The sequence below is a fragment of the Pseudomonas sp. 65/3-MNA-CIBAN-0223 genome, assembly GCF_040310425.1.
Lineage (GTDB): Bacteria > Pseudomonadota > Gammaproteobacteria > Pseudomonadales > Pseudomonadaceae > Aquipseudomonas > Aquipseudomonas gregormendelii.
Genome location: NZ_JBEOPV010000002.1, coordinates 114,256 through 229,012, shown reverse-complemented (window position 1 = coordinate 229,012; position 114,757 = coordinate 114,256). Strand labels below are relative to the sequence as shown.

The following is a 114,757-nucleotide window of genomic DNA, read 5'->3' as shown; positions in this document are numbered from 1 at the left end:
AAACTCCCGCGACAAGAAGAACGGCGACTTCGCCAGCAACATCGCCATGATGCTGGCCAAACCGGCAGGCATGAAGCCCCGCGACCTGGCGGAAAAAATCATCGCCGCGCTGCCATCCGATGAAAACATCACCAAGACCGAAATCGCCGGCCCGGGCTTCCTGAATTTCTTCCAGAACACCCAGGCCCTGGCCTCGCGGCTTGACGCGGCCTTGGCAGACGCAAACATCGGTGTGCGCAAGGCAGGCCCGACCCAACGCACCGTGGTCGACCTGTCCGCGCCCAACCTCGCCAAGGAAATGCACGTCGGCCATTTGCGCTCGACCATCATTGGCGACGGCGTGGCTCGCGTCCTGGAGTTCCTCGGCGACGACGTGATCCGTCAGAACCACGTTGGCGACTGGGGCACCCAGTTCGGCATGTTGATGGCTTATCTGCAGGAAAACCCGATTACCAGCGACGAACTGTCGGACCTGGAAAACTTCTACCGCGCCGCCAAGGGCCGTTTCGACGAATCCGAAGAGTTCGCCGACCGTGCCCGCGGCCTGGTGGTCAAGCTGCAAGCCGGCGACCCGGAATGCCTGGCGTTGTGGACCAAGTTCAAAGACATCTCCTTGTCCCACTGCCAGAAAATCTACGAGTTGCTGAACGTCAAGCTGACCATGGCCGACGTGATGGGCGAAAGCGCCTACAACGACGACCTGATCAACGTGGTCAACGACCTCAAGGCTGCCGGCATGCTGGTGGAGAGCAACGGCGCCCAGTGCGTGTTCCTCGACGAATTCAAAAACGCCGACGGCGACCCGCTGCCGGTGATCATCGTCAAGGCCGATGGCGGCTACCTGTACGCCACCACCGACCTGGCGGCCGTGCGCTATCGCAGCGGCAAGCTCAAGGCTGATCGCGCCCTGTACTTCGTCGACCAGCGCCAGGCCCTGCACTTCCAGCAAGTGTTCGCCGTGGCCCGCAAGGCCGGCTTCGTGACCCATCCGATGGAAATGGAACACATGGGCTTCGGCACCATGAACGGCGCTGACGGCCGTCCATTCAAGACCCGCGATGGCGGCACCGTGAAACTGATCGACCTGCTGACCGAGGCCCAGGAACGCGCCTACACCCTGGTCAAGGACAAGAACCCGGAGCTGGCCGAAACCGAGCTGCGCAACATCGCCAAGGTGGTGGGCATCGGCGCGGTAAAATACGCCGACCTGTCCAAGCACCGCACCAGCGACTACAGCTTCAACTTCGACCTGATGCTGAATTTCGAAGGCAACACCGCGCCGTACCTGCTGTACGCGTACACCCGCGTGGCTGGCGTGTTCCGCAAGCTGGGCAAGGATTTCAGCGAAGTCGAAGGCCAGATCACCCTGGAAGCCGTCCATGAGCACGAACTGGCGGCCAAGCTGGCGCAGTTCGGTGAAGTCCTCAATAACGTTTGCGACAAAGGCACGCCGCACATTCTGTGCACCTACCTGTACGATGTCGCGGGCCTGTTCTCCAGCTTCTACGAGAACTGCCCGATTCTCAGCGCCGAAACCCCGGCGCAAATGCAGAGCCGCCTGCGCCTCGCCGCGCTGACCGGTCGCACTCTCAAGCAAGGCCTGGAACTCTTGGGTCTGGAAACTCTGGAGCGTATGTAAGTTGGCTGCCAAGAAAAAACCTGCACCCAAGCGTGGCGCCAGCCGTTACCAGGCACCTGCCAAGCAACCGATCCCGGGATGGCTGTGGATGGCCATCGGCCTGACGGTCGGTGCGTTCATTGTATTCCTGATGAAACTGGAGCCTGGCAAAGGCAGCGAGAGCGTCAAGCGCGAGAAGATTGAGCAACAGAAAGCCACCCGGATCGCCGAGGCCAACAAGACCCCCCCGAGCCCGACGCAACCGGTGAAGCCAAAGTACGACTTCTACACGTTGCTGCCGGAATCGGAAGTCATAGTGCCTGCTGATGCCGTGCCGGAAAAAACCTTGCCGACACCCCAGGTGCCCGCGATTCCGACCACTCCGGTGACGCCGGAGCAAGCCGCCAAGATCGACACTGCGCGGGCGCAGGCAGCACTGGCCGGGATTACCCCGCCACCAGCGCCGCCGGTAAGCAAGGCCGCACCGGTGACCAAGTTCTTCCTGCAGGCCGGTTCGTTCCGCAAGGAGGCTGACGCAGACAAGGTTCGGGCGCAGATCATCCTGCTGGGCCAGGCCGTGGCGGTTGAGTCCGGCACCGTGAAGGACGAGACCTGGTACCGGGTGCTGGTCGGGCCGTTCAGCAATCGCGAACAACTGACCACCGCGCAGAAACAACTGGCGGGCAGCGGCTTCAGCAACCTGTTGTTACAACAACGCCAAAGCCGCTGAGTTCGTCAGCCACACTGCGTTATCGTTTATCGCGGGCAAGCCTTGCTCCCAACCTGTGGTGGCAAGGTTACCCACACTGCCGAGCTCGCGCAGGAACGCACAAACCTGTGGGAGCAAGGCTTGCCAGCAGTGACATTTGTACCGTCATCACCACACGCGAATCGTCCACCGCTCGTCCTCTCTCCCTCCCCGCAGTTGAAAAACCCGTCACCACCCCCATATGAGTTTCCATAAGGCATTTTCGCCCCGCTGCGTGGAGACTCTCCCTTGACCACCATCGTTTCAGTTCGCCGCCACGGCAAAGTCGTCATGGGCGGCGACGGCCAGGTTTCTCTCGGCAATACCGTGATGAAAGGCAACGCGAAGAAAGTTCGTCGCCTGTACCACGGCCAGGTTATCGCCGGTTTTGCCGGGGCTACGGCTGACGCCTTCACCCTTTTCGAGCGATTTGAAGGTCAGCTTGAGAAACATCAGGGTCACCTGGTTCGCGCTGCTGTCGAACTCGCCAAAGAATGGCGTACCGACCGTACTCTGAGTCGTCTCGAAGCCATGCTGGCAGTGGCCAACAAAGATGCTTCGCTGATCATCACCGGCAACGGCGACGTGGTCGAGCCTGAAGAAGGCCTGATCGCCATGGGTTCCGGTGGCGGTTACGCCCAGGCCGCCGCAAGCGCGCTGCTGAAGAAGACCGACCTGTCTGCCCGGGAAATCGTCGAAACCGCACTCGGCATCGCTGGCGACATCTGCGTATTCACCAACCACACCCAGACCATTGAGGAGCAGGACTGCGCCGAATAAGCCTGTTTCGGCCTTTGTGCCACGGCTCATTCTTGCTTGAGGTCCGCCAATTATTATGTCCATGACTCCCCGTGAAATCGTCCACGAACTCAATCGCCATATCATCGGCCAGGACGATGCCAAACGCGCCGTCGCCATCGCCCTGCGTAATCGCTGGCGCCGGATGCAGCTGCCCGAAGAGCTGCGCGTTGAAGTAACCCCCAAGAACATTTTGATGATCGGCCCGACCGGTGTCGGCAAGACCGAAATCGCCCGTCGCCTGGCCAAGCTCGCCAACGCGCCGTTCATCAAGGTTGAAGCGACCAAGTTCACCGAAGTCGGTTATGTCGGTCGCGATGTCGAATCGATCATTCGTGACCTGGCTGACGCCGCGATGAAACTGCTGCGCGAACAGGAAATGACCAAGGTTCGCCACCGCGCCGAAGACGCCGCCGAAGAGCGCATTCTTGACGCCCTGCTGCCACCGGCACGCGCGGGCTTCAACAGTGACGAAGCGGCTCCGCCTGCCGACTCCAATACCCGCCAGCTGTTCCGCAAGCGCCTGCGTGAAGGCCAGCTGGATGACAAGGAGATTGAAATCGAAGTCGCCGAAACGGCCGGCGTCGATATCTCCGCGCCGCCGGGCATGGAAGAGATGACCAACCAGCTGCAGAGCCTGTTTGCCAACATGGGCAAGGGCAAGAAAAAAGCGCGCAAGCTCAAGGTCAAGGAAGCGCTGAAACTGGTGCGCGACGAAGAGGCCGGGCGCCTGGTCAACGACGAAGAGCTCAAGGCCAAGGCCCTGGAAGCGGTTGAGCAGCACGGTATCGTGTTCATCGACGAAATCGACAAGGTCGCCAAACGCGGCAACTCCGGCGGCGTCGATGTCTCTCGCGAAGGCGTGCAGCGCGACTTGCTGCCGCTGATCGAAGGCTGCACCGTCAATACCAAGCTGGGCATGGTCAAGACCGATCACATCCTGTTCATCGCCTCGGGTGCGTTCCACCTGAGCAAGCCGAGCGACCTGGTGCCGGAACTGCAAGGTCGCCTGCCGATCCGCGTTGAGCTCAAGGCACTGACGCCAGAAGACTTCGAGCGCATCCTCAGCGAGCCACATGCGTCCCTGACCGAGCAATATTGCGCACTGTTGAAAACCGAAGGCCTGGGTATCGAGTTCCAGCCGGACGGGATCAAGCGCATCGCCGAGATCGCCTGGCAGGTGAATGAAAAGACCGAGAACATCGGGGCCCGTCGCTTGCACACGCTACTGGAGCGCCTGCTTGAAGAAGTGTCGTTCAGTGCCGGCGACCTCGCCAGCGCCCACGACGACAAGGTGATCATGATTGACGCCGAATACGTCAACAGCCACCTGGGCGAATTGGCGCAGAACGAAGACCTGTCCCGTTATATCCTGTAGGTCACCTGCCGCCCCGTAGGAGCTGCCGCAGGCTGCGATCTTTTGATCTTGATTTTGGTAGAGTCAAAAATCAAAAGATCGCAGCCTGCGGCAGCTCCTACAGGGTGCGTCACCCGACGGACGACCTTTCATGACCCAACTCCCCACCGACATCAAGCTGCACAAAGCCTCGAAAACCCTGTCGCTGAAATACGCGTCCGGCGAGGAACATCACCTGCCCGCAGAATTCCTGCGCGTGCACTCCCCTTCCGCCGAGGTCCAGGGCCACGGCAAACCCATCCTGCAATTTGGCAAGATCGGCGTCGGCCTGAGCAAGGTCGAACCGGCCGGTCAGTACGCACTGAAATTGACCTTCGATGACGGCCACGACAGCGGCCTGTTCACCTGGGAATATCTGTATCAGCTGGGCGTGCGCCAGGAAGACCTCTGGAACGATTATCTTGCAGAGCTCAAGGCTGCCGGAAAAACCCGCGACCCGAACCAATCCGTCGTCAGGCTGATGCTCTAGTCCGCACCTCTTGCTCATTAGAAGGCATTTTCTAATTTCATCTGTTTGAATGCTCCGCTCCAGGGCCGACGATTAGCCCGCTTGCGAAAAAAATTAAACTCGGGTAACCAATGGAGCTGGCAAGTTCCCTGCAGTGCTCTCTGCATAAAAGCAGTGGTGCAGAACTATCGGTCACCCGAGTAGTAGTACCTGGCATTTGCTGTGTGACTACACAGCTGGACTCAGGTACTCGTCTCAGGACAATGGAGCGTCGTAGATGAGTAACAAGAATAACGATGACCTGAAATCTCAGGCCTCGGAAAATACCTTGGGGCTGAATCCTGTCGTTGGACTGCGTAGAAAGGATCTCCTGGGCTCAGCTCGAATGGTGCTGACCCAAGCCATCAAACAACCGATTCACAGCGTCAAGCACGTTGCCCATTTCGGCCTCGAACTCAAGAATGTCCTGTTCGGTAAATCCGAACTCCAGCCTGCCGGTGATGATCGCCGCTTCGCCGACCCGGCCTGGAGCCAGAACCCGCTCTACAAACGTTATCTGCAAACCTACCTGGCGTGGCGCAAGGAACTCCACGACTGGATCGACGACAGCAGCCTTTCGCCCAAGGATGTCGCCCGCGGGCACTTCGTCATCAACCTCATGACCGAGGCAATGGCCCCGACCAACAGTGCAGCCAACCCGGCGGCGGTCAAACGCTTTTTCGAAACCGGGGGCAAAAGCCTGCTCGACGGCCTCTCGCATCTGGCCAAGGACCTGGTACACAACGGCGGCATGCCCAGCCAGGTCAACATGGGTGCGTTCGAAGTGGGCAAGAGCCTGGGCGTGACCGAAGGCGCGGTAGTGTTTCGCAACGACGTACTGGAGCTGATCCAGTACCGGCCTATCACCGAGCAGGTGCACGAGCGCCCGCTGCTGGTAGTGCCACCGCAAATCAACAAGTTCTATGTATTCGACCTCAGTCCGGACAAGAGCCTGGCGCGGTTCTGCCTGCGCAACAACGTGCAGACCTTCATTGTCAGCTGGCGCAACCCGACCAAGGAGCAGCGCGAGTGGGGCCTGTCGACCTATATCGAAGCGCTCAAGGAAGCAGTCGACGTCGTCACCGCTATCACCGGCAGCAAGGACGTGAACATGCTCGGCGCCTGCTCCGGCGGGATCACCTGCACTGCGCTGCTGGGCCACTATGCCGCGATCGGCGAGAAGAAGGTCAATGCCCTGACGCTCCTGGTCAGCGTCCTGGACACGACGCTGGACAGCGACGTGGCGCTGTTCGTCGACGAGCAAACCCTCGAAGCCGCCAAGCGCCACTCCTATCAGGCCGGTGTACTGGAAGGCCGCGACATGGCGAAAGTCTTCGCCTGGATGCGCCCCAACGACCTGATCTGGAACTACTGGGTCAATAACTACCTGCTGGGCAACGAGCCGCCGGTGTTCGACATCCTGTTCTGGAACAACGACACCACGAGATTGCCTGCCGCCTTCCATGGCGACCTGATCGAGATGTTCAAAAACAACCCACTGATCCGCCCGAATGCACTGGAAGTGTGCGGCACCGCCATCGATCTGAAGCAGGTCACGGCCGACATCTTTTCCCTGGCCGGCACCAACGACCACATCACGCCGTGGAAGTCCTGCTACAAGTCGGCGCAACTGTTCGGCGGTAACGTCGAGTTCGTGCTGTCGAGCAGCGGCCACATCCAAAGCATTCTGAACCCGCCTGGCAATCCAAAGTCACGTTACATGACCAGCAGCGAAATGGCGGTGAACGCCGAGCAGTGGCAGGAGAATTCCACCAAGCACACTGACTCCTGGTGGCTGCACTGGCAGGCCTGGCAGGCGGAGCGTTCAGGCAAGCTGAAGAAATCGCCGACCAGCCTGGGCAACAAGACCTTCACCGCCGGCGAAGCTGCACCGGGGACTTACGTACACGAGCGGTAACCGATACACCTCGGTCTGCAGGAGCTGCCACAGGCTGCGATCTTTTGATCCTGGTTTTCAAAATCAAGATCAAAGATCGCAGCCTTCGGCAGCTCCTACGGGGTTCGGGGATGAATTCACCCACAGGGCCTGACGCATGCCGCAACCGTTCATTTTTCGTACCGTCGACCTGGATGGCCAGACCCTCCGGACCGCCGTACGCCCCGGCAAGCCTCATTTGACGCCCTTGCTTATTTTCAACGGCATCGGCGCCAACCTGGAGCTGGTATTTCCGTTTGTCGCCGCGCTGGACCCGGACCTGGAAGTCATCGCCTTCGATGTTCCGGGAGTGGGTGGCTCGTCGACGCCAAGTCGGCCCTACCGCTTTCCGGGCCTGGCGAAACTCACGGCACGCATGCTCGACTACCTCGACTACGGCCGGGTCAACGTGATCGGCGTGTCCTGGGGCGGCGCCCTGGCCCAACAGTTTGCCTACGACTACCCCGAACGCTGCAAGAAACTCGTCCTGGCTGCGACTGCGGCCGGTGCGGTGATGGTCCCGGGTAAACCCAAAGTGCTGTGGATGATGGCCAGCCCCAGGCGCTACATCCAGCCGTCCCATGTGATCCGTATCGCACCGATGATTTACGGCGGCTCGTTCCGCCGCGATTCGACCCTGGCGGCCAGCCACGCGGCGAAAGTCCGTTCAGCGGGCAAGCTTGGCTATTACTGGCAGCTGTTCGCCGGCCTTGGCTGGACCAGCATTCACTGGCTGCACAAAATTCACCAGCCGACCCTGGTTCTGGCAGGTGATGACGACCCATTGATCCCCCTGGTCAACATGCGCCTGCTGGCCTGGCGGATTCCCAACGCTCAGCTGCACATCATCGATGACGGTCATTTGTTCCTGATCACCAGGGCCGAAGCGGTGGCGCCGATCATCATGAAATTCCTCGAAGAGGAACGCCAGCGCGCAGTGATGCACCCGCATCCGGCGCCATTGGGCGGTTAACCGGCACCGACGTTTGGTCACAAAAAGGAATCGGCAGGACGCCGTACCGCGCAACAACCCGTTAGTGCGGCTATGGTGTTCTGGTCCAGTGAGTTTGTTTTTGGCCTGAAGACGAAGGAGTGTTGAGTCATGCGCGAAAAACCAGTGCGGGATTCCCTGCCCACTCCCGCCGCGTTCATCAACGCACAAAGTGCGATTACCGGCTTGCGTGGCCGCGATATGCTGTCGACCTTGCGCAGTGTGGCCGCTCACGGCTTGCGCAATCCGCTGCACAGTGCCCGGCACGCGTTGAAGTTCGGCGGCCAGTTGGGTCGCGTGCTGTTGGGCGAAACCCTGCACCCGACCAACCCGCAGGACAATCGGTTTGCCGACCCCGCTTGGAGTCTCAATCCATTTTACCGCCGCAGCCTGCAGGCCTATCTCAGCTGGCAGAAGCAAGTCAAAAGCTGGATCGACGAGAGCAATTTGAGCCCCGACGATCGAGCCCGCGCGCACTTCGCGTTCGCCTTGCTCAACGACGCCGTGGCACCTTCCAACTCTTTGCTCAACCCGCTGGCAATCAAGGAAATCTTCAACTCGGGTGGCAACAGCCTGGTGCGCGGAATCAGCCATCTGGTCGATGACTTGCTGCACAACGACGGCCTGCCCCGGCAAGTCACCAAACAGGCCTTCGAAGTCGGGAAAACCGTCGCGACAACCACAGGCTCCGTGGTGTTTCGCAATGAATTGCTGGAGTTGATCCAGTACCGGCCGATGAGCGAGAAACAGTATTCGAAACCCTTGCTGGTGGTGCCGCCGCAGATTAACAAGTACTACATTTTTGACCTGAGCCCCGCTAACAGCTTCGTCCAGTTCGCCCTGAAAAACGGCCTCCAGACCTTCATGATCAGCTGGCGCAACCCCGATGTACGTCACCGAGAATGGGGTCTTTCGACCTACGTTGAAGCTGTCGAGGAAGCGATGAACGTTTGCCGGGCGATCACCGGCGCGCGGGAGGTCAACCTCATGGGCGCCTGCGCCGGGGGTCTGACCATTGCCGCGCTGCAAGGTCACCTGCAGGCCAAGCGCCAGCTGCGCCGGGTCTCCAGCGCTACCTACCTGGTCAGCCTGCTGGACAGTCAGATGGACTCCCCCGCAACCCTGTTCGCCGATGAGCAGACACTGGAAGCTGCCAAGCGTCGCTCTTACCAGAAAGGTGTGCTGGACGGCCGCGACATGGCCAAGGTGTTCGCCTGGATGCGTCCCAACGACCTGATCTGGAGTTACTTCGTCAACAATTACCTGCTGGGCAAAGAACCGCCGGCCTTCGACATTCTCTATTGGAACAACGACAACACCCGTCTGCCAGCGGCGCTGCATGGCGATCTGCTGGACTTCTTCAAACACAATCCGCTGACTCACCCCGGCGGGCTGGAGGTGTGCGGCACGCCAATCGACCTGCAGAAGGTCACGGTCGACAGCTTCAGCGTGGCCGGCATCAACGATCACATCACGCCGTGGGATGCGGTGTACCGCTCCACCTTGCTGCTTGGCGGCGACAGGCGTTTCGTGCTGTCCAACAGCGGCCACGTGCAGAGCATCCTCAACCCGCCGAGCAACCCAAAAGCCAATTTCATCGAAGGCGCCAAACTGAGCCTCGACCCACGGGCCTGGTTTTATGACGCCAAGCAGGTCGACGGCAGCTGGTGGACCCAATGGCTGAGTTGGGTCCAGGCACGCTCAGGGGCGCAGAAAGAAACGCACATGGCCCTCGGCAATCAGAACTATCCACCGATGGAGGCTGCACCCGGCACCTATGTGCGAGTGCGCTGACGTTCAACGAACCATTAAGAAGACTGGATGAAGACCCGCGACCGGATTCTCGAATGTGCCTTGCAGTTGTTCAACCAGAAGGGCGAACCGAACGTTTCGACCATGGAAGTGGCCAACGAAATGGGCATCAGCCCGGGCAACCTCTACTACCACTTTCACGGCAAGGAGCCGCTGATACTGGGTTTGTTCGAGCGCTTTCAAAGCGAACTGTCGCCGCTGCTCGACCCGCCGCCGGACGCGCAATTGGCACCGGAAGATTACTGGCTGTTCCTGCACCTGATTGTCGAGCGACTGGCGCATTACCGCTTCCTGTTTCAGGACCTGTCCAATCTGGCAGGCCGCCTGCCCAAACTGGCCAAGGGGATCCGCAACCTGCTCAACGCGTTGAAGCGCACGCTGGCCTCGCTGCTGGCGCGCTTGAAGGCTCAGGGACAGTTGGTCAGCGATACCCAGGCACTTGGGCAATTGGTAGAGCAGATCACCATGACCTTGCTGTTTTCACTGGACTACCAGCGGATCCTCGATCGCGAGGGTGAGGTCCGGTTGGTGGTTTACCAGATCATGATGCTGGTGGCGCCGCACTTGTTGCCGCCGATCAAGGTGGCGACCGAGCACCTGGCGATGCAGTACCTGGAAGAACATCAGTAAAAAATCACCGCACAACGCCGTACAACGCCGTAGGAGCTGCCGAGTGAAACGAGGCTGCGATCTTTTGATTTTTAAAGATCAAAAGATCGCAGCCTTCGGCAGCTCCTACGTAGATTCCGGAGATCATGGATGATAATGGAGGTCATGGAGGTCATGTTGTGCATAAAAAACGCCCGACCTTTGCAGGCCGGGCGTTTTTATTGAGTCCTGGAATCAGGACTGACTGGTTGGCGTCGATGGTGCTGGCGCGGCAGTCGGGGTTGCAGCCGGGGTCGGCGCGGCGGCCGAGTTCGACGTGCTGGCCGGGGTCGGCTTGGCGGCAGCCGTTGCGGCTGGTTTTGCTGCAGCGGCTTTCGGCGCCGCCGGCTTCTTCACTGCAGGCTTCTTCGCTGCGGCAGGTTTTGCCGCTGGCTTGGCAGCGGGTTTGGCCGCTGTGCTTTTTGCAGCAGGTTTGGCTGCCGGCTTGGCGGTGACTTTTGCAGCAGCGGATTTGACGGCGGACTTCGCTGCAGCGGGTTTCGCTGCGGCAGTCTTGGCCACCGACTTGGCGGCAGACGCGGCTTTCGCTGCAGTCTTGGCTACCGGCTTGGCGACAGCTTTGGCCAGTGGCTTGGCAGCCGGTTTGGCCGCTGCGGTTTTAGTCGCCACTGGCGCAACCTTGGCGCCGGTGAGTTTTTCGATCTGCTTGGTCAGGGTATCGACCTTGCTATGCAGTGCCTTGACTTCATTACGGCTCGGCACGCCCAGACGCGAAATGGCGCTGTTCAGGCGCTTGTCAAAAGCACCTTCGAGCTCATCCCACTTGCCCAGTGCACGATCTTTCACGCCGCTGATGCGCGACTTGGCCGAAGTGGCGGAGTCTTTTGCCGCATCGACTTTATCGCCGACTGCATTCTTGGCGAGCTTCTCGGCTTTCTCGCCGTCTTTTACCAAGGTATCGAAGAGCTTGCTGCCGTCAGTGTCGATCTTCGAGTACACGCCTAAACCGGCCAGCCAGATTTTGCGGGAGTAGTCTTCAACTTTCCCGATCCACGAGCTGCCTTCTTTTTCGGTGTTCTTTTTACCAGCCATCCCGTTCTCCTTAAGATTTACGCGCGACGCGTTCGAGCAATGCCGTCAGCTCATCGAGCTTAGCAGAGAGTGTCTCAACGTCATGTTTAGACGGAATGCCGATACGATTCAAGGCACTTGCAACGCGCGAGTCAAAAGCCTTCTCGACCTTGTCGAGTTGCAGTTCGACTTTGCCTTTAAAACTACTGACTTCACTCTTTGCTTCATCGATCTCGGAGTTGGCGGCTTCAAGTTTTTCCGCAACTACCTTTTTGCCTTTCTTTTCAACAGTTTGACCTTCCTTGATCAACTCCTGAAAGTATTCGCTGCCTTCTTGGCCGACCTTGGTATAGGCCCCCAGGCCTGCCAGCCAGATCTTGCGGGCATAAGATTTGACGTCGCCCAGAGCAGATGTCGAAGCGTCGATTTTTTTCTTCAAAATAACTTTGGCCATGGTGCACCTCACGCGCAGAAGGTTTGAGGAACTGCCCGCGAAAGAGTCGGGCTCAGGCACAAAGTAGTGAGAATAATTAGAAACGGCACCCTAACAACTGACATGAAACGGTGGTGCCTGAATGAAAAGATCGCAGCCTTCGGCAGTTCCTACAGAGGAATGTGGACTCTGTAGGAGCTGCCGAAGGCTGCGATCTTTTGATCTTCAGGCCAGGGCCTTGTCCAGCGCCTTTTCAATCTCGGCTTTGATCATACCGCTCATGGCCGACATCATCAGGCCCAACTCCACGTCGACCTTGATAGAATCCTCGGCCACATGCACCGCGCCCTTCACCCCCGAGCGCTTGAGATTCAGGGTATCGCCCGCCCACTGCGGCTCCAGGCCGTACTGATCGGACAGTTTCTGCGCCAGCTGATCGGCCTTCTCGCGAGCCGCTTCCTTGCCCAGCGCGTGGGCACGTTCAACACTAATACGGGCCATCAAATGACTCCTGCTTTATGAATGCTTCCTGAAGCATCTTGACCGCCGCTGCGGCAAAACGTCCCGGTGATTGCCTATCTTACCTTTAGCCACTCCAAGACAAAGCAGGCCACCGGGATTAGAATGTCCCGCATTCTCTTCTGGTGACAGCGATATGACTGATCAGCGCAAAGGCAGCGATGCCGAACCCACCACTCACTTCGGTTTCAAAAACGTTCCGGAAAGCCAAAAAGCGGAGAAAGTCGCTGAGGTTTTCCACTCGGTAGCCGCCAAGTACGACCTGATGAACGACCTCCTGTCGGGCGGCATGCACCGTTTGTGGAAGCGTTTTGCGATCGAACTGTCGGGTGTTCGCACCGGTAACCGGGTGCTGGACATCGCTGGCGGCACCGGCGACCTGACGAAAAAATTCTCGCACCTGGTAGGCCCTACTGGCCAGGTCGTGTTGGCCGACATCAACGAATCCATGCTCAAGGTCGGTCGTGACCGCCTGCTGGACCTCGGTGTTGCCGGCAACGTCGAATTCGTCCAGGCCGATGCGGAAAAGCTGCCCTTCCCGGACAACCATTTTGATTGCGTGACCATCGCCTTCGGCCTGCGCAATGTGACGCACAAGGAAGACGCCCTGCGTTCGATGCTGCGCGTACTCAAGCCGGGTGGCCGCCTGCTGGTGCTGGAATTCTCCAAACCGACCAACGCACTGATGTCCAAAGCCTACGACGCCTACTCGTTCGCCTTCATGCCGTTGATGGGCAAGCTGATCACCAACGATTCGGAAAGCTATCGCTACCTGGCCGAATCGATCCGCATGCACCCGAACCAGGAAACCCTGAAGTCGATGATGGTCGAGGCCGGTTTCGACCGCGTGACCTATCACAACATGACCGCAGGTATCGTTGCCCTGCACCGCGGCATCAAACCCTGATGTTGCTGGCCGGCCTGCTCGCCAGCGTTGAGCTCGGTCTTAACCGGGTGCTGCGCCTCGACAGCACGGCCTTGCCGCGCCTGGCGCATTTGAGTGGCAGGGTGATCGCCGTCGATTGCCGCAACCCGGCATTCCAGCTGTTCATTCTGCCCAGCGACGAAGGCCTGATGCTCGCCTCCCAGTGGGAGGCCGGCGCCGACTGCACCTTGCGTGCCCCGGCCTCAAGCCTGCTGAAACTGGCCATGAGCAAGGACAAGACTGCCGTGCTGCACGGCCCGGAAGTCGAGCTCGACGGCGACAGCGGCGTGCTGCTGGAACTGGCGGCGATCCTCCAGGACCTCGAGCTGGACTGGGAGTACGAACTCTCGCGCTGGCTGGGCCCTGTGGCAACACAACTGGTCGGCGGTCATTTGCGCAGTCGCGCGCGCTGGTACCAGCAAGGATTTGTCAGCCTCGGCCAAAACCTGGGCGAATACCTGGCCGAAGAATCGCGCACCCTCGTCGGTCAGCGCGAAGCCGAAGCCCGTTTCAGTGAACTGGACCAGATCAAACTTGATCTGGAACGTCTCGAGGCGCGTTTCGAGCGCCTTTCCCGATCTCTCGACCCAAGCGATAACGCATGAAGCTGCTTGCCGTCCGCCGTTTGTTGCGCATCCAGCGCGTTGTGATTCGCTACCGTCTCGATGACCTGCTGTTCGCCCTGCCGCTGCCCTGGTTCCTGCTGGCGCTGCGGTATGCATTGCCGTGGCGCTGGTTCCCGCGCAAAACGCTTGAGCTGAGCCGCGGCGCCCGACTGCGCCTGGCCCTGCAGGACCTGGGACCAATCTTCATCAAGTTCGGGCAGATCCTGTCCACCCGCCGCGACCTGCTGCCGGAAGACATCGCCGATGAATTGATGCTGCTGCAGGACCGTGTCCCGCCGTTCGATTCGCAAGTGTCGATCAAACTCATCGAAGAGCAGCTGGGCAAGAAGATCAGCGAAGTGTTCAGCCGATTCGACGTCCAACCGCTCGCTTCGGCTTCGGTAGCGCAGGTGCATGCCGCGCAGCTCAAGACCGGTGAAGAAGTCGTGGTCAAGGTGATCCGCCCCGGCCTCAAGCCGATCATCGCCCAGGACCTGGCATGGCTGTTCATCCTGGCTCGCGCGGCAGAAAAACTCTCGGCCGATGCGCGCCTGCTGCATCCGGTGGACGTGGTCCAGGACTACGAGAAAACCATCTACGACGAACTCGACCTGCTGCGCGAAGCCGCCAACGCCAGCCAGCTCAAGCGCAACTTCGAAGGCTCGCCACTGCTCTACGTGCCGCAAGTCTATTGGGATTGGTGCCGGCCCAAAGTGCTGGTGATGGAGCGCATCTACGGGGTTCAGGTGACCGACCTCGCGACCCTGGCCGACCAGCGCACCGACATGAAGATGCTCGCCGAACGCGGCGTCGAAATCTTCTTTACCCAGGTCTTCCGTGACAGCTTTTTCCATGCCGACATGCACCCGGGCAACATCTTCGTCAGCACCGTCAACCCGTGGAGCCCGCAGTACATTGCGATCGACTGCGGCATCGTTGGCAGCCTGACCCCGGAAGACCAGGACTATCTGGCCCGCAACCTGTTCGCTTTCTTCAAACGCGACTATCGGCGAGTGGCCCAGCTGCATATCGATTCGGGCTGGGTGCCGGCGGAAACCAAACTCAACGAATTCGAAGCGGCGATCCGCACTGTATGCGAACCGATCTTCGAAAAACCGTTAAAAGATATTTCATTCGGCCAGGTGCTGATGCGCCTGTTCCAGACCGCTCGGCGTTTCAACATGGAAGTACAGCCGCAGCTTGTCCTGTTGCAGAAAACCCTGCTGAACATCGAAGGCCTGGGCCGCCAGCTGTACCCGGACCTCGATCTGTGGAACACCGCGCAACCGTTCCTCGAACGCTGGATGCGCGAGCGCGTGAGCCCCAAAGCGTTGCTGGGCAACGTGCAGAGCCAGTTTGAACAGCTACCGCACCTGGCCAACATGGCCCGCGACCTGCTTGAACGCATGTCTCAGCCTCACGCCTACGACCCGCCGCCACCCTGGCACCGCCGACGTGACGACTGGTTCCTGCGCCTGCTCGGCACCGCTCACCTGGCGGGCGGCGCAGTACTCGCGATCGGCGGCCCGCTGAACGACCTGGCCTATTGGCCAGCCGGAATCATGATGGCGGTCGGTTTGTATCTGGTCGTTCGCCGATAGCCAGTTGTGTGATCCGCTGGCACACTGTTTCAACGTTGGACTCCGCTAATGAAGTGCGGAGCCCGCTGTCGGAGTCGAAGATGAAAAACTGGCTGGACGAAATCAAGTGGGACGCCGATGGCCTGGTGCCCGCGATTGCCCAGGATCACAAGACCGGGCGCGTCCTGATGATGGCCTGGATGAACCGTGAAGCGCTGCAACTGACTGCCACGGAGAATCGTGCCATCTACTGGTCACGTTCCCGAGGCAAACTGTGGCGCAAGGGTGAGGAGTCCGGGCATGTGCAGACCCTGCATGAGATGCGCCTTGATTGTGACGCCGACGTGATCATTCTGATGGTCGAGCAGATCGGCGACATCGCCTGCCATACCGGCCGCCAGAGCTGCTTCTATCGAGTCTTCGAGAACGGCGACTGGAAAACCGTCGACCCGGTACTTAAAGACCCGCATGCCATTTACTCCGCAGGACACACCCATGAGTGACACCCTGACCCGCCTGGCCGAAGTGCTGGAAGAGCGCAAAGGCGCCGCTGCCGACAGCTCGTATGTTGCGAGCCTGTACCACAAGGGCCTGAACAAGATTCTGGAAAAAGTTGGCGAAGAATCCGTCGAAACCATCATTGCCGCCAAGGACGCTGCCATCAGCGGCGACTGCAGCGATGTGATCTACGAGACTGCCGACTTGTGGTTCCACAGCATGGTCATGCTCGCCCAACTGGGGCAGCATCCACAGGCTGTACTCGATGAACTCGACCGTCGCTTCGGTCTGTCCGGACACGCCGAGAAAGCCTCGCGCCCGTCCGCCTGAACAACTATTAGAGAGGAGCAGCAACATGGGCATTTTTGACTGGAAACACTGGGTCGTCATCCTGGTCGTTGTCGTGCTGGTATTCGGCACCAAGAAACTGAAGAACCTCGGCACCGACGTCGGCGAATCGATCAAGGGCTTCCGCAAAGCCATGAACGATGACGAAAAGCCCGCTGATCCAAGCGTGACCCCGGCGCAACCGGTACCACCTGTGCAGCCACAGGCCACCCCGGTCAACCCGCCGCACACCATCGACGTGCAGGCACAAAAAGTCGAAGAGCCGATTCGCAAAGACGTGTGAGCACTGACTAATGTTTGGTATCAGCTTCTCTGAACTGCTGCTCGTCGGCCTCGTCGCCCTGCTGGTGCTGGGCCCCGAACGCCTGCCGGGTGCTGCGCGCACTGCCGGCCTGTGGGTCGGTCGTCTGAAGCGCAGCTTCAACGCGATCAAACAGGAAGTTGAACGTGAGATCGGCGCCGACGAAATTCGCCGGCAGCTGCACAACGAGCATATCCTGTCCCTGGAGCAGGAGGCGCGGAAGATCTTCACGCCCACCCAGCAGGAGCCGACTCCGGTGCAGCCTGTCGCGGAGCCGACCATTCATGCCCCGGTGCCGAACATCGAGCCGACAATCGGCGCTGAACCTGCGCCTGTCGCTGCTCCTGCGGCGCAGCCTCTGGCCGAATCTGCAACACCTGCGGCTGCGCCTGTTGCGCCTGCCCCTCATGACCCAACACTGCCGCCGCGAGCCCCATGAGCGATCTTCCTGAAAATGACCAGCACATGCCGCTGGTTTCGCACCTCACCGAGTTGCGCACCCGCCTGCTGCGCTGCGTAGCGGCGATCTTCATCGTCTTCGCCGGGTTGTTCGCCTTCACCCAGCAAATCTATACCTTCGTCTCCACGCCGCTGCGCCAGTATTTGCCGGCAGGCGCGACAATGATCGCCACCGATGTGTCGTCGCCCTTCCTGACGCCACTGAAGCTGACGATGATGGTTTCGCTGTTCCTGGCGATTCCGGTGATCCTGCATCAGATCTGGGGTTTCATCGCACCAGGCCTGTACAAGCACGAGAAGCGCATCGCCGTGCCACTGCTGATGTCCAGCATCCTGCTGTTCTATACCGGCATGGCGTTCGCCTACTACCTGGTGTTCCCGTTGATCTTCAAATTCTTCGCTGCCGCTACGCCGGCCGGTGTGGAAATGATGACCGACATCACCAGCTACCTCGACTTCGTCATGACGCTGTTCTTCGCCTTCGGCGTGGCGTTCGAAATTCCGGTAGCCGTGGTATTGCTGGTATGGATCGGTGTAGTCGACGTCAAGTACCTGCGGAAAATCCGCCCGTACGTGATCATTGGCTGCTTCGTGGTCGGCATGATCCTGACGCCGCCGGACATTTTCTCGCAGACCCTGCTGGCTGTACCGATGTGGCTGCTGTTTGAAATCGGCATCCTGTTCGGCAGCCTGATCAGCAAGCGTGGCGAGCACCCGGACGACCAGCCGGCTGACGACTCCAACGACCAGCCGCCAGCGACCCAGCCGTGAACCTGCTGCTTCTCGAAGAGGCCGATTTCATTGCGGCCGATCGGGTGATCCTGCGTGATCGCCGCCTGACCCACATGCAGGAAGTCCACCGTTCGCAAGTCGGTGACAGCCTGCGGGTCGGCAGGATTGGCGGTCTGATGGGGTCTGCCGAGTTGCTGCGCCTGGACACCACCGAAGCCGAATTGCGCGTCACCCTTGATCAGCCCCCTCCGAGCAAGCTGCCGCTGACCATGGTGTTGGCCCTGCCACGCCCGAAAATGCTGCGCCGCGTGTTTCAGACCGTTGCGGCCATGGGAGTGCCGCGAATCATCCTAGTGAACAGCTATCGCGTCGAGAAGAGCTTCTGGCAAACGCCGTTCCTGGAACCAGACGCCATTCGCGAACAATTGATCCTCGGCCTTGAACAGGCCAGGGACAGCGTGTTGCCGGAAATTATTATCGAGAAGCGCTTCAAGCCGTTCGTCGAAGACCGGCTTCCCGCGATCACCGAAGGGACTCTGGGCCTGGTCGGCCATCCCGGCAACTACCCACCCTGCCCTCGCGGCCTGAACGAGCCGGTGACCCTGGCCATTGGTCCGGAAGGCGGCTGGATCCCCTACGAGATCGACCTGCTGGCCAAAGCCGGGCTGCAACCGGTACAACTGGGCGAGCGCATCCTGCGGGTCGAAACCGCGGTCACCGCCCTGCTGGCCCGACTCTTCTAAACACCACGCCCCCCGGTAGGAGCTGCCGCAGGCTGCGATCTTTTGATCCTGGCGTTTATAAGAGCGCCAAAAATCAAGATCAAAAGATCGCAGCCTTCGGCAGCTCCTACAGGTTCCGGAGAAGCTGCCGATACAACTCCCATAAAACCTACGTGTGGTTCGAGGGAGTTGCAGCATGTACCAATCGCTAGCCGATAAACTGGGGAACGTCAGCGTCAATCGCAAACTGGGAGTCGGTTTCGGATTGGTGTTGCTGCTGACCTGCCTGATCACCTTCACTGGCTGGACGGGCCTCAGCGGCGTCATGAGCCGGGGCGACAAGCTCGGTTTCATCTCCGGCCTGATCGAGCTGAGCAAAGACCTGCGCATCGCCCGCCAAGACTACGACATGCATCGCGGCGAACAGGGTCCCGGGACAGTCAACGATTTGCTCGGCCAACTGGATACCGGCCTGAAAACCGCCCGCACCCTGATCGAACAGCCTGCCGATGCAGCCATGGTCGACCAGCAACTGGTCGCCGTCGCTGAATACAAGCGCGCCTTTGCCGACATGACCCAGGCAACCGCGGCTCGTGAAGACGCCCGGAGCAAACTGGGGGTAAACGCTGACAACGCCGTAGCGCAAGTCAGCACGGTCGAAAAATCCATGCTGCAAGGCGAAAGCGTTGCCGACTACAGCCAGGTGATCGAACTGAGCAAGCTGCTCCAGCAAGCGCGCTACCAGGTTCGCGGCTACACCTACAGCGGCAAGGCCGAAGCCCAGCAACCGGCACTGGACGCCATCGACACCGCCCTGAAAAGCCTCGACAGCCTCGCGGCAAAACTGCCTGAGCAGCACCTTGCCAACCTGCAACAGGCTACCGGGTCGCTGAAGGCTTACCGCGCGGCTGTCAGCCAGTTCCGCGACTCCCAGGTCGCAAACGCTACGGCGCTCACGCGCATGACCGCTCAGGGCGACATCCTGATCGACCTCAGCAAGAAGCTGACGGCCTCGCAGACCATTGTTCGCGACACCGATGCCGCGCACGCCAAGAACATGCTGTTGCTGGCCACCCTGCTCGCCCTGGCTTTCGGTCTGCTGGCGGCTTGGGCCATCACCCGCCAGATTGTCATTCCCCTGAGCCAGACCCTCAAAGTTGCCGAACGCATTGCAGCCGGCGACCTGACCCACAATCTGGTGTCTCGCCGCCAGGACGAACTGGGCCAGTTGCAGCGTGCTATCCAGAGCATGACCCAGGGCTTGCGCGAGTTGATTGGCGGCATCAGTGATGGCGTCACGCAAATCGCCAGCGCCGCCGAGGAGTTATCGGCAGTCACTGAGCAGACCAGCGCCGGGGTCAACAGCCAGAAGGTCGAGACCGATCAGGTGGCAACCGCCATGAACGAGATGACCGCTACCGTGCAAGAAGTCGCACGCAATGCGGAAGAAGCCTCGGAGGCCGCTGTGGCCGCCGACCAGCAGGCCCGTGAAGGGGACAAGGTGGTGGGTGAAGCCATCGCCCAGATCGAGCGCCTGGCGCTCGAAGTGGGCCACTCGACCGAGGCCATGGGCCATCTCAAGCGCGAGAGCGACAAGATCGGCAGCGTGCTCGACGTGATCAAGTCGGTAGCCCAGCAAACCAACCTGCTGGCGCTAAACGCCGCCATCGAAGCCGCCCGTGCCGGTGAAGCAGGCCGCGGTTTTGCCGTGGTTGCCGACGAAGTCCGCAGCCTCGCCCAGCGCACCCAGAAGTCGACCGAAGAAATCGAAGAGCTGATCGTTGGCCTGCAAGCCGGCACCCAGCAGGTGGCGACAATAATGGACAACAGCCGCAGCCTCACCGAAAGCAGCGTCGAACTGACCCGCCGCGCCGGTGGTTCGCTGGAAAGCATTACCCGCACAGTGTCAGCGATCCAGTCGATGAACCAGCAGATTGCCGCAGCGGCCGAGCAACAAAGCGCGGTGGCCGAAGAAATCAATCGCAGCGTGTTGAATGTGCGCGATGTGTCCGAGCAGACCTCGGCCGCCAGTGAAGAGACGGCGGCGTCGAGTGTCGAACTGGCACGGCTTGGTACTCATTTGCAGACGCTGGTGGGACGGTTCAAGGTCTGAGTTGATGCGAACGCCTCGGTTCACACAGGACCAAGGTGATGCTATCGCGGGCAAGCTCCCACAGGGTTCAACGGTGTTACGCAAACTGCATGAACACTGAACATACTGTGGGAGCGGGCTTGCCCGCGATGGCGGCCGGATGGCCGCCGCGATCAGAGAACCTGGCGCAGGAACGCCTGTGCCCGAGGATCCTTCGGCGCAGCGAAAAACTCGGCCGGCGAAGCATCTTCCAACAACTTGCCGTGATCGAAGAACAACACCCGATCCGCCACTTCCCGCGCAAAGCCCATTTCATGGGTAACGCAGACCATCGTCATGCCTTCCACGGCCAGGGTCTTCATCACATCCAGCACTTCACCGACCATTTCCGGATCAAGCGCCGAGGTCGGTTCATCGAACAGCATCACCTTCGGCTCCATCGCCAGCGCCCGGGCAATGGCCACACGCTGTTGCTGACCGCCGGACAGGCGTGATGGAAACTCGTTGGCTTTCTGCGCGATACCGACCTTCTCCAGCAACGCCAGGGCCTTGGCCTCGCGCTCCTTTTTGCCGCGCTTGCGCACGACTTTTTGCGCCAGGCAGAGGTTTTCCAGTACGGTCATGTGCGGGAACAGGTTGAAATGCTGGAACACCATGCCGACTTCACGGCGGTAGGCATTCACGTCGGTTTTCGGGTCGGCCAGCTCCAGGCCGTCGATGCTCACTGAGCCGGAATCGAATTCTTCCAGGCCGTTGAGACAGCGCAGGAACGTCGACTTGCCGGAGCCGGACGGACCGATCACCACCAGCACTTCACCCCTGGCCACTTGCGTGGTGACGTTATCCACCGCGCGCACCACCTGGCCACGGGTATCGAAGACTTTTACCAGATCGCGGACTTCAATCACTTTGCGCGAGCCTCCGCTCTAGGCGGCTGGCGATTTTCGACAGCGGCAGGTTGATCAACAGGTACAGGCCGGCGACGCAGAACAGGATTTCGAACGGCGAGAACGAGGTAGTGATGACTTCCCGGCCGCTTTTGAGCAGTTCGGTAATCGCGATGACCGAGACCAGCGAAGTGTCCTTGACCAGGCTGATGAACTGCCCGGCCAGTGGCGGCAGCACGCGCTTGAATGCCTGCGGCAGGACCACATGAAGCATCGACTGGCCAGCGCTCAGCCCCAGAGATCGCGCGGCTTCGTTCTGGCCGCGGGCGATCGACTGCACGCCAGAGCGGATGATTTCCGCGACATAGGCGCCGGTGAACAGTGACAGCGCGGCGATCCCGGCAAATTCCCGGGACAGGTTCATCACGGTGCCGATGAAGAAGTAGAAGATGAAGATCTGCACCAGCAGCGGCGTGCCGCGCACCAACTCGACATAAATGGTCGAGAGATCGCGCAAGGTCGGGTTGCTGGACAGCCGGCACAGGCCGGTTGCCAGACCAATCAGCAGGCCGAGCACACCCGAGACCACCGACAGCCACAACGTCGTCCACAAGCCCCACAACAGCGGTCCTGCCGCCCAATAGCGAGTCACGCCCACGACATCGCCTTCTGCCACGTCATCGCCCTGGGCGACTTGCAGGCTGTTGTCATCGACGATCAGGTGCTGCTCGTCGCCAGCGTCGTTGCGCAGGGTGACTTCAGCCTTGTCACCCTTGCGTACCAGTTCGCTGACGGTGGAAATGTCAGCAGCACGCTGGGACTCTTCGGCGTGGTAGGCGAAGTACTGTGGCACACGGTTCCAGCGCCATTCGTAGGACATCAGCGAGGTGGCGTAGTACAAGGCGCCGGCCAGGCCGATCAGCACCAGCACGGTTAAAACGTGCCAGGGCCATTGGGCTTTTCTCTGTTTCATGGGTTTAGCAAAATCCGAAAGTTGTGTCGCCAGGAAGGCCGTCATCGCCAGCAGGCTGGCTCCCACACTGGATCTGTGACGCACACAAATCCCCTGTGGGAGCCCGCCAGGAAGGCCGTCATCGCCAGCAGGCTGGCTCCCACACTGGACCTGTGACGCACACAAATCCCCTGTGGGAGCCCGCCAGGAAGGCCGTCATCACCAGCAGGCTGGCTCCCACACTGGATCTGTGGCGCACACAAATCCCCTGTGGGAGCCCGCCAGGAAGGCCGTCATCGCCAGCAGGCTGGCTCCCACACTGGACCTGTGGCGTACACAAATCCCCTGTGGGAGCCAGCCTGCTGGCGATGGGAGCGGCGCGGTCTTACTGACCGAGCCTTATTCCATATCCTTGAGCCAGGCGGTGTCCTTGAACCACTTGTCATGAATGCGATCGTAGGTGCCGTCTTCGTGGATCTGGTGCAGGAAGTTGTTGATGAAGTTGAGGCTGTCGTAATCACCCTTCTTCAGGCCAAAGGCCAGCGGCTCGTAGGTGAACGGCTTGTCGAGGAATACCAGCTTGCCGGCCCCGACCTTGTTCACGGCGACAACGTTGTACGGCGCGTCGTAGATGAAGGCATCGGCCTTGCCGTTGACCACGTCCAGCACAGCTTCCTGCTCGTTGTCGTAGCCGTGGTACTTGGCCTTGGAGATCAGCTTCTTCGCGACCATCTCGCCCGTGGTGCCGAGCTTGGAGGTGATGCGGTAGTCGGCGGTGTTCAGGTCCTTGTAGGACTTGATGGTGCCTTCCAGCTCTTTGCGGATCAGCAGTGTCTGGCCAACGACGATGAAGGGGTCGCTGAAGTTCAAGCGCAGGTTACGCTCCTGGGTCAGGGTCATGCCGCTGCCGATCATGTCGAATTTGTCGGTCATCAGCGCCGGGATGATGCCGTCGTAGCCGGTGGACACCAGCTCCAGCTTGACGCCCATGGCCTTGGTCATGGCTTTGAGGATGTCGACTTCGAAACCGATGATCTCGCCGCGCTTGTTGGTCATTTCGAAGGGCATGTAGGTCGGGTCCATCCCGACTTTCAGCGTGCCGCGCTTGACCGCGTCATCGATGGCACCGGCCTGCGCCGTGCTGACTGCAACCAATGCCGTGACGCCGACCAGCAGCATCGAAAGATACTTCTTCATCATCAAGTCCCCAAAACCATTGCGGTATGAGGCGCGCAAACAGCAGATTTCCCTGGGGAAACCGGCAGATACGAACAAAAAGTTGTCCGGGCGCACCAATTCGGGGACGGATGCTATCGCAGCCTTGAAGGATTTGTTAGACGCAAAAGCAAAAGATCGTCCGACCGCGGCCCGAGCCTCCGGCAGCTCCTACGGATAAAGCCTGTAGGAGCTGCCGGAGGCTCGGGCCGCGGTCGGACGATCTTTTTAGCCGGGGAATGCTTTATGCCAACTGAGGCTGCGCACTCAGCGGTTTAAGCGGCAGCAACGGAGCATGCGGATCGGCTTTCACCGACTTGCGCCACGCTTCCAGCCACTCAGGATGACCTTCGTTCCAGATTTGCTCGTGCAGGCGAGCCAGGGCCACCGGATCACTGAGCAGTTGCACGCGCTCATTGTTGTTCAGGCCATCCGGCCCGACTTTCAATGCGTGCCGCACTCGCTCGATACGCAGCCATTCGATCGGCTCCGCCTGACCGTGACGGGAGGTCGCCAGCGAACACGCCAGGGCGTTCTGCTGCGGGTCCACCACCGACCGGACAAAGCCGTCGTTCAGCGCGTGATAGCGGTTTTCGTGGGTGTACTGGTCAGTCGCCAGCAACGCCTGTGGCGGATTGTATTCCTCAGGGATCAGGAACAGGCTCTCGTCACGGGATTTGAGCCCCAGGCCAACCCGGCTGGAAATCACCGACACCGGAATCGACAGCATCAACGAACCGACGATCGGCACCAGCCACCACAGGAAGCTCGGGTTCAGCCAGATCACCAGCAGCGCCCAGAGGAAGCCCAGCAGCGTTTGCGGACCGTGGCGCTTGACCGCTTCACTCCATGGCGTCGAGTCATCGTCACGCTGGGGCGAGTTCCAGGTCGCGGCCCAGCCAAGGAACGCGGCGAGCACGAAACGCGTGTGGAAAATCATCCGCACCGGCGCCAGCAGCACGGAGAACAGCATCTCCAGCAGCATCGACAGGGTCACCTTGAACTTGCCACCGAACTCTTTCGCGCCCTTGGCCCAGATCAGGATGATGCTCAGCAGCTTCGGCAGGAACAGCAGCACGATGGTGGTCGAGAACAGCGCGACGGCCTTGTCCGGGTGCCACTGTGGCCACAACGGATACAGCTGTCGCGGCTCCATGAAGTACTGCGGTTCCATTAGCGTGTTGACCGCCAGCAGCGCCGTCGACAGCACGAGGAAGAAGAACCACAACGGGGCCGACAAATAAGACATCACACCAGTGAGGAATACCGCCCGGTGAACCGGGTGCATGCCCTTGACCAGGAACAGCCGGAAGTTCATCAGGTTACCGTGGCACCAGCGACGGTCACGCTTGAGTTCGTCCAGCAGGTTTGGCGGCAGTTCTTCGTAGCTGCCCGGCAGGTCGTAGGCAATCCATACGCCCCAGCCGGCACGGCGCATCAGCGCCGCTTCGACGAAGTCGTGGGACAGAATCGCACCTGCAAACGCGCCTTTACCCGGCAACGGCGCCAGGGCGCAGTGCTCGATGAACGGCTTCATGCGAATGATCGCGTTGTGGCCCCAATAATGGGATTCGCCCAACTGCCAGAAGTGCAGGCCGGCGGTGAACAGCGGCCCATAGACCCGGGTGGCGAACTGCTGCATGCGTGCATACAGCGTGTCCATGCCCGATGCGCGCGGCGCAGTCTGGATGATCCCGGCGTCCGGCGTGGCTTCCATCAGGCGTACCAGGCTGGTCAGGCATTCGCCGCTCATCACGGAGTCCGCGTCGAGCACCACCATGTACTTGTAGTCACCCCCCCAGCGACGGCAGAAGTCGTCGAGGTTACCGCTCTTGCGCTTGACGCGACGACGGCGACGGCGATAGAAAATCTTGCCGAAGCCCTTGGCTTCGCGGCAGACGTCGAGCCAGGCCTGTTGTTCGGCGACGCAGATGTCGGCATCGTTACTGTCGCTGAGCACGAAGAAGTCGAAGCGATCGAGGTCACCTGTGGCCGCTACCGACTCGAAGGTCGCCCGCAACCCGGCAAATACCCGCGGCACATCTTCGTTGCAGATCGGCATCACCAGCGCAGTGCGCGCATCCTTGGCGATCGGCTCATTACCAGCGCTTTTACCGGAAATACGGTACTTGTCGTGGCCGGTGAGCAGCTCGAGGAAGCCCATCAGCGCCGTCCAGAACCCGGCAGACACCCAGCAGAACAGAATCCCGAACAGAATCAGGATGCTGGTTTGCAGCGCATACGGCAGTACTTGCGTAGCCGTCTGCAGCAGCGGTTGGTGCAGGACTTCGTTGAGGTCGACGAACGACCAGCCCTGATACGGCATGATGCCTTTCATGTACCAGCCGGCAACGATGGTCTGGCCGAGCATCAGCACCAGCAGGATGTAGCGACGGATCGAACCGACGGTGCGCCAGCGAGCCGCCGGCAACACGCGTTCATCCTTCGGCGGGGCCGGTGGATTGGTGCGACCGGTCAGCCGGCGCCAGCCACGCACCAGGATATTGGTGCGCCATGGCTCCGGCACGACCTTGGTCCGACGGATCGGCGGGGTCGCCTTCAGGCAAACCCGACCGCTGGCGTCGAGCGCCAGCATTTCCGCGTCTTCCAGCTCTTCGGCCGTGCTCAGGGCCAGGCGCTTGCCGACCGAGGCCTGGGCGGCCTCGCTCGGCGCGTCGAATGTCGAAGACGACAGCCGCTGGTGCAGCTCGCTGAAAGACTGGCAGCCCGCGAGTTCCGCGCGCTGCTGGTCGGTCATCGGCAGATGCGCCAGATACTCGGCAAGCGTCTCTGGCTGTACTTGAGAATTACTCATCGGCAGGCAACTGGTAGCTCCAGGTCTCGGTCAGGACTTCTTCAGTCGGCGCCGATTCCGGTGTGGCTGGGGCCGCATCGGCAGCTGCAGGCTGCTTGGCGTCTTTGTTGTCCTTGTTGGCGGTATCCGCTACTGGCTTGGCATCAGCCTGCTTGGCCTCTGCCAGCTTGGTTTCCTTGTCCGCCTTCTCCTGCTGCTTGGCGGCAACCTTGTCGGCCTTGGCCACGGACGAGCTGGAAACAGGCAACGAAGTCTTTGCCAGGTCCTCAGGTACGATGTTCTGCACCAGTGCAGCACGCATCTCGGTGGATTTACCCGGATCCTTGATCTTCATCCGCAGGGTCAGGCGCCAGCCCTTGGTTACAGGGTTGTAACGCACGCTGTTCTCGACCAGTTCGGCGTTGTCACCGACGCTGACCTGGCTGCGAACGTCAGTCTCAGGCGGCAGGGCTGCCAGGGACGGGCCTTCGAAGTCCACCAGGTAGGCAACGCTGCCGTCCGGCTGACGGATCAGGTTGGACTGCTTGACGTCACCGGTGGAACGCAGGGTCTGGCTGACCCAGGCGCTATCGGGTGCGTGCAGCGCCGCTTCATCGATCGTCCAGTGCAGGCGGTAGGCGACATCCAGCGGCTGGCCTGGCTCAGGCAGTTTTTCCGGACTCCAGAACGCCACGATGTTGTCGTTGGTTTCATCGGCAGTCGGGATTTCCACCAGGTCGACAGAACCCTTGCCCCAATCGCCTTTTGGCTCGATCCAGGCACTTGGGCGCTTGTCGTAGCGGTCGTCCAGGTCTTCATAGTGGCTGAAATCGCGACCACGTTGCAGCAGACCAAAACCGCGCGGGTTCTCGACGGCGAAGTTGCTGACGGACAGGTGCTTAGGGTTGTTCAGCGGGCGCCAGATCCACTCACCGTTGCCGGCATGGATCGCCAGGCCGCTGGAGTCGTGCAGTTCACGACGGTAGTTGAGCACCTTGGATGGCTGGTTGGCGCCGAACAGGAACATGCTGGTCAGTGGGGCGATGCCCAGTTTGGTGACCTTGTCGCGCAGGAACATCTGCGCCTTGACGTCGACGATGGTATCGCTGCCCGGACGCAGGGTCAGGCGGTAGGCACCGGTCGCACGCGGGGAGTCGAGCAGCGCAAAGATCACCAGGTGCTTGTCACCCGGTTTTGGCTGTTGGATCCAGAACTCGGTGAAACGCGGGAATTCTTCGCCGGAAGGCAAAGCGGTATCAATGGCCATGCCACGGGCGGACAAACCATAGGTGTGACCCTTGCCGACGACGCGGAAGTAGCTCGCGCCCAGCATGGTCATGATTTCGTCCTGCTTGTCGGCCTTGTTGATCGGGTACAGCACACGGAAACCGGCATAACCCAGTTGCTCAGTGGCCTTGGGATCAAACTTGACGTCGCCGAAATCAAAACGACTTGGGTCGTATTTGATCTCCTCGACCGTATTGGCCGTGATTTCGTTGATTTTCACCGGGGTATCGAAGTGCATGCCCTGGTGATAGAACGACAGCTTGAACGGGGTTTTCTGATCGGCCCATTCGGCTTTTTCGGTGAGGAAACGAATTTTTTGATAGTCCGCGAACTTCATATCGCGGAATTCGTTCGGCAGATTACTGCGCGGGGCTTCGTATTTCTGCCCGGCCAGCTCTTTTGCCTTGACCGACACATCATCCAGACTGAATGCCCAAAGCTGGCCGGCGCTGAGCAGGCAAAGCAGTGCAGAGCCCGCTACCAGAGCGCTTCGTAGCCGTTTGGCAGACAATTTTGGTGCAATACAGGGACTAACAATCACGAGCAACCCTCGCCGAAAACAGATCAAAAAACCAACGGCCAGCTATCTATATGCCAGGTTGGCGAGCATTGTTCCGACTCCCATGGGGCAAAATGATTCCCCAACAGGTCCAGGACAAGTCTCTACCTAAGTCAAAATGGACCAACGAACGCTGATCCCCGTAGCGCGCGATTATCTAGTAGGCCGCGTTACAACGCATCAGGGGTAACAAAGTATTTATCGCGAAAACCCCCTGTTTCCGCTCGAAATGCGCTTAAAAAGATGTTTCAAGCGCTTTCAGGCCTGTAACAGGAAGGTGACCGGGCCATCATTGACCAGATACACCTGCATATCCGCGCCGAATCTACCTGATGTCACTGTGCCATGCATTTGTTTCGCTTTGCCTAATAGATAGTCAAAAAGCTCTTCGCCCAGTGCCGGAGGGGCAGCAGTCGAGAAGCTGGGGCGCAACCCGCTCTTGGTATCAGCGGCCAGGGTGAACTGAGAGACCAGCAGCAAACCACCGCACACATCCACCAAGGACAAGTTCATCTTGCCCTCGGCGTCACTGAACACCCGATAGTTAAGCAGCTTATGCAGAAGTTTGTCGGCGCTGGCCCGTGTATCGTCGGGTTCGACCGCCACCAGCACCAGCAAACCCTGGTCGATTGCACCGACCACTTCACCCTCCACCTCGACTCGCGCGCTGCTCACGCGTTGCAGCAGAGCCTTCATGCTTCTTCAGGCGACAGGTCGAGCATGCGGCGCGCCATCAGATCGGCGGCGCGCACCAGCGCATCGGTAATGCCCGGCTCGGAGGCGGCATGGCCGGCGTCACGAATCACCTGCAGTTCACTGTTCGGCCAGTTCTGGTGCAGTTCCCAGGCGTTATCCAGTGGGCAGATCACGTCGTAGCGGCCATGAACAATCACGCCGGGCAGATGGGCGATCTTGCCCATGTCGCGGATCAGTTGGTTAGGCTCGAGAAAAGCGTTGTTGGTGAAATAATGGCACTCGATCCGGGCGATCGACAAGGCTCGCTGGGGCTCCGAGAAGCGGTCGACGACCAGTGGGTTCGGGCGCAGGGTCGCGGTCCGGCCTTCCCAGGTGGACCAGGCCTTCGCCGCGTGCATCTGGGCAATCTGGTCATTGCCGGTCAGGCGCCGGTGGAACGCGCCGAGCAGATCCTCACGTTCGTCCAGCGGGATCGGTGCAATGTAATCCTGCCAATAGTCAGGGAACAGCCGGCTGGCGCCCGCCTGATAGAACCATTCGATTTCCTGCGGCCGGCAGAGAAAAATCCCACGCAGGATCAGGCCGTGAACACGTTCCGGATGGGTCTGCGCATAGGCCAGTGCCAGGGTCGAGCCCCAGGAGCCACCGAACAGCACCCATTTGTCGATGCCCAGGTGCTTGCGGATTCGCTCCAGGTCGGCGACCAGATCCCAGGTGGTGTTGTTTTCCAGGCTGGCATGGGGCGTGGAGCGACCACAGCCACGCTGGTCGAAGGTGACAATGCGATACAGATTCGGGTCGAAGTACCGACGGCTCTGGGCATCACACCCGGCGCCCGGGCCACCGTGGATAAACACCACAGGCAAGCCTTGCGGCGAACCACTTTCGTCGACATACAGCGTGTGGGTTCCATCGACGGCCAGATCGTGCCGGGCGTAGGGTTTGATCTGCGGGTACAAAGTCTGCATTGCGCGCTCCGTAAGGGGTCGAGGTCATCCCTGTGGGGACTTCTATTATTCTGCCGTCTGGCATCATAAACCCGAATTACGTGATTGAGCACGCGCGCGCAGTTGGCTTCAGTGCTTCTGGCCCCAAGCCAGCAACCCTTGCAATAACTCCCGAAGCACCACCTGCGTCGGTGCTGCCAGGTCCGGTCGATAGCGGAACGGCTCAAACTCTTCCATGTACGTGCACTGGCCCAGCTCCAGCTGCACCGCATGAATGTTTTGCGCCGGGTTGCCGTAATGCCGGGTGATGTGGCCGCCCTTGAAACGACCATTGAGCACATGGCTGTAATCGGTGTGGCGAGCGCAGATCGCTTCCAGTTCGGTGGCCAGCTGTGGGTCGCAACTGGCGCCATTGAAGGTGCCAAGGTTGAAGTCCGGCAGCTTGCCGTCGAACAGGTGCGGGATGATCGAGCGAATCGAGTGCGCATCGAACAGCAACGCGTAGCCGAACTCGGCCTTCAGGCGCGCCAGTTCGTTCTGCAAGGTGCGGTGATACGGCGTCCAGATCTGTTCCAGATAGGTCGCCCGCTCTGCCGGTGACGGTTCCATGCCTTCGCTGAACAACGGGATGCCGTCGAACAGCGTGGCCGGGTACAGACCGGTGGTCGCCCCGGCGTACAACGGCTTGTCGTCAGACGGTCGATTCAGGTCGATGACAAAGCGCGAGTACTCGGCCGCCAGCGTGCTGGCGCCCAATTCAGCGGCAAACTCATAGAGCCTGGGAATGTGCCAGTCGGTATCCGGCAGGCTGCGCGCGTCAGGAATCAACCCGGCCTCGACCGCGGGAGTCAGGCGCAGGCCCGCGTGAGGCATGCTGATCAGCAGCGGCACACGACCTTGTTGGAAATTCAGAACCTTGTCCACAGCTGCTCTCCTATACGCTCGTTTCGACGCCGTGGCGCACGACGCGTTTTTCCAGATCGCCGCCCAGCCAGTACGACAGGTCGGCAGGACGATCGATTTGCCAGGCCACAAAGTCCGCGACCTTGCCGGCTTCCAGCGAACCATGGGTGCCGGCCATGCCCAATGCCGTAGCGGCATGGATGGTCGCGCCGGCGAGGGCTTCTTCGGGGGTCATGCGCAAGCAGGTGCAGGCCATGTTCAGCATCAGGCGTAACGACAGCGCCGGCGAAGTGCCCGGGTTGAGGTCGCTGGCGATGGCGATTTTCACGCCGTGCTTGCGCAGGGCTTCCATGGGCGGCAATTGGGTTTCGCGCAGGAAGTAGAACGCGCCCGGCAGCAGCACCGCGACGGTGCCGGAAGCCGCCATGGCGATGGCGTCGTCTTCGTCCATGAACTCCAGGTGGTCGGCGGACAGCGCGTGGTAACGCGCGGCCAGGCTGGAGCCATGCAGGGACGACAATTGCTCGGCATGCAGCTTGACTGGCAGGCCGAGCCCCTGAGCAGTGACGAACACACGCTCGACCTGCTCTGGCGAGAACGCCAGGTATTCGCAGAACGCGTCGACCGCGTCCACCAAGCCTTCGGCGGCCAGAGCCGGAAGCATTTCAGTGCAGATGTGCTCGATGTAGGCGTCGGCGCGATCAGCATATTCGGGAGGCAAGGCGTGAGCGGCCAGGCAGGTGCTGCGCACGCTGATCGGCAATTCGGCGCCCAGGCGGCGGATCACCTGCAGGATCTTGCGTTCGCTGGCCAGGTCCAGGCCGTAGCCGGATTTGATCTCTACCGTAGTTACGCCGTCGCGCATCAGGCTTTTGAGTCGCTTGGCCGCGCTGGCGAACAGTTCATCTTCACTCGCGGCACGGGTGGCGCGCACGGTGCTGGCGATGCCCCCGCCCTGGTTGGCGATTTCGGCGTAGCTCAAGCCTTGCAGGCGCTGTTCGAACTCGCCGCTGCGGTTACCGCCGAACACCGTATGGGTGTGGCAGTCGATCAGGCCTGGCGTAACCCAGGCCCCATTCAAATCGTTGACCGCCGGGTAGTCGCCTGCCGGCAGGTCGGCACGTGGGCCAATCCACTCTATGAGCGCACCGGACGTCACGATGGCCGCGTCCTCGATGACCGAGTAGACGCCTTGCGCCATGGTTGCGACGTGGCAGTGTTGCCAGAGCGTTTTCATCCCGAGTTCCTCGTCTTGTTCAAAATCGATTCGCGAGCAAGCCCGCTCCCACAAGAGATACGCATTCACCTGTAGGAGCTGTCGAGTGCAACGAGGCTGCGATCTTTTAATAAGCAAGATCAAAAGATCGCAGCCTTCGGCAGCTCCTACATGAGCGGCCTTACAGGCTCGGCAGCAACTTCACCGAGACCAGATCATTCAAACAACGCGTCGCCAACAATTCAGTCGCCGCGTTGATGTCCGGCGCAAAGAACCGGTCCTTCTCATAAAACGCCACTTCAGCACGCAAAATGGCGCGAGCTTTTTCCAGCTTCGCCGAGGTCTTCAAGCCTTCACGCAGATCCAGGCCCTGGCACGCTGCCAGCCACTCCACCGCCAGCACCCCACGCGTATTCTCGGCCATTTCCCACAAACGCTTGCCCGCAGCCGGTGCCATCGATACGTGGTCTTCCTGGTTGGCCGAAGTCGGCAGGCTGTCGACCGAATGCGGATGGGACAGCGCCTTGTTCTCGCTGGCCAGTGCCGCCGCCGTCACCTGGGCGATCATGAACCCGGAGTTGACGCCACCATTGGCCACAAGGAACGGCGGCAATTGCGACATGTGCTTGTCCATCATCAGCGAAATGCGACGTTCACTCAGGGAACCGATTTCAGCGATGGCCAAGGCCATGTTGTCCGCAGCCATGGCCACCGGCTCGGCGTGGAAGTTACCGCCGGAAATCACGTCGCCTTCGGCGGCGAACACCAGCGGGTTATCCGACACCGCGTTGGCTTCGACCGCCAGCACTTCGGCAGCCTGGCGCAATTGCGTCAGGCAGGCGCCCATGACTTGCGGCTGGCAGCGCAGGGAGTATGGGTCCTGGACCTTATCGCAGTTCTGGTGCGAGTCAGACACGTCACTGCGCTCGCCGAGCAAATCGCGGTAAGCAGCAGCGGCGTCGATCTGGCCTTTTTGCCCGCGAGCGGCGTGGATGCGTGCGTCGAATGGCGAGCGCGAGCCCAGTACCGCCTCGACCGTCAGGGCCCCCAGCGCCAAGGCGCCGGCGAACAGGTCTTCACCTTCAAACAGGCCGCGCAGGGCGTAGGCGGTGGACACCTGGGTACCGTTGAGCAGCGCCAGGCCTTCCTTTGCCGCCAAGGTCAGCGGGGTCAGGCCGGCGACTTTCAACGCTTCGGTCGCCTCCAGCCATTCGCCCTTGTAGCGCGCCTTGCCCTCACCCAGCAGCACCAGGGACATATGCGCCAGCGGCGCCAGGTCACCGGAAGCACCGACCGAACCTTTCAACGGAATGTGCGGGTAGACCTCGGCGTTGATCAACGCGATCAACGCATCGATCACCACCCGGCGAATGCCGGAGAAACCACGACTCAGGCTGTTGACCTTGAGCACCATGACCAGCCGCACCAGGGCGTCGCTGATCGGCTCGCCAACACCGGCGGCATGGGACAGCACCAGTGAGCGCTGCAGGTTTTCCAGGTCTTCGCTGGCGATGCGAGTCGAGGCCAGCAGACCGAAACCGGTGTTGATGCCGTAGGCGGTGCGGTTCTCGGCGAGTATCTGCTCAACGCAGGCAACGCTGGCCTCGATCTGCGCCGAGGCGCTGTCGTCAAGGCTGATTTTGACCGGCTGCTGATAAACATCGCGCAGTTGGGCAAGGCTCAGTTGGCCGGGAATCAGGTTTAGCGCAGTCATTCAAATGCTCCTTATGAGAGTTTGTTATTAACTACCAGTCGCTCCGGAGCATTCCGTTATCCGTCGCCTCTCGTCTTCTGGACGATCCGCGCCTTGGCACGCTGGTGTGGGTATTGGTCAGTGCAAATTCGGTAACGCGTCGTGCAGCCGCTGCGGATCTTTCAGCACGCTGGCGGCGGCGGCAATGTCCGGGGCCAGCCAACGATCCTGATCGTAGGCCGGAACCTGTTCACGCAGCAGGCGCCAGGCAATATCGGTGCCGACGCCAAAACGTTGCGGCTTGAGGAATTCGAACGCCTGGGCGGCCAGCAAGTATTCGATCGCCAGGATCTGCGTGCAGTTTTCCAGCGCGCGATGCAGCTTCAGCGCGGCATTGGTGCCCATGCTCAGGTGATCTTCCTGCAGACCCGAGGTGACGTAGTTGTCGAGCACCGCCGGTTGCGCCAACTGACGGTTCTCCGCGCATAGCGAAGCGGCGACGTACTGGACGATCATCATCCCGGAGTTCACCCCGGGATTGGCCACCAGGAATGCCGGCAGACCGCTGACATGCGGGTTGATCAAGCGGTCCAGGCGCCGCTCGGCAATGGAGCCGATTTCCGCCATGGCAATGGCCAGCAAATCAGCGGCCAGGGCCACTGACTGACCATGCGGGTTGGCCTGGGACATGATGCGGAAATCGTCCGGTGTGCCCAGCAGCATCGGGTTATCGGTGACCGAGTTGAGCTCGGTTTCAATCTGCTTTCTGGCGTGCTCCAGCTGATCGCGGGCGGCGCCGTGAACTTGCGGGATCGAGCGGATGCTCAGCGCATCCTGCGTGCGCACGCCCTTGCTCGACGCGATCACTTCACTGCCATCCAGCAACGCTCGCAAGTTGAGCCCGACCTGCTGCATGCCAGGATGTGGTTTGAGCGCAATGATCTCGGCATCGAACGCCGCGATCTGGCCACGCTGGGCTTCAAAGCTCATCGCACCGATCACATCAGCCCATTGCAGCAGACGCGTGGCATCAGCAATCGCCAGGCAGCTCAGGCCGGTCATGCACGGCGTGCCGTTGACCAGGCACAGGCCATCCTTGGCACCGAGCTGGACCGGTTGCAGACCTTCTTCGGCCAGGGCTTGCTGCGCAGAAACTATTTTCCCGCGATAGCTCACAGTGCCGACACCCAACAGCACGATGCCGATGTGCGCCATGTGGGTCAGATAACCGACTGAACCCTGGGAGGGCACTTGCGGGGTGATGCCTCGATTGACCAGCGCCAGCAGCGCTTCGATCACTGGACGGTGAATGCCGGATTTGCCATGACTGAAATTGCGGATCGCCGCACACATGATTGCGCGCGTCTGCTCGTCGGCCAATGGAGCGCCGACGCCACAGGCGTGGCTGAGCAGCGTGTTGCGCGACAGCTGGCTGAGTTGCTCGTCTTTCAGCGAGACGTTGCACAGTGCGCCCAGACCAGTGTTGACGCCGTACGCGCGCTCGCCGCTGGCGACGATGCGCTGGACGATGGCTTGGGCGTTCTCGATCCGCGCCCAGACCTGCGCCGACAGCTCAAGCTGTGCGCCATGACGGGCAACCGAGACCACATCCTGCCAACGCATCGGGGCGTCGGCGATAACGATTGTTTCAGCCTGGGACATCTCTACCTCATACCTGAATATTGATGCAGCATCGCCGACGCCATCGCTGGCAAGCCAGCTCCCACAGGTTCCGAGGTGTGCACACAAACTGTGGAACAAACCCCATCCCTGTGGGAGCAAGGCTTGCCCGCGATGGGGCCAGCACTTACACCGCAAATATCTTCAAACCACCGCTGCCCGCCGCTGCACAAACCGGTCGACATACTCATCCGCCGGCGAATGCAGGATCTCGCGCGGCGTACCCACCTGGATCAACCGCCCATCCTTGAGGATCGCGATCCGGTTACCAATGCGCACCGCCTCATCCAGGTCGTGCGTGATGAACACGATGGTCTTGTGCAAGGTCTTCTGCAGCTCCAGCAACTGGTCCTGCATTTCCGCGCGGATCAGCGGGTCGAGAGCGCTGAACGCTTCGTCCATCAGGATGATGTCCGTGTCTGCGGCCAAGGCCCGGGCCAGGCCCACCCGTTGGCGCATGCCGCCCGAGAGCTGATGCGGGTATTTGTTTTCGTAGCCCTTGAGGCCCACGGTGTTGATCCAGTGCAGCGCGCGCTCGGAGCACATCTGCTTGCTCTCGCCACGCACTTTCAGGCCGTAGGCGACGTTCTCCACCACGGTCTTGTGCGGCAGCAGACCGAAGCTCTGGAACACCATGCTGATCTTGTGCCGGCGAAATTCGCGCAGGGCTTCCATGTCGTATTGCAGGATGTCCACACCGTCCACCAGGATCGCGCCGCTGGTGGGGTCGATCAGGCGATTGAAGTGACGCACCAGCGTCGACTTGCCCGAACCGGACAGGCCCATGATCACGAAAATCTCGCCAGTGCCGATGCTCAACGACAGGTCGTTGACCCCGACCACGCAGCCGGTTTCGGCCAGCACCTGGTCCTTGGTCTTGCCTTGGCCGACCATGGCCAGCGCATCCTGCGCACGGTTGCCAAAAATCTTGAAGACGTTTTTGACTTCGATTTTGCTCACGGTTACGTCGTTCATTTGCTCACCTCATGCCGTGGCCGACCATACGCCTGAGTAATGCGGTCGATGACCACTGCCAGAATCACGATCGCCAGGCCGGCCTCCAGGCCTCGTCCGACGTTGAGGGTCTGAATCCCTACCAGCACATCCTCTCCCAGGCCACGGGCACCGATCATCGAGGCGATTACCACCATCGACAGGGCCATCATGGTGGTCTGGTTGATCCCGGCCATGATGCTCGGCAGGGCCAGCGGCAGTTGCACGCCGAACAGTTGCTGCCAGCGGTTGGCACCGAAGGCGTTGATCGCTTCCATCACTTCACCGTCGACCTGGCGAATGCCCAGGTCGGTCAGGCGGATCAGCGGCGGCGCGGCGTAGATCACCGTGGCGAAAATCGCCGGGACCTTGCCCAGGCCGAACAACATCAATACCGGAATCAGGTACACGAAACTCGGCATGGTCTGCATGATGTCGAGCAATGGCATCAGCACCGAACGCAGGCGATTGCTGCGCGCCGAGAGGATGCCCAGCGGTATGCCGATCAGTACCGATATCACCGTCGCGACCATCATCAGCGCGAGGGTTTGCATCAGCTTGTCCCAGAGACCGACGGCGCCGACCAGGAACAGCAAGCCGACGATAACGGCAGTGGTCACAACCTTGCGGGTCGCGTGCCAGGCAACACCCGCCACGATCGCCAGCATCAGCCACCAAGGCGCAGCACGCAGCAGCCCCTCAAGATTGACGATGGCCCACAACAGGGTGTCGGAGATCTGCCGGAACACATCGCCGTAGTTGGTGACCAGCGAATCGACCCAACCGTTGACCCAGTCGGCGATGGAAAAGGTAAAGCTTTCGGGAAACATAAGAGACTCTCGATCAAGGGGGTTGAGATGCAGCACCCGACTGCCGGGCTCGACAGTCGGAACGCTGGACCTACAAGGCCGCGTCGATTTTCCTGGCAGCGTCTTCGCTCACCCATGCATGCCAGACTTCAGGATGTTCCTTGAGGAAGATTTTCGCCAGTTTTGGCGAAGCGATCCGCTCCTTGGCCATGCGCCCCAGGTTCTGGTTCAGCAAGTCGATTGGCAGGTTGACCTTTTCCAGCACCGCCACCAGTTCCGGGGCTTCGTCGTGGAAGGTCTTGGACAGGCCGACCTTGATGGTCACGCTCTTGTCCACGCCCGGTTTTTCTTCGAGCTTGACCAGGTCGACCTGGCCCATCAGCGGAGTTGGCGACCAGTAGTAGAACAGGATCGGCTCGCCGCGCTTGTAGCTCGACAGCACTGCCGCATCCAGCGCCGGGCCGGTGCCTGGGCGGAAGTTGGTGTAGGTGCTTTCCAGGCCGTAGCTCTTGAGCATCTCGCTGTTGTCCAGCTCGCATGTCCAGCCAGCCGGGCAGTTGTAGAAACGGCCTTTGGACGGCTCTTCCTGATCCTTGAACACTGCAGCGTACTTGGCCAGGTCGGCGATGTTCTTCAGGTCAGGGGCCTTGGCTTCCAGCTTGCGGCTGGGGTCGCCCTCGATGACGTAACGCGGCACATACCAGCCTTCTACGGCGCCGGTAACAGGAGCGCCGACCCCGACGACCTTGCCGGCCTTCTCGGCCTTGTTCCAGACCTCGCTACGGCCCACCCACTCCTCGGCGAAAACCTGGATATCGTTGCTGCTCAAAGCGTTTTCCATGGTGATGGAGTTGCCCGGCAGGCTGTCGGTCTTGCAGTCGTAGCCTTTCTCCAGCACGACCTGCAGCACGTCGGTCAGCAACATGCCGCTTTCCCAGTTCAGGCCGGCAAATTTCACCGGTTTGCCCGACTCGCACCAGCCGGCTGCCTGGGTGGCGCCGGCACTGGCGAGCAGGCCCATGGAAAGTAGTGCGGTCAGCAGGGTCTTGTTCGATTTCATTGTCGTGACGCTCCTAATCATGAATGGGCTTACGGCAGTCAAGAGGCATCCAGCCCTGTCCACGTCCAATCAGGCCTGCGCCGCAGCGCGACCGGCCCCGCTGGTTTTTGGTGGTGCAACGCTGTCCTGCTCGACTGGCAGGATCAGTTGATCGGGTACGGTGCCATGCCATTTTTTGGCGCACACGTAATATAGAGCGGCTGGAAGCACCAGGCCGATGATCCAGGAAATATCCACACCGCCCATGGTTTCCACCAGCGGACCGGTATAGAACTTGGTGGCGATGAACGGCAGCTGCACCAATACACCGAACACATAGATGCTGATACCCAGGGCGTTCCAGCGACCGTAGCGGCCATTGGGATCGGCCAGCGCCGGCACGTCATAACGTTCGCGGGTGATGCAGTAGTAGTCCACCAGGTTGATCGCGCTCCATGGCGTGAAGAACGCCAGCAGGAACAGGATGAAGGACTTGAACGCACCGAGGAACGAGTGCTGGCCGAGCAGCGCGATCAGGGTCGCAGTGCCGACAATGAACAGAACGAACACCAGTCGCTGCAAGCGCGACACCTGCAGGTGACCACGAAAACCGCTGATGATGGTCGCGATACACATGAAGCTGCCATAGGAGTTCAGCGTAGAGATGGTGACCTTGCCGAATGCGATGCTGAAGTACAGCAACGCAGCGGTGGCACCGGTACCGCCCAGGCCCACAATGTAGGCCACTTCATGGCCGGCGAACTGCCCGTTGGCCGAAGCGGCGGCAAACACGCCGAGAATCATCGCCACTTGTGCGCCAATTACCGAACCCGCGCCGGCGGCAAAGAAGGTTTTCACCGAAGACGTGCTGCTTGGCAGGTAGCGAGAATAGTCAGCCACGTACGGGCCGAACGCGATCTGCCAGGACGCGGCGAGTGATACCGCCAGCAGGAAGCTGCTCCAGCTGAAGTGACGAATTTGCAGGAGTGCGCCGACGTCTGTCTGGCTCATCAGGCGGTAGAACAGGTAGACAAAGGCAATCACGCCGATGACGCTGGCGACACGGCCAATCCAGTGGATCACCCGATAACCAAGCACCGTGACCAGCACAATGACACTGGCGAAGATGAGGATACCGACGCTGTCGCTGACGCCGAACAACTGGCCCAGCGCCTGGCCGGACAGTACGGTTCCGGTGGCGGTGAAGCCCAGGTACATCAGGCACACCAGCACGATCGGGATCGCCGCGCCATACACGCCGAACTGCACCCGGCTGGAAATCATCTGCGGCAAGCCCAGCTTGGGCCCTTGCGCCGCATGCAACGCCATCACCCCACCGCCCAGCAATTGCCCGATCAACAGACCGATCAACGACCAGAACACATCACCGCCCAGCACCACGGCCAGGGCCCCGGTGACAATCGCGGTGATTTGCAGGTTGGCACCCATCCACAGGGTGAACTGGCTCAACAGACGACCGTGTCTTTCCGCTTCCGGGATGTAGTCGATCGAGCGCTTCTCGATCAAGGGTTTAGTGCCTGCACGTTCGTTGTTAACAGCCATGATTCAACCTCTGTGGATTGTTTTAATTGTTCTGTCGGGCTTACTCGGGCTCTGTGGGAGCTGGCTTGCCAGCGATGACGTCAGCACCTTCAACATCAATTCCAGCAGGGCCGTCGCTATCGCTGGCAAGCCAGCTCCCACAGGGGGTTGCGTTATTTACCGGTAATCATCGGCAGGTTCAGCCCCTGTTCCTTGGCGCAGTCGATCGCGATCTGGTAACCCGCATCGGCGTGACGCATGACCCCGGTTGCCGGGTCGTTGTGCAGCACGCGTGCAATTCGCTCAGCCGCCTCATCAGTACCGTCGCAGACAATCACCATGCCCGAGTGCTGGGAGAAGCCCATGCCGACGCCGCCGCCGTGGTGCAGGGAAACCCAGGTCGCACCGCTCGCGGTGTTCAGCAGAGCGTTAAGCAGTGGCCAGTCGGACACGGCGTCGGAACCGTCCTGCATCGATTCGGTTTCGCGGTTCGGGCTGGCAACAGAGCCGGAATCCAGGTGGTCACGACCGATCACGATCGGTGCCGACAGCTCACCGCTGCGCACCATTTCGTTGAACGCCAGGCCAAGCTTGGCGCGCAGGCCCAGGCCAACCCAGCAGATACGTGCCGGCAGACCCTGGAAGCTGATGCGTTCGCGCGCCATGTCCAACCAGTTGTGCAGGTGAGCGTCGTCCGGGATCAGCTCTTTTACTTTCGCGTCGGTCTTGTAGATGTCTTCAGCGTTACCCGACAGTGCCGCCCAGCGGAACGGACCAATGCCTCGGCAGAACAGCGGACGGATGTAGGCCGGCACGAAGCCAGGGAAGTCGAAGGCATTTTCCACACCCTCTTCCTGGGCCATCTGGCGGATGTTGTTGCCGTAGTCGAAGGTCGGGATGCCTTGCTTCTGGAACTCGAGCATCGCTTTAACGTGCACGGCCATCGATTGCTTGGCAGCCTTGACCACGGCAGCAGGCTCGGTCTTGGCGCGAGCGCGGTACTCTTCCCAAGTCCAGCCGGCCGGCAGGTAACCATTGAGCGGATCGTGGGCGCTGGTCTGGTCGGTGACCATGTCCGGGCGCACGCCGCGCTTGACCAGTTCCGGCAGGATCTCGGCCGCGTTACCCAGCAGCGCAATGGAAATTGCCTTGCCTTCCTTGGTGTATTTGTCGATACGCGCCAGCGCGTCGTCGAGGTCAGTGGCCTGTTCGTCGACATAACGGCTGTTCAGGCGGAAATCGATGCTCACCTGCTGGCACTCGATGTTCAGCGAGCAAGCGCCGGCCAGGGTTGCCGCCAGTGGCTGGGCGCCACCCATCCCGCCCAGGCCAGCGGTCAGCACCCAACGCCCCTTGAGGTCATCGTTGTAGTGTTGGCGACCGGCTTCGACGAAGGTTTCGTAGGTGCCCTGGACGATGCCCTGGCTGCCGATGTAGATCCAGCTGCCGGCGGTCATCTGGCCGTACATGGCCAGGCCTTTGGCGTCGAGTTCGTTGAAGTGCTCCCAGCTCGCCCAGTGGGGCACCAGGTTGGAGTTGGCGATCAGTACCCGCGGTGCGTTGCTGTGAGTCTTGAACACGCCGACCGGTTTGCCGGATTGCACCAGCAGGGTCTCGTCGTCGTTCAGGTTGGTCAGGCTTTCGACGATCTTGTCGTAGCACTCCCAGTTACGTGCCGCACGCCCGATACCACCGTAAACCACCAGTTCTTTAGGGTTCTCGGCAACTTCCGGGTCGAGGTTGTTCATCAACATGCGCAGCGGCGCTTCGGTCAGCCAGCTCTTGGCGGTCAGCTTGTTACCGCGGGCGGCACGGATTTCTACGTCACGAAACTTAGTGGTTTTGTTGTCAGTCACGAAAAAGACTCCTCAGCGATCAATTCAAACCAACCCTGGCAGTGGGCAAGCCAGCCTGTGCGCGTCGTTGCGCCACAAGCGAATCAGTTGACGCTGCGAGGAGTCCTGATCGACTCATACGCATACGTCTTTACTTGTACATACAAGCATATGCAATCAAGCGGCCAACTTGCTGGATGGCTGTTCAAGAAAAATTCTGAAAGAAGTGCAGAGCCTGTAGATCAAGGGTTTTGGCGTGCATGAAATTTTTTCGGAGAATTTGAACGCACCTGGGAGGGCTGTTACTGGAGCGCGGTTTTGCGCCACCCTGGGGCGTTCGGTAACAAAGTGGTGCGCGTTTTGGAACGCCGGAAAGCAAAAGATCGCAGCCTTCGGCAGCTCCTACGATGAGATGGCGTACATCCTGTAGGAGCTGCCGAAGGCTGCGATCTTTTAGAAGCTTGGATCAGCGCGCGATCAGCTCAATCACACAGCAATTACCGCCACTGGAGACTTCCAGCAGACCGGCATTACCATCAACCTGTAGGCAATCATGGCGGCCCAATTGCTGGGCACTGTTACCGACTTTCACTTCTAACGCGTCAGTGACACTGAACACCAGCACAGTCCCCGCCGAACTGAAAAACCGCTGCTCCCCTGCCAGCCACTGCAACCGCGCGTCGTAACGCTGCGGCGCATAGATCAGGTTGAAGTCGCGGATCGGCCCGTCGAGCAATCTGCAGGACACCTGGCTCTCGCCGCTAAAGGCAAACGGGTCCAGCGGTAACAATGGCCGTGTGTCCTGGCCATCAACGCGCAGGGTCATGCCCTCGCCTTGCAGCACGGTGATCACGCGTTCGTAACCGGCAAACATCGAGAACCCGCCCGACTCGCCAATATCGGCAATCGACAGGCGCCAGCCGAAACCGTCCAGGCCCGTGCCCGCATCCCGGGTAATTTCCTCAGTGCTGCCTCCGCCGTTTTTCCATGGCATGCGTGGGTAATCTTTGGCGCGTAAAACCATCATGTTCATTTATGGAACCGACCTTCCAGACGATGACGGGAACCGGGGTGGATCAACCGGGCGGCAGTCACCGGCTGACGCCCCGACCAGGTCCGGCGACGAATCAGCAGGCATGGCTCGCCTTTTTCAATTTGCAGCAATTTGCATTCGCTGGCCTCAGCCAGTATTGCCTCGACCACGTGCTCGCCTTCGGTCAGCGGTGCGACCTGGTTGAGGTAGGCGTACGGCGTTTGCAGGGTGAAGTCCTGCTTGAGGTAATCCGGGGCCACCAGCGCGTTAACAAAACGGTCTTCGATCTGCACCGGAATATCATTCTCGAAGTGCACGATCAGCGAGTGAAAAACCTTCTGGCCTTCGCGCATGTCCAGCGCCAGTGCACGCTCGGAGCCGGCGGCTTCTTCTTCCAGGGTGATCACCTTGCAGGTGTGACGATGGCCGCGAGAGGCGATTTCGTCGGCGATGTTGTGCACTTCAAACAGGGCCGACTGGCTTTTCGGCTCGGCAACGAACGTACCCACACCCTGCATACGCACCAACAGGCCGTCGGCGGTCATCTCGCGCAGGGCACGGTTGATGGTCATGCGGCTGAAACCCAGCTGGCTGACCAGTTCGCTTTCCGAGGGCACGCGGTAATGCGGCGGCCAGTTACCACTGTCGATTTGCTGGGTGATCATCTGTTTGACGCGGGCGTACAGGGGCGCCGGACTGTCGCCCATGTTCGCGGCCAACGGAGAGACAGCAGGCGGAGTCGGCACGGTTAATCCTTGTTCATCTGGATGAGATTGCTAGCTTGCCGGAGTTTACCGTCGAGGCAAACGTCTGTATATGTATATACAAATAACACACGATGGGGTGCTGAATCATGTCCGCCTTCTTTGCCGAACGCGCACTGCTGCCTAACGGATGGGCCAATGATGTACGTCTTGAGGTCAGCGCCGATGGCGCGCTGACCCTTGTCCAGGCCAATTCTCAAGCAGATGGCGCCGAACGGATAAAGGGGCCGCTGCTGCCGGGCATGCCGAATCTGCACTCCCACGCATTCCAGCGGGCGATGGCCGGGCTGGCGGAAGTGGCAGGCAATCCAAACGACAGTTTCTGGACCTGGCGCGACCTGATGTACCGTCTCGTCGGAAAAATCAGCCCGGAGCAGCTCGGCGTCATCGCTCGTCAGCTGTACATCGAGATGCTCAAGGCGGGCTATACGTCGGTCGCCGAATTTCATTACGTGCACCACGACACCAGCGGCCAGGCGTATGCCGATCCTGCAGAACTGGCGCTGCGTATCAGCCAGGCGGCGGCGTCTGCCGGCATAGGCCTGACGCTGCTGCCCGTGCTCTACAGCCATTCCGGCTTCGGCGGCCAGGCGCCGAACGAGGGTCAGCGGCGCTTTATCAACAGCACCGAGAACTACCTCAAGCTGCAGTCGCGCCTGCAGCCGATCCTGGCCGGACAGCCGGCGCAGTCCCTGGGTTTGTGTTTCCACTCGTTACGCGCCGTCACGCCCCAGCAGATCAGCGAAGTACTGGCGGCCAGCGACACCCAATGCCCGGTGCACATTCATATTGCCGAGCAGCAGAAGGAAGTCGATGACTGCCTGGCCTGGAGCGGTCGTCGACCACTGCAATGGCTATACGAAAACACCGAAGTCGACCAACGCTGGTGCCTGGTCCACGCGACCCACGCCAACCCGGAAGAGGTTACGTTGATGGCCAGGAGTCGCGCCATTGCCGGCCTGTGCCTGACGACTGAAGCCAACCTGGGCGACGGTATTTTCCCGGCGGTGGACTTCCTGGCTCAGGGCGGGCGCATGGGGATCGGTTCCGACAGCCACGTGTCATTGAGCGTGGTGGAGGAGTTGCGTTGGCTTGAATACGGTCAGCGTCTGCGTGACCAGCGGCGTAACCGCCTGTATGGCGCCGATCAACCGATGGTTGGCCGCACGCTATATGACGCGGCACTGGATGGCGGCGCCCAGGCGCTGGGTCAGCCAATTGGCGCACTGGAAGTCGGCAAGCGAGCGGACTGGCTGGTGCTCGATGGCAACGATCCGTACCTGGCAACAGCCAACGGTGACGCCATTCTCAATCGCTGGCTGTTTGCCGGTGGCGATCGCCAGGTGCGCGATGTCCTGGTCAATGGCCAGTGGGTCGTGCGCGACGGGCGCCATGCCGGCGAAGAAGAAAGCAGCCGTGCGTTCACCCAAGTCCTGCGCGATCTATTGGGTTAACGCAAAACGAAATGTGGGAGCGAGCCTGCTCGCGATGAGGCCGTCATATCCAACAGAGATATTGGCTGACAGACCGCTATCGCGAGCAGGCTCGCTCCCACAGTTTTGATCTTCGGTGCCCGCTAGTTCGAAGTCTTCGCCATCTGCGTATCGGAGGCACGCCAGATCAATCGCGTGGTGTCGTACCCCTGCTGTCGCGCCTTGCTCAGCAGCTCTTCGCGCGTTACGCCGTTGACGGTGGGGCTGCGTGACAGCAACCACAGGTAACGACGGCTCGGATCGCCAACAATGGCAGTCTTGTAGTCGTCGCTGACGTACAGCACCCAGTAATTGCCCTTCGCTACACCCGGCAGCAAGCGCGAAAACCAGTTGTCGAATTCGACCCACAGCTTGTCGGTCTTGCCTGGCACTTGTGGCCAGGCGGTGCCTTTGGCCTCTTCCCATTGCCAATCCGCCGTCAGGCAGCGGTTCAGCACCAGCACATTACCGTCGGACTTGAGGGTGTAATGGGCTTCGGATTGCGCACAGTTGCGCTGGAAATACATCGGCAGGCGCGCCAGCTCATACCAGGTGCCTTGATATTTCTTCAGGTTGACGCTGTCGACCGTTTTCGGCGCCAGCGACTCATCGCCAGAAGTGGCGCAGCCGGCCAATACCAGGCCGGCCAAAAGAACAAATAATAACCGCTTCATTGTTTTTCTCCCGTGGGCGCGAAGCCCCGGTTTACTTCAGGCCTTGGCCAGAAAACATCAACACTTTGTCACCGGCGTACTGCACGCTGATAAAGCTGTTCTTGTCGCCCCAGGTGCAACTGGACATGCCGAGCGCGCCGGAGCAATCGGTAGGCTTGCCCAGCAAGGTTTCAACCTCGGCCTTGGGCATGCCCGAGGACAACTTCGAATAGTTTTCCTGATTGACCTTGCTGCATGCGGCCAACAGCACGCAGAACGAAAGCAGGGCGATAGAGCGCAGCGACATGGTGTAGCTCCTGGGGCGAAGGGGGTTGGCATGGCTGCCAAGCAGAAGCTTAGAAGAGAAAACCCCAATCTGGTTCCCCGGCCGGCAGCCTATTTGTCGAGCCACTCGTCTGCCATGTTCCGAAAAATCAGCAACTTTGCCGCGCCACTCATCAATTCGCCAATTTTGCAGCAGGACGCCTAATCTTTGGCACGGTGCGGTCGACACATCATGTAGGAGCGAGCTTGCTCGCGATGGATGCCAACGATAACGCGGTTCGATTAACCACACGCGATTATCAAACTCCCTCGCACGAGCAAATCGCGACCACACCAGTCCCTGCGCGGTAGCTCACTTAATGACCAGAAACATGAAGTTCAGCCACAAGATCCTGCTGGCTGCCGCCCTCGTGGTGGCCGTTGCATTCGCCTGTTTCATCCTGTTCAACGACTACCGCCAGCGCCAGACCCTGCGCAGCAGTACGCAAGCGTCGATGCAGGAACTGGGCAGCCTGACCACCAGCAACATCCAGACCTGGCTGGAAAGCCGCATCCAGTTGCTGCAATCGCTGTCCCAGCAGATTGCAATCGACGGCTCCGCGCCGGCCAGCCTCAAGCGCGCTATCGACCTGCCGGCCTATACCAGCAACTTCCAGCTGAGCTATTTCGGTGGCAGCGACGGCGTGATGTTCTCGGTCCCGGCCGGCAATCGCGCCGCCGACTACGATCCCCGCGCCCGCGGCTGGTACAAAGCGGCCAACAGTGCAAAACAGACGGTGGTCACTGAACCCTACATCGCAGCGTCCTCAGGCAAACTGGTGATCACGGTGGCAACACCGGTGCAACGCCAGGGCCAGATGATTGGCGTCGCCGGTGCAGACATCGACCTGTCCAGCGTCAGCGCTATCATCAACTCGCTGAACTTCGGTGGCCACGGCCATGCGTTTATCGTCAGCGCCGACGGCAAGATCCTGATCCATCCGGACAGCAACTTTGTCCTCAAGAGCCTGGCCGACGCCTACCCCAATGGGGCACCGACCGTGAGCCCGGGGCTGAAAGAGGTCGAGATCGGCGGTAAAAGCCAGTTCATCTCCTTCACTCACGTCAACGGTGTGCCTTCGGCGGACTGGTACGTGGCACTGGTGCTCGACCAGGAAACCGCGTTCGCGATGCTCAGCGAATTCCGCACCTCGGCGATCATTGCCATGGTGATTGCGGTGGTGATCATCATTGCGCTGCTGGGCATGCTCATCAGCTTCCTGATGCAACCGCTGCTGACCATGGGCCGTGCCATGCACGACATCGCTGAAGGTGAAGGCGACCTGACCCGGCGGCTGACTATCCACGGTCATGACGAATTCGGCGCGCTGGGCACTTCGTTCAACCGCTTCGTGGAACGTATCCATACTTCCATCACTGAAGTGGCGTCCGCCACCGGCCAGGTCAACGAAGTCGCCCTGCGCGTAGTGGCAGCTTCGAACTCGTCGATGTTCAACTCCGACCAGCAAGCATCGCGCACCAGCAGTGTGGCTGCGGCGATCAACGAACTGGGGGCCGCCGCCCAGGAAATCGCCCAGAATGCAGCCCTCGCCTCGCAACATTCGAGCGATGCACGGGCCCTGGCCGAAGACGGCCAGCAGGTGGTCGACAAGACCATTGCCGCGATGCAGCAGCTGTCGGCGAAGATCAGTGATTCCTGCGGCAACATCGAAACGCTTAACAGCAGCACGGTGAACATCGGGCAGATTCTGGAAGTGATCACCAGCATCTCCCAGCAGACCAACCTGCTGGCCCTGAACGCAGCCATCGAAGCGGCCCGTGCCGGGGAAGCCGGACGTGGGTTTGCCGTGGTCGCCGATGAGGTACGCAACCTGGCGCACCGCACCCAGGACTCGGCGCAGCAGGTGCAGAAGATGATCGAGGAACTGCAGGTCGGCGCCCGGGAAGCGGTGAGCACCATGACCGATAGCCAGCGTCAGAGCGAAAGCAGTGTCGGCATCGCCAACCAGGCCGGCGAGCGCCTGGGTAGCGTGACCCAGCGTATCGGTGAGATCGATGGCATGAACCAGTCGGTGGCGACGGCCACTGAGGAACAGACGGCAGTGGTGGAGTCGATCAATGTCGACATTACCGAAATCAACATGCTGAATCAGGAAGGCGTGGAGAACTTGCAGTCGACGTTGCGGGCATGCTCGGATCTGGAGCAGCAGGCGGCGCGGCTTAAACAGTTGGTGGGTAGCTTCAGGATTTAAACTGCTTTCACTGGCCCCATCGCCAGCAGGCTGGCTCCCACAGGGGATTGTGAACGACACAACCCCAATGTGGGAGCCAGCCTGCTGGCGATGACGGCATCAGCCGCAAGGAAAATCTAGAACCTTGAACCAGGCCCCGAAAGAAACGCCAACTCTTCAGCCGTCGAATCCCTTCCCAACACTGCATTGCGATGCGGAAACCGCCCAAACCGCGCAATCACCTTCTGATGTTTTTCGGCGTAATTCAGGTAATCGGTAAACAACGCCTGATCACCCTCAGGTTGTTGGTTAACCAGATCGATGTACCGCGAAACGGCCTCGTTCTGCACCGCCAGATTCTCGCAATGCTCGAACACCATGTAGATGAATACCCGCTGAATCGGCTGCAACTGCCGATCAAAATCCGCAGCAATGCCTTGGGCTACCAGGGCTTGAGCCCTGAGGTCACCGAAAAAGGCTTTGGGGGAGTCGCGATAGATCATGCGTGGCAGCTGATCGAGCAACAGCACCAGCGCCAGCCAACCGTCGGGGCGTTGCGCCCAGTCAGTCAATCCGCCGGCCAGCGCCTGCTCGACCCAGTCCCCGAAACGCGTTTGCGCCTCGAGGTCCTGGCGGTCGTGCTTGCCGAACCATAACTTGCCCTTGTCAGCCGCTACCTCGTCAGAGGTCTGGGCTGAGCCAAACCACCATTCGAGCAACGGCTGCCAGGGCGCGGTCATGTTATTCCTTGTGGTAAGCCGTAACGCGGGCGACTTCTTCTTTCGAGCCCAGGTACACCGCTACGCGCTGGTGCAGGCCTTCTGGCTGGATGTCGAGAATGCGCTGGTGACCATCGGTGGAAGCGCCGCCGGCCTGTTCCACCAGGAACGACATCGGGTTGGCTTCATACATCAGGCGCAGTTTGCCCGGCTTCGACGGCTCGCGGCTGTCGCGTGGGTACATGAACAGGCCGCCACGGGTCAGGATACGGTGCACATCGGCCACCATCGCGGCAACCCAGCGCATGTTGTAGTTCTTTTTCAGCGGGCCTTCATCGCCAGCCAGCAATTCGTCGACGTAGCGCTGTACCGGAGCTTCCCAGTGACGCTGGTTGGAGGCATTGATCGCGAATTCCTGGGTGCTTTCAGGAATCGTGATGTCTTCATGGGTCAGGACAAAGCTGCCCATTTCACGGTCCAGGGTAAAGCCCTTGACGCCGTCACCCAGGGTCAACACCAGCATGGTTTGCGGGCCGTAGATCGCGTAACCGGCCGCAACCTGCTGGGTACCTGGCTGCAGGAAGGCCTTTTCGTTCAGGGCTTCGTTCTGGCTCAGGTATTCAGTTGGGCAACGCAGTACCGAGAAGATGGTGCCGACTGGCGCGTTGATATCGATGTTGGACGAACCGTCCAGTGGGTCGAACACCAACAGGTAGGCGCCTTTCGGGTATTTGCCCGGGATCTGGTAGGCATTGTCCATTTCCTCGGACGCCATGCCGGCCAGGTGACCGCCCCATTCGTTGGCTTCGAGCAGGATGTCGTTGGAGATCACGTCGAGTTTCTTCTGCACTTCGCCCTGGACGTTTTCAGTGCCCATGCTGCCCAGAACACCACCCAGGGCGCCTTTGGATACGGCGTGGCTGATTTCTTTACAAGCGCGCGCCACCACTTCAATCAGGAAACGCAGATCGGCAGGAGTGTTGTTGCTGCGGGTCTGCTCAATCAGATAGCGACTCAGGGTAACGCGGGACATGGAAGGCTCCGGTGGAATGGGGGGGCGGGAAACCCGCGCAGTTTAACGCGAGTCGGGGCGCATTTCCTCCTATCAGACGTGAGATGCCCAATAGAGTTCATGCGCGGGGTTTAGCGTAGTTCGAATCCTGCAGGATTTGGCGGAAGATTTTTGCCGACTCTGCGAGCGCCATCGCGGGCAAGCCTTGCTCCCACAGGCGCCATCAGTCAGGCCCAATCCCCCAGGACTTCCCTGATCCTGTGGGAGCAAAGCTTGCTCGCGATCCGGCGCGCAGCGCCGGCCATTCTCAGGAGTTCGCCGGCGGTTTGCGCAACAGGCTGAACGCCATCGCCGCCAGAAACACCACACTCAAGAGCAACACCGCCCAAAGACCGAATTTCTTCCAGTCGGTGGCGGCGGTGGCCGCAGTGGTCACCGTAGACGTCGGCGCCACGACCACTCCAGCATCTACCGACGCCTTGCCCAGCGCCGCCAACTTTTGCGCGCTGTAATCCGGGATCAGCGTCGACAACGGCAGGTTCGCCGCCTTCACCGTCGCACTGCCAATCGCCAGGGTGTAAGGCCCCTCCCCGCGTGCCAGGAACACCAGCAGCGTAGAGCGCACGGCAAATTTCAGGGTCGGCGCCTGCGCGCCCAAGCCACCGCCGCGCTCGTCGACGACCAGCTTCAACTGCTGGACGGTCTGCCCGGCCAACTGCAACTCGTTCTGCACCACATCCTGGCCATTCTGGGTCAGGCGGTACAACAAACCGCTGCCCAGCGGCCGCCACGGCAAGCTGCTTTCCCGACGCCCGGACACCGTCACCGGCGCCAGGCTGTTGGCCTGATCCAACTCGATCTGGATGCGCTCCACGTTCAGCCCCGTCGGCAACTGCCAGATGTACTCACCGGCCTTGGCGCTGCTGGCGCCCAACGGCTGCGACCAGACCAACGGCAGCGGCAAGCTGCGCCCGCTGGCGCTTTCCAGTTGCGCCGAGGTCAGGACAGGCGCCGACTGCGCCGTGTTCCAGAGCAGGCGCAGGTAACGCGCCGATTGCCCCGGCAACCCCACCTCACGCTGCTCCACCCGCTCGTCGGCAAAGGTCAGCCGAGCCACCTGCCCTTCTCCCCAGGATTGCCAGTGCTGCAAGTCGTCGCTGGCCTCAATGGTGAAACGCTGGAAGCCATCGCGCTCACTGGTCCAGTCGAGTATCAACTGCTGCAGGGGCGCCTTGATTCCGCTGGCATCCAGCAACCAGCCGCGCAGCACTTCTTCGCCCGCTTCAAGTTGACCGGCTGGTTGCACTTCCACCAGCGTACCGTCACCGCTCGACCGCACCTTCACGCTCGGAGCGCGCTCAGTGGAGTCGGCGGAGGCGTACAGCGGGAACCATTTCACGTCGCTCAGCACAGGCTTCTCGCTGGCCTGCGCCGATTCCCGAGCCAGGGCATAGGCCTGGGGCTCGCCTGCGGCATTGAACACCCGTACATCTGCAAGATCGGTCTGGCGTGCATTCAATTGCACGCTCATCGGTAGCTCAAGGCGATACCACGGCCCCTCGCCGCTGATTGACAACGGCACCTGGGTGCTGAAGTCTGCCGGTTTTTCCTGGGCGCCGGCCGACAGCGTCACGCCTAGCGCAACAACGCCCAACCAACCCAGGCTCAGCTTCTGACTCAAGACGAAACTCCTTCGGTTTGCGGGGCCGGTTTATCCGCCTCCGCCGCAGCTTCGGCGCGCTTGGGCGGCAGCGGGGCGAAATAGCCCACCACCAGCAGCAACACGCCGACTCCAATGAAAGACACAATCCGCGCCAACCCGCCACGGTTGCTCAGCTCAACAAAGAACAACTTGGCAACCACCACACCGATCAGCGCGGCGCCGATCAACCAGACCTCGCGACGATGGCGCAGGTGACCACCAATCATCAGGCTCAGTGCCATCAAGGTCCAGACGATCGACAGCCCGGCCTGCACCCGCATGGATTCAAGCAATGCATCGAGCTGGAATGGCACGCCAGCCCAATGATGGGCGGTGCGCATCACCAGGACGGTGAAGAAGGCGAACAGCGAGACGCCTGCGATCATTTGCGCAGCCTGGTGGAAGTAGTTGCTGCGCAGCGCCAGTTGCGCCACTGCACTGCGCGCCCAGATAAATACGCCGAACAGCGCAAACAACAGGCCCAATTCCAGCGGATTGATCAACGGCACATAGGGCAAAGGGTCGGCCGACCCGTCGCTGACACTGTTCGCCAACCAGAACCAGCCAAGCATCAACAGCGCCAGCGGTACGGCCGCATAGACCCGGTACTCGCGGGGATAGGCAGCCACCGGCCATGGCCAACTGCGCGGCACCGCCATCAGCACCAGGTAGACGCTCGGCAGAATCGCCCAACCCAGCCAGCGCCAGGCATTGTACTGCTCGGACAACAGCAGCAAGGCGTAGCGCAACTCCAGGGCCAGCACGCCAATCAGCAGCCAGCAGCCGAGCACGTGGGCGATACCGAGTGCGCGCTCGGGCACCCGCGCAGCCAGTCGCCGCAGCGAGATGAAATGCACGGCGAACACCGCGACCCACACCAGCCAGCCAAAATCGGCAGCCGGATGAAAACGGCCATGCAGCGCGTCCAGCAGCACCAGGGCGGCAGCAGGTATCAGCGTGAGACAGAGCAACCCCAGCGAGGCCCACTGCAGGCGCAAAGCAAGCACCGCCCACAGCGCGACGCTCACCGCCAGGACGGCCAGCAGCAACGTCGCTTGCAGGTCCACTGCAGCGAAACGCTGGATGTCCATACCCCAGGCGATCGCCCACCAACCCGCGCCCCACACCAGCAATACGTCAGCCAACCGCTTCAGGCTGAACGCACCGAACCTCGCTGCAGGGTTGCCGAACTGCAGGCACCAGGCCCCGACGAACGCTGCCAAGCCCAAAACCATTGGCGTCCAGAACCCGGTGTGCGCCAGTGGACGCAAGCCTTCGCTGGCGAACTGAGCGAAAAATCCTGCAGCCGACAGCGCGAAAGCCGCGCCACCCAGTAACTGCACGGCAAATGCCATGAACAGGAACGTGCGCGACTGCAGGCGCAGGCCGACAACCAAGGTCGCCAGGCCGACCAGCGCCCAACTGATCGCCGTGCCCTGGGTCAGGAAAAACAGCGGCGCCAACAGATAGAGGAAGATCAGCCCCAGGCCCGCGAGCACCGGCAGCCCCTGACGTTCCCAAGGTGCCGTGTGCGCAGCAGAGGCTGTGCGCAATTGGTGGAAGCTGAACAACAACGCCGCGCCAAGCATCAACGCGCCCAGCGGTGCGCCTTGGAGCAAACTGCTGTCACCGAATCGCAGCTCGCTGAGAAACATCAGCGCCGAGCCCAGCTGCAAGAGCAAGGCAAAGGCGCGGGCCAATGTTCGCTGCTGACGCAGGCCAAGCCAGAGGATACCGGCCCCCTCAATAGCCCAGGCCGCAGACGTCCAGCGCGCATCCAGCCCCAGGGGAATCGCCAGGCTGGCGAAGATCACCCCGAGGGCGAGGCAGGTTTCCGCCAACAACAGCGCCCGGCCCCCCATCAGCCAACGGGCCAGGCCCATGTAGATCATGCCCAATGCCAGGGCACTGAACGCAGCGGCCAACTCCAGATGCTGGACCAGCACAAACTGCAGGCCAAAGCCCACCAGCGGCGGGCCGAAGAGCAGGGTGCCGTCGACGTAATCGCCCTTGCGCGCCGACCAGCGCAACAGCGCATCGCGACTGTCGTCCTCGGGTGTGTCGCTCATCTCCAGCAATTTGCGACGGGCGAACAGCAGGCCGATGGCCAGGTACATCAGGAAAAACAGGATCAGGAACGGCTCGGTGCTCCACAGCAGCTCCGGCGTATAGGAACGCAAGCCCCAGGTGAAGCCGATACCGAAAGTGCCAACGAAGCCGATCACGTTGAGTAACCGCCAGGCCTTGAACCAGGCGATGGCGAGGATGCCGGCATTGAGCAGCGCGAAGTAACTGAACAGCGCGACGTGGCTGCCGGCGCCGGTCGAGGTTAGCAGTGGCGCGGCAAAACCGCCCAGTGCCGCAGCGGCGGCCAGGCCCAGGGAGTCCTGCTTGATGGCGAGGATGGCGGAAAACACTGTCACCGCCACCAGCAGGCCCAGGGCCGCAGTCGGGTCCAGCAGCGGATGCAGGCGCATTGCGGCGAACACCGTGAGGTACAGCACCGCGATCCCGGTGCCTTGCAGGATCAGCGCGTAGTTATTGTTGCGTGTGCGCAACCACCAACCCAGCCCAAGCAGGCTCAAAGCAGCCGCCGCCACCCCGGCGTACCGCAACTCGATCGGCACTACCATGCCTTCGGTGGCGTAACGCAGCAGGAACGCCAGCCCGAGGAACAACAGCACCACGCCGACCCGCAGCACGGTGTTGCCGCCGAATAACCAGGCACGGGCACCATCGATAGCCCGTTCGATGAAGTTGGGGCCGCGTGGAATCGCGGGCTCCAGGGGTTCGCGGGCGACCGGTGCGGCCCTCCAGGCATCGACGGGCGGCGGACGCCTCGCTTCAGAGGCTGCGACGGTAATCGGCTCGAGCTCGGGTGGAAGCTCCCAGACAAGTTCGGGCGCTTCAACAGGGATGTCGTCAAGAATGAACTCAGGAGCAGGCTCCGGTGCCTGCGGCGTCCTCATGCCGGACGTTTCGAGCGAAGCCAGGCGTTGCTGCAGCGCCATCAGGTCGACCTGCGCCTTCTGCAGCTGCAACTGTTGCTCTGTGGCTTGCAAGTCCAGACGGCCGATACGAATGGCCTGCCCGATACCCAGGCCGAGCAACGCACCCAATAGCGCATCGCCGAACGACTCGTCGAGCACCCAGCCGAGCACCAGCCCTATGAGCATGAAAATCCATTGCATGGTCGATATCCCTAAGCGCAGTGGCCAATCCGGGAAGATTAGCGCAGCCCGACACGAAAAGATCGCAGCCTTCGGCAGCGCCTACACAGGAATACGTCCCCCTGTAGGCGCTGCCGAAGGCTGCGATCTTTTCGGCGCCATTATATCCAGCCGGGCGGCTACTTACTCCAACGCTTTCCAGATATCTGTGGCGTACTCGCGAATCGTCCGGTCGGACGAGAACCAGCCCATCCGCGAGGTGTTCAGCACCGCCGAACGCCACCATTCGTTGGAATCGTGCCAATGCGCTTCGACCCGCATCTGCGCGTCCCAGTAGGAGTCGAAATCGGCGCAGACCAGGAAGCGGTCGTAGTCGATCAGCGAATCGATAAAGCCCGCGTAACGGGATGGATCATCCGGCGAGAACACCCCACCGCGAATCGCCTGCAGCACATCGTTGAGTCGATGGGACGCTGCGATGTCCGGCGTCGCATTGAACTCGTGGTTCTGCTTGCGCGCTTCAACCTGCTGGGCACTGAGACCGAAGATAAACATGTGCTCGGCACCGATGCGCTCGCACATTTCCACGTTGGCACCGTCCAGGGTACCGATGGTCAGCGCGCCGTTCAGGCCGAACTTCATGTTGCTGGTACCCGACGCCTCGAAGCCCGCCGTGGAAATCTGCTCCGACAAGTCCGCCGCCGGAATAATACTTTCCGCCAGGCTGACGTTGTAGTTGGGCAGGAACACCACCTTGAGCAGACCGCGCACGGTCGGGTCGTTGTTGACCACACGGGCGATGTCGTTGGTCAGCTTGATGATCAACTTGGCCTGGTGATAACTGGCGGCCGCCTTGCCGGCGAAAATTTTCACCCGGGGTACCCAGTCGGTTTCCGGCTCGGCACGAATCGCCTGATAAAGCGCCACGGTGTGCAGCAGGTTGAGCAGCTGGCGTTTGTACTCGTGGATCCGCTTGACCTGCACGTCGAACATCGCCGCCGGGTTGACGGCGATACCCAGGCGCTCGTGAATGATATAGGCCAGGGCCTTCTTGCTGTGCAGACGCTGCTCGGCGAACGCCTTGCGGAAGGCGGCTTTCTCGGCGAACGGTTCCAGCTCCAGCAAGCGTTCTTCCGGGTTGTCCAGCAGGTCCGGTCCCAGGGCATCCACCAGCATTGAAGTCAGCTCGGAGTTGGCCTGGTACAGCCAGCGGCGGAAGGTGATGCCGTTGGTCTTGTTGTTGATCCGCTCCGGGTACAGCTTGTGCAGCTCGGAGAACACGGTTTTGCGCATCAGCTGGGTGTGCAGGCCGGACACGCCATTGACGCTATGGGAACCGAGGAACGCCAGGTTGCCCATGCGCACGCGGCGGCCATTGTCTTCCTCGATCAGCGACACCGCGCGCAACACGTCGAAGTCGTGTATGCCCTTGGCCCGCAACGAGTCGATGTGCTGGGCGTTGATCAGGTAGATGATCTGCATGTGTCGCGGCAGCATGCGCTCCATCAGGCCGACCGGCCAGGTCTCCAGCGCCTCGGGCAGCAGCGTGTGGTTGGTGTACGAGAGCGTATCGACCGTCACCTGCCACGCAGCGTCCCATGCCACGTCATAGACGTCGACCAGTTGGCGCATCAGTTCGGCTACGGCGATCGATGGGTGCGTATCGTTGAGCTGGATCGCCGCGTGGTCACCCAGGGTCAGCACCGAGGTGTGCATGTTGCGGTGGCGGCGCAGCAGGTCCTGCAAGGAGGCGGCAACGAAAAAGTATTCCTGGCGCAAACGCAGTTCCTGACCGGCTTCGGTGCTGTCCGCCGGGTAAAGCACACGGGAAATACTTTCGGCCCGGGCAACCTCGGCAACGGCGCCCAGGTGATCACCGGCGTTGAAGCGTTCCAGGTGCAGATCTTCCATGGCGCGGGCGCGCCACAGCCGCAGAGTGTTGACGCTCGCCCCGCGCCAGCCGACAACCGGGGTGTCGTAGGCAATGGCGCGAACGGTTTCCACGGGTGTCCAGACCTGCTTGGTCTTGCCGTTCTCGTCAGTGACGGTCTCGACACTGCCACCAAAGCCGATCGGGTAAACCACCTCCGGGCGCTCGAACTCCCACGGGTTGCCGAAGTCCAGCCAATGCTCGGTTTGCTCCTGCTGCCAGCCATCCACGATGGCCTGGCGGAACAAACCATGCTCGTAACGAATGCCGTAGCCATGGCCGGCGATGCCGAGCGTCGACATGCTTTCCATGAAGCACGCGGCCAGGCGCCCGAGGCCGCCGTTACCCAGCGCCGCGTCAGGCTCCAGCAGGCGGATACGCTCAAGGTCGACACCCAGCTCGGTCAGCGCTTCGCGCGCAACATCAAGCAGGCCGAGGTTGCTCAGGCTGTCATAGAGCAGACGGCCGATGAGGAATTCCAGCGAGAGGTAATAAACGCGCTTCTGGCCTTTACGGTAGATCTGCCGGGTGTGATCCATCCAGTGCTCGACCATGTGATCGCGCGCCGCCAAGGCAATGGCTTCGAACCAGTCGTGGTCGAAGGCGTGATCCGGGTCTTTGCCCACCGCGTAGGTGAGTTTGGTCAAGACGGCGTCGCGGAATGCGGCCACCTCTGCTTCGCGAACAAGTGGTTCTTGAGTCATCGATAAGACCTCGAGCGAGCGTGGAGTAGTTGAGCCTAGACGGTCTGACAGGCCGTGGAGAGTCTGGTTCGGCAGTTTTTCCCGTTAGTGCGAGATAGGTCGACAATACCTTGTCGTATGCCGGAAAGAATGCAGGGCCCGTGCCGGATTACCGAAGCCGATGAGCCGCGCTGGAAAAAAACTGGCGAAAGGTTGTTCAAAAATCCACCAGTCCCGGTATGATCGCGCGCCCTGATGCACACGCTGGTAACAACCGATGATGAAACCCAACCTGATCGCCGCTGCGGAGATCGATCGCCTCGATACCTGGGCCAAGTATTCTGCACCGATGTGCGGCTCTTGTGTGTCCAGCTGCTGCACCCTGCCGGTCGAGGTCAAGATCAAGGACCTGATCCGGATCGGCATCGTCGACGAATTCGAGCGCGGCGAGCCGGCGAAGAACATTGCCAAGCGTCTGCAGAAGGAAGGGATCGTCGAGCGCTACAGCCAGAAGACCGAGATCTTTACCCTCCAGCGCATGAGCAACAACGATTGCCTGTACCTGGATCGTAAGAGCCGTCTGTGCACTATTTATGAAAAGCGCCCGGATACTTGCCGCAATCACCCCAAGATCGGTCCGCGGCCGGGGTATTGCGCTTACAAGCCCAAGGAAGTGGTGCGCGAGACCAGTAGCAGCCGTCGCACCCTCGAGAAATTCTAACGCCGAAAAGATCGCAGCCTCGTTTCACTCGACAGCTCCTACAGGGTTATATGTACGCCTGTAGGAGCTGTCGAGTGAAACGAGGCTGCGATCTTTTGATTTTTTCTCCAGACAAAACAAAAACGCCCCCGATCTCGCGATCGGGGGCGTTTTTTTGTCTGCTAACTAAATGACTTAGTTACCGGACTTCTTGGCAGCGCGGGTACGCTCGCTTTCGCCCAGGATCTTCTTACGAAGACGGATGGACTTAGGAGTGACTTCGCACAATTCGTCTTCTTGAACGAATTCCAGAGCTTGTTCCAGGGTGAAACGGATAGGCGGAACCAGAGCGATGGTTTCGTCTTTACCCGAAGCACGCATGTTGTCGAGCTTCTTGCCTTTGGTTGGGTTGACGCCCAGGTCGTTGTCGCGGCTGTTGATGCCGACGATTTGACCTTCGTACACGTCTTCACCGTGACCCAGGAACAGTTTGCCGCGAGCTTGCAGGGTTTCCAGCGAGTAAGTCAGAGCCTTACCGGTAGCAACCGAAACCAGCACGCCGTTCTGACGGCCGGACATGTCGCCGGACTTCATCACGTCGTAACGGTCGAAGATCGAGGTCAGGATGCCTGCACCGGAGGTCAGGGTCAGGAACTCGTTACGGAAACCGATCAGGCCACGTGCCGGGATGTTGTACTCAAGGCGCACACGGCCCTTGCCATCCGGAACCATGTTGGTCAGGTCGCCTTTACGGATACCGATCTGCTCCATGATCGAACCTTGCGATTCTTCCGGCAGGTCGATGGTCACGTTTTCGTACGGTTCGTGCTTCACGCCGTCAACCATGCGGATGATCACTTCCGGACGACCAACACCCATTTCGAAGCCTTCGCGACGCATGGTTTCGATCAGTACGGACAAGTGCAGCTCACCACGGCCGGAGACCTTGAACTTGTCGGCGGTGTCGCCTTCTTCAACGCGCAGGGCAACGTTGTAGAGCAGTTCCTTGTCCAGACGCTCTTTGATGTTACGGCTGGTGACGAACTTGCCTTCACGGCCGCAGAACGGCGAGTCGTTAACCTGGAAGGTCATCGAAACGGTTGGTTCATCAACGGTCAGCGGCTTCATCGCTTCAACGTTCTGTGGGTCGCACAGGGTGTCGGAGATGAACAGCGACTCGAAGCCGCTGATGCAGACGATGTCGCCGGCAGCTGCTTCTTCAACGTCAACGCGGTGCAGACCGTGGTGACCCATCAGTTTCAGGATACGGCCGTTACGGCGCTTGCCGTCAGCGTCGATCGCAACAACCTGGGTGTTCGGCTTGACGCGACCACGAGCGATACGGCCAACGCCGATAATGCCCAGGAAGCTGTTGTAGTCCAGTGCCGAGATTTGCATCTGGAACGGGCCGTCACGGTCAACTTGCGGTGCTGGTACGTTGTCGACGATCGACTGGTACAGCGGAGTCATGTCTTCAGCCATGTCGGTGTGATCCAGACCGGCAATGCCGTTCAGGGCCGAGGCGTAGACGACTTTGAAGTCCAGCTGTTCTTCGGTGGCACCGAGGTTGTCGAACAGGTCGAAGATCTGGTCCAGAACCCAGTCCGGACGTGCGCCTGGACGGTCAACCTTGTTGATGACCACGATCGGACGCAGGCCGGCTTCGAAAGCCTTCTTGGTCACGAAACGGGTTTGCGGCATAGGGCCGTCTTGAGCGTCAACCAGCAGCAGAACGGAGTCAACCATCGACATCACGCGTTCAACTTCGCCGCCGAAGTCGGCGTGGCCCGGGGTGTCCACGATGTTGATGTGGTAGCCGTTCCAGTTGATGGCGGTGTTTTTCGCCAGAATGGTAATACCGCGCTCTTTCTCCTGGTCGTTGGAGTCCATCACGCGCTCGTCGTTGAGCTCGTTGCGCTCCAGGGTGCCGGATTGACGCAAGAGTTTGTCTACCAAGGTGGTTTTACCATGGTCAACGTGAGCAATGATGGCGATGTTGCGTAGATTTTCGATCACTTGTGTATCTCGATCAGAGGATTCGGTGTGCTGACAAGTCTTGGCAGCGATTAACAGTAGAGTCAGGCCTTGCCGTTACAGCTTGACGGCAGAGTCGGGGGGCCGGTGACGCAGGCCACAGGCAAACAGCCCCGGGCTCTTAGCTCGGTCGATAAACGCGCACATTGGCATGCCCCTCACTGAGCAAATGGTGGGCATGCAGGCGACTCATCACGCCTTTGTCGCAATACAGCAGGTACTGGCGAGTAGGGTCCAGTTCCTTGAAACGAGCGTTCAATGCATAAAACGGCATCGTTTGTACCTCAATGCCCGCGAGGTCCAGCGGCTCGTCTTCAGCGGCATCCGGATGACGGATGTCGATGACGATCTGACCTGCCAGTGCTTCGCCGACTTCTTCGATTTGCAAGTCCTGGCCCAATTCGTCGATCACGCGATCGATCGGTACCAGCTTGGCGTTCTCAAGCGCACGCTCGAGAACCGCCATGTCGAATTCTTTCTCTTCGTGCTCCACGCGCGGACGCTTGGCGTGGGTCTTGGGGTTCACCGAGATGACCCCGCAATATTCCGGCATGTGCTTGGCGAAATCGGCCGTGCCGATTTCGTTGGCCAGATCGATGATGTCCTGCTTGTGGCTGGCGATCAGCGGTCGCAAGACCAGCTTGTCAGTCACGCAGTCGATCACGGACAGGTTCGGCAGCGTCTGGCTCGACACCTGGGAAATCGCTTCACCGGTGACCAGCGCCTCGATCTCCAGCCGATCGGCAATACGGGAAGCAGCGCGCAACATCATACGCTTCAAAACTACGCCCATATGACTGTTATCGACTTTCCCGAGAATTTCTCCCAGTACTTCCTCGAACGGCACACTGACAAATAACACGCGTTGGGAGCTGCCGTACTTCTTCCAGATGAAGTGCGCGACCTCCATCACCCCCAATTCATGGGCCCGCCCGCCCAGGTTGAAGAAGCAGAAATGGCTCATCAGCCCGCGGCGCATGATCTGGTAGGCAGCCACCGTTGAATCGAAGCCACCGGACATCAGCACAAGCGTCTGCTCCAGGGCACCCAGCGGATAACCGCCGATGCTGTTGTGCTGGTTGTGGATCACGAACAACCGTTTGTCGCGAATTTCGAGACGAACTTCGATTTGCGGCTCTTTCAGCGAGATTCCGGCGGCGCCGCATTGACGACGCAGCTGGCTGCCGACGTATTTCTCGACATCCATGGAGCTGAATTCATGCTTGCCGGCGCGCTTGCAGCGCACCGAAAAAATCTTCCCGGCCAGGGCGTCACCGAAGTGCAGCTTGCACTTGGCAACGATGTCGTCGAAGTCACCCAATGGGTACTCGTCGACCTGCAGGAAATGCGCAATGCCCGGCATGCAGCTCAGGCGTTCGGTCATCTCCTTCAGGGCCTTGGGCTCGCTCACGCGGGTTTCCAGCTCGAGATTGTCCCACACACCGTTCACCACCACGGCCGGGTCCAGGTCGCGGAGCACGGTGCGGATGTTCTTGGCCAACTGGCGGATGAAACGCATCCGTACCGGGCGGCTCTTGATGGTGATCTCGGGGAAGACTTTTACGATTAGTTTCATGAAAACAGCGCGCGCTGGGCCAGCCGAAAAAGGGGGGCGCGGATTATAGCGGAAATTGCTCAAGGTTTAACCAGTTAATATGCAGAACCTTCGACGCGCACCAAAACGGGTCATTTGTGTGATTATGCGCCACATAACGGGGCGAGTTTTGCCGTTTCTGAACGCCATACATCTATATAAGCGTGAATTTGGGGCGAAAAACCCATGCTGGGGCACTGGCATGCAATTTGCTCCCTTGTGAGGCAGGTTGCCTTGGCAGAGTATTCGCGCCGGCATCACCCACATTCCAAGGGCCATCCACTACCAAAGCCCGAAGCCACCCGGAGGACACTATGTCGAAGTCGGTTCAACTCATCAAAGATCATGACGTCAAGTGGATTGATCTGCGCTTCACAGACACCAAAGGCACTCAGCACCACGTGACCATGCCGGCTCGCGACGCGCTGGATGAAGCTTTCTTCGAAGAAGGCAAAATGTTCGACGGTTCCTCCATCGCTGGCTGGAAAGGCATCGAAGCCTCCGACATGATCCTGCTGCCAGACGACAGCACGGCCGTTCTCGACCCGTTCACCGAAGACCCAACGCTGATCCTGGTCTGCAACGTGATCGACCCGTCGACCATGCAAGGCTATGACCGCGACCCGCGCGCCATCGCCCACCGCGCCGAGGAATACCTGAAGTCGACCGGTATCGGCGACACCGTATTCGTTGGCCCGGAGCCAGAGTTCTTCATCTTCGACCAAGTGAAGTTCAAGTCCGACATCTCCGGCTCGATGTTCAAGATTTACTCCGAGCAAGGTTCGTGGATGTCCGACCAGGACATCGAAGGCGGCAACCATGGCCACCGTCCAGGTATCAAAGGCGGCTACTTCCCGGTTCCACCGTTCGACCACGACCACGAAATCCGTACCTCCATGTGCAACGCCATGGAAGAAATGGGCCTGACCATCGAAGTTCACCACCACGAAGTGGCGACTGCCGGCCAGAACGAAATCGGTGTGAAGTTCAACACCCTGGTGGCCAAGGCTGACGAAGTTCAGACCCTGAAGTACTGCGTACACAACGTTGCTGTCGCCTACGGCCGCACCGCGACCTTCATGCCTAAGCCACTGTACGGCGATAACGGCTCGGGTATGCACGTTCACCTGTCCATCGCCAAAGATGGCAAGAACACCTTCGCAGGTGAAGGCTATGCCGGCCTGTCCGACACCGCCCTGTACTTCATCGGCGGCATCATCAAGCACGGTAAGGCCCTGAACGGCTTCACCAACCCGTCGACCAACTCCTACAAGCGTCTGGTCCCAGGTTTCGAAGCACCGGTCATGCTGGCCTACTCGGCTCGCAACCGTTCCGCTTCGATCCGTATTCCTTACGTGTCGAGCCCGCGCGCTCGCCGTATCGAAGCCCGCTTCCCGGATCCAGCAGCCAACCCGTACCTGGGCTTCGCTGCACTGTTGATGGCTGGCCTGGACGGCATCCAGAACAAGATCCACCCTGGCGACGCAGCTGACAAAAACCTGTACGACCTGCCGCCTGAAGAGGCCAAAGAGATCCCACAAGTTTGCGGCAGCCTGAAAGAAGCCCTGGAAGAGCTGGACAAAGGTCGCGCGTTCCTGACCAAAGGCGGCGTGTTCTCCGACGACTTCATCGACGCTTACATCGCTCTGAAAAGCGAAGAAGAAATCAAGGTCCGCACCTTCGTACACCCACTGGAATACGAGCTGTACTACAGCTGCTGATCCGGTAGCGCCAGCACTCGCGGCGTGACAAAAAGAGGCCTCCTTCGGGAGGCTTTTTTTATGCGTACAAGATCAAAAGATCGCAGCCTTCGGCAGCGCCCACAGGCGCGTAGGAGCTGCCGAAGGCCGCGATCTTTTGATCCACTTGGCCACACCCAACTATTAACGACTTGGGTCAAGCGCCAGCCCTGACCTATGCTGCACCCCAACGCCTTCGCTTCTGGTCGATTTTATGGGTCGTGTTTTTTTACTGTTGTTGCTGCTGATCGCCCTGCCCGCTGCAGCGCAGATCTACAAGTACACCGACGCCAACGGCAACACCGCCTACAGCAACCAACCGCCCGATGGCGTCGTGGCGCAGCCGGTCGAGCTACCTCCGCTAAACAGCGTCGAATCACAAGCACCTGCTGCGCCGCCTGTTGACGCCGTAACTGACGAACAGCCGAGTAGCGCATACGAAGTGCTGGAATTGACCAACCTGCCCACCAGCGAAGCGTTACGCGCCAACAACGGCACCTTCACCGTGAACGTGTTGATCAAGCCGCGCCTGCGGGGCCCGCATCTGTTCCGGCTGCTGCTGGATGAACAGCCCTACGGCCAGCCTGGCAACGTGCCAGTCCTGCAGTTGGTAAACATCGATCGTGGCACCCACAGCCTGGCGGTACAGGTGATCAGCGGGGAAAACGTCGTGCAGCAAAGCCCGACCGTGACCTTCACCGTGCAGCGAGTGCACAAGCCTTGAAAGGGTGGCTGTTGGCCGGACTGCTGCTGGTTGCGCTGCCCGCGTCAGCCGAAATATTTACCTACGTCGATGCCCAGGGCAATCGGGTCTTCACCGATCAGCCCGGCTCCGGCAACGCCAAGCGCGTACCGCTGGCGCCGGGTAATCGCATGTCCGCCAATCCGGGCAGCGCCAAACCGGCGACCCCCAGACCACAAGCCGAAGCCCCCCCTCTTTATCGCTACGACCTGCTGAGGGTGCTGGTACCCGAACCTGACGCCACGCTGCGCAGCAGCGCCGGTGAACTGATCGTCAGTGTGACCAGCGAGCCCGGCCTGCAACGGGGTCACCGCTACCGCCTGCTGCTGGACGGCAAACCCACCGCCGAACCCGGCCTCAGCCCGGTCTTTGCCCTGACCAATGTCGACCGCGGCAGCCACAACCTGTCCGTTGAAATCCTCGACCAGCAAGGCCGCACAGTAGAGCGCACCGCCAATCAACCCTTTCACATGCTGCGAATTTCCCTTGCCCAGAAACGCCAGGTCAAACCCTGCGCCCTTTCCGACTTCGGCCAGCGCCCGGAGTGCCCGCTCAAGGAAAAACCCGAAGAGGAAAAAAATCCCTTCCTGAAGTTCTTTTAACCCTCAGCCTGCTTGCGCACTATATTGGTGCGCCTAGAGGCGCACTACCCAGTTCTCATCCCATTTTGGTTCGAAACTACCCGTCGAAGCTGGCAAAACGCCACGCAAAAGAGCGTCAAACGCCTGTTTCAGGCGATCGACGCTTCTTTTCAGAGCCTTGGTTTGGTTTTTGCATTTTCCAGTAACAAACGCTTTTTTCTTGCGCACGCCCTGCTCCAAAAGAGGTCCTGATGACCATTAGCGACGCACTGCACCGCTTGCTGCTCGACAACCTGACTACCGCCACCATCCTGCTCGACGCGCAGCTGCGCCTGGAGTACATGAACCCGGCGGCAGAAATGCTCCTGGCAATCAGCGGGCAGCGCAGTCACGGGCAATTCATCAGTGAATTGTTCACCGAATCCACCGAAGCGCTGAATTCCCTGCGCCAGGCTGTTGAACAGGCTCACCCTTTCACCAAGCGTGAAGCGATGCTTACTGCCCTCACCGGCCAGACCCTGACTGTCGATTACGCAGTGACGCCGATCCTCTCCAACGGCGACACCCTGCTGCTGCTCGAGGTCCACCCGCGCGATCGCCTGTTGCGCATCACCAAGGAAGAGGCACAGCTGTCGAAACAGGAGACCAGCAAGATGCTGGTGCGTGGCCTGGCGCACGAGATCAAGAACCCGCTGGGCGGGATTCGTGGCGCAGCGCAACTGCTGGCCCGTGAACTGCCCGAAGAAAGCCTGCGCGATTACACCAACGTGATCATCGAAGAAGCCGATCGCCTGCGAAACCTGGTGGATCGCATGCTCGGCTCGAACAAGCTGCCATCGCTGGCCATGTGCAACATTCACGAAGTGCTCGAGCGGGTCTGCCATCTGGTGGAAGCCGAAAGCCAGGGTTGCATCAACCTGGTGCGCGACTATGACCCAAGCATTCCCGATGTCCTGATTGATCGTGAGCAGATGATTCAGGCGGTATTGAACATCGTGCGCAATGCGATGCAGGCCATCAGCAGCCAGAATGAGCTGCGCCTTGGCCGCATCAGCCTGCGCACCCGGGCCATGCGCCAGTTCACCATCGGCCACGTGCGTCACCGCCTGGTCACCAAGATCGAGATCATCGACAACGGTCCAGGCATACCGGCGGAACTTCAGGAAACCATCTTCTTTCCCATGGTCAGCGGCCGCCCGGACGGTACCGGGCTGGGCCTGGCCATTACCCAGAACATCATCAGCCAGCACCAGGGCCTGATCGAGTGTGACAGCCACCCAGGCCACACCACCTTCTCGATCTTTCTGCCACTGGAACAAGGAGCCACATCGACATGAGCCGTAGTGAAACCGTGTGGATCGTCGATGACGACCGTTCTATCCGTTGGGTCCTGGAAAAAGCCTTGCAGCAAGAAGGCATGACCACGCAAAGCTTCGACAGCGCCGATGGCGTGATGAGCCGCCTGGCGCGCCAGCAGCCGGACGTGATCATCTCTGACATTCGCATGCCCGGCGCCAGCGGTCTGGACCTTCTGGCGCGGATTCGCGAACAGCACCCACGGCTGCCAGTGATCATCATGACCGCTCACTCCGATCTGGACAGCGCTGTCGCGTCCTATCAGGGCGGCGCGTTCGAGTACCTGCCAAAACCGTTCGACGTCGACGAAGCCGTATCGCTGGTCAAGCGGGCGAACCAGCACGCCCAGGAGCAGCAAGGTCTTGAAGTCGTCCCGACCCTGACCCGCACTCCGGAGATCATCGGCGAAGCGCCGGCGATGCAGGAAGTGTTTCGCGCCATTGGACGCTTGAGCCACTCCAACATCACCGTGCTGATCAACGGCGAATCGGGCACCGGCAAGGAACTGGTCGCCCACGCCCTGCATCGTCACAGCCCACGGGCAGCCTCGCCGTTCATCGCGCTGAACATGGCGGCAATCCCCAAGGACCTGATGGAATCCGAGTTGTTCGGCCATGAGAAAGGCGCCTTCACCGGCGCCGCCAACCTGCGTCGCGGGCGTTTCGAACAGGCAGATGGCGGCACGCTGTTCCTCGATGAAATCGGTGACATGCCGGCAGACACCCAGACTCGTCTGCTGCGGGTCCTGGCCGACGGCGAGTTTTATCGGGTAGGGGGTCACACCCCGGTCAAGGTGGATGTACGAATCATCGCCGCGACTCACCAGAATCTGGAAACCCTGGTGCACGCGGGTAAATTCCGCGAAGACTTGTTCCACCGCCTCAACGTCATCCGCATCCACATTCCACGACTGTCGGACCGTCGCGAAGACATCCCGACCCTGGCCAAACACTTCCTTGCCCGCGCAGCCCAGGAACTGGCAGTGGAGCCCAAGCTGCTCAAGAGCGAGACCGAGGAGTACCTGAAGAACCTGCCGTGGGGCGGCAACGTGCGTCAGCTGGAGAACACCTGCCGCTGGATTACAGTGATGGCTTCCGGTCGCGAAGTGCACATCAGCGACCTGCCGCCGGAACTGTTGAACCTGCCTCAGGATTCGGCCCCGGTGACCAACTGGGAGCAGGCGCTGCGCCAGTGGGCAGACCAGGCGTTGGCCCGTGGCCAGTCGAGCCTGCTCGACAGCGCGGTGCCGGCGTTTGAACGGATCATGATCGAGACCGCCCTCAAGCACACCGCTGGCCGCCGGCGTGATGCCGCGGTGTTGCTGGGCTGGGGGCGCAATACCCTGACTCGCAAGATCAAGGAATTGGGGATGAAGGTTGATGGTGGGGATGATGATGAGGGGGAAGAGGGCTAAATACCCTATAAATCATCGTCGCTACATAGATCCATTCGCGGGCTTGCCCGCGATGCTTTTGGCGCCATCGTGCACCGACTGAATGCACCGTGAACCGCAATCGCGCACAAATGCTGATTTAAAACCCCGCCTGCTTTCGCAATCGAACCCTGACCGAAAAAACACGAAAGCCCCGGAATACGGGGCTTTCGACGTTTCAATGCGACTTTCTGTTTCAACTTGTTAAAAACTGGCACGCACCCTGCAATAGTCCATTCAGTGAATCAGTTCACTACCCAGTTTCGGGGACCTTGGTACAGGCAGGCCGGGGATTCCCCTCTTTACACCGGGCTCACACCGCACAAGCGACGAGCCCAACCAGTTTTGGGGCCCTTGATACAGGCAGGTCAGGGGTTCCTTCTTTACACCGGGCTCACGTCGTCATGCGCGAGCCCTCCCGTTTCGGGAACCTTGGTACAGGCAGGCCGGGGATTCCCTCTTTTATTGCTCCCGGAGATGGATCTCCAGCCGCCAGCGGTCATCGACCTCGCTACCGGCCCACTCGCCCAGCAGTGGCCGGGCAGCCACCACGGTCAGCAACAATCCCCCATCACTCAAACGCACTCGCCAGTTCGTGCTTTTATCATTGAGCTTGAGCTGCCCTTTCTGCGCCTTGCCTTCGGCCGCGAACAGCAGCGCAAGGCTGCCGTCGACGATCTCGCCATGGGTCTTGGGTTCGTTGCTGAACCACACGACCAATCCGTCACTCGTCACCTCGACCTGCTGCAGTTCACTGGGGTCGGGTGTGGTCAGGCGGCCAATCATCAGCCCGACCATGACACCGACTATCGCCAAAGAACCCATCACGCGCGGGAATAGTTTCGAACGCCGATCCTCGGGCGGCGTAGAATGCCGGTCATCTTTATCTTCGGAGCCGTGCATGTTTCACGTCATCCTCTTCCAACCAGAAATTCCGCCGAATACCGGCAACGTTATCAGGCTGTGCGCCAACAGTGGCTGCCACCTGCATTTGATCGAGCCGCTGGGCTTCGAGATGGACGACAAGCGTCTGCGCAGGGCGGGCCTCGACTACCACGAGTATGCCACCCTGCAACGTCACGCCGACCTCGCCAGCTGCCTGGAAAGCCTCGGTCACCCGCGCCTGTTCGCCTTCACCACCAAGGGCTCGCGGCCGTTCCATGATGCGAGCTTCGCCGAGGGCGACGCCTTCCTGTTCGGTCCGGAGAGCCGCGGCCTGCCGGCCGAGGTGCTGGACGCCCTGCCCGGCGAGCAACGCCTTCGGTTACCGATGCGCGAAGGCTGCCGCAGCCTGAACCTGTCGAACACCGTGGCCGTGGCCGTGTACGAAGGCTGGCGCCAGCTCGGCTTCAAGTAACCCGAAGATTATTTTCGCCTGACAGAAACAATCGCGGGCAAGCCCGCTCCCACAGGTTTTGCTCAATCCTGTGGGAGCGGGCTTGCCCGCGATTTGCAGCAGCGCTGGTTATTGAACCGTCGGAGTCTCGCCAGCTGCCTGCATGCGTTGCAGCTCTTGCGCGTACAGCGCATCGAAGTTCACCGGGGCCAGCATCAGGGCCGGGAACGAGCCGCGGGTTACCAGGCTGTCCAGGGTTTCGCGAGCGTACGGGAACAGGATGTTCGGGCAGAACGCACCCAGGGTGTGGCTCATCGAAGCGTCGTCCAGGTTCTTGATCAGGAAGATCCCGGCCTGTTGCACTTCAGCGATGAAGGCGACTTCGCCGCTCTCACCGTTCTTCACGGTCACCGACAAGGTCAGCACGACTTCGTGGAAGTCACCTTCCAGGGCCTTCTGGCGGGTGTTCAGATCCAGACCGACGCTCGGCTCCCACTGCTGGCGGAAGATCGCCGGGCTTTTCGGGGCTTCGAAGGACAAGTCACGTACATAGATGCGCTGCAAGGAGAATTGCGGTGCGGTTTCTTCTTCGCTAGCTGCAGTGTTCTGTTGGTCAGTCATCTCAGATCCTTTCTGATCTTGGGTCTTATAGGGAAGGCGTCAGGCCTTGAGCAGGGCGTCGAGCTTGCCGGCGCGCTCAAGGGCAAACAAATCATCACAGCCACCGATGTGGCGCTCGCCGATCCAGATCTGCGGGACGGAGGTCCGCCCGGCTTTCTGGGCCATGGCGGCGCGCACCTGCGGCTTGCCATCGACCTTGATCTCTTCGAAGGCCACGCCTTTGTTCTCGAGCAGGTACTTGGCTCGCGAGCAGTAAGGGCAGTAATCGCTGGAATAGACGACGACGTTGCTCATATCACTTCACCAGCGGCAGGTTGTCGCCTTTCCAGCTGGAGATCCCGCCGGACAGCTTGGCGGCGGTGAAGCCGGATTTCATCAGTTCTCGGGCGTGAGTGCCAGCGGTCTGACCCATGGCGTCGACCAGGATGATGGTCTTGGCCTTGTGCTTTTCCAGTTCGCCGACACGAGCAGTCAGTTTGTCGTGAGGAATATTCAGCGCGCCGACAATGTGACCGGCGGCGAAGTCCTTGGCCGGACGAATGTCGATCACCACGCCTGCGTCCTTGTTGACCAGCCCGGTCAGTTCACCGGTGCTCAGGCTACGACCGCCGCCCTTCATTTCATGGGCGATCAGCAGAGCCAGCAGAACGGCGAAGATACCGACAAGCAGATAGTGAGTGGTGGCAAATGCAATCAGGTGATCAACCATTGAAGGAGGTTCCAGGGCGTTAAAATGTCGGCCAGTATACACAGCCACTATGGTGGGCCAAACCCCGTCCGGCGGTGACGCAGCAGGAACTTACCTTTAAACTGCCACTCCCTTTTCCATTGCCCTCTTTTAACTCAGCCACGAGTGGAATCCATGACTACCACGCCTAAACCTTTGGTCCTGATCATCCTCGACGGCTTCGGTCACAGTGAGAGCCCTGAATCCAACGCCGTATTCGCCGCGAAGAAGCCTGTGCTGGACCGCCTGACGGCCTCCGTACCCAACGGCTTGATCTCCGGCAGCGGCATGGACGTCGGCTTGCCGGATGGCCAGATGGGCAACTCCGAAGTCGGTCACATGAACCTGGGTGCTGGCCGCGTTGTGTATCAGGACTTCACTCGCGTGACCAAATCGATTCGTGACGGCGAGTTCTTTGAAAACCCGACCATCTGCGCTGCCGTGGATAAAGCCGTTGCTGCCGGCAAAGCCGTGCACTTCATGGGCCTGCTGTCTGACGGCGGCGTTCACAGCCACCAGGACCACCTGGTGGCCATGGCGGAACTGGCCTACAAGCGCGGCGCCGAGAAAATCTACCTGCATGCCTTCCTCGACGGCCGCGACACCCCGCCGAAAAGTGCCCAGTCGTCCATCGAACTGCTCGATGCCAGCTTCCAGGCCCTCGGCAAAGGCCGCATCGCCAGCATCATCGGCCGTTATTTCGCCATGGACCGCGACAATCGCTGGGACCGCGTAGCCCAGGCTTACAACCTGATCGTCGACGGCAACGGCGAGTTCAACGCCGCCACCGCCCAGGAAGGTCTGCAAGCCGCCTACGACCGTGGCGAGAGCGACGAATTCGTCAAGGCCACCTCCATCGGTGAGCCGGTCAAGGTCGAAGACGGCGATGCCGTGGTGTTCATGAACTTCCGCGCCGACCGCGCCCGGGAACTGACCCGAGTGTTCGTCGAGGACGATTTCAAGGAATTTGCCCGCGCCCGCCAGCCGAAACTGTCCGGTTTTGTCATGCTGACCCAATATGCCGCCAGCATCCCTGCCCCATCGGCTTTCGCCGCAGGCAGCCTGGACAACGTACTGGGCGATTACCTGGCGAAAAACGGCAAGACCCAGCTGCGCATCGCCGAAACCGAAAAATACGCTCACGTGACCTTCTTCTTTTCCGGCGGGCGCGAAGAACCGTTCCCGGGCGAAGAGCGCATCCTGATCCCGTCGCCAAAAGTCGCCACCTACGACCTGCAGCCGGAGATGAGCGCACCGGAAGTCACAGACCGGATCGTCGAGGCCATTGAAAACCAGCGTTATGACGTGATCGTAGTCAACTACGCCAACGGCGACATGGTCGGCCATAGCGGCGTGTTCGATGCAGCAGTCAAGGCGGTTGAATGCCTGGACCTGTGCGTGGGGCGCATCGTGGACGCGCTGGAAAAAGTCGGCGGCGAAGCGCTGATCACCGCCGACCACGGTAACGTCGAGAAAATGGCCGACGAAGAAACCCACCAGGCTCACACGGCACACACCACCGAGCCGGTACCGTTCATTTATGTCGGCAAGCGTGATTTCAAGGTACGCCATGGTGGCGTGCTGGCGGATGTGGCGCCGACCATGTTGATGCTGATGGGCCTGGAAAAACCGGCCGAAATGACCGGTACCTCGATCCTGGTGTAATCCGCCCGCACAAACACCGCAAAACCCTGTGGGAGCTGGCTTGCCAGCGATAGCTATCTGACACCAACCTCAATGTTGAATGTTCAGACGCCATCGCCGGCAAGCCAGCTCCCACAGTGGCTTATGGCGTTTTCGCAATGGAATCTGGCCTGTTGCTTGTCCCGGTTATCACACAGCCCCAATTGGGCATTTTTTTTGCTGCGCTTGGCGGGCATACTAGGCCGTCCCTTTCCCTGGTGTCGCCCGCCTTTATGCTTCGCGTCCTGATAGCCCTTGCCCTGACTTGCCTGCTCCAACCGGCCTTCGCTGACGAGCGCGCGCAAACCCAACAGCAGTTGGACGCCACGCGTCAGGACATTGCCGAGCTGAAGAAACTGCTGGGCAAGCTTCAGGAAGAAAAATCCGGTGTGCAAAAGGACCTCAAAGGCACCGAGACGGAAATGGGCAAGCTCGAAAAGCAGGTCGATGCCCTGCAAAAAGAACTGAAGAAAAGCGAATCCGAGCTGCAGCGACTCGATACCGAGAAAAAAAAACTCCAGAGCGCGCGCATTGAACAGCAACGACTGATCGCCATCCAGGCCCGAGCGGCCTATCAGAACGGGCGCCAGGAGTACCTCAAGCTGCTGCTTAACCAGCAGAACCCGGAAAGATTCGCCCGCACCCTCACTTATTACGACTACCTGAGCCAGGCCCGCCTGGAGCAGCTGAAAAACTTCAACGAAACCTTGCGCCAACTGGCCAATGTCGAAAAAGACATCGACATGCAGCAGGCTCAACTGCTGGTGCAGAAAAGCAGCCTGGACAGCCAGCGAGACGAGCTCGAAAAGGTTCGCCAGGAGCGCCAGCAAGTGCTCGCCAAGCTCAACCTCGACGTCAAGGCTCGCGACCAGAAGCTGGCGGCACGCGAGCAGGATCAGGCAGACCTGTCTAAAGTCCTTAAAACCATCGAAGAAACCCTGGCCCGTCAGGCCCGAGAGGCAGAAGAAGCGCGGCAAAAAGCGCTGATCGCCCAGCAGGAAGCCGAAAAAAAGCGTTTACGTGAGGCCCAGGCAGCAGCAGAAGACAACACTGACGCCCCACGCAAACAGGTCAAATCAACACCCGGCGCTCTGGTCTCAAGCTCAGGCGAAACCTTCGGTGGTGCTTTTGCTTCCACTCGGGGAAAACTTCCATGGCCTGTTGATGGTCGATTGCTGGCACGCTTTGGCGAATCCCGTGGTGATGACGCTCGAACCAAGTGGGACGGCGTAATGATCAGTGCTTCCGCCGGCAGCCAGGTGCATGCCGTGCACGGTGGTCGCGTGGTGTTTGCCGATTGGCTGCGCGGTGCCGGACTGCTGGTTATCCTGGATCACGGCAACGGTTTCCTGAGTCTTTATGGTCACAACCAGACGCTGTTGAAGTCTGCAGGTGACGTGGTTAAAGCCGGTGAGTCCATCTCCACTGTCGGTAGCAGTGGCGGGCAGGACACCCCGGCGTTGTATTTCGCTATTCGTCAGCAGGGTCACCCGAGTGATCCCGCGCAATGGTGCCGCGCGCAAGGATAAGCACGCCATCTACTTCAGGAGTTCGTTCGACATGCTGCATCTGTCCCGCCTTACCTCGCTGGCCCTGACGATCGCCCTGGTGATCGGCGCGCCTCTGGCGTTTGCCGCTCAACCGGCCCCGGTAGTCGCGCCTGCGGGCACTGCTGCGACCACCAAGGCGCCTTTGCCGCTGGAAGAGTTGCGCACCTTTGCCGAGGTCATGGACCGGATCAAGGCCGCCTATGTCGAACCTGTTGACGACAAGACCCTGCTGGAAAATGCCATCAAGGGCATGCTCAGCAACCTTGACCCGCACTCCGCCTACCTGGGCCCGGAAGATTTTGCCGAGCTGCAGGAAAGCACCAGCGGCGAATTTGGCGGCCTGGGTATCGAAGTCGGCGCCGAGGACGGTTTCATCAAGGTGGTTTCGCCGATCGATGACACCCCTGCGTCGAAGGCCGGCATCCAGGCTGGCGACTTCATCGTGAAAATCAACGGCCAGCCCACTCGCGGCCAGAGCATGACCGAAGCCGTGGACAAGATGCGCGGCAAAATCGGCCAGAAAATCACCCTGACCCTGGTGCGCGACGGCGGCACGCCGTTCGACGTGACCCTGTCCCGCGCCATCATCCAGGTGAAGAGCGTCAAGGCACAGCTGCTGGAGTCGGGCTACGGCTATATCCGCATCACCCAGTTCCAGGTCAAGACCGGCGAAGAGGTCTCCAAGGCCCTGGCCAAGCTGCGCAAGGACAACGGCAAGAAACTCAAAGGTGTCATTCTCGACCTGCGCAACAACCCGGGCGGCGTACTGCAATCGGCGGTGGAAGTGGTCGACCACTTCATCACCAAAGGCCTGATCGTCTACACCAAGGGCCGCATCGCCAACTCCGAGCTGCGCTTCTCCGCCACTGGCAAGGATGAAAGCGAAGCCGTGCCAATGGTCGTGCTGATCAACGGCGGCAGCGCCTCGGCCTCGGAGATTGTCGCCGGTGCCCTGCAGGATCAGAAACGTGCAGTGATCATGGGCACCACCAGTTTCGGCAAAGGCTCGGTGCAAACCGTGCTGCCGCTGAACAACGACCGCGCACTGAAGATCACCACGGCGCTGTACTACACGCCGAACGGCCGCTCGATCCAGGCCCAGGGCATCGTCCCGGACATCGAAGTGCGCAAGGCGAAGATCACCAGCGAGCAGGACGGCGACTACTTCAAGGAAGCCGATCTGCAAGGTCACCTGGGCAACGGCAATGGCGGCGAAGACAAACCGACCGGCTCCGGCGGCAAAGCCAAGGCGATGCCGCAGGATGATGATTACCAGCTGGCCCAGGCGCTCAGCCTGCTCAAAGGTTTGAGCATCACCTCTGGCCGCTGAGATGTGCGTGCGGTTGCTGCTCGCCCTGTTGTGCTGCCTGGCGGGTGTTGCTCACGCGACGCCCGCCACTACCACGGCGCATAAGGCCTACATCAGCCTGATCATTGACGACCTGGGGCAGAACCTGCCCCGGGACCGTCGAGTGCTTGCCCTGCCCGGCCCCGTGACGGCGGCGATCATGCCCGACACGCCACACGCCACCGAGTTTGCCCGTGAAGCACACCGCGCCGGCAAGACAGTGATCCTGCACATGCCCATGGACCCGGCCACCGGCCCGTTCGCCTGGCATCCCGAGCTGCCTATCGAAGAACTTGAGAAACGCCTGAACGCGGCGCTCAAGGTCGTGCCTTATACCGCCGGCATCAACAACCATATGGGCAGCCGCATGACCGCTCAGCGACCGGCCATGGCCTGGTTGATGGCGCACTTGCAGCGCCGGCACAAGCTGTTCGTCGACAGCCGCACCAGCGCGCAGACGGTTGCGGCGGCCGAGGCGCAGAAGATTGGGTTGGCGAGCGTTTCGCGGGATGTGTTTCTGGACGATGAGCGCACTGAAGCGGCGATTTTCACCCAGCTACAGACGGCCATCAGCCTGGCGCGCAAGCAGGGTTCGGCGGTGATGATCGGGCATCCGTATCCGCAGACGCTGGCGGTACTGGAGCGGGAATTGCCGAAACTCAAGGCTCAGGGGATTGAGTGGATCGACATCAAGCAGATGATCAGCGTGCGCGGCAATCGCGCGACGGTGGCTCACGGCAACGATGGCGTGTACCGCTAAAAGATCGCAGCCTTCGGCAGCTCCTACACGTCGGGGCGTTCGCCAGCTCCTACACGTGGGTGCGCTCGGCAGCACCTGCAGGGTGGTGCGTTCGGCGTAGGAGCTGCCGAAGGCTGCGATCTTTTGATTTACCTAGAGATACTTCGCCATGATCTCATCCACCACGCCTTCCTTGCGCAACTGATCCAGCGCGGCCTGCAGTTTGGCAACGGTGGTATCCGGAACGTCTTTGTTCAACGCCAGATAGAGCTCGGCACTGTTGAACCGCAGTACCGTCTTGAGCCCGTACACGCCCTCCTGACGCGCCAGATAACGCCCAGCCGGGTCACCCGTGGCCCACAGGTCGATCTGGCCATTGACCAGCTTCTTCGCGTTGTCCTGATCGCGCAGCACCACGATTGGCTTTAGGCCCTGCCTGGTCAGCGTCTCGGCGATCGCATCGCCCTTGTAGGCACCGATCCGGTATTGGCTGGCCTGCTCCAGCGTCTCCAGGCTGATCTTGCTGTCTGCCTTGGCGAGCATGATCCAGTCATCAGGACCAATGGGGCCAACCCACTTGAAGAGATTTTCGCGATCAGGCAGTCGCGCCATCACGAACACGCCGTAGCCTGGTTTTTCGAGGGCGAGTTTATACACGCGCTCCCAGGGGAAACGCAGCGTCAGGCTGTAGGTGATATCAGCACGCTTGAACATCTCGCGGACGATGTCGGTGGCGATGCCATTGATATTTTCGTTCTGGGCGAAATTCTTGCCGTTCTTCGCCATGTTGTAGGGCGGGAAGTTTTCAGTCAGCAGCACCAGGTCGGTGGCGTGACTTTCTGCGGCAGGCACATTGTTGGAGAGCAATACGGCTGCGCTGGCGAGGACAAGAAGAAAGCGTTTCAGCATGTCTGGCTACCGAGATCCATGGCGTACCCAAGAGTGCCTTGAGCCCGCCATGATGTCCACTGGCCTGTACCGTTTGTTCAGCGCATCACGATGCCGCGATGAGCCATGTAGGCCTTGGCTTCCTGCACGGTGTATTCGCCGAAGTGGAAGATACTCGCCGCCAGCACGGCACTGGCGTGACCTTCGATGATGCCATCGGCCAGATGCTGCAGGTTGCCGACGCCACCCGAAGCAATCACCGGGATCCCCAGTGCATCGCTGATGGCGCGAGTCACGCCCAGGTCGAAGCCGTTTTTCATGCCGTCCTGGTCCATGCTGGTCAGCAGGATTTCACCGGCGCCCAGGCCTTCCATCTTCTTCGCCCACTCCACCGCGTCGAGACCGGTAGGTTTGCGCCCGCCGTGGGTGAAGATTTCCCAGCGCGGGGTTTCGCCCGGGCCGGAGACTTTCTTGGCGTCAATGGCGACAACGATGCACTGCGAACCGAAATGCTGGGCAGCTTCGCCGACGAATTCCGGGTTGAACACGGCCGCGGTATTGATCGAGACCTTGTCCGCGCCGGCATTGAGCAAGTTGCGAATGTCCTGCACGGTACGCACGCCGCCGCCCACGGTCAGCGGGATGAATACCTGGCTGGCCATGCGCTCGACGGTATGTAGCGTGGTGTCGCGGCCATCGACGCTGGCGGTGATGTCGAGAAAGGTAATCTCGTCAGCGCCCTGCTCGTCGTAGCGACGGGCGATTTCCACCGGATCACCGGCATCGCGGATGTTCTCGAACTTCACACCCTTGACGACCCGGCCGTTGTCCACGTCCAGGCAAGGGATGATGCGTTTGGCCAGCGCCATAGTCAGTCCTCAGCCTTTATACGAATCGCAGAAAGCTTGCGCTTCGGCGACGTCGAGGGTGCCTTCGTAAATCGCCCGGCCGGTGATCGCGCCGATGATGCCAGGCGCCTTGGCGTCGAGCAGCGACTTGATGTCACCCAGGTTGTGGATGCCGCCGGAAGCAATCACCGGAATACGCGTGGCAGCCGCCAGCGCAGCGGTGTACGAAACGTTGCAGCCCTGCATCATGCCGTCTTTGGCGATGTCGGTATAAACGATGGCAGACACACCGTCGGATTCGAATTGTTTGGCCAGGTCGATGACGTTCACGGTGCTGATCTCAGCCCAGCCGTCGGTAGCGACGAAGCCGTCCTTGGCATCCAGGCCAACGATTACCTTGCCAGGGAATGCGCGGCAGGCTTCGGCGACAAACGCGGGGTCTTTCACGGCCTTGGTGCCGATGATCACGTAGCTCACGCCGGCTTTCACGTAGTGCTCGATGGTTTCCAGCGAACGGATACCGCCGCCGATCTGGATCGGCAGGTTGGGGTAGCGCCTGGCGATCGCAGTGACAACCTCGCCATTGACCGGCTGGCCTTCAAAAGCACCGTTCAGGTCGACCAGATGCAGACGGCGGCAACCGCCCTCTACCCACTTGGCGGCCATGCTCACCGGGTCATCGGAGAACACCGTGGAATCTTCCATGCGGCCCTGGCGCAGACGAACACAGGCACCGTCTTTGAGATCGATAGCGGGGATAATCAGCATCTGGCAAACCTTCAAATTCGATTGTTCAGCTTCGCTCGGAAATCAGTTTTTCTCGAGCGCCCACAAGTCGCTTTCGATGCTCTCGAACCTTTCTTTAAGGTGCGTCTGCACATCGAAAATCGCCCTGTTGTAATAGTGCGGAGCAATTTCGCGGGTAAACAGCTCAAGGATTTCGGCCGCTTCGAACGAACCCAGGTCCAGTTCGAAGCGATCCTCCATGAAGCGCTTGATCTTGTGATTGGCCTCATTCTCCTGTTCGGGAGTGAGGGTCAGGATCGGCGGCTTTTTCCTGGCCATTTACCAGCGACCATCCCACGCAGCGAAGTTCTGCAACAATTGCAGGCCATGGGTATGGCTCTTCTCCGGGTGGAACTGCACGGCGAAACGCGAGCCATCGGCCAGCGCCGCGGCGAAATCGACACCGTAGTGACCGCCACCCACCACCTGCCGCGCGTTGCCGGCAGCGATGTAGTAGCTGTGCACGAAGTAAAAACGCGCCAGGTCCGGAATGTTGTGCCACAGCGGATGCGAGATCGTCTGCTGCACTTCGTTCCAGCCCATGTGCGGGACCTTCAGATGCTCGCCATCTTCATGCAGGTCCTTGCCGAAGAACTTCACCGCGCCGGGAAACAGGCCGATGCAGTCAACGCCGTCGTTCTCTTCACTGCTATCGAGCAGGGCTTGCATGCCGACGCAGATGCCGAGGAACGGACGGTCCTGGCTGACTTCGCGCACCAGCGAATCGAAGCCCAGGCGCCGGATCTCGGCCATGCAGTCGCGAATCGCGCCGACGCCGGGAAAAACCACCCGGTCGGCTTCGCGAATCACATTGGCATCGCTGGTGATCAGGACCTTGCCGGCACCGACGTGCTCGAGGGCCTTGGCCACCGAGTGCAGGTTGCCCATGCCGTAATCGATTACCGCGACCGTCTGCATTACAGAACGCCCTTGGTCGACGGCATTTGGCCGGCCATGCGGTCATCGAGCTCGACGGCCATGCGCAGGGCGCGGCCGAATGCCTTGAACACGGTTTCGATCTGGTGGTGGGTGTTGGTGCCACGCAGATTGTCGATGTGCAGGCTGACCAGTGCGTGGTTGACGAAGCCCTGGAAGAATTCCTGGAACAGGTCAACATCGAAACCGCCAACGGTGGCGCGGGTATAGGGAACATGCATCTGCAAGCCAGGACGGCCGGAGAAGTCGATGACTACCCGCGACAGTGCTTCATCCAGCGGGACATAGGCGTGGCCGTAGCGACGGATGCCTTTTTTGTCACCGATGGCTTTGGCAAAAGCCTGACCCAGGGTGATGCCGACGTCTTCCACGGTGTGGTGGTCGTCGATATGCAGGTCGCCCTTGCTGACGATATCCAGGTCGATCAGCCCGTGACGGGCGATCTGGTCCAGCATGTGCTCAAGAAAAGGTACACCGATATCAAATCGGGCCTTTCCGGTGCCATCCAGGTTGATCGAGGCTTTAATCTGGGTTTCCAGAGTGTCGCGCTCGACTGACGCCATACGTTCGGCCATCACCAGCTCCGCAAATCATTGGGCGAAAAAGGCATCCATTATAGGGGCGCGGGCGGGAAACAGAAACACGAGAGGTGATATCGCTGACGGAGTGAATTCAGGAGTGTGGCGGGTAGACATGTCCATACAAGCGATATCTGGAGACACATGAATCAAGTGTGGGAGTGAGCCTGCTCGCGACAGGGCCCGCACATTCAGCATTTCTGCCGACTGTCAGGCCGCAATCGCGGGCAAGCCCGCTCCCACAGGGTTGGGTGTTGGCCTGAAATTCAGGCCTGTCCCTTAGTGAAACAGCACCGCCGTTTTCTGCAGGGTCACCCAGACACCCCACGCCAACGGAACGCCCACCACCAGCCAGGCGGCAATCGCCAGCGGCTTGGTACCCGGGGCGGCTTTCCACTCCAGCACGGTAGTGCTGTCAGCGCCCTTGTCGTGACCCAGCGCCTGTTCGGCGGCCAGTTCGGCGTCGGTCATGAAGTACTTGTCCGCCACCGGCCGCACCAGCAGGTTGCACAGGAAGCCCAACACCAGCAGGCCTGCCAGGATGTACAAGGTGATGTCATAAGCTGCCGCGCGCTCCACCCCAATGCTCAGCTGATACTCGCGCAGGTAGTTCACCAGCACCGGCCCTAACACACCCGCCGCCGCCCATGCGGTCAGCAGGCGACCGTGAATCGCCCCCACCATCTGGGTGCCGAACAGGTCCGCCAGGTAAGCCGGCACCGTCGCAAAACCACCGCCGTACATCGACAGGATGATGCAAAACGCCGCCACGAACAGCGCGATATTGCCCAGGTGGCCCAGGTTCGGGATCAGCGCGTACAGCGCGAAACCCAGGGCGAAGAACACGAAATAGGTGTTTTTGCGGCCCAGGTAATCCGAGAACGACGCCCAGAAGAAACGACCACCGATGTTGAACAGGCTCAGCAACCCGGTAAAACCTGCCGCAATGGCAGCGATCGAAGCCAGTTGCCCGGCATCCAGTTGGCCAAATGGCAGGTCGACACCGATCAGCTTGCCGCCAAACACTTCCTGCAACAGCGGCGACGCCATGCCCAGGATGCCGATACCGGCAGACACGTTGAGGCACAGAACCAGCCAAACCAGGCGGAATTGCGGGGTTTTCCACGCCACATTCACGTGCACATGGCGATGGGTGATCATCGCATTCGCAGTTTTCTTGGCCGGGGCAGTCCAGCCCTCAGGCTTCCAGCCCGTTGGCGGAACGCGGTAGGACAGTGCGCCGCCGATCATGAACACGAAGTAGATCGCGGCCATTACCAGGAAGCTTTGCCACACCCCGACGCTGGTCGGCGAGGCAAAATGCCCCATCAGCGCCGCAGCGAGCGGAGCCCCCACCATAGCGCCACCACCGAAGCCCATGATCGCCATGCCAGTGGCCATGCCGCGTTTGTCCGGGAACCACTTGATCAGGGTCGAAACCGGCGAAATGTAGCCCAAACCAAGGCCGATGCCGCCAATGACCCCGGAACCTACCCACATCAGCCAGATCTGGTGGGTATAAATCCCCAGCGCCGATATCAGCAGACCACCACACCAGCACAATGCCGACACTACGCCAGCCTTGCGCGGCCCGGCGTGTTCCAGCCAGCCACCCCAGATCGCCGCCGAGCAACCGAGGAAAATGAAGAACAGGGTGTAGATCCAGCCGAGCATCGAGATCGGCCAGTCGCACTGGGAGGAGAAGATTTGCGAAATAAAGCTCATGTCCGGCGCGCAAGCCACAGGCGCGGTCACACCCAGCGCTTTGGACAACGGCAGCCAGAACACCGAAAAGCCGTAGGCCATGCCGATGCACAGGTGGATCGCCAGTGCAGCCGGCGGTACCAGCCAACGGTTGAAACCGGGCTTGGCGATGATGCGTTCCTTGGACAGGAACGCAGGCTGGCCGGCGATGCCGTCAGCCGTGATGCTCGTGGTCATTGTGTATCCCCCAATTATTAGTATTGTTCGCCAGCCACTGCTCATCCCCAGCCTTTATGCACACAGGCATGACTGTCTTGTCAGATGAAGCTCCATTTTGATGCAACATCAAGTCGCAGAAGGACGGACGTACCAGCAGAGGTTACCATTTGCGCGTGGCAGAAAAATCAATCTGCCATCACCTTTTGCACGTCATCTGATCTCTTTCACGCTGGAGCCGCCATGCCGATCGTTGTCGAGTCGCTCAAAGAAGCCAACTATCAGGATCAGCAAGACCTGCAGAAGATTTACCTTGATGCGCCGCAGTGGCTCTTCGCACCCTTTGCCTCGCCGCAACAGTTGATCGAAGCCTGCCTGGGCGATGGCTCACTGATCGCCGGGCGCTTCAATGACCGGTTGCTGGGTGCAGCTCGCCTGCAACGGCACCAGAACGTCTGGCACCTGTCGCAATTGTGCGTGCGCAAGGTCACCCGGCGACGCGGCGTCGCCGAACGCCTGGTGGACGAGGCGCGGAAAATGGCCCGCGACGCCGGCGCCACCTTGCACCTGCTGGCTCCCGCCGGCCATCTTGAAGCTCAGGCGCTCGCCGCCAAGCTGAAAGTGTCGCTGGATGAACTGACAACGTGATCGCCGACCGATCGTCGTCCCCGGGGCGCTATACTCCCCGGCTGAATTTCGAATTTGACTAACTACAAGGACTCGCCCATGAAAGCGTTCGGCAAAATCCTGGGTCTGGTACTTCTCGGGCTATTGCTGATCATTGTGGCCCTGGGTTTTGCACTGACCCACCTCTTTGATCCCAATGACTATAAAGACGAGATTCGCCAGATAGCTCGCGACAAGGCCCACATCGAGCTGACGCTCAATGGCGACATCGGCTGGAGCCTGTTCCCGTGGCTGGGCCTGGAATTGCACGAAGCCAGTGTCGCGACCCTGGCCAAACCCGCCGAACCCTTCGCCGACCTGCAAATGCTCGGCCTGTCCGTTCGCGTGCTGCCCCTGCTGCGCCGCGAAGTCCAAATGAGCGATGTGCGGGTCGAAGGCCTGAACCTGCGCCTGAACCGCGACAAGGACGGCCACGGCAACTGGGAAGACATCGGCAAGGTGCCTGCCACTCAGACCACGCCACCTGCCACCCCCGGTGAGCCTGCCAGGGAGACCACGGCCCAGGCGGAAAAACCCGCCCAGCCCATTCGCCTGGACATCGACAGCCTGACTGTCAATAACGCCCGGGTTGAATACAGCGACGAAAAGACCGGCAAGCAGTTCAGCGCCGAAAGCATCCAGCTCAGCACCGGCGCCGTGCATGACTCGACCAATATTCCGGTCAAACTCACGGCGTTCCTTGGCACCAATCAGCCAGTCCTGCGGGTTCGCACTGAACTGAACGGCGAACTGCGTTTCGAACGCGCCCTGCAGCGCTACAAATTCGAAGACATGAAACTGACAGGGGAAGTGGCTGGCGATCCGTTGCAAGGCAAGACCATGACTTTCGCCGCCCAGGGCCAGATTTTGCTGGATAAAGCGGCGAACGTCGCCGAATGGACCGGCATCAAGATTTCCGCCAACCAGCTTCGCGCACTCGGCGAGCTGAAGGTCAACGACCTCGACAAGACACCTCAGGTGAACGGCGCGCTATCGATCGCCCAGTTCGACCTGGCCAAGTTCGTCGACAGCATCGGCCAGACCCTGCCGGCCATGGCCGAAGGCAGCCTGAGCAAGGTCGAGCTGGTCAGTCGCGTCAGCGCAACGTCCACCAGCGTGGCCTTCGACAACATCAACCTGAAAATCGACGACAGCAGCTTCAGCGGTCGCATCGCCGTCGAGGACTTCGCCAGGCAATCGCTGCGTGCGGTGCTCAAGGCTGACACCTTCAACGTCGACCGTTACCTAAAGCCAAAATCTGCCGAAGCCAATAGCGCAACGCAAGTGCGCCAGGCCGAAGTGGCCAGCACCGAAGCCAATGCCATGGCCGGCGCAGGCAGCACTCCGCTGCCGGATGCGCCGACCAAGACAGCCTGGAGCAACGATCGCCTGTTGCCCGTGGAGCGCCTGAGCAAACTCGATCTCGACGCCGACCTGACGTTCGGCCAACTCACCCTCGACAAGCTGCCGATCCGCAACGCGGCCCTCAAGGCTACCGGCCAAAATGGCCTGCTGACCCTGGAAAACCTGCGCGGCGAATTGTACGAAGGTAACTTCGAAGCCAAAGGCACCCTCGATGTGCGCCAACCGGTCCCGGCGCTGAACCTGCAGACCCAGATCAACAAAGTGCCGGTGGAAAAAATCCTTGAAAGCCAGGGTAAAAACCCGCCGGTCAAAGGCCTGGTCACCCTCAACAGCAACCTGACCGGCAGCGGCAACAGCCAGAAAGCCCTGGTCGACACCCTCAACGGCACCGCCAGTTTCGCGATCAACAATGGCGTGCTGCTCAATGCCAACCTTGAACAGCAGCTGTGCAAAGGCATCGCCACGCTCAACCGCAAGACCCTCAGCGGCGAGCCGCGCGGCAAGGACACGCCCTTCCAGGAGCTCAAGGGCAACCTGACCTTTCGTAATGGCGTAGCCACCAACCCCGACCTGAAAGTGCGCATCCCCGGCATGACCGTCAATGGCGACGGCGATGTCGACCTGCGCGTGCTGGGCATGGATTACCGCGTCGGCATCATCGTCGAAGGCGACAAGAGCGACATGCCCGACCCGGCCTGTCAGGTCGGCGAGAAGTTCGTCGGCATCGAGTGGCCTTTGCGCTGCCGCGGCCCACTGGAACTGGGTGCCAAGGCTTGCCGCCTCGATAACGAACGCATGGGCCAGGTCGCGACCCGACTCGCGGGAGACAAGCTCAGTGAAAAAATCGACGAAAAACTCGGCGACAAAGTCAGTCCGGAACTGAAAAACGCACTTAAAGGGCTGTTCAAGCGATGAGATCCGAGCAGTTTTCGGCAGCAGTGCTGGATTGGTACGACCGCCACGGCCGCCACGATTTGCCTTGGCAGCAGGGCATCACGCCGTATCGGGTGTGGGTCTCTGAGATCATGCTGCAGCAGACCCAGGTCAGCACCGTGCTGAACTACTTCGACCGCTTCATGGCCTCGTTGCCGACGGTCGAAGCCCTGGCTGCCGCGCCGGAAGATGAAGTGCTGCACCTGTGGACCGGCCTGGGCTACTACACACGGGCGCGCAATCTGCAGAAAACCGCGAAAATCATTGTGGCCGACTACGCCGGTGAATTTCCGCGGGACGTCGACAAGCTGGTCGAGCTGCCAGGTATTGGCCTGTCTACCGCCGGCGCCATCGCCAGCCTGAGCATGGGCATGCGTGCACCGATCCTCGATGGCAACGTCAAACGCGTCCTGGCGCGCTTTACGGCCCAGGAGGGATATCCGGGCGAGCCGAAGGTGGCCAAACAGCTGTGGGCCACCGCAGAGCGCTTCACGCCCCATGATAGGGTCAATGCCTACACCCAGGCCATGATGGACCTGGGCGCCACGCTCTGTACTCGCAGCAAGCCCAGTTGCCTGCTGTGTCCGCTGGAAAAAGGCTGTGAAGCGCACATGCTCGGCCTGGAAACCCGCTACCCGATCCCCAAGCCGCGCAAAGCCGTGCCCCAGAAGCGCACGCTGATGCCGATGCTGGCCAACGGCGAAGGCGCGATTCTGCTCTACCGTCGGCCTTCGACGGGCTTGTGGGGCGGCTTGTGGAGCCTTCCGGAGCTCGATGACCTGGACGACCTGCAACACCTGGCCACTCAACACTCGCTGGAGCTGGGCCAGCAACAAGCCTTGCCGAGCCTGGTGCACACTTTCAGTCACTTCCAGTTATCCATCGAACCCTGGCTGGTCCAGGTCCAGGAGGCGGCCCATCACGTGGCCGAGGCCGACTGGCTCTGGTATAACCTCGCCACCCCGCCGCGCCTGGGCCTTGCCGCCCCGGTCAAGACCTTGCTCGAACGCGCGGCCGCCGTATTGAACGCAGGAGAGTCGTCATGACCCGCACCATCATGTGCCGCAAGTACAAAGAAGAATTGCCTGCCCTGGAGCGCGCTCCATTCCCGGGCGCCAAAGGCCAGGACATTTTTGACCACGTCTCGGCCAAGGCCTGGGCCGACTGGCAGAAACACCAGACCCTGCTCATCAACGAAAAACGCCTGAACATGATGAACGCCGAAGACCGCAAATATCTTCAGGGCGAAATGGACAAGTACTTCTCCGGCGAGGAATACGCCAAGGCTGACGGCTACGTTCCGCCGGCTGAATAATCCCGATTTCACAGGGGTCGGATCGTAAGCGACGGTAATAATTAAATATTTTTTGAAAACTTGCTTGACGACCCCCTGAAAAACCAGTTTAATGCGCCCCGTTGCCCAGATAGCTCAGTCGGTAGAGCAGGGGATTGAAAATCCCCGTGTCGGCGGTTCGATTCCGTCTCTGGGCACCAAATACCGAAAACCCTGAATCGCAAGATTCAGGGTTTTTTTATGCCTGCGATTTGACCGGCGCAGCCGTGATGTACTTTCCTGCACACCCCGGCCTCGGCCTGGATTGTCCAACCGCCGCCCGAAGACTATCGTTGTCAGCTACCCGCAATGGTAAGACGCCGATGAATCTGCAGGACATGCCGTCACTGGCACCCAGCCACATCGAGTTACCGCTGCCCGCGTTCGCGCCCGGCGAACCCTTCAAGGAACCCGCTGCAGACGGTTTTATCCTCGGCGGCTTTACCTGGCGCCATGCTTCCCATGACAGCGCGCGCCCGGTCGTGATCATCAACGCCGCCACTTCCGTGCGCTGCCGCCACTACGCGCGGTTTGCCGACTATCTGCATGCCAACGGCTTCGACGTGATCACCTATGATTACCGCGGCATCGGGGATTCACGCCCCGCTTCGATGAAAGGCCTGAGGGCGTCATGGTCCGACTGGGGCACCCTGGACTTCGAGGCGATGCTCAAGCGCGCCCAGCGCGAATTCCCCGGCCAACCCATCGATGTGGTGGCTCACAGCTTTGGCGGCTGTGCAGCGGGCCTGGGAGCCTCGGGGCCGGTGATTCGTCGCCTGGTGACGGTGGGTGCGCAATTCGCTTACTGGCGCGACTATGCGCCCGCCCATCGCTGGCGCATGTTGGGCAAGTGGCACCTGGTGATGCCGTTGCTGACGATGCTGTACGGTTACTTCCCCGGCAAGCGCCTGGGCTGGCTGGAAGACACCCCTGCCGGCGTCGTCCGGGACTGGAGCACACCCACCGCCCGTTACGAAAGGCGCCCCAGCGGCCGCGACCTGCATGTGAAAACCTTTGCGGCAGTCAAGGCGCAAGTCCTGGCCATCAGCATCAGCGACGACCCCTATGGCACAATTCCCGCCATAGAACGCCTGCTCGGCTACTTCACCCACTGCCGCAAAACCCATTTGCGCATCGCACCTGAAGACATCGATCAGACAGACGTGGGACATTTCGCCTTTTTTCGCAGCGCATACCAAGCCACACTATGGCCCATTGCATTGTCCTGGCTGCAAAGCGGCGAACTGGCCCCCGGCACTCCGGGGCGGCTAGTGCCACGCAGCTGACTGATGCGCCCACTCAACGCAATACGGAACGACGCCCATGGCCTCCGCCAACAAGCAGCAAAAACGCGCCACCCGCGCCAAAGACAAGGCCAAGCAGAACCGTACCCAGCGAGCGGCTGCGCCGGTGGAGCTGGACCCGAACGACGATCGCATCGATTTTGACTCGGTGGACCTGACCGAACTGTTCAAGGAAATGCTCGACGCGCAGAAAATCAGCCAGCAAGCGATGTGCACGGCCTTCCTCGAACACCCGCTGCTCGCCCTGGTGCTGGAACAGGAAGGCGAGGAGATCGCCACTGACTTCATCATCGGCGCGCTGATCGAGTATCGCCAATGGTCCACCGAAACCGACGAAGCCGGCGCCCTGGCGTGGATCGAATCCCCCGCCTTCCAGGTTGATTACGTGGCAGCCTCCGACGCCATCGCCGCCCAAAACCCACAGACACCCAACTGAGTTCCCATGGCCTCCCTGAACAAGCAGCAGAAACGCGCCAAGCGCGCAAAAATCAAAGCCAAGCAAATTAACATCCACGGCCGCAAACCCGCAGCGCTGGATGATGACCTGGGCGAACCGGGCGAGCCGATCCCGGAATACACCCTGGCGATGTTCAGCAAGATGCACGACGCCGAAGCAGTCGGCCGCAACGACATGCTGCAGGTACTGCTGTCGGAGCTCGCGGTTATAATCTCGGACCATCCCGACCTGCTCGACATGGAAAACGCCGACAACGAAGCCATGGCCGCCACCCACCTGGCCGCCGACATGCTGCTCGACTACCGCATGTGGGCCGACGGCATGGACCGCGAAACCGCCCAGGCCTGGCTCACCGAGCCGCAGTTCATCACCGACTTCGGTCATGCACTGGACCAATACCGCCAGGCGCTGGATGCGCAGGAAGAAAAGGGCGAGTAACCCGCTGCGCCCTGAAACAAAAACGGCCGCCTGTCATCCCTGACAGCGGCCGTTTTGCGTTACCCGCTACTTATCAGTTCAGCACTGCAGCGCCCAGCTTCTGCTGCTTGCGACGGCGCGCCACGAACAGCCCGGCGGCTACCACCAGCACGCTGAGCAAGCCGGTCGCGAGGATCTCCACGCGATGGGCTTCCTGGAACAGCATGATCGTCAGCACGCCAACGATGAACACGATGACCGCGTAGGTCAGGCCCGGGAACAGCCACATGCGGAAGGCGATTTTCTCGCCGGCGATTGCGCGCTGCTTGCGCATGCGCAATTGCGACACCGCGATGACCAGGTACACCAGCAAGGCGATTGCGCCGGAGCTGGCCAGCAGGAATTCGAACACCGCAGCAGGCGCTACGTAGTTGGCGAATACCGCGAGGAACGCAGCAGCCGTCGACAGCACCACGGCCCAGTACGGCGTGCCGCTGCCGTTGGTGCGCTTGGACACCGCCGGCGCATCGCCGCGCTTGCCCAGGGAGAACATCATGCGCGAGGCGGTGTACAGCGCCGAGTTCAGGCAGCTGGTCACCGCAACCAGGACCACGATATCGACGATCATCTTGGCGTTTGGAATGCCCATGCGCTCAAGAACGGTCTGGTAGGAACCCACGCTGGCCAGGACTGGATCGTTCCATGGCACCAGGGATACCACGATGAAGATCGACACCAGGTAGAACAAGCCGATCCGCCAGATCACCGAATTGGTGGCCTTGGAAATTTGCTGGCCCGGGTTCTTCGATTCTGCGGCGGCAATGGTCACGATCTCGGTGCCCATGAACGAGAACATGGTGGTCAGAATAGCCGCCAGTACTGCGCCCATACCGTTAGGCATGAAGCCCTGGGTGTCGAACAGGTGGGACACACCACTGACCTGACTGGTCGGCAGGAAGCCGAAAATCGCCAGGATACCGAGCACCACGAAACCGACAATCGCAATGACCTTGATCAGCGCGAACCAGAATTCGAACTCACCGTAATTCTTCACACTGAACAGGTTGGTCGCCGTCAGCAACAGCGTGATGATCAGCGTAAACGCCCAGATCGCTATATTCGGGAACCAGGCGTGCAGGATGGTCGCCGCGGCGTTGGCCTCCAGCGGTATCACCAGCACCCAGAACCACCAGTACAGCCAGCCGATGGTGAAGCCGGCCCAATGACCGATCGCCCGATCGGCGTAGGTCGAAAATGAACCGGTGTCCGGTGAAGCAACCGCCATCTCACCCAGCATGCGCATCACCAGTACCACCAGGGTACCGGCGGCGGCGTAGGCCAGCAGCACGGCCGGGCCTGCTGCAGCAATGGCATGACCGGAACCGACGAACAGCCCGGCACCGATAACCCCGGCGATCGACAGCATGGTCACATGACGCGGTTTGAGCCCCTGTTCGAGGCCATTGGAACTTGGGGTACTGCTCATTGAAACTACCTTTGTAAGGAAAAGCGAAAGCATTGAGCTCGACGTTTGTTCTCTCTCGTAAAAAGAAACCAACGGGGCGTTCCTTATTCTGCACGCAATAATTGCGCCAAAATGTTACGAACTCCCAAGACCCGGGGCTCTCCGCCTGACCGGACAGTCATCGCAAGTGCTTGAGATTAATGGCAATTTGCCAGAGCGTTACCCTGCGACTCACTTTCAGGACGATTTGCCGCACCAGAAACACAACAAAAAATGCCCGTCGCACAATAAAAGTGCAGATCAGGAACGTTTGTCCGGTTAACGCTTCCAACCCCCCGGCAAAGCTGGCAACATCGCGCCTTTTTTTACGGCAGGACGTCGTTTTTCCATCGCCGGGCAGGTTCAAACACCTGTTCGTTTGATAGCAGCGCGACAGTCTGCTGTGACGATGCGACAACCTGCCACATGACATCCGTTTACTGCCCGTAGCGCTGTTGGCTGCCATTCAGACGCTATGCTAGCTTGGCCGCCTCGCCAGGAAGGCCGCCAACAGCAGGAGCAACACACTATGAGGAACGCACATGGCTGAGGCCACGCCCGCGCTTGAAATCCGCAACCTGCATAAACGCTACGGTTCGCTGGAGGTGCTCAAAGGCATCTCGCTGACCGCCCGCGACGGCGATGTGATCTCGATCCTGGGCTCCTCCGGTTCCGGCAAGTCCACGTTCCTTCGTTGCATCAACCTGCTGGAAAACCCGCACCAGGGCCAGATCCTGGTGGCCGGTGAAGAACTCAAGCTCAAGGCCGCCAAGAACGGCGAACTGGTCGCTGCCGATGGCAAGCAGATCAATCGCCTGCGCAGCGAGATTGGTTTTGTGTTTCAAAACTTTAATCTGTGGCCGCACATGAGCGTGCTCGACAACATCATCGAAGCGCCGCGCCGGGTGCTCGGGCAAAGCAAGGCCGAAGCCACCGAAGTCGCCGAAGCCTTGCTGGCCAAGGTCGGCATCGCGGACAAGCGCCACGCCTACCCCGCCGAACTGTCCGGCGGCCAGCAGCAACGCGCGGCTATCGCCCGCACGCTGGCGATGCAGCCCAAGGTGATTCTGTTCGACGAGCCCACCTCCGCCCTTGACCCGGAAATGGTCCAGGAAGTACTTAATGTCATCCGCGCATTGGCCGAGGAAGGCCGTACCATGCTGCTGGTCACCCACGAAATGGGCTTTGCCCGCCAGGTGTCCAGCGAAGTGGTGTTCCTTCACCAAGGCCTGGTAGAAGAGCAAGGATCGCCACAGCAGGTGTTCGAAAACCCGCTTTCGGCGCGCTGCAAACAATTCATGTCCAGCAACCGCTAACGGAGCTACAGCATGCAGAACTACAAAAAGGTCTTCCTGGCTGCCGCCGTCACCCTGGCGTTCAGCGCCGGTGCCATGGCCGAAACCTTGAAGATGGGCATCGAAGCGGCCTACCCGCCGTTCAACAACAAGGATGCCAGCGGTAACGTGGTCGGCTTCGACAAGGAAATCGGCGACGCCCTGTGCGCCAAGATGAAAGTCGAGTGCACCGTGGTGACCTCCGACTGGGACGGGATCATTCCGGCCCTGAACGCCAAGAAATTCGATTTCCTGATCTCCTCGATGTCGATCACCGACGAGCGCAAGCAGGCGGTGGACTTCACCGACCCGTACTACAGCAACAAGCTGCAATTCATCGCCCCGAAAGACAAAGACTTCAAGACTGACAAGGCTTCACTGCAAGGCAAAGTGATCGGCGCACAACGTGCGACCCTCGCCGGCACCTGGATGGAAGACAACATGGAAGGCGTTGAAGTCAAACTCTACGACACCCAGGAAAACGCCTACCTTGACCTGACCTCCGGTCGTCTGGACGGCATCCTGGCGGACAAGTACGTCAACTACGAGTGGCTCAAAAGCGACGCCGGCCGTTCTTACGAGTTCAAGGGTGACCCGGTAGAAGAAAGCGACAAGATCGGTATCGCTGTACGTAAAGGCGACCCGGTCCGCGAGAAGCTGAACGCCGCACTGAAAGAGATCGTTGCCGACGGCACCTACAAGAAGATCAACGACAAGTACTTCCCTTTCAGCATCTATTGATTCTGACTTGCCTAGCAGGCGCCGTTCGCTAACGGCGCCCGCCCCTGGCATTGCCTGCCGCGATTTGAAAAGAAATCCATGACTATCGATCTCTACGGATTCGGCCCGGCGCTCGCCGCTGGCGCGCTGATGACTGTGAAACTGGCACTCTCGGCCCTGTGCCTGGGGCTGGTGCTCGGTCTGCTCGGCGCCTTGGCCAAGACTTCCCCGTACAAGCCGTTGCAATGGCTTGGCGGCACTTATTCGACCCTGGTGCGTGGCATCCCGGAATTGCTCTGGGTGCTGTTGATCTACTTCGGTACGGTCAACCTGATGCGCGAACTGGGCGAGTTCTTCGGCAACCCCGACCTGGAACTCAACGCCTTCGCCGCTGGCGTGATTGCCCTTGGCCTGTGCTTCGGCGCCTACGCCACGGAAGTATTCCGCGGCGCGATCCTGGCCATCCCCAAAGGCCACCGTGAAGCGGGCGTGGCCCTGGGCCTGTCGAAATTTCGCATCTTCACCAAGCTGATCATGCCGCAGATGTGGCGCATCGCCCTGCCGGGCCTTGGCAACCTGTTCATGATCCTGATGAAGGACACGGCGCTGGTGTCCGTGATCGGCCTGGAAGAAATCATGCGCCATGCGCAAATCGGCGTCACCGTCTCCAAGCAACCGTTCACCTTTTATATGGTGGCCGCGTTCATGTACCTGGGCCTGACGATTCTCGCCATGACCGGCATGCACTTCATGGAAAAACGCGCCGGTCGCGGGTTCGCAAGGAGCACCCAATGAACTGGGAAGTCATCATCAAGTGGCTGCCGAAGCTCGCCCAGGGCGCGACCCTGACGCTGGAGCTGGTGGCCATCGCCGTGATTGCCGGTTTGTTGCTGGCCATTCCGCTGGGCATCGCCCGGTCATCGCGCCTGTGGTACGTGCGCGCATTCCCCTACGCCTACATCTTCTTTTTCCGTGGCACGCCGCTGCTGGTCCAGCTGTTCCTGGTCTATTACGGCCTGGCGCAGTTTGATGCGGTGCGCAACAGCTCGATGTGGCCCTACCTGCGCGATCCGTTCTGGTGCGCCACCGCGACCATGACCCTGCACACCGCCGCCTACATCGCGGAAATCCTGCGCGGTTCGATCCAGGCGATTCCCAAGGGTGAAATCGAAGCTGCCCGGGCGCTGGGCATGTCCCGGGCCAAGGCGATGTTCTACATCATCCTGCCCCGCGCCGCGCGCATCGGCCTGCCGGCCTACAGCAACGAAGTCATCCTGATGCTCAAGGCCAGCGCCCTGGCCAGCACCGTGACCTTGCTTGAGCTGACCGGGATGGCCCGCACCATCATTGCCCGGACCTACCTGCCGGTGGAGATCTTCTTCGCGGCGGGCATGTTCTACCTGCTGATGGCCTTCGTTCTGGTGCGCGCCTTCAAGCTGCTGGAGCGCTGGCTGCGCGTCGATGCCTGCCAAGGGCGTTGATAGCCCAGTGCTGACGGGCGAGGCCCTGCTCGCCCGCTTCGCCGCGCTGGATGCTTTTCTGATTGAGCATCAAGCGCTGTGGAAGCCGCGACCGTTCACCCATCTGCAACTTCCCTGGGAAGCGTCCTGCCCGCAACTGGCGCAGTGGCTGCGCGGCCGTTCACTGGAAGAGGCTGAACTCGCCCACAACCATCCCGCCCTGCTGGACGCACCCGAGCCTTTCGCTTCGCTGGCCGCACAGTCGCTGCAACTCAGCGCCATTGGCGAACTGCCGGCCCATGCGCTGGAAGAGGCCGGGCACCGCCTGAATGTCGATGTGCCGGGGCGCAAATGGCAGCAGATCGAAGCGTTTGCCAGCCGCCTGGAATTCACCCAGCCGTCCAAACACTGGCTCGACTGGTGTGCCGGCAAAGGACACCTGGGCCGACGCCTGTTGCAGGCCGGCCAGCAACTCACCTGCCTGGAATACGACCCGGCACTGGTCGCCAGCGGCCAGGCACTCAGCCAGCGCCATCACCTGCACGCCCTGCATGTTGAACAGGATGTGCTCGCCGCCGAAGCCGCAAGCCTGCTGCACTGCGGGCATACCCCAGTCGCGCTGCACGCTTGCGGAGACCTGCACGTCAGGCTGATCCAGCTCGCCAGCGCCGCAGGCTGCAAGCAGCTGGCTGTCGCACCCTGCTGCTACAACCGGATCAGTCTCACAGCCCATCAGGCGCTTTCCTCACCGGGCCAGCAATCCAGCCTGCAGCTGTCCCTGGATGACCTGGCGCTGCCTGCCAGCGAAACCGTCACCGCCGGCGCCCGGGTCCGCCATCAGCGCGACACCTCCATGGCCCGCCGCCTGTGCTTCGACCTGCTGCAAAGGCAACTGCGCGGAGTCGATCAATACCTGCCCACGCCATCTCTGCCCAGCGCCTGGCTGGATAAACCCTTCGCCGAGTACTGCCATCACCTGGCCGCGCTCAAAAACTTATCCACAATCGGGGCCCAGGACTGGCCCGCCCTGGAGGCCGCCGGCTGGCAACGCCTGGCACAGGTGCGCAACCTTGAGCTGTTGCGCGTGCTTTTCCGACGCCCGCTGGAGCTTTGGCTGGTGCTCGACAGGGCCATTTACCTCTCCGAGCAGGGTTACACCATTCGCCTCGGAACCTTCTGCGAAAGCCCCCTCACTCCGCGTAATCTGCTGATCCTGGGCGAGCGCTGCTGAAGCACCCGGCCTGTGGATAACTCTGTTGATGGAATTATCCTGGATCCAATGTATACAGCTGTTTCCTTCCTGAAACACCTGTGTTCATTTTTCGTACGCATGGATAAAAAACCATTAAAACAGGCATTTGCGGGCGAATGAGAACGGGTCCACAAAATCGGTAATGAGCAGTAACGGCCATCACGCCCGTTGTGCATAAGCAATTCGGGAAAACGACATAACCGCCGAATACGGGACAACGCCCGCAGGCATTTGCGCCCCGACCGCGACCCTTGCTATACAGGCAAACAAAGCGCCGACACTGCGGCCGTTAACAATAAAAACAAAACACAGGACTCGACTCGTGACGTTCATTTCCTACGCACAGAACTTCGAAGACATCCGCCTGTGGCGCGCCCTCAGAACCGTCGAAAACGGCTTCTACATCGACGTAGGCGCCAACGATCCCGTCCACGACTCGGTCACCAAGGCTTTTTATGACCACGGCTGGACCGGCATCAACGTCGAGCCTGTCGCCAATTACCACCAGGCCCTGTGCGAACAACGTCCCAAAGACACCAACCTGCAATGTGTCGCCGGCGAAAACGCCCAGGACCTGACCTTCTACAGCATCGCCGACACCGGCCTGTCGACACTCGAACCCAGCGTCGCCCAACAGCGCAAAGACGCCGGCATGGACGTGCGCAGCCACACCGTGCAATCGCGCACACTGACCTCCATCTGCGAGCAGCACGCCCAAGGCAAGCCCATCCACTTCCTGAAAATCGACGTCGAAGGCCACGAAGAAACCGTGCTGCGCGGCATAGACTTCAGCCAGTGGCGCCCCTGGATCATCCTCATCGAGACCCCATGGGAGCGCAACCAGACCTGGGAAACCCTGCTCACCGACGCCGGCTACCAGTCCATCCTGTTCGACGGCCTCAACACCTACTACCTCGCCGAAGAACACCTGAACCTCAAACCCGCCTTCGACATCCCGCCCTGCAACCTGGACAACTTCCAGCTCTGCCGCGGCCACACATTCAGCCACCCCCTCAGCGACGCCGACCAACACCTCGCCGCCGCTCTACAACGCGCCGAACAGGCCGAAGCGCAACTGCACGCCATCCAAAACAGCCGCACCTGGAAAGCCCTGCACAAACTCCGAACAGCACTGCGCCGCGCCTGACCCAAGGCCCGCGCAAAAATAGTCTGAATTCAGGGGTTTACAGAACCATTCCAATCGCTATAATCGTCGCCCAACACGCCGGTATAGCTCAGTTGGTAGAGCAACTGACTTGTAATCAGTAGGTCCCGGGTTCGACTCCTGGTGCCGGCACCATACAAAACGAAGCCCCTGCAGAAATGCAGGGGCTTTGTTGTTTCTGGGTCGCTTACTTTTTGCCTACACCTGAAAGAAACCTCAGGGGCCTGACTGCTCGGGACTACCCGCAAAGGAAAACCTGTGGGAGCGAGCTTGCTCGCGATGAGGCCGCCAGCCTCACTGTAGATATCCAGTCATAACTATCTTGCTGCCCCTTCCCCCATCTAACCGCCTCGCTGTTCGACTGGCGCGCGACAATTCTTCAGCGGTCTGTATGCCATCTATGATGTTCATTACATTGTCCGCTGGAATCGCTGTATCCCGCTCTACATCTGCAGAAGCGCACAATGAGCATTCCGCTGACTTCCCGCTTGATCCATCCAACGAGCCATTCTTTGGGGAAATAAACTCGCCAGGACGAGCCCTGCTGCCTATACCCCCCCACCAGTCGCAACCGAAACATTGCTGACGGTCAGCACCGGCAGAAATCGACCCATAGCAACCCCTCGCGAAAGGCAGCAATCGGCCAGATGCGGCCATTCACTTTCGGCTGTGAATTCAACCGGTCGATGCAACAGATTAGCCAAATCGCACCAGCGCTAATACTCAAAGGCCTGCAACAAGAAATATCGGCGAAAGCCGGCAAACTTTGAAAATTCAAACGAAAGGCAGCACTAACCCCCCAATGCTCCGGAAACTATGAGCCTTCAAAATTTAGGCTCACCCGACTCTGTGTGACCAGCCCGATGTTGGCGTTGAGGTGTCACACGAACAGGTAGCACTGTCGTTTGCAAAACCACAGCCTTGATGTCATGAACCTCTATCGACTCTAGTTCAAGTCGAAGTGAGGGCTCCCGGTGCTCTGGCTGCCGTAGAGACTCCAGATGGGCGTCAAAATCGAAAAACAATGGCAGCATCGGAACTGATCCGCCTAGTTCCTCTATAGTTTCGGTGTTGATTTCGTACTCTGGGTGACGGACATCGAACTCATAGTCAATGTCCTCAATGGATGCAGAAACGACCTTCCTTCCTGTTTTAGCCAGCGGCTCGACCAGAGCTGCTTTATGAAACAGAACCACGTTTACGCCTTTGCCATCTTGAACGGAGGGGAACAAGATCCCGTCGAGCTCAGGCTCCGACATGCCGGCTAAATAATCTGCAACAGCCTGTGTGGTCAGGTACTCACGCTCTTGCTCACCCGGCATGACGGGAACAGTCAATCGATCAGTCAACGTCGACAGAAACCCAATACGCTGTTTCTCTTCCGCATAGCTCGGATCAAAGAGGCTTCCCTTGAAACTGATCGTCTTAAGGGCTCTCAGATCGAGCAGGTGGAGTGGCCGGATGATCGAAAATTTCGCCACAACTACATTGCTGCCTACCACTGGCCGGATCTCAGACAATGCAGAGTGGGCTTGTTCAGACCCATAGAAAACGGAGATACCTGAAGCATTCATGCGGCCGGCACGCGCGTATTTCCCCGGAGGTGGGCCCAGCTCGCCTACAGGGCTTTCGAGTGCTTTCTTCAGGTCTAAGGAGGACTGAAATTCACGGGCCCTATAAAGAGCTTCCAGAGCAGTACTTGGGCCTACTTGGACGACGGCTACGTCTAGTGTTCGAAATTGCATCTGGTGCAGGTTGTTGAAAACCGACTTGAGGACATCGAGCACCTCCTGATTGAAGAATCGCACCTCATTTTTCAGGGCTACTTCAAGCCTTTGCCATTTCCGATCCCAGTCTCTGTGGGAGTGAGCTTTGAGCTCATAGAATGAGGTGTGGGCGAACTCAGTCTCTCCTTCGTCCGGATCACCCGGCCGACGGCAGTCAAATCGATCAGAAAGGAGCTCTAGAATGTCCGCGGCGATACAGTCGGCTGCGCAGAGTAATTCGGCGACGACGCCTTGGACGGGCTCACCCTCACGCTCCCAGTTATAGTCCGACTCCTTATCACGTAACCAGGCACTTTGATAATCGTCGGGGCCGTCCGGGGTCATGGAGTAGTGCTGCTCAATTGCGGTCTGTACCCGTCCGGCAATTTCGACGATTGAGAGGCAGGGAGTTTCGATCTCCGCGCAGTAATCGCAGGTGGCTGGAATCCCCTCAACCTCAATTTGGCCGGAGAGGTACTTCTCGCCTATGCACTCATGGCAAACCTGTTTTTCTGGCAGATCACCTAAATGAGCGAATTCACCACGCATACCTCAACCTCCCCCGACTTGAACGTATCTGTAAAGTGTACACCGCGTGACGGTTACACCGGGGTCATCACGCCGTGTTGAGGGTGGGTGATCGGCCAAAAGTTGCGCATTATTGCGGGTGGCGACAGGCAACAATCGGCCAGGAGCGGTTGTTGAGTTGCTGCACTTTTGGAGAACTTCACTATTTTATCGCCTCATATATGAAAGAGCCAACAACAGATCCTGTCGCGCCTAGCACTATAGCCGTGAGTCCGGAGATTGCTAGCGACCATACGGGATGCTGCCTTATGAAGTCTGTCATCCTGTAGAAAAGATCTTTTTGTATTCTGTTTATTTCGGACTGACATTTTTCGATAGTTTCACTGGAGACTTTTTCTTGTCGACTCCGCTCCACACAACTTGAACAAAGGATTGGCTTGTGGCATGAATGCGTGATATCAGTCTTTATGCCATTCATATCAAAAATACAACCGCGCGTCTCATCGTGGGTAAAGCTAGTGCTCTCTGCGTTTGTGGGTATACGGTCTCCGCTTCTTTTGTATAGGAGCAAGTATGCGTAGAAAAGACGATAGATAGCATTTTCTAGTGGGATGTTTGAGAGTCCAAGTATGTCTTTGATTTCGTGAAGCGAAAACACCACTCTGTTGGATGTAAGACGCCGCGTGTACCAGTTGCCTTCAATTGGTACGTTGACTATCGACACCAAAAAGTCCCCATTGAAATTTGTAGGTAGGACGTTCTCCAGAGCCGCATCTGTGAACTCCCAATCATCGCCGTCAGATTGACAGTTCAGGGAATAGTTCTCAATTTCGCCAATCACTTCAAATATTGAAGAATTCCACTCCTTAAGCTTTCTCTTTTGGAATTCCGCAGGCATATGCCCAATTGTTGCCACGGTTATTTTGATTTTTGACACTGCCACTCCTTAGCGACGCGTAACTATGCTTAAGCACAAAATTATCTGTGATTGACCGAGCGGGGCAGTGGGCGAAATTCTTACTTCACTCTTCATCCCTTACCGGTAAAGCCTTCCAGCATTATGATAGAAGTATGCAAAGGTATATACAATGAGTGGACATCCCTATTATTCGTTCTGGTAGGTTCACGGATGGAGGCGATCATATGGCCAAACGCGTTGCGAAAACAGCCGGCTAGTCCCCATAAGCATTGCAGATGCTTCCTTTTTCGGCTGCTGTGCCCCATCATCGACAGCTACGGGTCGAAAATGGACTTTGATCCGTTGTAAGCTCGTTTGCTCCCTAGTACCCCATGCAGGAAAGCCTACAAGTTCAACCTATTGATTTACAATGAATACTGTGCTTACCAGCATGCAAAGAATACGATTTTTTGTGCCGATACAAACGGATATCCGGGGCTGTATCGGGGGTTTGCGCACGTAGTAGACGGCATGCAAGAATCTCGAAAAAACCAGGGCCTCTGCAGGACGCGAAAATGAGCTCTCACCTAAAGCACTCTAAAGATAATCTTGCAGCGGCCGAGCAGGCGATTTCCTCAATGATGCAAGCACCGTCGTTCGCGCATTATGAATCAGAATGGCGGGAATACCTTGGCCATATCGAGAAAGTATGGATCAAGACGGAGCGAGCCTGTGTCTCCTTCCAGGCAAAATTCCAGCCGTGGCAGGGTAGATTCCAAGCCCTTCGAAAAAAAGACATGCTGCTACGATATTTGAAAGCTGCGAGAGATGCAGATAACCATTCCATCCAAGATCTGGCGAGTATTCAAGCCGGTTATCGGTCCATCGGGTTTGCGGATTCAACAGGTGGGCATATTGAAAATTTGACCATCTCCAACGGTGAGATAGTCCAATACTCCGGTGACCCTATAGTCATTACTGACGTTCCACCACGACCAGTGGCGCTGCCTGTGAAAAATAACGGTGCTTGGTACAACCCGCCGACTACTCATTTGGGGAAACCTATTAGTACAGCGCACCCAACCGACCTTGCTATGATGGGTTTGGCATTTTATAACGGATTTATTTTGGAAGTAGAACAAACCTTTTTTATTTAATAAACCACTGTTGCTCCCGCCCCCATTGGGTGTGGGACTAATTGCGCACCATGATGTCTAGGTGACCCCGAGGCTAATACAAGCTATTAACACGCAAGGGACAAAGTATTAGATCTAGAGCGGTATAAAACAACCATATCATCCTATAAGAGTTAATGACTTAGTGTTGTATATTCCTACAGTAATCCACCCTACCTTGCGTTCTGTCGGCCGAACCCCAACGAGCCCCCTCCCGCACAGACCACTTTCCCAGATGCTGCGCTGCTTTCCTCACGGAGGATTCGCGATGCCAAACCCAGATCTGATGCCTACGCTCTGGGTTGAGCAGCGACGCTCGGCAAAAGTCGCTCGTAATGTATAAATTGGCGCTCATCTCAGATGCGAATGGACAAAAACAATGCTCAAAGCCCAACCGAATGAGAGGATCGCGACTCCCGAGGTGAAGCTGAGCATCAGAGGATGTTTCCACACGGCGCTAACCCTCCAGCCCGATGACTCAACAAATGTTCTTATGCTGGAGCAATTACCACGCCAGCAGTTACATTCGGCGCCAGGCGTCGTTCCACGCAGATCAAATGGACCTTGAGGAGCTACGCCTCTATTGTTTTATGGAAAAGTCCCCCAATAGCGGGTCACTTTCCGAATATCTGGTGCTGATTGCCTTAAAAGATCATCGATAATTAAATCTCCTGCAGCGGGGATTTTGCGCACAGGATTTCCGGCCCCTGGCGACGATGCACGCTTTTCCTACGCCTTACCCTGTTACGCTGCTTCCATCCGCGAAGGAATCGCGATGCCCAACTAAGACCTGCTCCCTTCCCTGCTCTACAAGATCAACGAAAACCAGCTTTCCCTCCAAGCCGCCATCATGGAGCTGACGATATGGGTCGAGCAGCGTGGCTCAGCAGAAGTCGCCGGCAATGTCCGCAGCGCTCTGCAGACGATCGACAGGAACGAAGAGTTCATCAAGATGACATTGGCCGTGCCAATGACCCCAGAATGACTCCAAACAGCCAGAAGCAGCCATTCAGAACGTCTACAGAATTAAGGGCAATTCACCAAGTAGGTCGGAACGAGACCGCCAACGGGACCGCGATATTGACTATCTAGTCGTCTAAACCTAGATCTGAATCCAGCCACCGCATTCTGGCGATACCGAAATCCATACCATTTGAAAGCAATTCACCTGCCATGCCCAAAAAATTAAATCTACCTTCTCTCGTTGACGCATTCTTGTTCACAGTCGAAAATCCTTCGCCCTCTACGCCAATGGAATGAGCAAGACATGAAGTCCTCTACGACCGTCTATGACGTTTTTACACCAACTACACCTGCAAAAGCTTCCTTTATCGAGAGGGAAGATATAAATGACAAGTTAGTAGATGCGCTCAGAACTCCTGGGACACAAATTGTCGTCTATGGGTACTCGGGGTCGGGAAAATCCACTCTACTAAGAAACAAACTACGCCAACTATACGAGCATGAAGTAACCACAAGGTGTACCTCGGCATCTAGTTTTGATCAACTTATGCTTAGTGCCTTTGATGACTTGGATGCATATTATATTTCTGAGCTTCAAGCGAAAGATACAGCAACCATTTCTGCATCCGCTAAAACTACGCTAGCTTCAATCAGAAGCGAATTGTCTGTTACCGCTTCATCCTCATCCGAAAATTCCGCAAAGAAAACAAGGATCTTGCCACCGCAATTAACAGCTCAGAATCTCGCCAAGCTCATGGGGGAAGCGAACTGCTGCTGGGTTCTTGAAGACTTTCATAAAATTGAAGAATCTGAGCGTACGAAACTTTCGCAAACCATGAAAGTGTTCATGGACATGGCCGACGACTACAGAACTGTAAAAGTCATTGCTGTTGGCGCAGTTGACTCCGCAAGACAGGTTGTCCAGTATGATCCAGAAATGCGTACACGCATTGCGGAAATCCATGTCCCGCTTATGGAACCATATGAACTTCAGAGCATAATAAATCTAGGCACAAAAATTCTCAAAATTGCTTTCAGTCCGAGCCTTACGAATAAAATAAGCCATTATGCTAATGGGCTACCAGCAATCTGTCATACCTTGTGCTTAAATGTGTGCCAGCAAAATGATATATATGAAGAAGCTAGCGCGCCCATTACACTTACAGCCGAAGAGCTTGAGCCCGCACTAAAGAAATATCTATCTAACTCCTCTGATACTTTAAAAATGGCATTTGAGGCTTCACTCAAACAAAATCGCAAGAGTAAGTACAACCACCCTAAGCTTATAATCCATGCGCTCGCACAGCTTTCACAGGACGGAGCAACCAAAGATGAAATACTTCGCAAAATTAATAAGGTAGAACCTTCTTATTCATCTAAAAGCTTCGTCGGAGGAATGGAGAAGCTATGTAAAGCTCTTCGAACACCTCTGGTAAGGTTTGATGATAACTCAGGAAAATATTCATTTATCGATCCTTTGTACAGATCATTTGCACTAGCCCTTAATTCTGAAGAACCAAAAACCAGCTTTGAAGTAAATATCAACAGCTTACTTGAAGTTCTCACCAAGAGCTACAACAATACTAGGAGGCGACACAAATGATGGACATTTATATCAGCACGGCTTATCAGCCTACAAACACAAATCAAAAAAATTAACATAAAATCATGATACTTAAAGCAATCAATTTCTTCAGAAATTCTCAAAATCAACATTTGGCCACGTGGATTCAAACTCTATCAGTGATTACGGGCGTGATAATCGCATTATTTCAGCTTTCGTCAGCCTTACAAGAAAGCGATTATAAAAAAGGAGAACAGTATCTGAAATTCGAAACCGAGTTTTCATCAGAAGTAGGTCGATCAATGGGTTTGATACACGAATACTATGCCAATAGGAACTCGTTGCCCGACGATAAATACAGTGAATTGTATCCGGTTGAAAAGCTTATCAAGACCAAAAGCTCCATCGAGGATTTTGTCTCGCGATTAAGCAACTGCGGTGTTTTCAGAGTATGTCCACCTGATAATGTCGATAACTTTGTCTGTTCGATCTCACAGGCCATGTATGTTGATCTCTCTAAGAGCATCACATGGCCATCAACATGGAAAATTGAATTTTCCGAACCGGTTTTCTATGAAATGAAAATCGATGAGCACTGCGGGCTGAAGGAACGAATTAAATTTTGGTACTTGAGGTAAACTTCACTTAAAGTAATAAAAAGTAGAACCCAGCAAGTGAACTATATCATGGATAACACAAGCACTACCTTGTCTTTACGCGAAGCTTTTGCGCACTCACAGTATGGATCACGAATGACCGCCCTTGGCCGATTGCTTCCTATCGCTATGGGCAAACATCGGGCAATGACGCCTTCACGCGCAGCGGAACGGCGGATTGGGAAGCCGCTACGCGGAACGAGCCAGCGGATGCCGGGCTAGTTTCCCCGTCTAAAGCCGACTATTGGCCGAAGCAGCCGCTAAAAGGAAATACACGGCTGATCACCCTTTAAGTTTTTATTCGAGAAATCTTATGTCAAATTTTGTGGATGGTGAGTTGTTAATCTTGAGATATATCCCAGCTGTTGGCTTCAGAGATGAGTTTCTCAGCGTAGCCTATTAAGCTTTCGAGAGTGTCCCATTGGAGTCCTTTGGTTGGATAGCTGATTGGGTATTTCCCTTGTAGCGCGTCACTAAGTAATAATTCCAATACACCCAATTCTGATGAGAGCATTAGCCTAGAGGGGCTGTATTCGTGCCAATCCGACCGTTTTTTTTCTTCCAGTAGTCGCGACCTTGCTTTATGAGCCTCCCAGTTTACTTTGCCGACTATTGCGTCTATCGATAGCTGTTCGGATGTCCGCGAAAGATCCTCCAGGCTTGTAAGAGTTATGTTGGAGCTGCGAGCAGAAAGTATGGCCCCTGACTGAAATCCAACTTCCGAAAGCAATATTCCCCTGTCAGCGCCTACATCTTGCACAATGGCGGAAAGAGCCATAACTTTCTCTTTTGGTATATTCCTCTTCCATGCTTTACACTCCACAATCCATTTGAAATTCACTCCACCGAATATTCCTGACGCAAGAACATCAATATTGTGAATACCACGTGCTCCATGTATTTTGCATTCGATCTCGGTTTTCAGACCTAATGTAATAAAAAAATCCGCAGCCTTTTGTTGATATTCAGCCCAGTGCATTAAAGCTCCTCGGAGTGGTGAATGATTGAGTTTATTGAGCTGTTGCATCATCCCATCTCACGTAATCCCGAAGGCTGCTAGGGTGGCATAGGAGCCCAGTTGAGAGGACCAGGTTCCGCAAATTAGGCAGTACCCTCCCTGAGCTGCGTGTGATTACGGCGCTCTGTGAGTCCTATCGTACAGCCCCCCATTACCGCATCCTTTGAGCGAGGCAGATGCCTCAACTTTAGCAGATTTAGCAGACTGGCCCTGAACCAGCCTTGGTCGAGTGCGCGCCTAGTCTCGGCCGTTTCTAGCCAGTAGACACAGCCGGAAGCCGGCCAAAAGCACTCATTCAGCGTCAAGATGGCTAAGGGGGGGGGAAGGTCGTAAAGAAATATGCTATACGGATTGAATTTTATCGTGAACATAATTGACGCGGAGCTGATCGGTTGTCAAAAGACGATTGTCTAAGCGAAAAATTCAGTTTTGGCTTTCGGCCGGCACATACAAGGACAAAAAATGACCGTTAAAGCATTTGCCACACAGCTTTTAACTTCTGTCAAAGAAGTTAAAATCAGCAGCGAATCGATTAATTGCGATAACCTTATCTTATACCTTGAAAAGGTTATAGCCACCGAGCCCGGCGATCTCAGCCCAGATCAGATAGAAAATCTCAAAGCGCAGCTCCAACTTATGGTTGAAAGAGAGAAAAGCAATCATGCTTCCGATCTTGAAATGTTTCGTACGGTTATTCAGTCTGGGCAAAATGCTGTTAAAACAGCTCTTTTAATGAATGGTGGTGCATCAGTTGCCCTACTTGCATTTATTGGCAAGCTCACTGAGGAACAGCATTCTCGAATCCCCGCATTTACCGATTCTTTGGCAATCTTCGTATGCGGTGTATTTGCTATAGTTGTTTCATCAGGTTCCACCTATCTGAGTCAGTGGTTTTACGCCGAGACAGAAAGCTGGAAACAACGTACTGGCCTTTTCTTTAACATCGTTGCAATATTGCTAGGCCTGATTTCTTACGGTCTTTTTGTATGGGGAATGCGCAGCGCTTACGCCGCATTTTTAGCATTCACATAAAAATTATTAAAAATTAATCTCCCTGAATTCCTAAGCGATTCCGACTGGCCGCTCCAGGCCGATTGCTGACTGTCGCGAAGCCTAAAAACGCTTTAATGCAGCCGCCGCAATGGCTAATAGGCTTACTCCTAATCCGAAAAACACTGTAATCAGGCACGAAACCGGTCGAATAATTTCCTCAGAAATACATCGCCTGCCATAGAGCCTGAAAGCAAGTAATGCCCAGACCAATTGTCCCAACCCGACGCAAGGCTGAACTCAGCACACTGGAAATCGTGGTGCATTTTTTCACTAACACTTGTGACGGGCGAGCCTACGCGTCAAGGCCATCGATGAGCCAAAAGGAGCGCAGATGACCTCATCCTGCGAATTTCAGAAATCAGTCCAACGTTGTCTGTGGTTGCAGGGGGAGGAACGCTCGCGATACCCTTCCGCCGTCGCTGCAAATTCAGCGACCGGGTGTGAGAGCCCGAATCAATCAAGGCGCAAAGCGCCCCAAAACCTATCGTCGCGTTTTTTTCGTGCGCGATATGGCTTTATGGCGGCTGTGCGTGGGAGACCTTCGGGTCTGCCGGTTGCCTTGATTGCCGGTTTCTCACCCCGCGCACGGCTGTCACCCAAGCCCGTGAGAAGGCTCGTGGCAGCTCCTCAAATCAAGGAGTTGGATAGTGCGCACCATCAAACCTTACGAAGTTTGGCTTCCCCCTCTACGCAGTTCCCAGTTGCGTAACGCCCCACCACCCACCCTTCCCGACTGCTTCTCCCAAGTCGGAGGTGGCAAATGACCGATAATCCAGAACTCAAAACCATCGGCTTCACCCCCGCGATCTACCTCGGTAATCAAGCGATGTTTCACGTCATTGGTGGAGTGCCCATTGCCGATGCGTTATCGATGGCTTCGGATTTTCTCTGCCTTGCCAAGTCGCTGACTGAGGATGCGGCTTATGCGAAGGGCAATGGGCGGCATGCTTGGGCTGCGCATTATCTGGTGGCTATGGGTAAGGCGTTGGTTGATGATTCGGTGAAGGTTTTGATGCGGGAGCGGGGGATTCTGGGGGTTAGTCAAAGGTGGACTTGCGATGGTGCTGGGTCATTTGGGTTTGTTGTGGATGATCTGGCGCTATCGCGGGCAAGCCTTGCTCCGACAGAGGTAGTTCCCAATGGAGGTATTCCAGAGGGGGGTAGCATCTAAATGGGGCCTTCTGCAGCGGCGCTCCTGCTGATTCGGGGTCGATCACGAATCGATGCCTGGACCGATCGATTTCGGGGGATTGCACTCGCTCAGAGCAGCTGCTTGCGTAGGCTATTTAAAGTGAACCAGGCCATCGAAGTCCGCTTTTGGCCGATGTCTGCCAATCACGACAGGCAGACATAGACCCATAGCTGCCTCTGATGGAAAGGCGCTACCGGCCAGAAGCAGACCTTTCCAGGCTCTTTGCTTCGAGACGGATAGATCTCTAGAAAAACAGGGTGGATGCACCCAAAGTAGCCTCATAGAGGCGAAAGTATTATTGGGACTATGGTCCGACATGTTTCATGGCTGAGAGTGTGCGTTAACTAAGCGAGGGTGCAACAGGCTCAGCGCCTGTCTCACCCCCGCTACTTCACCGTTGTTTAGCTATCGGTTGGAGTCCCGAGCTACCGCCGTAAGGCCTCAAGCTCATTGAGCAGCGCCTGCTCGATAAGGCTTTACTCAATCACTTGGCCACTGTCCAGATTGAGCCAGCGGGCATCAGCGATTCTCACTTCTTTGATTTGGCGGTCATTTTCCTTTCGACTGTCCGCACGCATCTGAACGGCTTTGCGCAGTTCGTACTTGCTCGCCGGGTTGCCGTGGTTGATGAGCAGCGTCGCGGGCTTGCTGCAGCCAAAGCCATCGGTACGGAACATGAAATCCAGCAGCATCTGTTGATCGGCATGGGCTGAGTAATACGGCGACATATCAACAACCTCTGCAAGATCAGGTGAAAGGCTATCCATGAGTGCAGGGGATGCCGTCGCACGCTGCATCAGCTCGGAACCTTTGCTGCCGGCAGACTGGTAGCCCGTGAGAATTATGGTGTTGCGTGGATCGTTACCCCAGCGGTTCAGATAGTTGACCACCGGGCCGTTGTCGCACATGCCGGCGCTGGCGATTACGATATCGGCCTCAAAATTGGAAGGCTGCTTGGGCTTCGTCATGCTTAGATAGCCCCCGTCGCCTGCTTTGAAGCGGCCATGCTCGACCAGGCGCTGCAGCATGGCTTCAATCTCATCGGCATGCATGGTGAGCGACTCACACAGTTCAGCATTCAGATATTTGAACTTGCCGTTCGGAGACATGCTGCACAGGTGTTTTGCATACACCTGAGTCACTGCGTGACCTAGTGGAGCATGAACATTGGCCGTGATTAGTCGATCATTGCCGCGCTGCTCAAGCGCTTGTCTGCTCGCGGGCAGGCTAACTTTCATCCAGTGGAGGACGTCCATCAGTAACTCCTGAGCACGGTGCAGCGAGAAGGCCGGCATCAAGACCTTGCCGCCCTTAACGAAGAGGGTGCGGGCGATGACTTCAGCCAGACGTGCCAGCCGCAGTTGGGAATCCTGATGTTCTTGCGCCCGTACCCGGCCGCCGTAAGTGGACTCAACAACGATGTAGTCCGTATCGGGAAACGGATGTTGGCCGCTCTTCATCAGCGGCAGGTAGGCATTCTCATCCGTCTGGCAACCCACATCACCGCTAAAGCAGATGGTGCGACTACCGTCATTCACCTTCCAGCCAATGCTGATCAAACAGGCACCCAGGATATGGCTGCTGCGCAAGTAGGCCATCCAGATACCTTCGGCCAAGCGGATGCTGCGACCCCACTTAAAACCCAGGTCATCATCTAGAACACTCCAGCGAATCTGCTTCACCTCTTGTTCAGTAAACATGCCGCTGACCCGTGCCGCGTCCAGCAGCATCAGTTCGGTGAGTTCACGGGTTGCACGGGTGGCGTAAACAAAGCCGGTAAATCCCTCGCGCCCCAACCGTGGCAGCAGGCCACAGTGATCGATGTGGGCATGAGTGAGTAGCACATATTTGAGGCGCGCAGCCTGGAAGGGAAACGCTTGGCTATTGGCCCATACTTCGCGCTCCGTGCCCTGATGCATGCCACAGTCGACCAGAAACTGCGTGTCAGAATCGGTGTGGTGCAGCCACGTGCACGAACCACTGACACCTTCGATTGCGCCAACAAATTTGATTTTCAACATGATTATTTCCTTCTTAGGGGCGACAGCAGGCGCTGCTCTTGGGCACTCAGCCGAGCTGTCTGAATTAAGTTTTTTAGATGTGGCGAAGCGTGATGAGGCTCAGTCGCTCAAGGCCAATGCACCGGCTGGTACGGGGTAGTGCCGGGCATACAGCCCCTGATAAAGCTGTTCGGCAAAATGCCTTTCGCGTCGGTCAGCCGCACTGTCATGGCCGAGGTAGGGGTGGTGATCGATAAAGCGGTTAAACAGGCGCTCGCAATCGCTGCGATAAAGACGGGTATCCAGAATGTGCGCTTGCCACAACTGCCAGGCTGCACCAGATGGCATCAACATTTGATTGGGGTAGCACTGCTTCAGGCTGAGAAAGCGCCGGTACTCCAGCTCGGCACTGGCCCAGTCCAGATATTGCACTTGGGGGGCGAAGTGCAGGGCAGATAGATCCAATTGCTCAACGGCGGGATCAATGGGAAATGGTTGATGGTTTGTCATGTCGGGCTCCTCTGTGATGACGGAGCCAGTTTCGGGGTGTGGATTCCACAACCAAGACCGTTTATCGCCAATCGTCGAGCAGCGCCTTCACGGCTTTTGAGTCGCGATAATCGCGAATAATCAGGTCGCGATATTGCTCAAGCGCAGGTGCGTCACTCTTGACCTGTAGGGCCGCCTGATAGGCTTTTTCGAGATCGCCGTTTAGGTAGTAGGCCATCATGCTGTCACCCTGCGAGAGTACGGCTGCCTGAACGGCGGCTAAGTGCATAAGGCTTGTACAGTGAGCCGGGCCAATACCCATTTGCGGCAATGTGTCAGCAAAAGGGTTGGGCAGCGGCTCGATTGTTAGATCGCAGTCCCCCGCCAGCATGTCCAGAAAACGGGTCAGTTGAGAAGGAAGGAACCCTTGGCCGGCTTGGCTCTGTTGGTCGATCAGCAGCGTCCTAGCCCAGGCTGCATGGTTGGCCCGTATTGCGGCATCGGTAAACAGTTTGATAACGATCTTCGGCTCGGCGAAAACGCCCTGCAATAGCACTGCGTTCACCAGGCACGAGCGATCCACTGCGTTAAGGCTCAACCTCTTTTTCTCGCTGGCACTGTATTCAAAGCGTTCCTGCTGCAGCGTGATCAACTCCGCCTTCCCCAACGCCTTGACCAGCGTATTGACGGCATTACGCAAGGTAGGGTGTTTGGCTAGAGGGATGCCAAGCGGGTCGCCAACGGCTTGTTGCAGCGTTATCCAGCGTTCAGCGGCCACAGGAAGACTCCAATATGTGACCGATCGAATAACCTGCGTATGGCTCTGGCGAGAAATTCGCAATCTGTTGCGCCTGAGTAAACCAGTTCAGCTGGTTACAGCGCTGATGACTTGACCATTGCTCTACAGCTCGCAACTCATTATTGCGCCGGTACTCAACAATAACGCCCCGGCAGTACCCTGCCTGCATGCCTTCGGAAACCGAGCCAAACCAACTGACCAGTTGGTTCTCCTCACCCTCACGGTCATACATGGCAACCAGTTCTTTGCAGGCTTTGATGAGCTTTACCGACTCAGGCTCGGCGGGCTTGGCCATAACGCAAGCCGGGAGTAAGAACAGAAAGGGTAAAAAGCGCAGCATCACGACTTGGACTCCATGTCAGATGTATTCAACGTAGGCTCAACAGTATCAGTGCGAGCGTTCTGTGCTGCATAGTCGATAAGCGCAGCAGGTGCGCACAGGTACAAGGCCAGCAGGTAGGTACTCAACCAGAGAGGCTGCAGCAAGATAGGTTCAATCGCCGAAGCCCCCCCCCCAATTAGCAAAGCACCTACTCCGACCATTAATGAGGCAACGCCCAACACCCTGAGCAGCCTGACCAATCCCTGCCAGAAGCTGTAGCCAAAGAGCCTGCAGTAGTAAGTGAAGCGCCGCTCCAGAGCGATAAACAGTACAAATGCGATGACTTCAAAGCGCGATAATTCCAAGAGACCCCTGCCGTGCTCGAAGCAGCTTTGGTAGGTGACTACCAGACCAATCACGCCCAGCATGGGCAAGAGAGATGTCAGTACGAAAAGCAGCAGTTTTTGCAGCCCGTACGTGAGGCCGGAATCAAGGATTACGAGTAATGAAACACGGGGTTTGGTCACAGTCAGGCATCCTTTCCAGTCAGTCTTTCAAACAGAGTGCAGATTCCACGCCATTCGGATGAGCAGTCGTCGCGTAGCGACGCAAGACCGGCATTGTTAGCTTGAGGCGCACGGCCTCGTCAATTTCTTCGCTTGCTTGTGTAAGGATTCGCCCTTGAGGCTTGCCCGATATTCAATCCGCGTGGAATGTAGTTTCAGCGTTTCAGCTATGTATCTCGTGGGGCATTCTGGGTATGTCGTGGGTTGCTTAGTCGGTTTGCCAAATGTGGTTGTACCCAGAGGTGTACCACTTAGTAACCGCTATTGGCCGGTGTCTGCCTACCACGAATGGCTGAAGCCGACCCAAAACTGTCGTTCGCGAAAGGCACTAGTTGGTGATAAGTGGCCATATAGTAAGATGTTCAGGCTGCTACCGAGAAACCACTAGCGATAAATTTTCCCCAAAAGTTCGACGGACTTTTTCAGTATGTCATTCCATGAGGGAAGATATAGATAGTTAAATCTGAGTTCAATGAGTGCACCTTTCTGCTCCGCTCCGGTTGTTAAAGTGCAGGGTACGCCTGTTGTTTTCGTCCCGTAAATACACTGAATTAAAAGCTTAATTTTTCCGCTGTTATCGGTTTTCCAGTAAAGCTCGGTATGTAATTGAGCAAAAGACGGGGCTGGCCCAGTATAGAAGGATAGACCGAACCTATCAGGGTAAGCCTCCACGTCCTGAGGGTTGGCTTTTCTCAGAAGATATTTGAGCAGCTCGTCCAAATTCAGATCATCAGACTTGGCCCCAAGTTCCAACGTACTAACCCCCACAGCAATATGCCGCGTATCGTTATCGTTGTAGACATTGAGTTTACCTGCGGGGGCCATATCGGGCCAATAGGCCTCCAGCACAAGCGACTTGACTGGATCCGAGCACTTTGTGATCTTCGGTGTAGTGCCGCTCCAGGAGTCGCCCTCTCTCTCGGGCCAAAAAAACAGATACGTTCTAGATACTGAATATTCTTTTCCGGCCAAGGTTCCACATACAGAAGGGGTATCTCCGCTAGCCACTACAGAAGCGAACACAGCCAGTATACCCACTCCAATCTGGACACCTGCTTTCACTATCGCTCCCACACCAGTACCTATCCTCGCTTAGCAAAAGTTCAGAGCCACAAGCATAGCTGGTGGTATTTCTCGGAACGAACCTCGGTGGCCTTCTAAAAACTTAAATGATGAAGTCGAAGGAACCGCAATCCATCTGATGATAAGTTTAATTCTCGACATCGCTGATTTTGACAACCGCTGAATATTTTTAAGGAGCCCCCAAAAATCCCACTTTTTGGAAAAAATGACGCCCCGATCGGCCGCCTTTGGCCGACTGCTGCCCTGGGCGAAGGGCAGTAACCAGCCAAAAGCGAACGGTGTGTAAATAATGTTTGCGGCTCTCGGCTTAAAACGCGAAGCATATCCCCGAGGTCTACCAAACCAGCTCCTAACCAGCCATTAGTGGATCCCATAAAGACAAAACACCCAATCCGCCCGATAATCGAACACTTTTAACACCTATATAACTTATTGATTTTAAATAGTTTTATTTGTTATCTGAAAAAATACAGAAAAAATTTTTATGAAACCCACTTCTCAATGGATCCATAAATTGATTGACTGCCACCACACGGTGTCAGGTACCCCACCTGCCCGCCCATAAAAATAACAAGGGTGTCTGTCGTGATGAGTGACTTCTCAATCTGGCTCAAGCCTTGGCTTGCAGCCACCTTCGTCTGCTATTCCAGCCTTACCCGTGCACAACCTCGTCTCGAGGGCCGACCATGACAGTCGACCTGAAGAGAGTGGTGGACGAGCGCCCCATGGCGCCATTCCAGTGGCTGGCCGTGGGCATCTGCATTGTCCTGAACATGATTGATGGCTTCGACGTGCTGGTCATGGCCTTCACGGCCTCCTCGGTGTCTGCCGAATGGGGCCTGAACGGTGCGCAGATCGGCCTGTTGTTGAGCGCGGGGCTGTTTGGCATGGCAGCGGGCTCTTTGTTCATTGCCCCGTGGGCGGATCGCTTTGGTCGTCGCCCTTTGATTCTGTTTTGCTTGCTGCTCTCCGGGGTCGGCATGCTGTTGTCGGCGCTGACCCAGACGCCCTTGCAGCTGGCGCTCATGCGCGGGCTGACCGGCCTGGGTATTGGCGGGATCCTGGCCAGCAGTAACGTGATTGCCAGTGAGTACGCCAACAAACGCTGGCGAGGATTGGCGGTGAGCCTGCAGTCCACCGGTTATGCCTTGGGCGCGACGCTTGGGGGGTTGTTGTCGGTGTGGCTGCTGACGCACTTTGGCTGGCGCTCGGTATTCATCTTCGGTGGCGTCGTGACGTTGGCGGTGATTCCCCTGGTGCTGCTGTACTTGCCTGAGTCGCTGGATTTTCTGATCGCCCGCCGTCCCGTCAATGCCTTGGCCCGGATCAATCGACTGGCCGCCCGCCTCGGCCAGCCCGAGCTGCGCGCCCTGCCCCTCACCATGACAGCGCCGACTTCAGGGCGCGGACGCCTGGCGCAGTTGCTCTCACCGGCCTCGCGGCGCACCACGCTGCTGATCTGGTTGCTGTTCTTCCTGGTGATGTTCGGCTTCTACTTCGTGATGAGCTGGACGCCGAAGCTGCTGGTAGCGGCAGGGCTGTCGGCACAACAAGGGATCAGCGGCGGGGTGCTGCTGAGTGTTGGCGGTATTTTTGGCGCGGCATTGATTGGCGCCATGGCCTCGCGCTGGCGGCTGACTCGGGTGCTGTCGCTGTTCATGTTGGTGACTGCAGGCTTGCTGGTGTTGTTCGTCGGCTCGGCTTCATCGGTGTCAATGGCGCTCGGCCTGGGGCTGTTGATCGGCCTGTTTGCCAACGGCTGTGTGGCGGGCCTGTACGCGTTGTCGCCGATTGTCTATGACGCTTCGGTGCGCGCGACGGGGGTGGGTTGGGGCATCGGTATCGGACGCATTGGTGCGATCCTTTCGCCGACGGTCGCCGGTCTGTTGCTGGACGGCGGCTGGCAACCCCTGCACCTGTATGGGGTGTTTGCCGTGGTTTTCGTCATCGCCGCCGCTGTGCTGTTGGCACTGCGGCCTGCCGCCCAACCACAGCCTGGCGCCCAACTCAGCCAGGCCTGACACCTTTGCGAAGAGGTAGCGGGGTCGGTCCCCGCTACTGACTACATCCTCCAGGAAAACAACAATAATGACTTACCTCTCCTTCCCTCCCCGGGCGCTGCTCGGCGGTGCAATAGCGCTTGCCCTGATTCCTTCGGCACAAGCTGAAAGCAGCGGTTTTTTCGAGGACTCGAAGACCAGCCTGACGCTGAGAAATTACTATTTCAATCGTGATTTCAACGATCCCGGCGCCAGCAAGAGCAAGATCGAGGAATGGGCCCAGGGCGCGATCCTCAAGTTCAGTTCCGGTTACACCCCGGGTGTGGTCGGCTTTGGCCTGGACGGTATAGCGATGTTTGGCGTCAAGCTCGACAGCGGCCCTCAACGCTCCGGATCGGAGCTGCTGCCGGTGCACGACGATGGTCACGCCGCTGACAACTATGGGCGCGCGGGGGTGGCGGCAAAAATGCGTGTTTCCGACACTGAACTGATGCTCGGCGAGCTCATGCCGGATATTCCGCTGCTGCGCTACGATGACGGGCGCCTGCTGCCACAGACCTTCCAGGGCACCACGCTGGTGTCCCGAGAGCTCCCTGGCCTGAGCCTGCAGGCAGGCCAATACACCGCCGTAAGCCTGCGTAACTCCTCGGACATGCAGGACCTCTCGGCCTGGGCTGCTCCCACCGTCATGTCGGACGGTTTCAACTATGCGGGCGGCGAATACCGTTTCAACGAACAACAAACGCTGATTGGCGCCTGGCACTCGCAACTCGAAGACATCTATCAGCAAAGCTATCTGAACCTGCTGCATAAACAGAAATTCGGTGACTGGACCCTCGGCGCGAACCTGGGCTATTTCATCGACAAGGATGACGGCAGCGCGCGTATCGGCAACGTGCAAAGCCATACCGCCTACGGGCTGTTCTCGGCCAACCTGGGGGGTCATACCCTGTATCTGGGGCTGCAAAAAGTCAGCGGCGATACCGGCTGGATGTCCGTGTATGGCAGCAGTGGGCGCACCTTGGGCAATGACATGTTCAACGGCAACTTCAGCAACGCCGATGAACGTTCCTGGCAGGCTCGTTATGACTACAACTTCGTCGCCGTGGGTATTCCCGGCCTGCAGCTGATGACCCGCTACGGTCATGGTGACAACGCCACCACCAAGGCTGGCAGCAATGGCAAGGAATGGGAGCGCGACACCGAGCTCAGCTATACCCTGCAAAGTGGCCCGC

At 59.0% G+C, this 114,757-nt stretch carries 105 protein-coding genes, 2 tRNA genes and 2 pseudogenes (2 of these 109 running past the window's edge); 56 read left to right on the top strand and 53 right to left on the bottom strand.

The window, feature by feature from the left end:
- The 9 genes from argS to AAEZ09_RS02645 form a co-directional block, all read left to right on the top strand.
- Positions 1-1,639 carry the 3' portion of an arginine--tRNA ligase gene (gene argS, locus AAEZ09_RS02685; protein ID WP_045061947.1) on the top strand. It extends 98 nt beyond the left edge of the window, so only the last 1,639 of its 1,737 coding nucleotides appear in the window; its start codon lies beyond the left edge, outside the window; the stop codon is at positions 1,637-1,639.
- Position 1,640: 1 nt separating this feature from the next.
- On the top strand, positions 1,641-2,348 hold the full coding sequence (locus AAEZ09_RS02680; protein WP_045061948.1) for an SPOR domain-containing protein: 708 nt from the start codon (positions 1,641-1,643) through the stop codon (positions 2,346-2,348).
- 267 nt (positions 2,349-2,615) lie between these two features.
- Positions 2,616-3,146, top strand: coding sequence for an ATP-dependent protease subunit HslV (gene hslV, locus AAEZ09_RS02675; protein ID WP_007948954.1), 531 nt, complete (start codon positions 2,616-2,618; stop codon positions 3,144-3,146).
- 55 nt (positions 3,147-3,201) lie between these two features.
- Positions 3,202-4,542 (top strand): ATP-dependent protease ATPase subunit HslU, encoded by a 1,341-nt coding sequence (gene hslU / locus AAEZ09_RS02670; RefSeq protein WP_205893441.1) that lies wholly within the window; start codon positions 3,202-3,204, stop codon positions 4,540-4,542.
- 130 nt (positions 4,543-4,672) lie between these two features.
- Positions 4,673-5,050: a gamma-butyrobetaine hydroxylase family protein gene (locus AAEZ09_RS02665; RefSeq protein WP_045061950.1), complete on the top strand. Its 378-nt coding sequence runs from the start codon at positions 4,673-4,675 to the stop codon at positions 5,048-5,050.
- A 256-nt stretch (positions 5,051-5,306) separates the two neighbouring features.
- Entirely contained in the window at positions 5,307-6,986 is a 1,680-nt protein-coding gene (gene phaC, locus AAEZ09_RS02660; protein ID WP_045061951.1) for a class II poly(R)-hydroxyalkanoic acid synthase, read from the top strand.
- 136 nt (positions 6,987-7,122) lie between these two features.
- The gene (gene phaZ, locus AAEZ09_RS02655; RefSeq protein WP_045061952.1) at positions 7,123-7,977 is read left to right on the top strand and encodes a poly(3-hydroxyalkanoate) depolymerase; all 855 of its coding nucleotides are present in this window, start codon (positions 7,123-7,125) and stop codon (positions 7,975-7,977) included.
- Positions 7,978-8,106: 129 nt separating this feature from the next.
- Positions 8,107-9,789: a class II poly(R)-hydroxyalkanoic acid synthase gene (phaC, locus tag AAEZ09_RS02650; protein WP_350598034.1), complete on the top strand. Its 1,683-nt coding sequence runs from the start codon at positions 8,107-8,109 to the stop codon at positions 9,787-9,789.
- Positions 9,790-9,816: 27 nt separating this feature from the next.
- Positions 9,817-10,437 (top strand): TetR/AcrR family transcriptional regulator, encoded by a 621-nt coding sequence (locus AAEZ09_RS02645; protein ID WP_350598032.1) that lies wholly within the window; start codon positions 9,817-9,819, stop codon positions 10,435-10,437.
- 213 nt (positions 10,438-10,650) lie between these two features.
- Here the strand turns inward: AAEZ09_RS02645 and AAEZ09_RS02640 are convergent, their stop codons facing one another.
- The 3 genes from AAEZ09_RS02640 to AAEZ09_RS02630 form a co-directional block, all read right to left on the bottom strand.
- Positions 10,651-11,508, bottom strand: a complete 858-nt coding sequence (locus AAEZ09_RS02640) for a phasin family protein (protein WP_350598030.1) — start codon at positions 11,506-11,508, stop codon at positions 10,651-10,653.
- 10 nt (positions 11,509-11,518) lie between these two features.
- Positions 11,519-11,941 (bottom strand): phasin family protein, encoded by a 423-nt coding sequence (locus AAEZ09_RS02635; protein ID WP_045061956.1) that lies wholly within the window; start codon positions 11,939-11,941, stop codon positions 11,519-11,521.
- Between the two features lie 204 nt (positions 11,942-12,145).
- Entirely contained in the window at positions 12,146-12,421 is a 276-nt protein-coding gene (locus tag AAEZ09_RS02630) for a polyhydroxyalkanoic acid system family protein (protein ID WP_045061957.1), read from the bottom strand.
- Positions 12,422-12,575: 154 nt separating this feature from the next.
- Between AAEZ09_RS02630 and ubiE the strand changes: the two genes are divergently transcribed.
- The 10 genes from ubiE to AAEZ09_RS02580 all read left to right on the top strand — a co-directional run bounded on the left by ubiE (position 12,576) and on the right by AAEZ09_RS02580 (position 20,722).
- Positions 12,576-13,346, top strand: coding sequence for a bifunctional demethylmenaquinone methyltransferase/2-methoxy-6-polyprenyl-1,4-benzoquinol methylase UbiE (ubiE, locus tag AAEZ09_RS02625; RefSeq protein WP_007948968.1), 771 nt, complete (start codon positions 12,576-12,578; stop codon positions 13,344-13,346).
- Positions 13,346-13,969: a ubiquinone biosynthesis accessory factor UbiJ gene (locus AAEZ09_RS02620; protein WP_205893443.1), complete on the top strand. Its 624-nt coding sequence runs from the start codon at positions 13,346-13,348 to the stop codon at positions 13,967-13,969. The genes ubiE and AAEZ09_RS02620 overlap by 1 nt, the downstream gene beginning before the upstream one ends.
- Positions 13,966-15,570, top strand: a complete 1,605-nt coding sequence (gene ubiB / locus AAEZ09_RS02615) for a ubiquinone biosynthesis regulatory protein kinase UbiB (RefSeq protein WP_045061959.1) — start codon at positions 13,966-13,968, stop codon at positions 15,568-15,570. Before AAEZ09_RS02620 ends, ubiB begins: the two co-directional genes overlap by 4 nt.
- An 80-nt stretch (positions 15,571-15,650) precedes the next feature.
- Entirely contained in the window at positions 15,651-16,052 is a 402-nt protein-coding gene (gene hisI, locus AAEZ09_RS02610) for a phosphoribosyl-AMP cyclohydrolase (protein WP_045061960.1), read from the top strand.
- On the top strand, positions 16,045-16,377 hold the full coding sequence (locus AAEZ09_RS02605) for a phosphoribosyl-ATP diphosphatase (RefSeq protein WP_008047820.1): 333 nt from the start codon (positions 16,045-16,047) through the stop codon (positions 16,375-16,377). The genes hisI and AAEZ09_RS02605 overlap by 8 nt, the downstream gene beginning before the upstream one ends.
- 25 nt (positions 16,378-16,402) lie before the next feature.
- Positions 16,403-16,678 (top strand): twin-arginine translocase TatA/TatE family subunit, encoded by a 276-nt coding sequence (locus tag AAEZ09_RS02600; protein ID WP_045061961.1) that lies wholly within the window; start codon positions 16,403-16,405, stop codon positions 16,676-16,678.
- Positions 16,679-16,688: 10 nt separating this feature from the next.
- Positions 16,689-17,135, top strand: a complete 447-nt coding sequence (tatB, locus tag AAEZ09_RS02595) for a Sec-independent protein translocase protein TatB (RefSeq protein WP_205893444.1) — start codon at positions 16,689-16,691, stop codon at positions 17,133-17,135.
- Complete coding sequence (gene tatC, locus AAEZ09_RS02590; protein WP_350598024.1) at positions 17,132-17,926, top strand: twin-arginine translocase subunit TatC; 795 nt, start codon at positions 17,132-17,134, stop codon at positions 17,924-17,926. The genes tatB and tatC overlap by 4 nt, the downstream gene beginning before the upstream one ends.
- Positions 17,923-18,630, top strand: coding sequence for a 16S rRNA (uracil(1498)-N(3))-methyltransferase (locus tag AAEZ09_RS02585; protein ID WP_045061964.1), 708 nt, complete (start codon positions 17,923-17,925; stop codon positions 18,628-18,630). The genes tatC and AAEZ09_RS02585 overlap by 4 nt, the downstream gene beginning before the upstream one ends.
- Before the next feature lie 175 nt (positions 18,631-18,805).
- Positions 18,806-20,722: a methyl-accepting chemotaxis protein gene (locus AAEZ09_RS02580; RefSeq protein WP_045061965.1), complete on the top strand. Its 1,917-nt coding sequence runs from the start codon at positions 18,806-18,808 to the stop codon at positions 20,720-20,722.
- Positions 20,723-20,874: 152 nt separating this feature from the next.
- On the opposite strand, the gene AAEZ09_RS02575 is transcribed toward AAEZ09_RS02580, so the two are convergent.
- The 18 genes from AAEZ09_RS02575 to hutC all read right to left on the bottom strand — a co-directional run bounded on the left by AAEZ09_RS02575 (position 20,875) and on the right by hutC (position 43,488).
- Complete coding sequence (locus AAEZ09_RS02575; RefSeq protein WP_045061966.1) at positions 20,875-21,609, bottom strand: amino acid ABC transporter ATP-binding protein; 735 nt, start codon at positions 21,607-21,609, stop codon at positions 20,875-20,877.
- The gene (locus AAEZ09_RS02570; RefSeq protein WP_350598021.1) at positions 21,602-22,561 is read right to left on the bottom strand and encodes an amino acid ABC transporter permease; all 960 of its coding nucleotides are present in this window, start codon (positions 22,559-22,561) and stop codon (positions 21,602-21,604) included. Before AAEZ09_RS02570 ends, AAEZ09_RS02575 begins: the two co-directional genes overlap by 8 nt.
- A gap of 378 nt (positions 22,562-22,939) precedes the next feature.
- Complete coding sequence (locus AAEZ09_RS02565) at positions 22,940-23,737, bottom strand: transporter substrate-binding domain-containing protein (RefSeq protein WP_045062031.1); 798 nt, start codon at positions 23,735-23,737, stop codon at positions 22,940-22,942.
- 262 nt (positions 23,738-23,999) lie between these two features.
- A complete protein-coding gene (mdoH, locus tag AAEZ09_RS02560) occupies positions 24,000-26,570 on the bottom strand; it encodes a glucans biosynthesis glucosyltransferase MdoH (RefSeq protein ID WP_350598018.1) in 2,571 nt (856 codons plus the stop codon).
- On the bottom strand, positions 26,563-28,377 hold the full coding sequence (locus AAEZ09_RS02555) for a glucan biosynthesis protein G (RefSeq protein WP_045061968.1): 1,815 nt from the start codon (positions 28,375-28,377) through the stop codon (positions 26,563-26,565). Before AAEZ09_RS02555 ends, mdoH begins: the two co-directional genes overlap by 8 nt.
- A gap of 276 nt (positions 28,378-28,653) precedes the next feature.
- Entirely contained in the window at positions 28,654-29,091 is a 438-nt protein-coding gene (gene dtd, locus AAEZ09_RS02550; RefSeq protein WP_122841465.1) for a D-aminoacyl-tRNA deacylase, read from the bottom strand.
- Positions 29,088-30,059, bottom strand: coding sequence for a prolyl aminopeptidase (gene pip, locus AAEZ09_RS02545; RefSeq protein ID WP_045061970.1), 972 nt, complete (start codon positions 30,057-30,059; stop codon positions 29,088-29,090). The genes dtd and pip overlap by 4 nt, the downstream gene beginning before the upstream one ends.
- A gap of 108 nt (positions 30,060-30,167) precedes the next feature.
- The gene (gene hutG, locus AAEZ09_RS02540; RefSeq protein WP_045061971.1) at positions 30,168-30,962 is read right to left on the bottom strand and encodes an N-formylglutamate deformylase; all 795 of its coding nucleotides are present in this window, start codon (positions 30,960-30,962) and stop codon (positions 30,168-30,170) included.
- 10 nt (positions 30,963-30,972) lie between these two features.
- Positions 30,973-32,178: an imidazolonepropionase gene (gene hutI, locus AAEZ09_RS02535; protein ID WP_350598016.1), complete on the bottom strand. Its 1,206-nt coding sequence runs from the start codon at positions 32,176-32,178 to the stop codon at positions 30,973-30,975.
- 160 nt (positions 32,179-32,338) lie between these two features.
- On the bottom strand, positions 32,339-33,871 hold the full coding sequence (gene hutH / locus AAEZ09_RS02530) for a histidine ammonia-lyase (protein ID WP_350598013.1): 1,533 nt from the start codon (positions 33,869-33,871) through the stop codon (positions 32,339-32,341).
- Between the two features lie 117 nt (positions 33,872-33,988).
- Positions 33,989-35,512 (bottom strand): histidine ammonia-lyase, encoded by a 1,524-nt coding sequence (gene hutH / locus AAEZ09_RS02525; protein WP_350598011.1) that lies wholly within the window; start codon positions 35,510-35,512, stop codon positions 33,989-33,991.
- A gap of 162 nt (positions 35,513-35,674) precedes the next feature.
- Complete coding sequence (locus tag AAEZ09_RS02520) at positions 35,675-36,505, bottom strand: quaternary amine ABC transporter ATP-binding protein (RefSeq protein ID WP_052673021.1); 831 nt, start codon at positions 36,503-36,505, stop codon at positions 35,675-35,677.
- A complete protein-coding gene (locus tag AAEZ09_RS02515; RefSeq protein WP_045061975.1) occupies positions 36,502-37,353 on the bottom strand; it encodes an ABC transporter permease in 852 nt (283 codons plus the stop codon). The genes AAEZ09_RS02520 and AAEZ09_RS02515 overlap by 4 nt, the downstream gene beginning before the upstream one ends.
- A 70-nt stretch (positions 37,354-37,423) precedes the next feature.
- A complete protein-coding gene (locus tag AAEZ09_RS02510; RefSeq protein WP_045061976.1) occupies positions 37,424-38,392 on the bottom strand; it encodes an ABC transporter substrate-binding protein in 969 nt (322 codons plus the stop codon).
- 69 nt (positions 38,393-38,461) lie between these two features.
- Entirely contained in the window at positions 38,462-39,934 is a 1,473-nt protein-coding gene (locus tag AAEZ09_RS02505; RefSeq protein ID WP_350598009.1) for a purine-cytosine permease family protein, read from the bottom strand.
- Positions 39,935-40,086: 152 nt separating this feature from the next.
- The gene (gene hutU, locus AAEZ09_RS02500; protein ID WP_045061978.1) at positions 40,087-41,769 is read right to left on the bottom strand and encodes a urocanate hydratase; all 1,683 of its coding nucleotides are present in this window, start codon (positions 41,767-41,769) and stop codon (positions 40,087-40,089) included.
- 445 nt (positions 41,770-42,214) lie between these two features.
- The gene (locus AAEZ09_RS02495; RefSeq protein WP_350598006.1) at positions 42,215-42,781 is read right to left on the bottom strand and encodes a HutD/Ves family protein; all 567 of its coding nucleotides are present in this window, start codon (positions 42,779-42,781) and stop codon (positions 42,215-42,217) included.
- Positions 42,778-43,488 (bottom strand): histidine utilization transcriptional repressor HutC, encoded by a 711-nt coding sequence (hutC, locus tag AAEZ09_RS02490; protein WP_172435301.1) that lies wholly within the window; start codon positions 43,486-43,488, stop codon positions 42,778-42,780. The genes AAEZ09_RS02495 and hutC overlap by 4 nt, the downstream gene beginning before the upstream one ends.
- Positions 43,489-43,634: 146 nt before the next feature.
- Here hutC and AAEZ09_RS02485 point away from each other — a divergent pair, with 146 nt between their 5' ends.
- Entirely contained in the window at positions 43,635-44,999 is a 1,365-nt protein-coding gene (locus AAEZ09_RS02485) for a formimidoylglutamate deiminase (protein ID WP_350598004.1), read from the top strand.
- Positions 45,000-45,121: 122 nt separating this feature from the next.
- Here AAEZ09_RS02485 and AAEZ09_RS02480 read toward each other — a convergent pair whose 3' ends face one another.
- Both AAEZ09_RS02480 and AAEZ09_RS02475 read right to left on the bottom strand, forming a co-directional pair.
- Positions 45,122-45,691 (bottom strand): lipocalin family protein, encoded by a 570-nt coding sequence (locus tag AAEZ09_RS02480; protein ID WP_045061981.1) that lies wholly within the window; start codon positions 45,689-45,691, stop codon positions 45,122-45,124.
- A gap of 31 nt (positions 45,692-45,722) precedes the next feature.
- Complete coding sequence (locus tag AAEZ09_RS02475) at positions 45,723-45,977, bottom strand: lipoprotein (RefSeq protein ID WP_045061982.1); 255 nt, start codon at positions 45,975-45,977, stop codon at positions 45,723-45,725.
- A 30-nt stretch (positions 45,978-46,007) separates the two neighbouring features.
- Between AAEZ09_RS02475 and AAEZ09_RS02470 the strand changes: the two genes are divergently transcribed.
- The 3 genes and pseudogenes from AAEZ09_RS02470 (at position 46,008) to AAEZ09_RS29350 (ending at position 48,207) form a co-directional block, all read left to right on the top strand.
- Positions 46,008-46,160, top strand: a complete 153-nt coding sequence (locus AAEZ09_RS02470; RefSeq protein WP_160298071.1) for a hypothetical protein — start codon at positions 46,008-46,010, stop codon at positions 46,158-46,160.
- Between the two features lie 154 nt (positions 46,161-46,314).
- Positions 46,315-47,349, top strand: a pseudogene (locus AAEZ09_RS29355) (HAMP domain-containing protein); the annotation flags it as partial.
- 93 nt (positions 47,350-47,442) lie between these two features.
- A complete protein-coding gene (locus AAEZ09_RS29350; protein WP_414704660.1) occupies positions 47,443-48,207 on the top strand; it encodes a methyl-accepting chemotaxis protein in 765 nt (254 codons plus the stop codon).
- Between the two features lie 116 nt (positions 48,208-48,323).
- Here AAEZ09_RS29350 and AAEZ09_RS02460 read toward each other — a convergent pair whose 3' ends face one another.
- From AAEZ09_RS02460 to AAEZ09_RS02440, 5 genes are all read right to left on the bottom strand, one after another.
- Positions 48,324-48,926, bottom strand: coding sequence for a DUF924 family protein (locus AAEZ09_RS02460; protein ID WP_350598000.1), 603 nt, complete (start codon positions 48,924-48,926; stop codon positions 48,324-48,326).
- 1 nt (position 48,927) lies between these two features.
- A complete protein-coding gene (locus tag AAEZ09_RS02455) occupies positions 48,928-49,938 on the bottom strand; it encodes a class 1 fructose-bisphosphatase (protein ID WP_045061985.1) in 1,011 nt (336 codons plus the stop codon).
- Between the two features lie 286 nt (positions 49,939-50,224).
- Positions 50,225-51,598: a DUF3999 domain-containing protein gene (locus AAEZ09_RS02450; protein ID WP_350597998.1), complete on the bottom strand. Its 1,374-nt coding sequence runs from the start codon at positions 51,596-51,598 to the stop codon at positions 50,225-50,227.
- Positions 51,595-54,810 (bottom strand): DUF2339 domain-containing protein, encoded by a 3,216-nt coding sequence (locus AAEZ09_RS02445; RefSeq protein ID WP_350597996.1) that lies wholly within the window; start codon positions 54,808-54,810, stop codon positions 51,595-51,597. The genes AAEZ09_RS02450 and AAEZ09_RS02445 overlap by 4 nt, the downstream gene beginning before the upstream one ends.
- Before the next feature lie 162 nt (positions 54,811-54,972).
- Complete coding sequence (locus AAEZ09_RS02440) at positions 54,973-57,423, bottom strand: glycogen/starch/alpha-glucan phosphorylase (protein WP_045061988.1); 2,451 nt, start codon at positions 57,421-57,423, stop codon at positions 54,973-54,975.
- Positions 57,424-57,682: 259 nt separating this feature from the next.
- On the opposite strand from AAEZ09_RS02440, the gene AAEZ09_RS02435 reads away from it, so the two are divergent.
- Positions 57,683-58,123 (top strand): YkgJ family cysteine cluster protein, encoded by a 441-nt coding sequence (locus AAEZ09_RS02435; protein ID WP_045062033.1) that lies wholly within the window; start codon positions 57,683-57,685, stop codon positions 58,121-58,123.
- A 174-nt stretch (positions 58,124-58,297) separates the two neighbouring features.
- Here AAEZ09_RS02435 and typA read toward each other — a convergent pair whose 3' ends face one another.
- Positions 58,298-60,118, bottom strand: a complete 1,821-nt coding sequence (gene typA, locus AAEZ09_RS02430; protein WP_045061989.1) for a translational GTPase TypA — start codon at positions 60,116-60,118, stop codon at positions 58,298-58,300.
- A gap of 139 nt (positions 60,119-60,257) precedes the next feature.
- The gene (gene thiI, locus AAEZ09_RS02425) at positions 60,258-61,712 is read right to left on the bottom strand and encodes a tRNA uracil 4-sulfurtransferase ThiI (protein ID WP_045061990.1); all 1,455 of its coding nucleotides are present in this window, start codon (positions 61,710-61,712) and stop codon (positions 60,258-60,260) included.
- A 332-nt stretch (positions 61,713-62,044) separates the two neighbouring features.
- Between thiI and glnA the strand changes: the two genes are divergently transcribed.
- The 3 genes from glnA to AAEZ09_RS02410 all read left to right on the top strand — a co-directional run bounded on the left by glnA (position 62,045) and on the right by AAEZ09_RS02410 (position 64,813).
- Positions 62,045-63,451: a type I glutamate--ammonia ligase gene (gene glnA, locus AAEZ09_RS02420; protein WP_045061991.1), complete on the top strand. Its 1,407-nt coding sequence runs from the start codon at positions 62,045-62,047 to the stop codon at positions 63,449-63,451.
- Positions 63,452-63,683: 232 nt separating this feature from the next.
- On the top strand, positions 63,684-64,193 hold the full coding sequence (locus tag AAEZ09_RS02415; RefSeq protein WP_350597993.1) for a DUF4124 domain-containing protein: 510 nt from the start codon (positions 63,684-63,686) through the stop codon (positions 64,191-64,193).
- A complete protein-coding gene (locus AAEZ09_RS02410; protein WP_350597991.1) occupies positions 64,190-64,813 on the top strand; it encodes a DUF4124 domain-containing protein in 624 nt (207 codons plus the stop codon). The genes AAEZ09_RS02415 and AAEZ09_RS02410 overlap by 4 nt, the downstream gene beginning before the upstream one ends.
- A gap of 33 nt (positions 64,814-64,846) precedes the next feature.
- Here the strand turns inward: AAEZ09_RS02410 and AAEZ09_RS02405 are convergent, their stop codons facing one another.
- Positions 64,847-65,020 (bottom strand): hypothetical protein, encoded by a 174-nt coding sequence (locus AAEZ09_RS02405; protein WP_160298072.1) that lies wholly within the window; start codon positions 65,018-65,020, stop codon positions 64,847-64,849.
- 23 nt (positions 65,021-65,043) lie between these two features.
- Here AAEZ09_RS02405 and glnL point away from each other — a divergent pair, with 23 nt between their 5' ends.
- Together glnL and ntrC are read left to right on the top strand one after the other, a co-directional pair.
- Positions 65,044-66,129: a nitrogen regulation protein NR(II) gene (glnL, locus tag AAEZ09_RS02400; RefSeq protein WP_045061994.1), complete on the top strand. Its 1,086-nt coding sequence runs from the start codon at positions 65,044-65,046 to the stop codon at positions 66,127-66,129.
- Positions 66,126-67,562, top strand: coding sequence for a nitrogen regulation protein NR(I) (ntrC, locus tag AAEZ09_RS02395; protein ID WP_045061995.1), 1,437 nt, complete (start codon positions 66,126-66,128; stop codon positions 67,560-67,562). The genes glnL and ntrC overlap by 4 nt, the downstream gene beginning before the upstream one ends.
- 480 nt (positions 67,563-68,042) lie before the next feature.
- On the opposite strand, the gene AAEZ09_RS02390 is transcribed toward ntrC, so the two are convergent.
- Positions 68,043-68,483, bottom strand: a complete 441-nt coding sequence (locus AAEZ09_RS02390) for a hypothetical protein (protein ID WP_350597988.1) — start codon at positions 68,481-68,483, stop codon at positions 68,043-68,045.
- On the opposite strand from AAEZ09_RS02390, the gene AAEZ09_RS02385 reads away from it, so the two are divergent.
- Positions 68,482-68,937 (top strand): tRNA (cytidine(34)-2'-O)-methyltransferase, encoded by a 456-nt coding sequence (locus AAEZ09_RS02385; RefSeq protein ID WP_007949025.1) that lies wholly within the window; start codon positions 68,482-68,484, stop codon positions 68,935-68,937. The genes AAEZ09_RS02390 and AAEZ09_RS02385 overlap by 2 nt on opposite strands.
- A 108-nt stretch (positions 68,938-69,045) precedes the next feature.
- Here the strand turns inward: AAEZ09_RS02385 and secB are convergent, their stop codons facing one another.
- The 3 genes from secB to AAEZ09_RS02370 are packed head-to-tail and all read right to left on the bottom strand — an operon-like array spanning position 69,046 to position 70,246.
- Positions 69,046-69,537, bottom strand: coding sequence for a protein-export chaperone SecB (secB, locus tag AAEZ09_RS02380; protein ID WP_045061997.1), 492 nt, complete (start codon positions 69,535-69,537; stop codon positions 69,046-69,048).
- A gap of 39 nt (positions 69,538-69,576) precedes the next feature.
- The gene (gene grxC, locus AAEZ09_RS02375; RefSeq protein ID WP_045061998.1) at positions 69,577-69,831 is read right to left on the bottom strand and encodes a glutaredoxin 3; all 255 of its coding nucleotides are present in this window, start codon (positions 69,829-69,831) and stop codon (positions 69,577-69,579) included.
- 1 nt (position 69,832) lies between these two features.
- On the bottom strand, positions 69,833-70,246 hold the full coding sequence (locus tag AAEZ09_RS02370) for a rhodanese-like domain-containing protein (RefSeq protein WP_045061999.1): 414 nt from the start codon (positions 70,244-70,246) through the stop codon (positions 69,833-69,835).
- A gap of 153 nt (positions 70,247-70,399) precedes the next feature.
- Between AAEZ09_RS02370 and gpmI the strand changes: the two genes are divergently transcribed.
- The 4 genes from gpmI (at position 70,400) to AAEZ09_RS02350 (ending at position 75,605) form a co-directional block, all read left to right on the top strand.
- The gene (gene gpmI, locus AAEZ09_RS02365) at positions 70,400-71,929 is read left to right on the top strand and encodes a 2,3-bisphosphoglycerate-independent phosphoglycerate mutase (protein WP_045062000.1); all 1,530 of its coding nucleotides are present in this window, start codon (positions 70,400-70,402) and stop codon (positions 71,927-71,929) included.
- 251 nt (positions 71,930-72,180) lie between these two features.
- Positions 72,181-73,476, top strand: a complete 1,296-nt coding sequence (locus AAEZ09_RS02360) for a murein hydrolase activator EnvC family protein (RefSeq protein WP_350597984.1) — start codon at positions 72,181-72,183, stop codon at positions 73,474-73,476.
- 31 nt (positions 73,477-73,507) lie between these two features.
- Positions 73,508-74,827, top strand: coding sequence for a S41 family peptidase (locus tag AAEZ09_RS02355; protein ID WP_045062002.1), 1,320 nt, complete (start codon positions 73,508-73,510; stop codon positions 74,825-74,827).
- A gap of 1 nt (position 74,828) precedes the next feature.
- Positions 74,829-75,605: a divergent polysaccharide deacetylase family protein gene (locus tag AAEZ09_RS02350; protein WP_350597981.1), complete on the top strand. Its 777-nt coding sequence runs from the start codon at positions 74,829-74,831 to the stop codon at positions 75,603-75,605.
- A gap of 132 nt (positions 75,606-75,737) precedes the next feature.
- Here the strand turns inward: AAEZ09_RS02350 and AAEZ09_RS02345 are convergent, their stop codons facing one another.
- The 7 genes from AAEZ09_RS02345 to AAEZ09_RS02315 form a co-directional block, all read right to left on the bottom strand.
- The gene (locus AAEZ09_RS02345) at positions 75,738-76,493 is read right to left on the bottom strand and encodes a substrate-binding periplasmic protein (RefSeq protein WP_350597979.1); all 756 of its coding nucleotides are present in this window, start codon (positions 76,491-76,493) and stop codon (positions 75,738-75,740) included.
- 77 nt (positions 76,494-76,570) lie between these two features.
- Positions 76,571-77,341 (bottom strand): imidazole glycerol phosphate synthase subunit HisF, encoded by a 771-nt coding sequence (hisF, locus tag AAEZ09_RS02340; RefSeq protein ID WP_007972752.1) that lies wholly within the window; start codon positions 77,339-77,341, stop codon positions 76,571-76,573.
- A gap of 9 nt (positions 77,342-77,350) precedes the next feature.
- Positions 77,351-78,088 carry a 1-(5-phosphoribosyl)-5-[(5-phosphoribosylamino)methylideneamino]imidazole-4-carboxamide isomerase gene (hisA, locus tag AAEZ09_RS02335; protein ID WP_045062005.1) on the bottom strand — a complete coding sequence of 246 codons (738 nt, stop codon included), beginning with the start codon at positions 78,086-78,088 and terminating at the stop codon, positions 77,351-77,353.
- A gap of 42 nt (positions 78,089-78,130) precedes the next feature.
- Positions 78,131-78,385 carry a DUF2164 domain-containing protein gene (locus AAEZ09_RS02330; RefSeq protein ID WP_045062006.1) on the bottom strand — a complete coding sequence of 85 codons (255 nt, stop codon included), beginning with the start codon at positions 78,383-78,385 and terminating at the stop codon, positions 78,131-78,133.
- The gene (hisH, locus tag AAEZ09_RS02325; RefSeq protein WP_045062007.1) at positions 78,386-79,024 is read right to left on the bottom strand and encodes an imidazole glycerol phosphate synthase subunit HisH; all 639 of its coding nucleotides are present in this window, start codon (positions 79,022-79,024) and stop codon (positions 78,386-78,388) included.
- Entirely contained in the window at positions 79,024-79,617 is a 594-nt protein-coding gene (gene hisB / locus AAEZ09_RS02320) for an imidazoleglycerol-phosphate dehydratase HisB (RefSeq protein WP_007897437.1), read from the bottom strand. Before hisB ends, hisH begins: the two co-directional genes overlap by 1 nt.
- 282 nt (positions 79,618-79,899) lie before the next feature.
- Positions 79,900-81,561 carry an OFA family MFS transporter gene (locus AAEZ09_RS02315; RefSeq protein WP_350597974.1) on the bottom strand — a complete coding sequence of 554 codons (1,662 nt, stop codon included), beginning with the start codon at positions 81,559-81,561 and terminating at the stop codon, positions 79,900-79,902.
- A gap of 222 nt (positions 81,562-81,783) precedes the next feature.
- On the opposite strand from AAEZ09_RS02315, the gene AAEZ09_RS02310 reads away from it, so the two are divergent.
- From AAEZ09_RS02310 to AAEZ09_RS02275, 8 genes are all read left to right on the top strand, one after another.
- Positions 81,784-82,188, top strand: coding sequence for an acetyl-CoA sensor PanZ family protein (locus AAEZ09_RS02310; protein WP_045062009.1), 405 nt, complete (start codon positions 81,784-81,786; stop codon positions 82,186-82,188).
- Positions 82,189-82,266: 78 nt separating this feature from the next.
- Positions 82,267-84,486, top strand: a complete 2,220-nt coding sequence (locus AAEZ09_RS02305; protein ID WP_350597971.1) for an AsmA family protein — start codon at positions 82,267-82,269, stop codon at positions 84,484-84,486.
- Positions 84,483-85,550 carry an A/G-specific adenine glycosylase gene (mutY, locus tag AAEZ09_RS02300; RefSeq protein WP_122841431.1) on the top strand — a complete coding sequence of 356 codons (1,068 nt, stop codon included), beginning with the start codon at positions 84,483-84,485 and terminating at the stop codon, positions 85,548-85,550. Before AAEZ09_RS02305 ends, mutY begins: the two co-directional genes overlap by 4 nt.
- Entirely contained in the window at positions 85,547-85,819 is a 273-nt protein-coding gene (locus tag AAEZ09_RS02295; protein WP_010464608.1) for an oxidative damage protection protein, read from the top strand. Before mutY ends, AAEZ09_RS02295 begins: the two co-directional genes overlap by 4 nt.
- Before the next feature lie 103 nt (positions 85,820-85,922).
- A tRNA-Phe gene (locus tag AAEZ09_RS02290) sits at positions 85,923-85,998 on the top strand.
- 162 nt (positions 85,999-86,160) lie between these two features.
- On the top strand, positions 86,161-87,123 hold the full coding sequence (locus AAEZ09_RS02285) for an alpha/beta hydrolase family protein (RefSeq protein ID WP_350597969.1): 963 nt from the start codon (positions 86,161-86,163) through the stop codon (positions 87,121-87,123).
- A 37-nt stretch (positions 87,124-87,160) separates the two neighbouring features.
- The gene (locus AAEZ09_RS02280; protein WP_350597967.1) at positions 87,161-87,577 is read left to right on the top strand and encodes a hypothetical protein; all 417 of its coding nucleotides are present in this window, start codon (positions 87,161-87,163) and stop codon (positions 87,575-87,577) included.
- Between the two features lie 6 nt (positions 87,578-87,583).
- Complete coding sequence (locus AAEZ09_RS02275) at positions 87,584-88,036, top strand: hypothetical protein (protein ID WP_045062014.1); 453 nt, start codon at positions 87,584-87,586, stop codon at positions 88,034-88,036.
- Between the two features lie 73 nt (positions 88,037-88,109).
- Here AAEZ09_RS02275 and gabP read toward each other — a convergent pair whose 3' ends face one another.
- Both gabP and AAEZ09_RS02265 read right to left on the bottom strand, forming a co-directional pair.
- On the bottom strand, positions 88,110-89,501 hold the full coding sequence (gabP, locus tag AAEZ09_RS02270; RefSeq protein ID WP_350597964.1) for a GABA permease: 1,392 nt from the start codon (positions 89,499-89,501) through the stop codon (positions 88,110-88,112).
- Positions 89,502-89,658: 157 nt separating this feature from the next.
- Positions 89,659-89,886 (bottom strand): hypothetical protein, encoded by a 228-nt coding sequence (locus AAEZ09_RS02265; protein ID WP_152644325.1) that lies wholly within the window; start codon positions 89,884-89,886, stop codon positions 89,659-89,661.
- Between the two features lie 175 nt (positions 89,887-90,061).
- Here AAEZ09_RS02265 and AAEZ09_RS02260 point away from each other — a divergent pair, with 175 nt between their 5' ends.
- From AAEZ09_RS02260 to AAEZ09_RS02230, 7 genes are all read left to right on the top strand, one after another.
- A complete protein-coding gene (locus AAEZ09_RS02260; protein ID WP_247292342.1) occupies positions 90,062-90,835 on the top strand; it encodes an ABC transporter ATP-binding protein in 774 nt (257 codons plus the stop codon).
- A 12-nt stretch (positions 90,836-90,847) separates the two neighbouring features.
- Positions 90,848-91,594 carry an ABC transporter substrate-binding protein gene (locus AAEZ09_RS02255; RefSeq protein ID WP_045062019.1) on the top strand — a complete coding sequence of 249 codons (747 nt, stop codon included), beginning with the start codon at positions 90,848-90,850 and terminating at the stop codon, positions 91,592-91,594.
- Between the two features lie 78 nt (positions 91,595-91,672).
- Positions 91,673-92,368 (top strand): ABC transporter permease, encoded by a 696-nt coding sequence (locus AAEZ09_RS02250; RefSeq protein WP_350597962.1) that lies wholly within the window; start codon positions 91,673-91,675, stop codon positions 92,366-92,368.
- A complete protein-coding gene (locus AAEZ09_RS02245) occupies positions 92,365-93,054 on the top strand; it encodes an ABC transporter permease (protein ID WP_045062021.1) in 690 nt (229 codons plus the stop codon). Before AAEZ09_RS02250 ends, AAEZ09_RS02245 begins: the two co-directional genes overlap by 4 nt.
- Positions 93,035-94,264, top strand: a complete 1,230-nt coding sequence (locus AAEZ09_RS02240) for a methyltransferase (protein ID WP_350597959.1) — start codon at positions 93,035-93,037, stop codon at positions 94,262-94,264. Before AAEZ09_RS02245 ends, AAEZ09_RS02240 begins: the two co-directional genes overlap by 20 nt.
- Before the next feature lie 343 nt (positions 94,265-94,607).
- Positions 94,608-95,432 (top strand): FkbM family methyltransferase, encoded by an 825-nt coding sequence (locus AAEZ09_RS02235; protein WP_350597958.1) that lies wholly within the window; start codon positions 94,608-94,610, stop codon positions 95,430-95,432.
- 77 nt (positions 95,433-95,509) lie between these two features.
- A tRNA-Thr gene (locus AAEZ09_RS02230) sits at positions 95,510-95,585 on the top strand.
- 689 nt (positions 95,586-96,274) lie between these two features.
- Here AAEZ09_RS02230 and AAEZ09_RS02225 read toward each other — a convergent pair.
- Together AAEZ09_RS02225 and AAEZ09_RS02220 are read right to left on the bottom strand one after the other, a co-directional pair.
- A complete protein-coding gene (locus tag AAEZ09_RS02225; protein ID WP_350597956.1) occupies positions 96,275-97,765 on the bottom strand; it encodes an RES family NAD+ phosphorylase in 1,491 nt (496 codons plus the stop codon).
- A 181-nt stretch (positions 97,766-97,946) separates the two neighbouring features.
- Entirely contained in the window at positions 97,947-98,681 is a 735-nt protein-coding gene (locus tag AAEZ09_RS02220) for an RNA-binding protein (RefSeq protein ID WP_350597954.1), read from the bottom strand.
- A gap of 536 nt (positions 98,682-99,217) precedes the next feature.
- Between AAEZ09_RS02220 and AAEZ09_RS02215 the strand changes: the two genes are divergently transcribed.
- From AAEZ09_RS02215 to AAEZ09_RS02205, 3 genes are all read left to right on the top strand, one after another.
- Complete coding sequence (locus AAEZ09_RS02215; RefSeq protein WP_350597952.1) at positions 99,218-99,799, top strand: hypothetical protein; 582 nt, start codon at positions 99,218-99,220, stop codon at positions 99,797-99,799.
- Positions 99,800-100,607: 808 nt separating this feature from the next.
- A complete protein-coding gene (locus AAEZ09_RS02210) occupies positions 100,608-100,802 on the top strand; it encodes a hypothetical protein (RefSeq protein ID WP_350598116.1) in 195 nt (64 codons plus the stop codon).
- A 282-nt stretch (positions 100,803-101,084) separates the two neighbouring features.
- Entirely contained in the window at positions 101,085-102,383 is a 1,299-nt protein-coding gene (locus AAEZ09_RS02205) for an ATP-binding protein (RefSeq protein ID WP_350597950.1), read from the top strand.
- A 957-nt stretch (positions 102,384-103,340) separates the two neighbouring features.
- Here the strand turns inward: AAEZ09_RS02205 and AAEZ09_RS02200 are convergent.
- Positions 103,341-103,979, bottom strand: a complete 639-nt coding sequence (locus AAEZ09_RS02200) for a restriction endonuclease (protein ID WP_350597949.1) — start codon at positions 103,977-103,979, stop codon at positions 103,341-103,343.
- A gap of 501 nt (positions 103,980-104,480) precedes the next feature.
- Here AAEZ09_RS02200 and AAEZ09_RS02195 point away from each other — a divergent pair.
- Both AAEZ09_RS02195 and AAEZ09_RS02190 read left to right on the top strand, forming a co-directional pair.
- Positions 104,481-105,050: a hypothetical protein gene (locus AAEZ09_RS02195; RefSeq protein ID WP_350597947.1), complete on the top strand. Its 570-nt coding sequence runs from the start codon at positions 104,481-104,483 to the stop codon at positions 105,048-105,050.
- A 781-nt stretch (positions 105,051-105,831) separates the two neighbouring features.
- A pseudogene (locus AAEZ09_RS02190) lies at positions 105,832-106,119 on the top strand (DUF3077 domain-containing protein); the annotation flags it as partial.
- A gap of 620 nt (positions 106,120-106,739) precedes the next feature.
- Here the strand turns inward: AAEZ09_RS02190 and AAEZ09_RS02185 are convergent.
- The 6 genes from AAEZ09_RS02185 to AAEZ09_RS02160 all read right to left on the bottom strand — a co-directional run bounded on the left by AAEZ09_RS02185 (position 106,740) and on the right by AAEZ09_RS02160 (position 111,501).
- Positions 106,740-108,284 carry an MBL fold metallo-hydrolase gene (locus tag AAEZ09_RS02185; protein ID WP_350597944.1) on the bottom strand — a complete coding sequence of 515 codons (1,545 nt, stop codon included), beginning with the start codon at positions 108,282-108,284 and terminating at the stop codon, positions 106,740-106,742.
- Positions 108,285-108,383: 99 nt separating this feature from the next.
- A complete protein-coding gene (locus AAEZ09_RS02180; protein ID WP_350597942.1) occupies positions 108,384-108,773 on the bottom strand; it encodes a glycine-rich domain-containing protein in 390 nt (129 codons plus the stop codon).
- A 61-nt stretch (positions 108,774-108,834) separates the two neighbouring features.
- The gene (locus AAEZ09_RS02175) at positions 108,835-109,530 is read right to left on the bottom strand and encodes a hypothetical protein (protein WP_350597940.1); all 696 of its coding nucleotides are present in this window, start codon (positions 109,528-109,530) and stop codon (positions 108,835-108,837) included.
- Complete coding sequence (locus tag AAEZ09_RS02170; protein ID WP_201148832.1) at positions 109,520-109,894, bottom strand: hypothetical protein; 375 nt, start codon at positions 109,892-109,894, stop codon at positions 109,520-109,522. The genes AAEZ09_RS02175 and AAEZ09_RS02170 overlap by 11 nt, the downstream gene beginning before the upstream one ends.
- Entirely contained in the window at positions 109,891-110,400 is a 510-nt protein-coding gene (locus tag AAEZ09_RS02165; protein ID WP_350597938.1) for a hypothetical protein, read from the bottom strand. The genes AAEZ09_RS02170 and AAEZ09_RS02165 overlap by 4 nt, the downstream gene beginning before the upstream one ends.
- A gap of 423 nt (positions 110,401-110,823) precedes the next feature.
- Positions 110,824-111,501, bottom strand: a complete 678-nt coding sequence (locus AAEZ09_RS02160; RefSeq protein WP_350597936.1) for a hypothetical protein — start codon at positions 111,499-111,501, stop codon at positions 110,824-110,826.
- Between the two features lie 707 nt (positions 111,502-112,208).
- Between AAEZ09_RS02160 and AAEZ09_RS02155 the strand changes: the two genes are divergently transcribed.
- Complete coding sequence (locus AAEZ09_RS02155; RefSeq protein ID WP_350597934.1) at positions 112,209-113,543, top strand: MFS transporter; 1,335 nt, start codon at positions 112,209-112,211, stop codon at positions 113,541-113,543.
- Between the two features lie 67 nt (positions 113,544-113,610).
- A protein-coding gene (locus tag AAEZ09_RS02150) for an OprD family porin (RefSeq protein WP_350597932.1) crosses the window boundary here: on the top strand, positions 113,611-114,757 show its 5' portion. It continues 104 nt past the right edge of the window; the window shows 1,147 of its 1,251 coding nt (coding positions 1-1,147); its start codon is at positions 113,611-113,613; its stop codon lies beyond the right edge, outside the window.

What these genes read in the sequence shown, in the direction of transcription:
- hslU (WP_205893441.1), top strand. Translation starts at nt 3,202, where the DNA reads ATGTCCATGACTCCCCGTGAAATCGTCCACGAACTCAATCGCCATATC.
- AAEZ09_RS02665 (WP_045061950.1), top strand. Translation starts at nt 4,673, where the DNA reads ATGACCCAACTCCCCACCGACATCAAGCTGCACAAAGCCTCGAAAACC.
- phaC (WP_045061951.1), top strand. Translation starts at nt 5,307, where the DNA reads ATGAGTAACAAGAATAACGATGACCTGAAATCTCAGGCCTCGGAAAAT.
- phaZ (WP_045061952.1), top strand. Translation starts at nt 7,123, where the DNA reads ATGCCGCAACCGTTCATTTTTCGTACCGTCGACCTGGATGGCCAGACC.
- phaC (WP_350598034.1), top strand. Translation starts at nt 8,107, where the DNA reads ATGCGCGAAAAACCAGTGCGGGATTCCCTGCCCACTCCCGCCGCGTTC.
- AAEZ09_RS02645 (WP_350598032.1), top strand. Translation starts at nt 9,817, where the DNA reads ATGAAGACCCGCGACCGGATTCTCGAATGTGCCTTGCAGTTGTTCAAC.
- AAEZ09_RS02640 (WP_350598030.1), bottom strand. Translation starts at nt 11,508, where the DNA reads ATGGCTGGTAAAAAGAACACCGAAAAAGAAGGCAGCTCGTGGATCGGG.
- AAEZ09_RS02635 (WP_045061956.1), bottom strand. Translation starts at nt 11,941, where the DNA reads ATGGCCAAAGTTATTTTGAAGAAAAAAATCGACGCTTCGACATCTGCT.
- AAEZ09_RS02630 (WP_045061957.1), bottom strand. Translation starts at nt 12,421, where the DNA reads ATGGCCCGTATTAGTGTTGAACGTGCCCACGCGCTGGGCAAGGAAGCG.
- ubiE (WP_007948968.1), top strand. Translation starts at nt 12,576, where the DNA reads ATGACTGATCAGCGCAAAGGCAGCGATGCCGAACCCACCACTCACTTC.
- AAEZ09_RS02620 (WP_205893443.1), top strand. Translation starts at nt 13,346, where the DNA reads ATGTTGCTGGCCGGCCTGCTCGCCAGCGTTGAGCTCGGTCTTAACCGG.
- ubiB (WP_045061959.1), top strand. Translation starts at nt 13,966, where the DNA reads ATGAAGCTGCTTGCCGTCCGCCGTTTGTTGCGCATCCAGCGCGTTGTG.
- hisI (WP_045061960.1), top strand. Translation starts at nt 15,651, where the DNA reads ATGAAAAACTGGCTGGACGAAATCAAGTGGGACGCCGATGGCCTGGTG.
- AAEZ09_RS02605 (WP_008047820.1), top strand. Translation starts at nt 16,045, where the DNA reads ATGAGTGACACCCTGACCCGCCTGGCCGAAGTGCTGGAAGAGCGCAAA.
- AAEZ09_RS02600 (WP_045061961.1), top strand. Translation starts at nt 16,403, where the DNA reads ATGGGCATTTTTGACTGGAAACACTGGGTCGTCATCCTGGTCGTTGTC.
- tatB (WP_205893444.1), top strand. Translation starts at nt 16,689, where the DNA reads ATGTTTGGTATCAGCTTCTCTGAACTGCTGCTCGTCGGCCTCGTCGCC.
- tatC (WP_350598024.1), top strand. Translation starts at nt 17,132, where the DNA reads ATGAGCGATCTTCCTGAAAATGACCAGCACATGCCGCTGGTTTCGCAC.
- AAEZ09_RS02580 (WP_045061965.1), top strand. Translation starts at nt 18,806, where the DNA reads ATGTACCAATCGCTAGCCGATAAACTGGGGAACGTCAGCGTCAATCGC.
- AAEZ09_RS02570 (WP_350598021.1), bottom strand. Translation starts at nt 22,561, where the DNA reads ATGAAACAGAGAAAAGCCCAATGGCCCTGGCACGTTTTAACCGTGCTG.
- AAEZ09_RS02565 (WP_045062031.1), bottom strand. Translation starts at nt 23,737, where the DNA reads ATGAAGAAGTATCTTTCGATGCTGCTGGTCGGCGTCACGGCATTGGTT.
- mdoH (WP_350598018.1), bottom strand. Translation starts at nt 26,570, where the DNA reads ATGAGTAATTCTCAAGTACAGCCAGAGACGCTTGCCGAGTATCTGGCG.
- dtd (WP_122841465.1), bottom strand. Translation starts at nt 29,091, where the DNA reads ATGAAGGCTCTGCTGCAACGCGTGAGCAGCGCGCGAGTCGAGGTGGAG.
- pip (WP_045061970.1), bottom strand. Translation starts at nt 30,059, where the DNA reads ATGCAGACTTTGTACCCGCAGATCAAACCCTACGCCCGGCACGATCTG.
- hutI (WP_350598016.1), bottom strand. Translation starts at nt 32,178, where the DNA reads ATGAAAACGCTCTGGCAACACTGCCACGTCGCAACCATGGCGCAAGGC.
- hutH (WP_350598013.1), bottom strand. Translation starts at nt 33,871, where the DNA reads ATGACTGCGCTAAACCTGATTCCCGGCCAACTGAGCCTTGCCCAACTG.
- hutH (WP_350598011.1), bottom strand. Translation starts at nt 35,512, where the DNA reads ATGTCCCAGGCTGAAACAATCGTTATCGCCGACGCCCCGATGCGTTGG.
- AAEZ09_RS02520 (WP_052673021.1), bottom strand. Translation starts at nt 36,505, where the DNA reads ATGAACGACGTAACCGTGAGCAAAATCGAAGTCAAAAACGTCTTCAAG.
- AAEZ09_RS02515 (WP_045061975.1), bottom strand. Translation starts at nt 37,353, where the DNA reads ATGTTTCCCGAAAGCTTTACCTTTTCCATCGCCGACTGGGTCAACGGT.
- AAEZ09_RS02510 (WP_045061976.1), bottom strand. Translation starts at nt 38,392, where the DNA reads ATGAAATCGAACAAGACCCTGCTGACCGCACTACTTTCCATGGGCCTG.
- AAEZ09_RS02505 (WP_350598009.1), bottom strand. Translation starts at nt 39,934, where the DNA reads ATGGCTGTTAACAACGAACGTGCAGGCACTAAACCCTTGATCGAGAAG.
- AAEZ09_RS02495 (WP_350598006.1), bottom strand. Translation starts at nt 42,781, where the DNA reads ATGAACATGATGGTTTTACGCGCCAAAGATTACCCACGCATGCCATGG.
- hutC (WP_172435301.1), bottom strand. Translation starts at nt 43,488, where the DNA reads ATGGGCGACAGTCCGGCGCCCCTGTACGCCCGCGTCAAACAGATGATC.
- AAEZ09_RS02485 (WP_350598004.1), top strand. Translation starts at nt 43,635, where the DNA reads ATGTCCGCCTTCTTTGCCGAACGCGCACTGCTGCCTAACGGATGGGCC.
- AAEZ09_RS02480 (WP_045061981.1), bottom strand. Translation starts at nt 45,691, where the DNA reads ATGAAGCGGTTATTATTTGTTCTTTTGGCCGGCCTGGTATTGGCCGGC.
- AAEZ09_RS02475 (WP_045061982.1), bottom strand. Translation starts at nt 45,977, where the DNA reads ATGTCGCTGCGCTCTATCGCCCTGCTTTCGTTCTGCGTGCTGTTGGCC.
- AAEZ09_RS02470 (WP_160298071.1), top strand. Translation starts at nt 46,008, where the DNA reads ATGGCTGCCAAGCAGAAGCTTAGAAGAGAAAACCCCAATCTGGTTCCC.
- AAEZ09_RS29350 (WP_414704660.1), top strand. Translation starts at nt 47,443, where the DNA reads ATGTTCAACTCCGACCAGCAAGCATCGCGCACCAGCAGTGTGGCTGCG.
- AAEZ09_RS02460 (WP_350598000.1), bottom strand. Translation starts at nt 48,926, where the DNA reads ATGACCGCGCCCTGGCAGCCGTTGCTCGAATGGTGGTTTGGCTCAGCC.
- AAEZ09_RS02455 (WP_045061985.1), bottom strand. Translation starts at nt 49,938, where the DNA reads ATGTCCCGCGTTACCCTGAGTCGCTATCTGATTGAGCAGACCCGCAGC.
- AAEZ09_RS02445 (WP_350597996.1), bottom strand. Translation starts at nt 54,810, where the DNA reads ATGCAATGGATTTTCATGCTCATAGGGCTGGTGCTCGGCTGGGTGCTC.
- AAEZ09_RS02440 (WP_045061988.1), bottom strand. Translation starts at nt 57,423, where the DNA reads ATGACTCAAGAACCACTTGTTCGCGAAGCAGAGGTGGCCGCATTCCGC.
- AAEZ09_RS02435 (WP_045062033.1), top strand. Translation starts at nt 57,683, where the DNA reads ATGAAACCCAACCTGATCGCCGCTGCGGAGATCGATCGCCTCGATACC.
- thiI (WP_045061990.1), bottom strand. Translation starts at nt 61,712, where the DNA reads ATGAAACTAATCGTAAAAGTCTTCCCCGAGATCACCATCAAGAGCCGC.
- glnA (WP_045061991.1), top strand. Translation starts at nt 62,045, where the DNA reads ATGTCGAAGTCGGTTCAACTCATCAAAGATCATGACGTCAAGTGGATT.
- AAEZ09_RS02415 (WP_350597993.1), top strand. Translation starts at nt 63,684, where the DNA reads ATGGGTCGTGTTTTTTTACTGTTGTTGCTGCTGATCGCCCTGCCCGCT.
- glnL (WP_045061994.1), top strand. Translation starts at nt 65,044, where the DNA reads ATGACCATTAGCGACGCACTGCACCGCTTGCTGCTCGACAACCTGACT.
- ntrC (WP_045061995.1), top strand. Translation starts at nt 66,126, where the DNA reads ATGAGCCGTAGTGAAACCGTGTGGATCGTCGATGACGACCGTTCTATC.
- AAEZ09_RS02385 (WP_007949025.1), top strand. Translation starts at nt 68,482, where the DNA reads ATGTTTCACGTCATCCTCTTCCAACCAGAAATTCCGCCGAATACCGGC.
- AAEZ09_RS02390 (WP_350597988.1), bottom strand. Translation starts at nt 68,483, where the DNA reads ATGCACGGCTCCGAAGATAAAGATGACCGGCATTCTACGCCGCCCGAG.
- secB (WP_045061997.1), bottom strand. Translation starts at nt 69,537, where the DNA reads ATGACTGACCAACAGAACACTGCAGCTAGCGAAGAAGAAACCGCACCG.
- grxC (WP_045061998.1), bottom strand. Translation starts at nt 69,831, where the DNA reads ATGAGCAACGTCGTCGTCTATTCCAGCGATTACTGCCCTTACTGCTCG.
- AAEZ09_RS02370 (WP_045061999.1), bottom strand. Translation starts at nt 70,246, where the DNA reads ATGGTTGATCACCTGATTGCATTTGCCACCACTCACTATCTGCTTGTC.
- gpmI (WP_045062000.1), top strand. Translation starts at nt 70,400, where the DNA reads ATGACTACCACGCCTAAACCTTTGGTCCTGATCATCCTCGACGGCTTC.
- AAEZ09_RS02360 (WP_350597984.1), top strand. Translation starts at nt 72,181, where the DNA reads ATGCTTCGCGTCCTGATAGCCCTTGCCCTGACTTGCCTGCTCCAACCG.
- AAEZ09_RS02355 (WP_045062002.1), top strand. Translation starts at nt 73,508, where the DNA reads ATGCTGCATCTGTCCCGCCTTACCTCGCTGGCCCTGACGATCGCCCTG.
- AAEZ09_RS02350 (WP_350597981.1), top strand. Translation starts at nt 74,829, where the DNA reads ATGTGCGTGCGGTTGCTGCTCGCCCTGTTGTGCTGCCTGGCGGGTGTT.
- AAEZ09_RS02345 (WP_350597979.1), bottom strand. Translation starts at nt 76,493, where the DNA reads ATGCTGAAACGCTTTCTTCTTGTCCTCGCCAGCGCAGCCGTATTGCTC.
- hisF (WP_007972752.1), bottom strand. Translation starts at nt 77,341, where the DNA reads ATGGCGCTGGCCAAACGCATCATCCCTTGCCTGGACGTGGACAACGGC.
- hisA (WP_045062005.1), bottom strand. Translation starts at nt 78,088, where the DNA reads ATGCTGATTATCCCCGCTATCGATCTCAAAGACGGTGCCTGTGTTCGT.
- AAEZ09_RS02330 (WP_045062006.1), bottom strand. Translation starts at nt 78,385, where the DNA reads ATGGCCAGGAAAAAGCCGCCGATCCTGACCCTCACTCCCGAACAGGAG.
- hisH (WP_045062007.1), bottom strand. Translation starts at nt 79,024, where the DNA reads ATGCAGACGGTCGCGGTAATCGATTACGGCATGGGCAACCTGCACTCG.
- hisB (WP_007897437.1), bottom strand. Translation starts at nt 79,617, where the DNA reads ATGGCCGAACGTATGGCGTCAGTCGAGCGCGACACTCTGGAAACCCAG.
- AAEZ09_RS02315 (WP_350597974.1), bottom strand. Translation starts at nt 81,561, where the DNA reads ATGACCACGAGCATCACGGCTGACGGCATCGCCGGCCAGCCTGCGTTC.
- AAEZ09_RS02310 (WP_045062009.1), top strand. Translation starts at nt 81,784, where the DNA reads ATGCCGATCGTTGTCGAGTCGCTCAAAGAAGCCAACTATCAGGATCAG.
- AAEZ09_RS02305 (WP_350597971.1), top strand. Translation starts at nt 82,267, where the DNA reads ATGAAAGCGTTCGGCAAAATCCTGGGTCTGGTACTTCTCGGGCTATTG.
- mutY (WP_122841431.1), top strand. Translation starts at nt 84,483, where the DNA reads ATGAGATCCGAGCAGTTTTCGGCAGCAGTGCTGGATTGGTACGACCGC.
- AAEZ09_RS02295 (WP_010464608.1), top strand. Translation starts at nt 85,547, where the DNA reads ATGACCCGCACCATCATGTGCCGCAAGTACAAAGAAGAATTGCCTGCC.
- AAEZ09_RS02285 (WP_350597969.1), top strand. Translation starts at nt 86,161, where the DNA reads ATGAATCTGCAGGACATGCCGTCACTGGCACCCAGCCACATCGAGTTA.
- AAEZ09_RS02280 (WP_350597967.1), top strand. Translation starts at nt 87,161, where the DNA reads ATGGCCTCCGCCAACAAGCAGCAAAAACGCGCCACCCGCGCCAAAGAC.
- AAEZ09_RS02275 (WP_045062014.1), top strand. Translation starts at nt 87,584, where the DNA reads ATGGCCTCCCTGAACAAGCAGCAGAAACGCGCCAAGCGCGCAAAAATC.
- gabP (WP_350597964.1), bottom strand. Translation starts at nt 89,501, where the DNA reads ATGAGCAGTACCCCAAGTTCCAATGGCCTCGAACAGGGGCTCAAACCG.
- AAEZ09_RS02260 (WP_247292342.1), top strand. Translation starts at nt 90,062, where the DNA reads ATGGCTGAGGCCACGCCCGCGCTTGAAATCCGCAACCTGCATAAACGC.
- AAEZ09_RS02255 (WP_045062019.1), top strand. Translation starts at nt 90,848, where the DNA reads ATGCAGAACTACAAAAAGGTCTTCCTGGCTGCCGCCGTCACCCTGGCG.
- AAEZ09_RS02250 (WP_350597962.1), top strand. Translation starts at nt 91,673, where the DNA reads ATGACTATCGATCTCTACGGATTCGGCCCGGCGCTCGCCGCTGGCGCG.
- AAEZ09_RS02245 (WP_045062021.1), top strand. Translation starts at nt 92,365, where the DNA reads ATGAACTGGGAAGTCATCATCAAGTGGCTGCCGAAGCTCGCCCAGGGC.
- AAEZ09_RS02240 (WP_350597959.1), top strand. Translation starts at nt 93,035, where the DNA reads ATGCCTGCCAAGGGCGTTGATAGCCCAGTGCTGACGGGCGAGGCCCTG.
- AAEZ09_RS02225 (WP_350597956.1), bottom strand. Translation starts at nt 97,765, where the DNA reads ATGCGTGGTGAATTCGCTCATTTAGGTGATCTGCCAGAAAAACAGGTT.
- AAEZ09_RS02215 (WP_350597952.1), top strand. Translation starts at nt 99,218, where the DNA reads ATGAGCTCTCACCTAAAGCACTCTAAAGATAATCTTGCAGCGGCCGAG.
- AAEZ09_RS02205 (WP_350597950.1), top strand. Translation starts at nt 101,085, where the DNA reads ATGAAGTCCTCTACGACCGTCTATGACGTTTTTACACCAACTACACCT.
- AAEZ09_RS02200 (WP_350597949.1), bottom strand. Translation starts at nt 103,979, where the DNA reads ATGCACTGGGCTGAATATCAACAAAAGGCTGCGGATTTTTTTATTACA.
- AAEZ09_RS02195 (WP_350597947.1), top strand. Translation starts at nt 104,481, where the DNA reads ATGACCGTTAAAGCATTTGCCACACAGCTTTTAACTTCTGTCAAAGAA.
- AAEZ09_RS02185 (WP_350597944.1), bottom strand. Translation starts at nt 108,284, where the DNA reads ATGTTGAAAATCAAATTTGTTGGCGCAATCGAAGGTGTCAGTGGTTCG.
- AAEZ09_RS02180 (WP_350597942.1), bottom strand. Translation starts at nt 108,773, where the DNA reads ATGACAAACCATCAACCATTTCCCATTGATCCCGCCGTTGAGCAATTG.
- AAEZ09_RS02155 (WP_350597934.1), top strand. Translation starts at nt 112,209, where the DNA reads ATGACAGTCGACCTGAAGAGAGTGGTGGACGAGCGCCCCATGGCGCCA.